Raw genomic sequence first — 115,343 nt, 5'->3', positions numbered from 1 at the left:
GCTTGACCACATAAAGTTAACGTGAAATTTATACCCCTTATGCTTACTTTTACTCAAAACTTACCTGTTAAAAATATGACATTTAGTTGACAGACACGTGGAATGTACTAACTTTAGTTTTAGTAATTAACATGCTTTTAACAAAGTATTGCTAGATACTTTCCAACCAATTGGCAGCATTTGCTGGATGCAAATTAGCTGCCTATTCCTACTTCATGTTTAAGCATATAGCAAAGTAAAGCTTGGGCATCAGGGTGTTTATCTGCTTTTAACCCTGTTAAAACACCTTGTTGATCCGCCGCCGACTTATGCTGGCCTAACTTCTCCTTTGCCTGAATTGAGTCAAGTTCGATTTTAATACCCACTATGCCACGCAGTAATTTGGCTTGATAATCAGCTGGTAACAAACTGGTGTCGTTTAAAATACTTGGCTCGTATTGGCTAATTAACTCATTTAGGCAGGCTAAGGTGTTGTCATCATCAAGGTATTCTACTATGCCTTGGGCATGCACCGCAGCGTAGTTCCAGGTCGATACAGCTGGCTTCTCACTATACCAAGTGGGTGAAATATAACTATGTGGGCCATTAAAAACCACTAATACGCGGGTACCTTGCAAGCTTTTGCCGTGGCTATTAGCCCGTGACACATGACCATATAAGGTACCAAACTCGCCCTCATCGGGTTTATACACTAATGGTAGATGGGTTGCCTCAAACTCACTATCAACCATTAATGCAAAGCTGTAGGTTTTGATAAACTGCGATACTCGCTCTGGTGTCATTTTCCACTTGTTGGGTGTGTGCATGCTTTTCTCAATTTATTAAAAATTGCTCCGATTGCTTGAATCTAACATTGTAATTGATCAAGAGTTTTCTACTAGCCTTTAGCCACGACTTAAATCACAAATAATGTTATGTCCTTTAACCAATTCGAAAAAACTAACAAATAAAAAGGCCTTTTAACTACACACCTAATAAATGATAATGATTTACATTACTGTTCATTGAATGATATATTCCCATTAATCGGTACAGGGTGTTGCGGATTTTAATTAATTGGAGACTGAAGAAAAACTCTTCTTATCTCTTGGTTACTAAATCAATGTTAAAGGATATACACAATGGAAATTTTTAAACTGCCGCAATATCTATGGATTAATGATTCCAACTATCTAAAGAGAAAAACCTCCGTTTTGCTGGGGATATCATAAGCCCACTCCATGATTTTCCACTCGTCATGACTTTCAACATGACACAACAATAGCCTAAGCATAGGCCTCACTATTTATAGACGTAATAGGACTACGGATAAAAAATGACAAAGACTAACTACTTTAAACTCACGCCTGTCGCACTTTCTTGTTTAGCGATATTTAGTCAATCTTTACAGGCTGAGCAAAAAAAGCATAACGATATGGAAGTACTCACAGTCGTGGGTGAACAAAACAATGCTCAAAGCTATAAAGTTGAGCAAATGATTACCGCAACAGGTTTAGAGTTATCATTTCTTGAAACACCACAATCAACCACAGTCGTGACTGAGCAAGCGATAAAAGATCAACAACTAAACTCAGTTATTGAAGTGATGAACAGCGTAGCGGGGATTAATACCCGCCCTTCTGACAACGACCGATACTCAATCAGTGCCCGCGGTATTGGCGTAAGTAGTATTTTATATGACGGTGTGGCGACAACCTACGATACACGCTTTAACTATGGTGACAACTTAATGGATAGCGCAATTTATCAGCGCATAGAAGTTGTTCGCGGAGCAACTGGTTTGATGTTAGGTGCGGGCAGTCCATCGGCAGCTATCAATTTAGTGCGTAAGCGTCCGACAGAACAATTTCAAGCAAACGTAAGCCTAAGTATTGGTTCATGGCAACAGTTACGCGGTATTGTTGACTTATCGGGAGGTTTGAATCAAGACGCAAGCGTTCGAGGTCGAGTCGTCATAGCATATCAAGATCGCGAAAGTTATCAGCATCGTTACGAGCAACAAAGACAAACCCTTTACGGTATTATTGAAGCAGATTTAGGTCGTGACACATTACTAACCTTAGGAACTGATTATCAAGATACCAAGCCTGAAGGCTCAATGTCTGGTGGATTACCGCTATTTGACAACCAAGGAAATAGAACTAATTACAGTCACCACACATCAACTGCTCCTCGCTGGGCATCATCTAAAACCAAAGCGTTGAACAGCTTTGCCACGATTGAACATAACTTTAGTGATGACTGGCAAGTTAAAGCAAGCTACATCTATGGCGATAACGATTTAGAATATGATGTGTTATGGCCAACGGGTAACCCAGACCCAATAACCAATGAAGGAATGATACCTGGCTCACTTGCATTTATTGATGGCAATCGCACTCAACATACATACGACTTAAAATTATCGGGCCGTTTTATGTTACTCGATCGTTCTCAACAAGTTCTAATTGGTGTAAATCAGCAGAAACAAGAGTTTGCCAACCCATATTATGGCTCTTTAAATGAAGCACCGCCTTTAGGTGATTTTAGAGATCAAAACTTTACTTATCCTACCCCTCAATGGAGTGATGAAATCTTGTATGGCTCATGGGGAGAAACAAAGCAACAAGCAATATATCTTGCTTCTGATATTGAAGTAACTGACGCGCTTTCAATGGTTATAGGAGGACGGATTGATAATTGGGAAACTGAGCAAGACAATTTCGGAACCGTTCATAATTACGAAGTTGATAATGAATTTACGAGTTACATTGGCGCTACCTATACTGTTGGGCAAAATGTATCTTTGTATGCTAACTACACCGATATTTTCACACCACAAAGTAGAGTTCAATCCGATGGCAGCTACCTAGATCCTGTTAAGGGAAAAAACTACGAAGCAGGTGTTAAAGCAAGCCTATTTGAAGAAGCGCTAGACACCTCATTTTCAGTGTTTGAGATCCGTCAAGATAATGTTGGCGAAGCAACAGGAGAAACATTACCTGGTACTACTGTGCCTATTTACCGTGGTATTGATGGCACCAAAACGCAAGGATTCGAATTTGAAGCAAATGGTTCAATTAATGAGCATTGGAATGTTTATTTTGGATATAGCCAATTTGAAACAAAAGACCCTGATGGAGAAAAGATAACGACCACTAGCCCAAAACACCAAGTAAAGCTTTTCAGTACTTATGAATTAAATAATATACTAAGTGGTCTACAACTGGGAGCTGGTTTTAATTGGCAAAGTGAAATCAATAGAAATGTCACTAAGCCTGATAGAAGTTCAGTTGAGGTTAGTCAACAAAGTTATGCGCTTTTTCGACTAATGGCAAGATACAACGTAAACGAACAACTTACATTGCGCGCTAATTTAGAGAACGCATTTGATAAACGTTATTACAGCCAAATTGGGTTTTATAACCAGTTTCAATATGGCGCACCGAGAAACTTTAGTATCACTGCTCAATATCGTTTTTAATAACATACACGAGTAATAACTAAATTCGCCTCTATATACGAGGCGAATTTAGAAACAGAGTAAAAATCAGCTGAGTTTTCAACAGAAGCTCTGAGTTAGTAGAATAAGGTTTTATACACAAGTAAAACCAGTTCTAGCCATCAACAATAATACGTAACATGCGACGCAGTGGCTCAGCAGCACCCCATAACAGTTGGTCACCAACCGTAAACGCACTGATATACTCTGGGCCCATCGCTAATTTACGAATACGACCTACCGGAATAGACAGCGTGCCAGTTACTTTTACAGGCGTTAAATCTGTAGCGGTAATGTCGCGATCATTCGGGATCACTTTGACCCACTCATTGTGAGAAGCCAGAATTTCTTCAATTTGCTCAACGCTAATGTCTTTGCGCAGCTTAATTGTCATTGCTTGTGAGTGACAGCGCATTGCACCAATGCGAACACATAAGCCATCAACAGGGATAGGTTGTTCACTGCTGCCTAAAATCTTGTTCGCTTCAACTTGCGCTTTCCACTCTTCTTTACTTTGACCGCTTGGCATTGGTACATCAATCCAAGGGATAAGGCTACCGGCTAGAGGCACTCCAAACTGGTCTTGTGGTAAATCGCTTGAGGCAATTTTTTCGGTGACTAACTTATCAATTTCAAGAATCGCAGCATTTGGATCTGCCAGTTTGTCTGCCACTGTTTCGTGAATTGCACCCATTTGCGCAATTAGCTCTTTCATGTTGCGTGCGCCTGCGCCAGAAGCCGCTTGATATGTCATTGGGCTTACCCATTCAATCAAGTCTTGTTCAAATAAACCGCCTAGGGCTAATAGCATTAGTGATACGGTACAGTTACCGCCCACATAGGTTTTAACACCTTGCTCTAAACCTGCACTGATAACGTCTTTGTTTACTGGGTCTAGCACAATAATACTGTCGTCACTCATACGCAATGCCGATGCCGCATCAATCCAATAACCTTTCCAACCTGATTCACGTAATTGCGGGTAAACGGCTTTGGTATAGTCACCGCCTTGGCAAGTGACAATAATATCCATCTTCGCAAGCTCAGCGATATCATTGGCATCTAAAAGCGGTTTAGCTGGGCCAGCAAGATCAGGACCTAATTGACCGGTTTGTGAGGTGGTGAAAAAAGTCGTGTCGATATTAGAAAAATCATTTTCTTGCTGCATACGTTCTAATAACACAGAGCCAACCATGCCCCGCCAACCGACTAATCCTACTTTTTTCATTGTTTGTTCCACTGTTTGATTCATTCAAATTACCTAAACTGTTAAAAATTAAAGTCCATTGCGTGAGAATTTAATTTTTACAGGAGTAATCTAGCATTGCGGCCCAAGCAAAACCAGCGCTAACCGAGTAACATCAAAATTTTTCATCATCGTTTATTTAAGTAATGGACAAGCGTCTGGCAGTACCATGTTTAGCGCACCAGCATGCACTTCGAAACGTTGTTGCTTCGAGGTGATTGGCTCGCCATCTAAGTTTATTGGCATTTCTGTTTGTGTTTGCCATTCAAGCCAAGGCACTTGAAAGCGTTTTACCCACTGCTGTGATGAGTTAGGGTAATTGCTGAGCTCTTCGATAACCGCTGGTACATCTGAAATTGCAAATGAGGTAAACGCCACTAAATCAACCAAGCCATCATTTATGTACGCATGGGGCGCAAGGGGCTGACCGCCACCCGCTTGGCGTCCATTACACACGGCAGCGGCAATAATATCGCCCGAAGTTCGTTCACCATCAGGCAGCGTTAACTCGCCACTGTAAGGCACAAAACTTAGCGCTTGTACAAGCCCTGCCAAGGTATATGCGCCACCACCGAGTAAGTTTTTCAGTGCAGGCGGTGTGGTTGCGGTAATTTTTGCCCCAAAGCCAGCACTGGCTACATTCACAAAATAACGCTTATCAACCTCTACCGTATCAATTGCATGCGGCTGACCCTGTGCGGCAAGTTTAAGCGCTGGCAAGTACCCGTGAGGAATATTAGCGGCTGTAGCAAAATCATTTGCTGTGCCCATAGGTAAAATTGCAAGCTCTAAACGTTGTGACTTTTTCAGTTTCATTAATGCATTAACGGCTTCATTAACGGTGCCATCGCCACCAGCCACAACAACACGTTTTACACTTTCTGCGACGGCTTCATTAATAAAGCGCTCAATGTCACCGCCTTCATAGGTAACTCGCACTGCAAGTGGCTGACTAGTTCTAAATTGACCGATGGCGTCACGAAGCTGCTCATCAGCCGCTTTTTTACCATTTATAATTAACCGTAAGTCCATTTTTAATCCCTGTTTAAACACGTTGAACTACCATAACACGCAATGGTTTAATATACCCAAACTACCTCAAGATGCGAGTTTCAGTTGGAATTAAAAGCGATTTAGGCAAGGCATTGATTGCAAGTAATAGTGGTTCTATTGTTAAAATCAATAACGCAGTATAAATCGCTTTTAAACCAACCCTTTGGGCGCTTCACAGGCACTTACTCTCATCGTTGTTACTTCTTAAAAGGGACTGCCATTCTTGCAAAGTAACGCCTTGATATTAAGCACCTGTGAAACGCTGAATTCTGCATCTTGAGGTGGTTTGGGTATAGAAAAAAGCCCTGCTAGTGCAGGGCTAAATCAACGTTAGGATTTATTATTGTATCCTTCCTTGGTCAGAGTATTAGAACTGGTATTTGTACTCAATTGAGAACTCAGTGCCTTTCTCTTTAGAGCGAGTTAAAGTTCCCGCTGACTCTATTTCAGATTTTGCGCCCAAGATATTCGTCACTTTGAACTTCAAGCTTGAGTTGAAATCAGGGAAATAGGTGTAGTTAAAGTCTAGAGAGTGGAAAGGTTGCTCCATCCAATCTTCTTGACCTTCAATGCCAGGAATAATAATTCGCTCACCAAATACGTTATAGATTAGCGTTGAAGCATGCTGCCCACTAGGTGCGTCATAGCCTAACTGCATATTCACAACATATTTTGAATGGCCCGTCATGCGACGTGTTGTATTTGTAACCGCTGCAGAAACTCCTGTTTGTTCAACAATTGCCTGACGGTCCATGTTGATTTCTGAGTCACTTAACGTCACGTTACCTGTCATGAACACGTCTTGCCAGAATCCACCTAAGAAAGCAAAATCTTTCAGGTATTCAAATTCAACACCCGCAACATAACCATCTTCTGCATTAGCAATACGTACCAATGGTGGACCATCTTGTGCAGGTGATTGAACAGACTCAATTGGATCAACCATGTCTTTATAGAACACACCAACAGAGAAGTTCTCGCCCGTATCAAAATAGTTTTCCCAGCGGAAATCATAGTTTTTGATTTGCGTTGTACGTAAACCAGGCGTACCACCTACAGGGTATTCAGTAAGCGGATCGATGTAAGTTGCGTCAGAAATCTCACGTAAATCTGGGCGAACAACAGTTTCACCATAGCTTAAGCGCCATTGCGTTTCGTCACTTTGTACATAAGTTAATGCAAGTGCGCTATAAACGTCATCTTCACGGAATGCGAGCTGATCTAACTCATCATAATCAATTGAAGATGCAAGGCCACCAGTAAATGGGTCAAGAGGAACAGATACTTGACGGAAATCTTCCCAACGTAAACCACCGGTAATACGCCATGTATTATTGAAGAAGAAATCTGCTTCGAAGTAATAGGCATCCACTTTCTGCGCTGACTTATAGTCATCGCCTGAAACCGTTGTGTCGTTCAAGATTGGTTGCGTTAGTGTCGCGTTCGAGAGTACATCATCAGACAAAATAGTGTTTAACTCATTTCCGTTTAAGTCAACATCTGAGAATGCACGTGTATTGATATCAAAACGACGGTTAGTTGCTGAACGCTCTTTAGAGATAAAGTCAGCACCTGATTTAAGCTCAACATCCACGCCATCTAGCATGATAGGCAGTGTAAAGTTAAAACCGTAGTTCTCTACTTCATCATCCAAATTTTGGAATGTGTAACGCGCAGCCGTTGTTGCATTGGTTAGTGCACTTTCGTTTACTGTATCGTAAAACCCATCTTCATTGGCATCAGTAACAATAAAGCGAGTTTCCATATTACCTGGAGCGTAACGATTTGAGCGACCAATTGAATACTTCCAATCAAAACCCGCGTAATTCAACCAATCAAAAGTATGCATACCTTTTAATTGATTAACGATCAGCTCACGCTCTTCATAACGAACATCATACGAACGTACACGCTTGTTATCTGAGGTGTTGTTGTTTTGGTCAATACCTAAACGATCTGAAATTTTATCTTCAGTATCACGTAGGATTAAAGCTGTGTAGTCAACTTTATGCGCTTTGTCATACTCAACACCAACAGTAACCATACCTGATGTTTTAACCGTGTGTTCAGTACTTAGTACTTGGTCATAACCACGGATCATGGTTGTTGAGTTTTCACCAATCAAGAAGCCTTGACCTTGATACTCATCTGCAACAACGTGCTTATTATCGTAGCTAAGCGACGATAAGAAACCGTAGCGCCATTTATCTGATTCGAAGCTGTTACCTAATGTGGCAGTAAACTTCGTATTCGGGTCAACCTTTGCTGATTTTGGATCATAATCACGATTTAACGATAGGGCTAAAGCACGGCTTTGCTCTGGTGTTAAATCATCAAGCGATTGACCACTTTGGTATACATCAAGGATAGGACGTGGAATTTCGCGTGTGCCATCATCAACACCGTACCAATCATCCGAACCACCGTTGTATTCAAGGCCATCATCAAAGTTATTAGTGTTGTAACCAAGCTGACCCGACACATCAAATACAAATTGATCAGGAATTGATTTCAAACGAATATCAACGTTACCACCACCAAAAGACGCTGGCATTGACGGTGAATACGATTTTTGTACTGATAAACTTTCGATAATACCTGATGGAAATAAATCCAGTGGTAATACAGAACGTGTTGGATCTGGACTTGGTACAGCAGAGTTATTTAACTGTGTACTTGAATATCGCTCACCTAAACCACGAACGTAAATAAACTTACCATCAACAAGTGTTAAACCTGTTACACGGCGTAGCGCTGCAGCAGCGTCACTATCACCACTTCGTGAAATTTGCTCTGCACCCATAATATCAGCAACGAATGCTTGCTGTTTACGCTCTTCTAGAACAGCTGTTGCAGTGCCTTTTAAACGACTTGCACTAACAACAACTTCTTCAAGAACAGCTTCTTCGTCTGCTTCAGCTGCGTGTGCTGAGACACTCAAGCCGCATAAGATAGCTGCGCTTAGCGCTGTTAAGCTGAACTGTTTTGAATATTGTTTCATGTTTACCTCTATCTGAAATAAGTTACAGAAAGTTGTTTAAAGGTGCTAAACACGTTGTTTAGCACCTTGCTTACTGTGTTATTCCAGACCTACCGTCCAACCTTCAGTCCAGTTGTTATCAGCAGATACTGCACCAATGTGCGTTGTTGTATCGAAGAAACCGTCGATTGCTTTCACGTCTGTCGCTGTTGTTGTATCGATAGTAAAGATACCATTTACAACTTGCGTTTGACCTGTAGCAACTAAGTTACCTAATGTGTTTGTCCACCAGTTCTCAACGCTGAAATCTACACCACTTGGGTCTTTGAAGTTTTCAGAACATGCAATCACTGATGATTTAATCATTAAGGTGCCATCTTGAGCATTGTTCACTGTTTCACTTTCACCAGAAGCTGCACCTTCAATCTCAAGACATTCGCCCATGCCTTCAGGGCCCGTTACGATTGTGTTATAGATTTGTGCACCCGTACCTTCACGGAAGTACATACCTTCTGAGTCATCTTCACCGTCAAAGGTATTACCAATGATTGTTAAGTTAGCAATTGTTGGGTTTGACTTAGGCGTTTTAGACGGTGTAGACCCATCGTTGTCTGCTTCAATACCACGGTTCGCGTCTGAGTTATCAGCTGCTTGCTTAACAAGAATATGCTGCATTTTACCTTGGAAACCATTGTCCCAGTCGATGCTGTCATCTTGAATGCTTGTTAGTACTAAGTACTTCGCTTGTACGTTACCACCGAAGAATTCAACACCGTCATCCGCGTTTTGGTGAACTTGCACATACTCAACAGTAGTACCAGAACCAACACCACCGAACGTAATACCGTTTAATTCGTTATCTGGTGCGATTTCGTAACCACCATTCATCACACGAACATAACGCAGCGTACCTGAGTTGTCCGTTGTATCAGTACCACCGAACACGGCACCTGACTCCACACCTTCAACTTGAAGTGCACAATCGCCTTCTGCTGGACACTTGTTCGATGGTGCATTACCAAGAAGAACTAAACCACCCCATTGGCCCGCAGCTGTAGTACCGCCCATAACATCTTGGCTTGAAGTGAACGAGATTGGCTCATCTTTAGTACCGTTAGCATTAATTTTTGAACCACGGCTAATTACTAAGTAATCATCACCTGTACGGCCATATACTGTTACGCCTGGCTCGATTGTTAAAGTAGCTGAATCTGCATTATCATCACCTACAAATACTGCACCGCTTAATGCGTAGTAGTTACCCGCAGTAAGTGTTAAATCTGCAGTAATGCGACCAGACACTTCACATGTTGTTGTGCTGCCATCAACTGGAGAAATTGACGTTGTACCTGATGGACAACCTGCTACAGCTGGTGGTGCCGTTACTTCACCGCCACCGTAACCAAATGCCCAACCTTCACGCCAGTCATCTGAGTCATTTAATGCACCAACAAAGTCAACTGTATCGAAGAACGCATCAACAGTATTTGCTACATCTTGGCCAGCACCTAGTAATGGCGAGCCTGCAATTGGTTGACCGTTTGCACCAAGCATTGGCTTGTCATTGATTACGTTACCAGATTGTGCTGTAAACCATGTTTCAAGCTCAAGTAATGTGTTGCCGCTACCATCAACTGGATTTTTGAAGTTTTCGCCATTAGTACACGACATAAACGTGTTTTGCATTAAGATAGTGCCATCGTTAGCGTTATTTACTGTTTCGCTAGCACCGTCTTCTGCACCTTCAATCTCTAAACACTCACCCATTTCATCAGAGCCCGTGATCACTGAGTTATAAAGGTGTAAACCTGTACCTTCACGAAGGTAGATACCTTCAGCATCATCTTCACCATCAAAGTTGTTACCGATGATTGTTAAGTTAGAGATGATTGGTAATGATTTTGGTTCTTTAGAAGGTGTGCTACCGTCGTTATCTGCTTCGATACCACGGTTTGCATCTGTTGAATCAGGATCTTGTTCAACATAAACGAATTGCATTTTACCTTGGTAACCATTATCCCAGTCGATGCTATCGTCATCGATGCTTGTTAATACAACGTGCTTAAGGTTTACTGCACCACCGAAGAATTCAACACCATCATCTGAATTATTGTGAACTTGTAAGTATTCAACTGTAGTACCAGAACCAACAGCACCAAACGTAATACCATTTAGTTCGTTGTCTGGTGCAATTTCATAACCAGCGTTTTTAACAACAACATATTTTAATGTACCTGAATTATCTGTGTTATCCGTACCGCCAAATACAGCACCTGATTCAACACCTTCAACTTGAAGAGCACAATCGCCTTCAGCAGGACACTTATTAGAAATACCATTACCAAGAAGCACCATACCGCCCCATTGGCCTGCAGATGTTTCATCACCCACTACATCTTGCTTAGAAGTAAAGATGATAGGGTCGTTTTTAGTACCTGTAGCTTCAATTTTAGAGTCACGGCTAACAACTAGGTAATCAGAGCCGCTGTTACCGAATACGACCGCACCTGCTTCAATTGTTAATGTTGCACTGTCTGCTTTATCGTTACCAACAAATACTGCACCATCAAGTGCCCAGAATGCGTCTGTTGATAATGTTGTATCTTCTGTAATTACGCCTGAAAGAACTTGAACTGTTACATCACGACCTAATGCAGCAGATACTTCATTCGAAAGGCTTTGGCTGTATACACCTGGTAACTCTTCAGTTGTTGGTGGTGTAGTTGGGTTAGTAGGTGTAGTTGGTTGCTCAACTGTTTCGTCCACGTTGATGTTGATGTCACCACCGCCACAACCTGCTAAAGAGATTGCTGTAGCTACAAGACTAACCTTGAATAAGCCAGATAATTTCATTGTTCACTCCGTTAAGATAGATATTTAATTATTGTGTTAGCGCATAAACTCAAGTCACCGAAAAAGCACTAAAATTTAATGCTTTTGGGTCACTTGAGTTTTAAACTGCGACTACCTTACGGGAGCTGTATGACAAACTAGTTACACTTTAATAAACATAAAATGACAATATTAATTATTTAAAAAAGAGTAAGTTAGTTAATTTTAGGAACGGAAAAAAGCCGCCCGAAGGCAGCTTTGGTGTTGCGATTATAAATTAGTTCTTTTGTACGCTTACCTGTTGAATACGATTTAGAGTAAAGCGGTACGTAATGTTTCGGCGTGCACTTTTTCACGCTTCACATACTTGATCCATTGCTCAGCTAAACGCTGTGACTTTTTGTGTTTTTCCGCTTGCTCAAACGCTAAAATCGAGGCATCAAAATTTTGTAAATTGTACTGCGCCATACCTAAGGCAACATACACATTTGATTCAAACTCTAAGCCTCCTTTATCTAGGGCTTTACGTGCAGCATCCGCTGCTTCTTCATATTTTTCAAGGTTAATGCTTACCTCTGCAATACGTTGTTCGTACTGACCATGCGACACTAAATCAGCGGCTTTTGCAAAATAAGCAAGTGACTTTTCACCCTCTTTTGCTTGTACCATTGCTTCTGCAACAAAGGCATAGTTTTTCGCTGATTTTTCAGCGACACCGTCTTCCATAGCTTTACTCATCACGTTCGCCGCTTTAAAAGCCAGGCCGTTGTATAAATAAACTTGCGATAATTGACGTAAATCTGATTTAGATTTCATGAAACCTTGTTGATATGCCGCTTCTAAAATCGCTAATTGTTTTTTCTCTGCGCCCGTTTCACCGTACATGCCACCTAACTGAACCCAGTACTCTGGCTTGTTGTAAAGCTTAACTAAACGCTCAAGTACCTCTACCACCTTGTCAGACTGATTAAGTGAGTAATACATAGCACGTTGTAAGATTAACCAGTTTTCTTTTGGCATTTCACCTTTGCTGTCGGCTTCAGCGATAGCTAGGTTAATGTTCTCAATGCCTTTTTGGTAATCTTTAAGCTGATAATACGCTTGAGATTTTAATACGTAATAAGCATCTGTTTTCGGCTTGTCGTTAATCACATCCCACTGTGCTAAATATTTGATTACCTTTTCGTAATCGCTATTAGCCATGGCAAGTTGCGCTAAGCTAAAGGTGGTGCTTACACGTAATGTTTCTGGAATCGCATCTTCGTTTACTACTTTTTCAAACGAGGCAATTGCTTTATCTAAGTCGTTTTCGTTGTAGTAAATAAAACCGTAGAAATTATGCATCATGGCAATTTCATACGAGTTCATGCTTGAAGAGCGCTCTTGAATACTATCAAGTGCTTCTAGCCCTGCTTTTGCATCACCATCATCAGCCAGCTTTTGTGCTCGTGCTAATTGGCTATACACTTTTTCACGCAGTGCAGGTACTCGTTTGGTTTTTTGCTCCTCAGCGTAAGCTGTTGCAAGTGTCACACCTGGTAACATGCTAACAACGCTTGGGACTACAAGGCTGCTTGTGAAAGCAGCCGCGCAAATCACGGCAACTTTTAAAGGTTTCATAATCGCATTCCTCTTTTCTAACCGTTAATTTGGAAAGAAATTTTGTTCTGTACGCCCGCTACTTCAACAGCTTCACCGTTAACAACGCGCGGTTTATATTTAAATTTAAGTGCTGCATCCATCGCAGCGCGGTCAAACAGTGATTCTGGTTCAGCTTTAATCACTTTCGGGTCACGAACTGTGCCTTGCTTGGTTACTGTAAACTCAACAATCACATAGCCTTCGATACCACGCGATAAAGCTCGGCGCGGGTAAACAGGCGCTACTTTTACAATCGGTAGGTATTCACCATCGCTTGATTCAAGGGCTAAGCCGCCAGCTAAGTTAACGTCGGCTTCAACACTGGCACCAAAGTCAAAGTTGGCATTACTCGCGTTAGGATCACTGTTTTGCATTTGCGGTGATTCCATTGGTGGAGGTGGCTCTTTTGGCGTTGGTGGCTTTTGCGGTTTACGTTCTTTCTTTTGCACTGTCTCTTCTTTTTTCAGACGAACAAAATCAAGTACATTTCCTTTTACGGGCTCAGACATGGCCCCTTCACCACCGGTGATCAGTGCCTGCATGCCTAAAAACAGCATAACAGTCACGATACCAGCGATGATTAATGCAACTATATAACGCATTGCTCACATTCCTTATGATGCTTCTTGCGCAGCAATCGACACATCAAATGCGCCTGCAGCACGCGATGCATCCATTACTTTAATAAGTACATCGGTTGTGGCTTTCTTATCAGCTTGAATAACCACGCTACCTTGTGGGTTTTCAGCTTTTAAGCGCTCGATATTTGCTTGAACTGCACGAACATCTACTTGGCGTTTGTTGATCCAAATTTCACCTTTGTCAGAAATAGCAACTAAGATGTTGGCACGCTCTTTTTTCACTGCTGTTGCTGCTTCAGGGCGGTTTACATCAATACCGGCTTCTTTTACGAATGATGCTGTTACGATAAAGAAGATAAGCATGATGAAAACAACGTCTAGCATTGGCGTCATGTTGATTTCTTCAGCGTCGTCTTCTTGAAATAGGTTACCTAGTGGCGCTCTCATTGTTAGTCTCCTAGTGGGTGATGCTCACATCACCCTAAAATTCGTTTAGTGGTCTAAGACCATGTTGTCTTCAAGTAATTGCACTTCGCGTTTTGCACGACGTTGTAAGAACGTTGATGCGAAAACCCCTGAAAGTGCACCCACCATGCCGGCCATTGTTGGAATAGTGGCTTTAGACACCCCTGATGCCATCGAACGTGCACTGCCTGTGCCTGTGATTGCCATTACATCAAATACTTCGATCATGCCGGTTACGGTACCTAACAGACCTAAAAGTGGACATAACGCAACCATTACGTTGATTAGCGCAAGGTTATTATTTAGTTGCATGCCAGCGCGTGAAATCATCGCTTGGCGAATTTGCTCTGCGTTCCAGCTGTTACGCTCTGCTCTATTGCTCCAAGTGCTTTTTACGTCTTTCTTGTAGCGTTTAAAGCCACCAAAAAAATACATAAAACGCTCAAGTATCAATAACCACATCGCGAAGATGAGGACCCCGATGACCAAGAGAACTTGGCCACCTGTGTCGAGGAAATCACGTAGAGCATTGATTGCATCAATCAATAGCACCATGATTTATGCTCCTTTCTCGCTTCGCTCTGCGATGATACCTGCGCTTTGCTCTTGTAAAATCAACAGCATGTTTTTAGAGCGCGTGTTAAGAAGTGTGTATAAGAATACTGTAGGGATAGCCACAACCAGACCAAGTACCGTTGTTACAAGTGCCTGAGAAATACCACCCGCCATTAGTTTAGGGTCACCTGTACCAAACAAGGTAATTGCTTGGAAGGTGTTAATCATACCGGTTACCGTACCTAGTAGACCAAGTAGTGGGGCTACCACAGAGATAATCTTAATTAGCGTCAGGTTACGAGTAATTTTTGGCATTTCACGAATGATTGCTTCGCTTAATTTAAGCTCAAGCGTGTCGTACGCTACATCTGGGTACTGATCTTTCACTTTCATTACGCGACCAAGAGGGTTGTCATCACGTGCCACTGTGTCTTTAAGTTGACGACGGATTTTGCTACCCATAATCATTAGAGATACAAAACGCTCAAGTGCGATTAGTAAAGCGATTAAGCCAACACCTAAGATGATGTAACCAACCGTACCACCTTGGTGAACTTGCTCTTCAGTATCTGGTGCTTGTACTAAAAGACCTAAGATTGAACCGCCAGTTGGGTCAAGTGCAAACGGTACAACACCTGAGTTTGCTTGTTGTAAATCAGCTGCAGTTGCTGTGTAACGGCTGCTAGGCTGACGCGTAAGCTGGCTGATTGTATTTGTAGCTGGTGTGTACTCTAGGTATTTACCATCAGCGATTAAGTTAAATGCACCAACGCGCACCACTTCTTTTTGTGCTTTGCTGCCACCTTCGACGATAACATCTGTTGTAAAGCGAGATACTTTACCTTGCTCAGTCATTTCGCGCTGTAATTCAAACCATACTTTTTCGATATCATCGATAGAAGCAAGCTTTGACGTTGAACCCATTTTTTGTGCCAGCTCATCCATGAAGTTACTACGACCAGGAAGCTCTGCAGAAACAACTGACGTCATGAATTTATTGCTTGAATCACCCGCTACTTGTTGTAACACACCGAATAGCTCTTTAAGTGAACCCATGCGGTTTGAAAGCGTGTCTGTTAAGTTAGCTAGCTTTACTTCGTTTTCTTCAAATTGAGTTTCTAAACGCTCTGATTCGTTAAGCATTGCAGTACGTTTTGCTTGTGTATCTTTAAGCATTTGTACTTGTTCGTTTTGACGCGCCATGAACTCTTGTTCACGTTGTTTATTTTCAGCACTTTGCTGTGCTTTACCTTGCTCTAATGTTTTTAGTAATGAGTCTAAATCCATTGGCTCAGCTGCTAGGCTGCTACCAGCAAAACCAAGGCCAGCTGCAAACACGGCCATTTTTGTCATTTTCGTTAATAATTTCATCTCAAACCTCTTATTCAGCAGCGTGGACTGGCAGTGTTAACATATCAGGGGCAAGTTGCTTACGTGCAATGCGTAAACCTTTGTTGATTTGGCTGATTGCAGAATCTGGTAATTCAACAAACGATTTTGTTTCTTTATCCCAGCTACCTGCTTTTTTGCCGTCGCGTGTTAAATAAATAAGTTCTAAACGACCGATGCGTAAGAAATCTACTTCGCGCTCTTGGCCATCGACATTCAGTAATGATGTGTACGCTTCGATAGTGCGACCGTAATCAACTTCTACTTGGTAAGCTTCAAGTAAGCGGCGGAATTTTTCACTTGAAGTGATGTCTGCGCGGTCCATCATTTCTTTTAATGAGGCAATACGCTTGCTACGTTCTTCAGTTAAGAAAGGCACATCTAGTGCAACGAATTGCTCAAGACCTGTGATCATGCGCATCATTAACGGCGTGATTTGACGCTCAATAACTGATACCTGATCCATTGACTCGTTTAACGCGTCCATTTCAGCAATTTGGTTATTTAATTGCTTAGTAAGCTGCGCGTTATAAACAGTTAAGCCGTCAATTTCTTTATTAAGGGCTTTGAATTGTTGTAAACGACCTTGCATTGAATCTGCAATCTTGTCGATTTTAGTTTGTGATTGCGCTGCCGATTTGTTTATCTCGCTGCTTTTATCAATTACTTTATCTAGATCGTTTGCATGTACTGCTGCAGATGCCGCTACAATACCTGCTAAAATCAGTGGTTTAACGCCTTTCATCGCATACACCTTTACTCGTTAAGTTAGCTTAATTTGCTAGTTGGGTTGTTTTATTGTGCGAAAGGATAACGATGAAAAATGACAAGCATGTTGCGCAAAAAATACAAAAATATGACAGCTGTAACAATTAGTTTATATTGCGCAAAGATAAGGCAAAAGTTGCAGGGTTTCGGGAACTAAATATGGGATAGGATTTGCTGATAAGTACTTTGCCAGTCTTGGTAACTCAGCGGCTAAAATGTTATTAATTATAAATATTTGTATATTTTACTTTGGTGTGAAAGATTAAATATTTTCAAAGTAGTATAGAGCAAGACCAACAAATCTTTTTACAGAATTAACTTATGTTTTCTGATAATTGAACATGTTTTTAATATACCAGCATTAGCAAATGCTGGTATATGGTAGCTTTACACAAGTAGAGGAGCTGTATGACTAGCCATTTCTATTGAAAATTTAGCTAATTGAGAAAGTTTCATAAGCATCTTCTTAAAAATTGAGCGGATCCCACTGTAACTAAAATCTATAAATTTTCCTGCAGGTAAACCACAAAATACGTACATATGACCAACGATTCCTTTGACTTCCGCTACATAGGCCTGAGTTGTTTCTATTTCATTCGCCAAATAGGTTGCAATAGCATCATAAATAGTGAGTAAGCCCGTTACACTTGCTTGTATCGAATGTAATACACCTTTTTTATTTAAAAAGTCGAGCAGCGCGGCGCCTATCTTTTTGGCCCAGCGAACAGAAAAGTGAGCTTGATGACGTTTTTCAAAATCAAGGCGAATAGCTTCCTGGTGACGTAACTCAAACCCTTTTTGAATATCAGCATAGCTTTGGTATTTTGATGCCGTATTTAAATATCCAGGGGTCGGGTTAGTCATACTATGTGCACCAGGAGAGATATTCTGTGCCGAATTTAAAATATATTCGTCTGTGGTGTGCACAAAAGGCCAAACAGGCACCATAGGTACGGGATCACCTGCGTGAACACAGCGATATACGCCTTGTAACGCTTGCTCAGTATGACTTGCAAAACTTAAAAAACCAACTCTAGGTGCACCAAAAGTATACAGTTTCACAGGTACTTTAAAGCGTTGTTTTAGCCAATTAGCGGCTAAATTCGCCAACGCTCCACCTAAGCTGTGGCCAACAACATGGACTGGTGCCGTAGGGTTTTGCGAAAAGTATTGCTCTAGTTGTGATTTAAGTGAATTAAAAGTTTGATTAAATCCCGCATGTACACTCTGATTATTAGGTCCTGTTGCGACACCGCAATGTAAATCAGTAAGACAATCGCGCATTTTTGCTGTACCACGAAGTGCTAATACATAATGATCTTTAAACGCCCCTGTTCTTCCTTTAGCAATACAGCCAAATGGAGTTTGGTGCCGAAAAATTCGTTCTAAAATAGAGCCACTGATACCTGTAATATTGTTGTTATCAAAATTAAATAAAGGGCTTAGATAGGGGTAGCTAGCAGAAGTTTTTAATCCCCCCTGCTCAAGAGTTGCATAGGCAATGTTGGCAAAATGTGCTGCTTGTGTTGGTTGTAATGAAATCATATTTATCTTCCGTAATAAAATGTTGAATTCTTAGTTTAAATTATTAGCTTCATCAATAATTTGCTGTGGGTCAATTATAGTGAAGTCTTGATCCCACCTACAAATTGATGAACCTGTAAGCAATAAGTTTGGTTGCTCTGGATTATCAAACTTAAAAAAGACTTCTTTATTATTAATATCTCCGTTTAATTCCTTTAATTTTTGCGAGTATTCGCGTATAGGATGTATGCTGTATAGGGTTGCAGCCCATAATAAATATTCCTGCTTCTTATAAAAAAATTTAATCTGTTGAGCAGTTCTCATATCGACGAAAGGAATGCTAGGTTGATCAGAACGTATTTCCCATTCTGGAAAAGTAAAGTTTCCATGAGCGTCTGTGTAAGTCGCATCTTTTCTTGCTTTTCCATCACAAAAGTATAAACCACGCTCAATTTTTACGTTGGCTAAAGGCTCACCATTATTTGTTAGGCGTCCTGAAACCTCTGGGCACAAATGCACTTTATATGTTCCAAACTTATCTAAAAAAGGCTGAATTTTTGCGCTAAGGGATTGGAGTTTATCGATAAGTGACATTTTAACCTCTTAATTTATAAATGGAATTACGAGGTATTGCGTAAAAACGTGTTATACGCAAAATATCCACATTCCATGTCAATATTGTCAGCATTCTATAGTCTAGGTGAAAATAATCAATCAATTTTAGAATGATTTAATAGAGTACGTTGTACTAAAATTACACAGAAGGAAGTGAGCAAGTTTGTACTAAGACTAAGTATATTGAGACGGGCAAAGCTGGATGTACAACGTCTTGTGGTAAAGTCGTCATTCCTGAAGACATAATATAGTCCTTATTTTTCAGTTACATTGTCTATTAGATCGCTAAGATGGTTTAATGTAATAATATCAAAGTCAGTTTCCCAGCGAACAATACTGGATGCGCGCAATGGCGCATGAGGGTGAAGTGTATTTTTGAAATTAAAACATATCTGCTCATCCTTGATATCTGCATTCAAAGTGGAAAGCTTATAAGTAAACTCATGTCTTGGCTGAATATCTGTTAAAGTTGATCTCCACAGTAAATATTCTTGAGAATTATAATTTGTGCAAATTATTTGATTGGTAAATATTTCCGCAAAAGGAAAACCAGGCTGATCAGAGCGTATTTCCCATTCAGGAAAATTAAAGTAACCCCGAGAATCTGTATATGTATTATCTTTTCTTACTTTCCCATCACTAAAATATAAACCTCGCTCAATTTTTACGTTGGGCAATGGTTCACCATTATTCGTTAAGTGGCCAGTAACCTCTGGGCACAAATGCACTTTATAAGTACCAAACTTATCTAAAAAAGGCTGAATTCTTGCTCTAAGGGATTGGAGTTTATCGATGAATGCCATTTTAACCTCTTAATTTATAAATGGAATTATGAGGCGTTGCGTAAAAACACATTTTACGCAGAATATCCACATTCCATGTCAATATTGTCAGCATTCTATAGCCTTAATGAAAACATGCAATCAACTTTAGATTGATGTAATAAAGTACGTTTTACTGCAATTACACGTTTATTATTATGACATTTTGACCTTTTTAGTATAAAAAGCAAACAGCACTTTGGTTAGTAATAATACTTACGCCAAAAATCAAACAACGTTCACCCTTACGCATACAGAGTAAAAAATTTACTAACTTAATTATTAAGTTAGTTTAATTTGCTAGTGAGTTTATTTTATTGTGCGAAAGTTAAACGATAAAAAATGACAAGCATGTTGCGTAAAAACAAGGCAAGGGTTTCAGGAACTAAAGACGGAAAGCCTTGGATAGGTAAACTTCTCGCTTGGTTTATTTCGGCCATGAGTAACGAATTTATTTTTTTAGTTTCAATTTCTTTAATGAATGCGTTTTATCTAGCAATCAGTTAATGACTCTGATACTAATTGAGCAGCACTTGGGACCCGAAAATTATTTAAATACACATATTTTTCTCATGGTAAATAAGTCAGTTTTAAGGATGAGCATATGAAAGTCACCATTTTTTTAACTTCAGCCTATTTTGCAATTGGGGCGGCTTTAATACACTTCGCGATTCCATTTTTTCTTTTCCCAACCATAAAGCTTGAGCAACCCACATTAGAAGTCGAAAAATATACAATTCAAGAAAATGGTTTAGAAATCATTGCACGATCATACGGTATGAAAGGAACTCCTTGCCTTTTTTTCTTTCCTGGCCAACATGGTGGCATAACTAGATATGAGAGAGAAATAGCAAATAACACCAAATTTAAATCTTTTAATACAATTATCCTTTCTTATCCATCTCAAGATGGTGCTTCAGGTAAAGTCACAAACTTGGAAGCTTTTAATGAGTTAGTCGTTCAGCTTATTAATAAAACTAAAGTAGAAAGTGCCTGTTCAAAAACCTTTTTTTATGGCCGCTCGTTAGGTGCGATGTTAGCTGCAAATGTTTCGGTGAATGTAAATTCTCAAGGAATAATTCTTGAAAGCGTAGCTCTCTCCCTTGATAGAGCAATAGAAACTAAACTTCAGAATAAATGGTATTTATACCCCTATCAGATTTTACCGATTAAGCTGTTATTACCACATAACAACATTATTGAAGACTTACTACAGAAACAAAAAACTGCAAATATATTAATAGTTCAAGGGAATCAAGATAGCATCACGCCATTAAATCAAATTGAAGATGTTGTTACGCGTAATAATATAAGTTTATTAGAAATTGAAAATGGCGATCATTCTTCAACGTTTTCTTTAGCGCAAAATCAGATCAGCTCAATAATTAGCCATTGGTCTCAACAGTCTGAGTGAGATTCAAAGCTTAAATCAAATTGATACAGTGAAGTTATAAAGCGTTAGCCTAGCGCAGGTTTAAACTAGCTCAATAAAAATTGCGTTACTAATAAATGCTATTTAAAAATTCGCGGATCGAACTCAAACTCAAGCTTTTCAAAGTTTTTAAAACTTTCTTTCATTGCGGGATGGTTTGGATTTACAACATAGTTATTATCTCTAGGAGAGATTATAGATGGCACCTGGAGTGCCGCAAATTGGGGCTGTGATACATTGAGAAATTCATCTCCAATTTCCTGTGTCTCCTCACTAACTGGTATATTTCTCCACGTGTTAGGTAAGTCTTCTTTATCAAGTTTTGCTATAAGTTCGTCTGGAATTTCAATTCGGTAAAGATCATATTTATCGACAATATTTGGATCATTGTTTACATGAACAAAGACTTCTAATGAACAAAGGGATTCTGATTCAGCGAAATACAATGCTTCAGTCCCTTTTGAGTTCCATCTGCCACCAAATAACTTTGCTCCAGCAGGACTAAAAGGTGTATCTGCAAATTTTTTTTGTGTTAAACGGTACATTTTCATTATGAAAAGACACCGTGCTCAACTCTACCGATAAGATCTTTTACAATTTCAAAGTCTACAGTTGTAGACACCATATCTAATGGCCTTTTGCCTCCTAACCCATAGACACTTTCACGCATCCATTCTAATGCACGTTTCTCATCATTAAATAATTCAGTAGCTAACTTAATAAGCATTGCTAGCCTATAAATCGCGTCACTTTCCTGTGTGTTAAAACGTTCTCCGTTTTTGAGTCGGCGCTTAATAGTGCTCACTGGTATATGAGTCACACTATGAAACTCATTTTGAGACAACTTTGTTTTTTCGATAATATTGCGATATACCTTAGGTTTAAATCCTTGGTGTACCGCATCCATACGAGCTGTTTTGGCGTCTTCAATGCCTAGAGCAATCCAAAAACTAGATTTGTTATCGCGACTCGGTTTAAAACTTTTTAATTCAGCATTTGCCATAACAGCTCCAAAAAATATAGACCATATGAGCTTACTATACTGGCTCAAATGAGCCTAATTTGCAATAGCTGATCAAAAATAAGCCAAATGAGAAAAATATAAAACAATGTTTATATTTGAGATAAGCACTTTTTAAAGAGGGAAAAACTTTCGCTTTCAGAAGAACATCAATGCAAAAACGAGATTAAATAGTATCAATTATTTGCTGATAATTACTTTGCCAGTCTTGATAATTAACAGGGACAGCAGCGTAGTGCCCTTTATTTTCAAGGACTAAAGACGGAAAACCTTGGATAGGTAAGCTTCTCGCTTGGTTTATTTCGTCCATAAGTAATGAATTTATTTTTTCACTTTCTATTTCGTGAATAAATGCATTTTTATCTAACCCTATTTGCTCAGCAAGGCTTGCAAGGGTGCTGATATTTGATGGATTTTGTGCATTTAAATAGTAGGCTTTTTGAATGGCATAAAGCATCTCTTGTTCTTTATTTTGCTGCCTTGCGACAAGCACTGCACGGCATGCTGGGTAAGTAGAACGGCGCGGTTGCGCGGTATGCCAAAACTCATGATTAAATGGTGTGCCAAGTTGCTGCTCAATGCGCTGCCATGTTTGCTGTAAAAACTGCTGCATTTCTTTTCGCATTGGCTCATCTGAATCAGGCGCAAGGCCACCCACTTTATATTCAATAGCAAGTTTGTCGCCAATGGCTGCTTGAAGCTTTAACCAAGTTTCTCTAAAGCCCCAGCACCAACTACACATTGGGTCATAAACATAAATTAGCTTTGCCATTTAATTAACCTCACTTAAACCTGACACAACTAGATTGCGCCCTTTTGCTTTGGCCTTATACAAGTTTTCATCAGCATGCTTAATTGCTTTACTAAATTGGCTTCCCCTTTCGAGACTGGCAATACCAATACTGCAAGTTATAGATATAGATTGCCCAACATCATAGGGGATCTGTTTTTGAGCAACAAAAGCGCGCAACTTTTCAGCTACAGAGTGTGCAATTGTTAGCCCTGTTTTAGGTAGCAAAATAATAAACTCTTCGCCGCCATAGCGTGCTTTTATATCGGTTCCTCGCAGTTTATCGTGCAACATAGAAGTAAATGCAATAAGTACTTGATCACCAAAATCATGGCCATAACTATCGTTGAGTGACTTAAAATTATCTAAATCAATTAATAATACCGACATAGGTAAGTAGTTTGCCGCTTCAGCTTCAAGGCGGGGTTGAATATGTTCATAAATATAACGACGATTGGCAAGGCCAGTAAGTGGGTCGGTTAATGCATCGCGTTTTTCTATTAAGGTAATACCAGCAATTTTTTGATGGCTTTTTTGTCTAAAGTATTCGCTAATCGCAGCGAACAAAATTACTAAACTAAAGGACGCTAAAAAGCGTGAAGTTTCAACTTGCCCATAGTGTGCTTGACCAAAATTAGGGCTAAACAGCAGTGCAACTGCACTAGCATACATAATCCCAACCAACACACTGCCCACTTTTAACCCTAAGGTGACATAAGCCACAATAGGGTAAAACATTAGCCAATATAAAGCGGTATTCTCTTTACCGCCGGTGTACACTAAGGCCAGACAAAGCAATAAGATAATAGATAAAATAATGCAGCTAACAGGCACCAGAGCACCTGTGCGAAAGTAATACAGCATGCACAGCACGATGGTTACATCACTCACAACCAACATAATAGTTAATGGTAAAGCGTAAATTTGATAGTTAGATAACACCAAAGAAGTGATTAAAACAATGGCAAAAAAAGCCATGGTAAATAAGGTGAAGGCACGGCGCTGTTTATCCGCCGTGTCGACACTGTTTAAAGTAATGGCATTAAGCCAGTTTTGATCCAAAATTGCAGTCTCTTAACAACTAAACTTTAAATTTGAGCACTAATTTTTCGAGCTCATAAAACTGTGCTTTTAATTTTGTACACTCGTTTAAGGTGTTATTTAGATTGCTCTGGCCTTGATTAGAAAGCTCGCTAATTGAGTGTATGTCACTGTCTAAACTTTGAATGACTTGGTTTTGCTCAGTCGTGGCATTTGCAACACTGTGGTTCACCTCATCAATTGACTCAATGGCACGAGTTACTTCTGCCATTTTATCGCCTGCTACATGTGCTTGTTCAACACTCTTTTCGCTATCACGAATACTTGCAGTCATTACTTCAACCGCAGATGCAGAGCCTTGTTGTAACTGAGAAATTGTGTCTTCGATTTCTTGCGTTGATTGCTGTGTACGATGTGCAAGTTGGCGTACTTCGTCGGCGACAACCGCAAAGCCTCGACCCGCTTCACCCGCACGGGCAGCTTCAATTGCGGCATTAAGGGCTAGTAAATTAGTTTGCTCACTAACCCCTTTGATCACTTCAAGCACTTGGCCGATGCTTACGGTGTGTGCATCTAAACTATTAATGGTTTTTTGCGCCTGCTCCATATTACGAGACAAGGCATTAATTGCCGTTAAATTATCAGCTAATGCGGATTGGCTTTGTAATGATTGGCTGTTAGCACTGGTTGCTAAGGTTGACGCATTACTTGCACTATTTGAGATTTCTACCGCACTCGATGTCAGTTCATTGATTGCAGTTGCTACGTTATCTGTACGCTTTGTTTGGTCAGCATACATGTCGAGCGTGCCTTGCGTTTGATTAACTAAACTCTCAACTAAGCGCTCAAGCTCAACGGTGGTATTTTTAACTTGCTCTATTGATGTATGAATCTTCTCGATGAACGCATTAAAGTAATGGCTCAACTCACCAAACTCGTCATTATTTTCAACTTCAAGACGACGGGTTAAATCCCCCTCGCCTTGTGCAATATCCTTAATTGCATCGTTCAAGCGCTGCATTGGGCGCATTAAGTAGCGAAGTAAAAACTGCATCATCAGTACAATCGCGACAATACCTAACAGCATATAAATAGCTGCCATATTTCTAAATGAGGCAACCGATGAATAAGCTATTTCCTCGTTAATAACTACACCTAAATACCAATCAACGTTTTGAATACCTTTAACCTTGGTAAACGATACTAATTTGTCTGAGTCATCAATTTGAACTTCAACGAACTCAGATTGAAGCGATAAGTCTTTGCCAAATAAGTCACGCATGTTTTTATCGATAAACTTCGTTTCTGGGTGGCTTAAAATATGCCCTTCGCTATCAAGTAAAAAGCCATAACCAAACCCTAAAAAGTCAATTTCGTTGACGATTTTGGTAATCGTTTTCATGTCGATGTCGGCACCCGCAACACCACTAAACACACCGTTTGCTTGCATTGGCGCTACAGCAGAAATAGTTAGTTCATTGGTAGTTACATCAATATAAGGGGCTGTAAACGCAGTACTGCTTTTATTTTCAACAAGTTTGTACCATGGACGTTTGGTAGCATCGTAATCAGGTGGTAAAACAACCGATTGATCATTCAATACAAAAGTGCCATCAGTGATACCAATATAGGTATTTTTAAAATCACCTGCTTTGTCGGCTGTGTTTAGTTGTTTAAGTGTTAACTCTTTACTATCACCTAGCTGATAGGTGTCTGCGACAGACGAAACAATCGCTAATTTAGCGTTTAACCAGTTAGCTATATTTTGCGATACTGATTGAGAAATCTCTTGCAGAACAAGCGAAAGCTGCTCCTGCGTTTGGCTGCGCATAGAGACGAAGTTATTGACGGTAAATAATCCGAGCACAATCACTAAAACCAGTGATGCAGCCGCAGTTACCTTGGTGGTAAATTTCAAAGTGCTTTTGGAGCTTTGCATGACAAACCTATTTGTTATTTTTTTCGTTGTTAGCACTTTTATATTTAACAAATTTAAAGCCATTTGTCTTATAAAATTAAGCTAAAACTAGGAAATCGTTACTTATAATTAAAGTACGCTTTCTTTATAAATCAATTACTTTATTAGCGGCAGCACATTCAACTTCTAAAGCCACATTAATAAAAAGCAGCAAAACACCATTTGGAACGTTCCTATAAATTACCGCTTTAATCACCCCTGAATACGTATTCATTAAATCATTCTGTCATCTAATTTTGTTGGCTAAAGCAAAAAATGGCACAAAAAAACCCCGCAACTCTGTGCGGGGTTTTTATTAATAGTTATTTTTAGTTGATGCGTTTTTTCCAGCTATCTGCTAAACGTACAACGTTTAAGCCATACCAAGCGATAAATGCATAACAAATCACAGGTACAAAGAAGCTTTGTTGAATGTTTACTGTATCAGCTACCACACCTTGTACTAATGGTACTAAGGCGCCACCAACGATTGCTAAACATAACCAACCCGAACCTTTACTTGTGAGTGAACCTAGGCCTTCAATAGCAACAGAGAAAATAGTCGGGAACATGATTGAATTGAATAAACCAATCGCAAGTACTGAATAAAGCGCCACATCACCTTCAGTGAATATAGTCACTAACAGCAATACAATAACCATCATGGCATTAAAGAATAACGCTTTTGATGGCGCAATCTTTTGCAGTGCTGCAGAGCCAATGAAACGACCCACCATTGCACCGCCCCAATAATAAGCAATTAGGCTTGCCGCCGCATGCTCTTCAAGGCCTGCAATGTGCGCTTCGCCAAAGTAGTTTACTAAGAAGCTACCAATTGAAACCTCAGCACCGACGTAACAGAAGATACCTACAACACCCATCATTAAATGAGGTGCTTCAGCTAGGCTGTGGCCTTTCGCTTTGCAGTCTTGCTCTTCTGTGTGCTCTGCAATCACGGGTAATTTAAAGAAGGCAAATACTACAGCAATGGTCAGTAGTGCAGCTGCAAGCATAAGGTAAGGCACTTTGACAGATTCAGCAGTTGCCGCGTTTGCAGCTAACGTGCCTGCTGTACCAAAGAATAAAATACCACCCACATATGGACCAACTGTGGTACCGAGTGAGTTAAGTGCTTGAGCTAAATTTAAACGTGACGACGCCGTTTTTTCAGGACCTAACGCCACAACATACGGGTTAGCAGATACCTGTAATACGGTAATACCTGCCGCTAGAACAAATAACGCACCTAAAAATAACCAGTACTCATGTACTACAACCGCTGGGTAAAATAACATACAGCCAATTGATGCTACGACTAAGCCAGTTAGTACACCATTTTTGTAGCCCATTTTTTTAACCAACATACCCGCTGGTAGCGACACAATAAAGTAAGCACCAAAGAAACAAAACTGAACCAGCATTGCTTCTGTGTAGGTTAAATCGAATACCCCTTTTAAGCGCGGGATCAACACGTCATTTAAAACTGTAATAAAACCCCATAAAAAGAACAGGGTTGTCATTGCTGTCAGTGGTAGCAGGTAGTTTTTATTTTGCTGCGAACCATCGGCGACAAACGATTGGTTTGTATTTATTTCACTCACGTGGTTTTCACTCCGTTAACAAGTTACCTTTGATTCTACACATTGAAGTAAAAATAGCACAAAGATTTACTAGGAACGTTCCAAATTTTTTATTTCCTGCTATAGTTGCAAGATGTACACAGATTTATTAGTAACCCATGGCCACAGTTAACTTTAAAAGCCCTGATTTTCTTAAGCAGCATATTCAAGATACCCTTGCTTTTTATCACCCCCATTGTGTTGATCATTCAGCCCATGGCTTAGCTGGCTTTTATCAGTTCTTTAAAAATAATGGCGCGATCTACGATAAACACACTCGCCATTTAGTCTCGAGCACCCGCTTTGTTTTTAACTATGCAATGGCGTACATAGAGTTTAAAGAGCCAGAATATTTAAGCCTCACTAAACATGGTTTAGCTCACCTTGAACATGCGCATAAACAAGCATCTGGTGGTTATGCTTGGCTTATTGAGCAAGATCATAACGGCAAAGTAACCGTGTTAGACGATACTAACCATTGTTACGGGCTTGCCTTTGTTATGCTTGCAAACGCAGTAGCCTTAAAAGCAGGGGTAAACGACTGCAAAAATACCCTTTCGCAAGTTTGGGATTTATTAGAGCAGCACTACTTTGAACCCCAGCATAATGCCTATTTAGATGAGCAAAATGCCGATTTTAGCTGTGCAGATGACTATCGCGGCCAAAATGCCAATATGCATTTATGCGAAGCCTTACTGATGTGTTTTGAAGCAACCAACGAGACCCGTTATTTAAAACGTGCTAAACAACTTGCCGAAACTTTCACAGTAAAACTGGCTGCACAGAGCCAACAGTTTGTCTGGGAACACTATTCTAAAAATTGGCAACTCGATTTAGATTACAACAAAGATGACCCGCAGCATTTATTTAGACCTTGGGGATTTCAACCAGGTCATCAAACTGAGTGGGCAAAACTGTTACTTATTTTAAACCGCCATATTGATGAACCTTGGCTGGTAACGCGCGCTAAAAGCCTGTTTGATGAAACCCTTAGGATTGCATGGGATCAGCAACATGGGGGCATTTTCTATGGCTTTGCACCAGATAAACAAATTTGTGATAGCGATAAATACTTTTGGGTGCAGGCCGAATCATTAGCCGCAGCAGCCCTACTCGCTGATGCCACAAATGACGAAAGCTATTGGCAATGGTACGAAAAAATTTGGCAATACAGTTGGCAACATATGGTAGATCACCAATATGGTGCGTGGTATCGCATTTTATCAGCACAAAACCAACCCTACAGTGACGAAAAATCGCCAGCAGGCAAAACCGACTACCATACTATGGGTGCCTGCTACGAAGTATTAAGAACCTTAACCTTGAGGAATGCATAATGAGTTTAGTGTGTTTTGGCGAAGCATTAATCGACTTTTTATCAGATGGTAAACAACCAGAGTCATTTACCAAATACGCAGGTGGCGCACCTGCCAATGTGGCTGTTGCAGCAGCAAAACTAGGCCTAAACACCAGCTTTTGCGGTATGCTAGGCGATGATATGTTCGGTCACTTTATTAAACAAGAGCTTGAGCAGCATGCGGTAAACACTGATTACTGTACATTCACCGATGCCGCGAAAACTGCGCTGGCGTTTGTATCACTCGATGAAAATGGCGAACGCTCGTTTAGTTTTTATCGCCCACCAGCTGCCGATTTACTGTATCGAGTGGACGACTTTGAGCCTGCAATGTTTGCAAATCACGCCATCATGCACGTATGCAGCAACAGTTTGACTGAGCACAATATCTATCAAACAACAATTTATGGTTTAACGCAGGCGAAAAAAGCCGGTGCAATTTGTAGTTTCGATATGAATCTGCGCGAAAACCTGTGGCCAAGTATGCGCCATACGCTTGATAGAATGTGGCATGTTATTTCTCTGGCAGATATCGTTAAACTCTCATATGAAGAGCTTGAGTTTTTAAATCAAAAAAGCCATCAAGAAATGCCACTTGAGCATACAATCGATGCCATTTTAAAGGCCGGTGTAACCTGTTTGCTAGTTACCAATGGCGGCGAAGCAATCAGCTTTTATCACGCAGACTTTAAAGGTCAAGTTAGCCCACCAGCGACAAAAGTGGTTGATACCACAGCTGCAGGCGATGCGTTTATTGGCGGCATGCTGTCAAAGATTGGTCAGCACTGTGAAAACAAACAAAGCTTTAAAGCGTTTTGTCAAACCTCAGCTAACATCGAACAAACCATTGCTTATGCAGCTAAAGCCGGCGCTTTTGCTGTAAGCCGTTATGGTGCATTTGCGTCTTTACCAAGCGCAGCCGATTTAGCCTAGAACTTTGTTTAGGTTGAGTAATAAGCCCAGTATAAAGTAGTTTATGCTGGGCTTCTTCGCTATTGCTCAGTTTTACATTTATCGATAATTGGTAAATACCTAAACACCTTCATGTTTGGATCGATCACCACATGATCCCCCGCTTTTAAAGCAATGCTAATCTCGCCATTTTCAACATAATAAGTTTGCAACGAACCGTTTATTTGCACCGGAACTGGCATAGGAAATGGCTTATCTTTCAAAGAGTTTTTGTTCCATTTCAGCGTTAAGCTGTTAGCTGATTGAATAACATCAAGTTCCGGTAATTGAGCCTGTTTTAAATACACATCAAACAGCCAGCGATAATCTTTCGCCGTTAAGCGGTTAACAATAGCAATAAACTCATCGGTATTTCGATATCGCGGTGAAATTGGGTAAGCTAATTGCTTGGTGTCGTTCACCCCATAAAGCAGCTCACGGGTGGCTTGCCAAAATAACTCATCACCAATTAACCAGCGTAAGGTATGTAAAGTCCAACTGCCTTTGCCATAAATATCAGGGTTGAATGCTTGATCTGAGGTTATGTCGCCATCAAGTACAATGGCTTTACAGTTTTTAAGCCCTAAATACGACTTATACATGCTGTGGTTATAGGCCGCTTCACCGAATTTATACAAGCTATAACTTGGCTGCATGTAACTGCCAAAGCCTTCGTGTAGCCATGCATCGTTGAGTTTTTCATGGGTCATTAAATTACCAAACCACTCATGAGCTAACTCATGCTGTAATAACCAATCATAACCGCCTGCATCACGCTTATATTTTTTACCATAGGCATTGATAGTTTGATGTTCCATACCTAAATGCGGTGTTTCAACAAAGCCCAGTTTGTCATTCCCCCATGGGTAAGGCCCTAAAAAGCGCTCAAAAAACGCGACTTGAGAACGTAAATCCTGCTCTATTAGCATCGACGCTTGCTGTGTGTGTTTAGCAAGTGCCCAAAATTCAATCGGAACTTCAGTGCCATTAATACTGGTATAACTGCGCTCAATACGTTGATACGGGCCTATGTTCAGAGCAATGTTATAGTCGCTTGCAGGCACAGATAGCAGCCAATCAAATTGTTGTTTGTGTGCACCGACTTGTTTTACGCTTTGCAATACCCCGTTGGTTACTGCACTTAAGCCATTTGGTACCGTGAGCCTTATGCGCATGCTATCGGCTTTGTCAGCAAAATGATCTTTACAAGGCCAGAATAAATCACAGCCTTCGCCCTGCACTGCGGTAGCTATCCACGGCTCGCCGCTTTCTGTTTCAGCAAATACAAACCCGCCATCCCAAGGCGCGTTTTTAGCAATATGGGGGTTGCCCTCATAGGCCACAGCAACACTTACTGTGCTACCCGCAGGGTATTGCTTACCTAAATCAATGTTTAGCACACCTGCATTGCGGGTATAGTTAAGTGTTTTATCGTCTGAGGTAATTGCAGTGATTAAAAATCGGCTATCAAGTTTTAGTTCAACAAATTGGCTTGCAGATAGCATTTTAAACTGCGTTTTCGACACCCCTTTAATGCGTTTATCATCAGGAAACACTTCAAGTGATAAGTCGTAAAATTGCACATCGCTTTTCAGTGCAACTGCCGATAATGGCTGACCGGTATCACCAACGCTTGGATCAAGTGGCAAAGGTTTAACACTACAGCTCGCTAGAATGGCGGTCATAGCAACGGCTGACACGCTTTTAAATAATTGAGTTACCTGCAAAACATCTACTCCATGTTGTTATTTGTATTATTAAAATATGACATAGGTTAAAAGTTAAAACTGTGCTTTGCGGTGAATAACTTGTTACAAAAATTCAATCCGTTTAATAAAGCAACATTGGTCAGAAAACGGCTTTCATGGTATGTTTTCTCCTAATTTTAGAAAAAGGAATTCATCCTATGAATAATAAGCTTCTTGCTGGGGGCGCGATTGCCATTGTTGCAGGTGCGTTGTTGTACTCACAAAATAAAGCCAGTGTTGATGTAGATTTACCTGAGCTTGCATACGTACCTGCCGACACGGCGGTTTTTTATGGTCAACTTAAACCGTTTCCGTACAGTAAATACTTTGCGCTTATGCCAGATGCAATGAAAGGCACGAGCGATTTAACGCCCATCATTGCTGAGCTTAAAACAGTTGATGATAAGAATGCCCTATTCCTTGCATCACTGATGGAAAAATACCAGCAATCATTGAGCTCTTACGATGCCTTCAAATCGATATGGGGCTTTGGTGATGACTACAAAGGCATGATGTATGCGCAAGGTTTAATGCCGATTGTGCGTTTTCAGGTCGCTGATCAAAGCAGCATTATCAATAGCATTAAACAATCTGCTGATGAAGCCGGTATTGCTTATACTACAGAAAGCCTTGAAGGTGTAAGTTACACGCGCTTTGCCATTGAGCTTGAAGGCTTAGATAACTTCAACCTAATTGCATCAACTCACAATAATTGGGCTACCTTAACGCTGACCACTGCGCTTTCTAATGATCAAGATTTACGTATTGCCCTTGGCGTAGAAAAACCGGCTCAATCACTGGCTGAGACTAAAAAACTACCTGAGCTTATTAAAACTTTTTCGCTTGATGGTAACTCGGTTGGCTTTGTTGATCATCAACGTATAGCCAATGCTGTAACTGGCAAAGAAGACTCTCGCTTACACCAAATGCTCAAAGAGCTACTTGATAAAGCCCAGCAATCAAATGCGTTAGCAATGATTTCAACACCTGAGTGTCAAGATGATATAGCAGCCATTGCCGCTAAATGGCCTGCAACAGTATCTGGCACAACAAAAACACGTATTACCGCCGACTACGCCGATTTTGACGTAAAAGCAGTACTGCAAAGCACAGATCAAGACTTACTAAATACCCTACAAGCTGTGCGTGGTTTTGTACCAAAACACACCACCGGGCTTGACGGGCAAATGATGAGTGTTGCCTATGGTATTGATGTGGCAAAAGTACTGCCACTGGCCAATACACTAACCGGTGCAATTAAGTCGGCTGAGTTTAACTGTGGCCCAATTGTCGCACTACAAAATGAAATGCAAGAAGTGAGCACCGCTGGCCTTGCTATGATGTCGGGCTTTGCTAATGGCGTACAAGGTATGAGTGTCAGCGTTCAAGATGCGGCATTTACTATCGATGACTACAACGGCCCACAAATAGACAAGCTTGATGCCATCGTTACCCTATCGGCGACTGATGCCCATGGCTTGTATTCAATTGCGCAAGGTTTTGTACCGCCGCTTGCTAACATAAAACTACCAGCCAATGGTGATGCAGTACTGATCAATGAATACATTCCATCGCCTGTGCCACTTAACTTTGATATAAAAATGGCCCTTAAAGGCAATCATATTGTGATTTTTACGGGTGATAAGTCAGCGCAGATTGCCGAGACTTTAGAGTCGCAAAGTGTCACTAAAAATGGCTTTGTGAACATGGCATTCGACGTACAAAAAATCTTATTACCTTTGCTTGATACAATTGCATCAACGGGTCAATTAAGTGATGAAGAAATGGCTGAGCTTGACTCCCTTCGCGACCAACCTGTCGGTGTTTATTTTGCCACAGACATTACCGATAACGGCATCGGCCTTGAGAGTAACGTACAAATTACTAAAAAGTAATTTTGAGTTTGAATCTAAAAAGAGCGCTATTTAGCGCTCTTTTTTTGTTGCCATTTAAGTGAGTTGTTGGTGTCTCGACTATTACAGATGGTGTCGTTAGAACTCTCAATACCACCGAGTTTGGCAAGTCGGTCGTACAGTACAACATTGCAGGTTGCAGCTAGGTTCATACAGCCTATGGTTGGTACATAAACCACTTCATCACACCATTTCAGCACGTCTTTACTGACCGAGCCATCTTCAGGGCCAAACACATAAAATGCGTTTTCAGGGTGCTTAAATTCAGGCAGCGGCGTTGCACCTTCAACAAGCTCAATCACCACCGTTGTGGCACCTTCAGGCTTTGCTTGCTCTAGACTTTCAACTTGCGTGAGCGGAATATGCTCAAGCACATTTTTGGTATCAGTATGATACTTATTAGCGCGTAAATAGCGGCTACCAGTAAAAAACACCTGCTTGGCGTTGTAACAACCCGCGGCACGTAATACGCCACCCACATTGGTTGGGCTTTTTGGGTTTAACAGGCCAATGCTTGCTTTAAGGGCGCTCATTAATCAATGTCTCTGGTTGGCCACTCGGCCACGTAAAGGTCAAAGTCATCTAGGTCTACATCACAGTCTTTCACTGTTTTGTCACGCACAGAAATACCCAGCTGATGCATCATGTCTTTACTGCCACCGTTCAGTAACGGGTGCCAAGACGCAAGGCCACGGCCTTCGTAAAGGCGACGGTAGCTACAGCTTTGCGGCATAAAAAAGATATCTTTGAGGTTTTCTTTAGTGAGCTTCACACATGAAGGAACTAAAGTTTGGCGGTTAGCATATTCGCTACACCCACAGGTGTCGTTGTCTAGGTATTGGCAAACGATATTAGTGAAAATGAGTTCTTCACCCTCGCGAAGTTGATCCGTTGCGGTAAATTCATCTTCGTCTTCACTGTCGATAAATGTGTTTAAACAACATTTACCACAGCCGTCACAAATAGCTTCCCATTCGGGTTGTGACATTTGCTCAAGCGAGCGCTTAAGCCAAAATTGATCTTCTAACATGGTATTACTCAAAGCCCCTAAACAGCGCGCATTCTAGCGTAAAGCCAGCATGCGCGCAAAGTTTAGCGAGTTTGAGCTATTACTTTTGCTCGTTAACCCAACGCTTAATTTTCTCTTCAAGAATTGGCATCGGTAATGCGCCATCAATTAGCACTTGCGTATGGAAAGCTTTAATGTCGAACTTATCGCCTAGCTCTTTGCTCGCGTAGTCACGTAGTTCTTGAATTTTGAACTGACCTAACTTGTACGACAGCGCTTGGCCCGGCCATGCAATGTAACGCTCAACTTCGGCGATAATGTCGCTTTCGGCCATTGATGAGTTAGCCAACATGTAATCAATACCTTGTTGACGTGTCCAACCCTTTGCATGAAAACCAGTATCAAGCACTAAGCGCATTGCACGTAATTGTTCATCTGATAAACGGCCGTACCACATGTAAGGGTCGGTGAATAAGCCAAGCTCTTTACCTAAGCTTTCTGCATACAATGCCCAACCTTCTGCAAATACCGTGTAGCCACCAAATTTACGAAACAGTGGTAATCCTTCAATTTCTTGTTGCAAGGCAATTTGAAAGTGGTGACCCGGCGCTGCTTCGTGAATAGACAAGGTTTCAAGTAAAAACTTAGGCTGTGCTTTTAGGTTAAAGGTATTGATATAGAAAATACCTGGGCGCGAACCATCTGGCGCAGGCGACTGGTAAGATGCACCCGCAGCAGATTCAGCGCGGAAATCTTCAACTGCTTTTACAACGTATGGCGCTTTTGGCGCAATATCGAACATTTGCGGCAGCTTAGCATCAATCTTTTCTTTTACAGCTTCGTACGCGGCAATTAATTCTTCTGGCGTATCGTAGTAAAACTCATCTGAGGTTCTTAGGTGTTCAAAAAACGCTTTTAAATCGCCTTCGAAACCGACAGTCTCTTTGACTTTTTTCATCTCAGATAAAATACGCGACACTTCGCTTAAGCCAATGTCATGAATTTCATCGGCGTTTAGGCTCAGCGTTGTATGCTGTTTAATTTGATACTCATACCATGCTTTACCATTTGGTAGGTCGCTGTAACCAATGCTTTCACGGGCATTTGGAATATATTCATTCGCTAAAAAGTCAGCCATTTTTTGATACGCAGGAACTAAACGCTCGCTGATCATCGCCGTGTACGCGCTTGTTAGCTGTGCTTTTTGCTCGTCGCTGAAAGATTCAGGTAACTGAGCAATTGGCCCCCAGAATAATGACTCTTCTGGTTTTTCTACAATATGAGTTTGAAATTGCGGTAATAGTTTTTCAGCAAGCGGTTTAGGAAGAACCACTTTGTCTTTCATGCCTTGGCGCATTGATTGCTCAACACTGTCTAACCACGCGATAAAACCATCTGCTCGCTTTTCAAATGCTTGATAATCTTCAACCGTGTTAAAAGGTTGTGCACTTTGCCCAGAGCCTAAAGCAGCAAAAGTATTATGCGCCCCGCCCATTTGGTTAATTGGCATTAAGTAACTTGGAAACTGAGCGCCTTCGATCGCAAGGTCTAAATCGCGGGCTAGAATTTCGTAGCTCAATAATGACTGACCCTTTAATTGCGCTTTGTCGATATTTGCTAATTTATTTTGGTATTCTTTAACAAAATTAAGCCGCTCGTCGCGTTTGGCTTTACTAATGGGTGCAATAAATTGATCGTTAAATTCGCTACGGCCAATGTAAGTGCCGCTAACAGGGCTAAATTTTAAACCTGCTTCAAAGTAATCTGCTAGTAATAAATCAAGTTGCTCTGTGGCTGACGTTGCGCTTGGTGCTTGTTTGCTTACTGCCTGCGTTGTTTTTTCGTTGCTTGGCGTTGATTCATTACAACCAAGTAATGCAAACATCACTGCCGAACTAAGTAGTGCTAGTTTTACGTTTTTCATTCTTTCCCTGCCCTTATATTAAGTACGCGTAAATTATGAGGGTTTAGTTCCCTATTTAGCAAGTATCGCTGCAACTTATCGCAGTTTATTTACACTTTGTAAGCTGATTGCTAGAGTGGCGGCTCGACTTACCAATTTTGAATAAAAATGAAAAAGACAGCTCTTGCTATTAGCCTAGGCCTAGCTTGCCTAACCTCTTTAAATACCTACGCAACAACCTACTTATCGGCAAAAGCCATGGTAGATGCAAATTCAGGTAAACTGATTAAATCACCACTTATTAGTATAGATAATGGTCATATTACAGCTGTGCAAAGCAATAAACAGCCAAACTTAAAAGACGGCGATAAGCACATTCAATTACCAGAACTGACTTTGCTGCCGGGTTTAATGGATATGCATGTGCATTTAACGAGCGATCCTACCGTGCCGCGCAGTGAGCGAATTGGTCAATCGATTCCGCGTAAAGCAATTAAAGCGGCACACTTTGCCGAAAAAACACTGTATGCAGGTTTTACAACGCTGCGTAACTTAGGCGCAGAAGGCTACAGCGTGATTGCAGTACGCGATGGCATTAATGCAGGCGATATTATTGGCCCGCGTATTTGGGCGGCTGGCCCGTCTTTAGGTGTTACTGGCGGTCACTGTGATAACAACCGTTTACCACCAGAAATGAAATACACCGCCGAAGGTGTTGCTGATGGACCATGGGCAGTGCGCGCTAAAGTACGGGAAAACATTAAGTACGGTGCTAATGCTATTAAGTTTTGCGCTACAGGCGGGGTATTTTCAAAAGGCACAAAAGTCGGTATTCAACAATATAGCCAAGATGAAATGAACGCCATTGTTGACGAAGCTCATTTACGTGGCCTAACCGTTGCAGCCCATGCGCACGGTACCAGTGGTATTAAAGCGGCCATTGTTGCCGGTGTATACAGTGTTGAGCACGTTAGCTTTGTTGATGACGAAGCCATTAAACTTGCGAAAAAACACGGCACTTGGTTCTCAATGGATATTTACAACACTGAGTACACCCTTGCCTTTGGCGAACAAAACGGGGTTGCAGAAGAAAACCTCAACAAAGAACGCCAAGTATCTAAAAAGCAACGCGATAGCTTTAGCCGTGCAGTAAAAGCAGGTGTAAACATGGTATTTGGTACCGATGCAGCGATTTACCCTCATGGCGATAACGCAAAGCAGTTTTCGCGTATGGTTGAATTTGGTATGACACCGCTGCAAGCATTGCAGTCTGCCACCATCAATAGTGCCAAACTACTTAAAGCTGATAATCAACTTGGGCAAATCAAAAACGGTTTCTTAGCCGATATTATCGCCGTTAAAGGCAACCCGCTTGAAAACATTGCAGTACTTGAAGATGTACAATTTGTAATGAAAGACGGTAAAGTTTTTAAATAAGCCACAATGTTGGCTTTGCACTTGCAAAGCCAACCACACCTCATGTAACCATTTTGAAAACAAATTTACCAACAAAAAACACACCCGTTAAAAAAATGTATCTAGGTTAAAAAAATACTCATAATGGTTAAATAAAACTTGAAATGAAAATGTCTCGCATTATCATTGCCGAAAAATTTCGACAATTACCTATAATCATGACATATAAATATTCAATTTTAGCCCTAGCCTGCTTAAGCGCATTCAATGCAAACGCCAACAATTTAGACTCAGTTGAACGTATTACCGTTTACGACAAACAAAACCGTGTGGTACTTGAATCTGGCCTTGCCACAAAGTCAAATATGACCCTAATGGAAACACCTGCACCTGTTGTAGTTGTTGACCAAGAGCTTATCAACTCGCAAGGCGCAACTAACTTACAAGACTTAGTGCGTAACATCAGTGGTGTAACCCAAGCCGGTAACAACTATGGTATTGGCGATAACTTAGTGATCCGCGGTTTAGGCGCTAACTATACTTACGATGGCATGTATGGCGGTGCAGGCCTAGGTAACACCTTTAACCCTACACGCTCAATGACCAATGTTGAATCTGTAGAAGTACTTAAAGGCCCTGCAACAGGTTTATATGGTATGGGTAGCGCAGGTGGTGTTATCAACCTAATCGAGAAGAAACCACAATTTACTGAAAAACACACGGTAAATGCAGAGCTTGGTCAATGGGATAGCTATTCATTAGGCTTTGATAGCACAGCAGCATTAACCGACAACCTTGCTTATCGCGTTAACGCAAAAACCGCTCGCAGCGATGGCTACCGCGACTTAAAAGACGAGCGTGATGAAATTTATGGCGCGTTAAAATACGTATTAAGCGACAAACAAGACATCATGATTTCTGCCGCTTATATTAAAGATGCCATTGCCGTTGACTCAATTGGCCACCCTATTCGTATTTTTAACAGCGACTCAGTGAATGGCAAAACCGCAGGTGAAGTAACCGCCGCCGATTTAATTAACGACGCAACGGCACAAGGCCTGCAACTAACCGAACAGCAACGCCAACAATTAGCTGACTCACTGGCAGCAAATGATGGCCTAACACCTTACACCTTTGGTCATAACGGTATCATCTCGCCAATGGCAAATGATAACGAAGGCGAAGAGCTACGCTTTAAGTTAACCCATAACTACTTTATTACTGATAATTTATTTTTAAATCAGCAACTTCAATACCGTAATTACGAGTCGAGCTTTGCCCGCCAAACGGGTGCTTATAACTATGTTTATTGGAACCGTAATGGCGTGATCAATGCCGACCCGCGCGCTCCTTTAGTGGTTGATGACGTACTTTACCCATTTGCAGCGCGTCGTCAAGAATACCGCCAAGTAGAGGCTGACGAAAAATCATGGCAATACTTTGCTGATCTGCGTTATGACTTTAGCTTTGCCGGAATCGATAACGAACTACTTGTAAACGCCAACTACGAAGACCGCGATATTCGTTTTAAACAATACTCAATTTACGATGCCGACAAGGTCATTAAAAACAAAGATGGAGAGGTTATTTACCAAGGTCAATTACCTTACATTTTTGATATTCGTAACCCGAACTGGGGCGAAGGCAGCTTTTACGACTACGATCCGCTAAAAACCAGCGATTACAACAAAAAGGTTCAAGCTTGGGGTGTGGGTATTCAACATGTTGCCTATATTCACGACACTTTCACAACCCGTGTAGGTGTTGCGTTTAACCGTATTAAACAAAGCTACGAACACTTTGGTGTTGATGCGCGCTACCGCGCTAGTGCCGCCGAGCCAACACCAGAAGCAGATACATCAGACAGCGGTATGACCTACAACCTAGGTGCAACCTACAAACTTAGCGATGATATCTCGTTCTTTGTAAACCACTCTAAAGGCCGTACTGCCTACAGCGTACTTGGTAGTGTATCGGGTAACGAAGCAGACCGCGGTGACGCCGAGTCAGTCAGTAACGACATTGGTATGCGTGTAAAAGCCTTTGACGATCAACTACTGGCCTCACTTGTGGTATTTGATAGTGCCCGTACAAACCTTGAGTATGCCAACCCAGATTACGAAGCCGGTGTATCTGATGCCTCAGTACCAAAAAGCTTTTACGATGGTGAAGAGCAAACCAAAGGTGTTGAGCTTGATTTAAATGCCGATTTAAACGAGCAGTGGAAACTTAACGTAAACGCGGTGTATCAAGACGCGCGCGATAAGCAAAATCCAAATTCATCAAGCTTTGATTCTCGCCAAAAAGGTGTGCCTTATGTAACAGCAAGCAGCTGGTTAAGCTATGACGCTAAATGGTTTGATTTAGCCGAGCCACTGACAATTAGCGCAGGCGTACAATATGTTGATGACCGCAGCACAAACTCAACCTCGTTTGGTATACCTGATGGCTACGTACCAAGCTACACGGTTTACGACGCCGCCATTCAATACCAAACAGATGATTGGAAACTACAGTTAAACCTAAATAACTTGTTTAACAAAACCTATTACTCAAAAGCAATGTTCTTAGGCGGTATGCCAGGAGAAGAGCGTAATGCTAAATTAACCTTTAGCTACACACTTTAATTGTGAAATAGATAGCAAAAAGCGCGGCTTATTTGGGTCGCGCTTTTTGTTTTATTTAGTAAGAGTGCGTTTGAGTAGTGGCTTGTTATTGGACAAAAACACGTTAGAGTATTTATCAGTAACGTCGCCAGCAGGGGCCGAAAAACCAGAGCGAAAGCGGCGGTTTTTTGGTCCCTCTGGCTGGCCTTGTTATAAATCACCTTGTGCCTCTATACACGACTTCTCCTTCATTTATTCCAAGATCGTTACGCATGGCATTTAGCATAGAGTCAGCTTTTTCTCTCATCTGCTCCCATGTCGCTTGCTTGCCCTCGTAAAGTAATGGAATAAAGAAATCGATCATCTCATTGTATTTATCCAGCACTTCTTGGCAGGAAACTAACGATATGTAGCCATAAGCTTTATTTCGATTTAGGGCGAAGGAATGCTCAACGTCTGCACTAATAGACTCTTGCGTTGATGTGGCAACTGCCTCTAGTTCTCTAAGAATTTCTGAAACTATATGAATCACATCCTTGTAGATAGCCAATTTATCAAAGTGACGATTCAACTCTTTTTGCTTCAAGGTATCTATTTGAGCTTTCAAGTCCTCTAGGGCTGCCTCATTCTTAGCCTTTAGTTTTTGGAGGCTCTCCTCATGCTTGGCTCTTTCATTTTGCAGCATGCGCTTTGCCCATAAGCTTCCAAGCCAATGGGAGAATGCGGCAAGCAACAATGCACCACCACCCAGTGATGCGATTATTGCAGCTGCTATTTTAAAGATTTCTTCGATGCTCATAGTGATTTATAACGCCCGCCTAACACGCAATGTGTTGGCGTGGCTTTTTGCGTTGTTTGCCAAAACCATGACAACTTAACATTGTCGGAGTTTAGGCGCTTGTTATGTAACGTTACCATGAAAAATGACTTACGGCTTCTTTGTACGATGCTAACGCTTTATATATAGCAAGTTTTACTCTTAATTTTTTGTAAAACACTTGATAGCAAAATACAGGTAAAAACCACACAACGAACAGTAGAATTTGAATAAAGAGCAGCACAAATACAAGTTCGTTGTAAATACCATCGAGTAAAAAGAAGATTAAAACAAGGAGATTAAGTCCAACAAAAAGCCAGATGCCCCAACGAGCATCTTTTATGAGTTCTCTTAATTCTGTGGTTTTACTCGGAGCTTTCATATTCTCTAGTTACATAACGCCCCAAGCAGGGGCAATAACACGTAGGCTATAATACGGAACGAAGTGACGGAAGCCTACGTGTTAGTGTCCCGCTGACTTGGTTTGTTAGGTATTGCATGGTTCCCGGTTTATATTGATGCCTTTTTCTAATAATTCAGAAACCGCAGCGTTATCTAGAATCTCCATGTTGTTTATTGGTGTAATACCATCCTGTGATATGACTCCTGCCTCGGTTGGGCAAGCAGACCAACTAGTTGAGTTTGTAAATGTGTAGGTTTTTCCATTTTCGGGTGTAAACAGGTGCTTAGACATACACTTATATCCATTTACTGGATGAATTAAACCAAAAGCTAAAAAAATGGGATTATCTGCCTTAACTTTAATTGTCGCTGGATTGCCCAATGGTAAAGCCGTTGAAATTTGTAAATCCCCAACGTAACCAAATGTAGTTTTACCGCTATCTTTTTGCTGGCAACGTTCATAGATAATTGCGGTATGAGGATGTGGTTGGAATCCGAAACCATCTGTTTTCTTGGTGGTTTCAAGACTTAAATACGCTACCGGACCATCTTTAGGTTCCTGATATTTGTTTGGTTGACCTGAAAAAGTAATGTTATTTTCAGTGCTTGCACACCCAATTAAGCCAATGCAGCAAAGTGCGCTTATATATGTTTTCATTCGAACTCCGAAGTTAAACGCAATACCTAACATGTTTATAGCGAGCTAATCGCGCGTTTTTCTACCACAACGTAGCTCGTTTTTCTTATTAGATTATTTTTAACAAACTTGCTAACTAATTGCCAGTGTTATTAAAATTTAGAAGTTCTCGCTTTTACCTCAGGATAAAAACGAGCGATTGGGTCGTTTTCTTGACTATGCGAGCAATAGACTTTGACGAAATAGAAAAGCAATTGTGAAAGGCCGAAGTTCGCTCTTTTGAGTAATTCACCTTAACACGTTTTGGGGCAATAACGAGTTACATTTCCCTACTTTTACAAATATAACAACTGCCAGCTTCGATTGAATCACTCAACCAAACCTGACAGCGTTAACTGACTCAGCTTAAAGCGTCATCACGATTCGGCCTGTGATATCGCCTTTTAACATGTCGTCAAAAATATCGTTGATATCTTCTAGGCGTTTTTCTTCAATAATGGCTTTAACTTTACCTTTGGCTGCAAAGTCGAGGCATTCTTGTAAGTCTTTACGCGTACCAACGATTGAGCCTACAACAGACACACCATTTAATACGGTGTCGAAAATTGGCAATGGCATATCTTCGGGTGGTAAACCTACAAGCACGCATTTACCGCCACGGCGCACGCTTTTATAAGCTTGCTCAAAACCTGGTTTTGATACGGCCGTACACACAACGCCATGTGCCCCGCCTACTTGTTCAAAAATGGTTTCTGAAGGCACTTGCTTCATAAAATCTATGGTGATGTCTGCGCCAAGCTCTTTGGCTAGTGCCAACTTGCTCTCGCCGGTATCAACGGCAATCACATTAAAACCCATTGCTTTTGCGTATTGCACTGCTAAGTGCCCAAGGCCTCCAACACCAACAATTGCAACCCAGTCGCCCGCTTTGGCATCAGTCACTTTAAGCGCTTTATAGGTTGTAACCCCCGCACAAAATAGTGGTGCGGCTTCTGCAAACCCTAATCCTTCAGGAATTTTAACCACGAAATCACCATGGGCTACACAATACTCAGCGTAACCTCCATCAACTGAATACCCAGTGTTGTGCTGCTCAAGGCATAAGGTTTCTTTACCTTCTAAACAAAACTCACAATGACCACAGGCGCTATATAACCAAGGAACACCGACACGGTCTCCTACTGATAAGTGCTTAATGTTTGCGCCTACTTTTTCGATAGTACCTACCCCTTCATGGCCCGGTACTAATGGCATTTTTGGTTTGACTGGCCAATCTCCATGACAAGCATGTAAATCTGTGTGGCACACTCCACATGCGGCAATTTTAACTAGCACATCGTTAATTCCCACCTCTGGGCATGGGATACCTTCGATTGTTAATTTACCTTTGTACTCTTTATTTACTGCAGCTTTCATAACCTTCCTCCATGGTATTATTGGATTTCAGCCTATACGATAAACTTATTAACTGTCACTATTATTGATCCACATCAAATAGCTAATCACTGCGGCATTTAAATAAACCACACTTTAAATTCAATAACTTAAATTTAAAGTTGGGCGCATCTACACTTTAGTAGTAGCAGATTGCATAGTGGCTATTTCTTTTAGTTATACCCCGAGCGTGCTAGCATTTAATTTCTGAAATTTTTGAATACTAAAAATTATGAGCCTATCTGAAAAAAACTTAGCTTTTGTTATGCACTGCGGTGAAATGGGTAGCCGTTGGGGCTTTAACCGCACCATTGGTCAAATGTGTGGATTATTAACCATTACTAAAGAGCCAATGACCGCCAATGAAATTGCCGATACCTTAAGTATCTCGCGCGGAAACGTTAGTATGGGCATTAAAGAGCTACAGTCTTGGCGCTTAATTAAAGTGCACCATATTCCGGGCGACCGTAAAGAATACTACGGCCCTGCTGGCAGCATTTGGGATATGGCCAACCGCGTATTCGAAGAGCGAAAAAAACGCGAGATAGACCCAACCCTTAGCCTGCTTCGCGATAACATTTTAGAAGAAGCCCACACTGATGATGAGCGCTTTGCTCAGCAACAAATGCAAGAAATTCACGACCTGCTCGAAACCGTAACCAAATGGTCTGCAGAGCTACAACGCTTAAGCCCTGAACAACTTCAAAGCCTAATGAAACTAGGCTCTGGCATTGGTAAAGTGCTTGATTTTAAAGATAAGATTTTGAAAAAACCGGGGAAAGGGGATTAAGTTAGCGAGTTGCTAGGGGAAAGTTTGTAGGAGGCGTTTCAACGCCGAATGTTTGAGGTTCACGGCTGAAGCCGTTCCTACGGGACTCACCGTAGGCGTGAAACTTGTTTCGCGCGCTCTCTTGTAGATACCATCTCTCACAACCAGCTTCAAGTTGAAGTTTAAGTAACTTGAGGCTGATATTCGGTTTGATTTTTTACAACGCCAAAGCATATTTGCATTAGCTTTCGCATGTTCGCACCTATTACCTGCATCATGGTTTTGCCTCGCTTTAATAGTGTCTCTTTTTGTTGCATAACACTCTTGTTGTATCGTCCAGCAACAACGGCTGCCATATAAAGTTTGGCTCGCAATCGGGATGGTCCCGTTTTACTCAAAGTCGTGCGTCCTTTAAGTTTGCCTGATTCGTGAAATTTTGGAATTAACCCGCTGTAAGCACCGACTTGCTTTGCATTTTTAAATGTTTTGGCAGCAAAAAGGTAAGTCAGCTCTCGCGATAATACGGAGCCTATCCCAGGAATACTCTCTAAAAGCTTTCGATTATTCTTTAATTTTGGGTGACCGTTAATATGGTTATCAATATCTTTTTTAAGCTTTTCTATTTCCGATTTAAGCGCTCGAATCATCTCTTTTAAAGACGCTAAAACTCGCTCTGAAGACAGGCTGAATTCACTTGAGTCTAAGCGGTTTAACTCTCTTTGATAATCTGATTCCAGCGCATCTAAGCGCCGTAATAAAGCTTTGAGCTCCCGAACTTCAACGGCTTCTGGTAACCAGAGTTGCAAGTTACTTTGCTGCGCGTAACCATAGCTGGCTAACATACAAGCATCGGATTTATCCGTTTTATGCGTTAAATTGATGGCCTCTGCATATTTCTTAGCATTGCCTGTATTAACCAAATAAACCTTAAACCCCTTATCGTGTAATAAATACATCAGTGATTCATGATAAACCCCTGTAGGTTCAAGTATTATAACGATATTCTCTGGCGCTGCTTTGATATTGTTGAGTAGCCATTCAGCCAGCGCTTCATGACCTGCTTGTTTATTCTTAAATACTTTCGTTTTGCGCTTGTTGGTAGTCGCATCTCTTAGCCAGCAAACGTCAAATTTGTTTTTACTAACATCTATACCTGTAAAATGCATCATCTCGATAGACTCCCCTTGTACATACAGCGTCAACTTATAAAGTGCGCTTGGATACCATTCAGTTTATTGAGTGAAAGAAGTCAGGGTTTAATCTACAAAACAGCATACATTTGCTAAGGTCGTGCTCAAACTCACTGACTTCTTGATGTATTAATTGGTAGCTAACCATTTAATACTGAGAGATACAAGGCCGTGCTTTAGCGCGTTTTGAATGGATAGTCATAACTACTCTTGCCTTTGCTATACTAATAATTAAGCGTTTATTTACGTTCTGACTTAAATGGATATTAAGCTATGTATAAAGAGACAGAAATAAATTACTCGTTAATTATTATTTTATTAGTAATTAGTGCCTTTATAATTTTCTCGCCTGAACTGGCTGACCTCAAAATAATTATATTATCGATAAACCTGCTTGTTACTTTGCTGTTCTTTTCGCTCACAATCGTAATAGATGAGCAAAAGCTACGTTGGTATTTTGGGTTTGGGATTATTAGCAAAGATGTTGAATTATCTCAGATTGTAGAAACCTCAGCTTACAAAACAAAGTGGTATCAAGGAATTGGCATTCGTATGCTAAATGATGGCTGGTTATACAATGCGTCAGTTGGACAAGCGATTAAAATAACTTTAGCTGACGGAAAAAACATATACCTCGGCTGTAAAGACGCTGGTGCACTGCAACAAGCACTCAAGGTAAAGGTTTAAAAATTGTATCGAAGGGAAAGTTACAGGAGTAAAGTTAGCAAGTATAGTTTAATAAATTTGTATTTTTCCTCTTAAGCGCAGCGTCTCTTGGCCTCTTTGTGAGTAATTCACTTAGAGATCTTTTGCAGTAGTAATATTTAACATAAAAAGCGCGAGATAAACTCGCGCTTTATGCAAATCCCCTAGTACCTAGTACCTAGTTACCTAGGCTCTAGTATCTAATTACTTAATCGCTGGGTAACCGATGCGATCTGATAAGTAACCAACACTGGTTGCAAAGTAATACGAGCGATTCCAGTGCATAAGTGCTTTATAGTTATCGTAGGCTAGATACATACGGCCGTTTACGTCATCTGGCATTACCATTGCGGCGGTAACATCAACGTTTGGTAGGTCGCTACCATCCATTTTACGAACACCTATTGCTTGCCAATCAGCAAGGCTGCGCTCTGAATCTTTCCAATACTCTAACCATTGGCTGCGCGTTTTAGTGCCACGCTTAAGAATATTTGCGTTATCAAAGCCTTCAGGTAGTTTAACTTGGCGGCCCCAGGTTAAATCATCGTTCCAACCTGCTTGCTTAAGGTAGTTAGCAATTGAAGCAAAGGCGTCTTCTTCTGTAGTCCAAATGTCTTTGCGGCCATCACCGTTGTAATCAACAGCGTAAGCGTTAAATGAAGTTGGCATAAACTGCGTTTGCCCCATTGCACCAGCCCATGAGCCTTTGAACTTATCTAGGGTAATGTGACCCTCTTTTAAGATATCAAGCGCTGCCCAAAGTTGGTTTTTATACATGGTTTCGCGGCGACCATCAAAAGCAAGTGTAACTAATGATGCAATGACACTGTGCCCACCTTGGATTTTACCAAAGTTACTTTCAAGGCCCCAAAGTGCAACAATAAAGCGTGCTTGAACGCCGTATTCTTTAGCGACTTTTTCAAGAACGTCTTGATTTTCTTTGTATAGCTTACGCGCGCGGTCAATTTTCCATTGCGGCACACGTTTTGGTAAATAAGTTTCGAGGGTTTCTTTTACTTCAGGCTGATTTTTATCAGCTGAGATCACTTTCTTTTTGAATTTAGCTGTTGCAAGTGCTTGGTCAACTAAGGCTTCATCATAGCCTTTTTCAAGTGCTTCTTTTTTTAATGCTGCAACGTAAACGTCAAAATCAGCTTGTGTCTTTTGTTCTGCCAATACTGAAGTACTTAGTGAAGCACTGAGTAAAATGACGGCAAGTTTTTTAATCACTCTCAACTCCCTTGTCTTTTTTAAATTGGGTTAACAGATTTTCTTCCGGCGGAGGTAATTGCAAGTAGAACCCTTGGTCAATTAACGCTTGCTTAACCGCGTCTAAGTCTGCCACACCTAACTTTTCGCGGCTTGATAGATTAATCATCATCACGTACTTAGGTTGACCAAACGTTTCTAGTAATGGTTCAGGTACGCGTGAGAAATCATCTCTTTTTTCTACAAAAAGGTATGTATCCGCTTTTTTAATACTTTTATACACCGCAGTTAGCATTATGGCCCTATAATATCTTGCTTAACGAAGGCGCACACTATAACATGAGTGATATAATAAGTTAGAAAAAATAGATTAGATTTTTACTGTATATGCCTTGTTCAGCCTGTGTTTATACTTAAGTAATGCTAATCCAGACAATTCAATTGAGCGTGTATGTCGGAACAAATTTTTGAATTAAAAGGGAACCTTTTTACGTTATCTGTTTTACATTTATTTTCAGCAGATACAGCCCTTTTAAGTAAGCAGTTAGATGAGAAAATCGCCCAAGCACCTAAGTTCTTTGCCGGTGCGCCTATCGTAATCAACTTAAGCGACGTACAAGATGAAGCGCTTGATTTCTCTTTCTTAAAATCAATGTTAAGCGGTCTTTCGTTAAACCCAGTTGGGGTTTGTAATGGCTCTCAAGAGCAAAACGAAAGCGCAAAAGCTGCGGGCCTGTCGGTGTTAAATTATTCACAAGACGTTAAGGGTGCAACCGCTAAACAACAAACAAATACATCTATCGTTGAAAAAACCGTTCACCTGCCTGCGCAAGTTATTCATGGCACTGTACGTTCGGGCCAGCAAGTGTATGCAAAAGACCGCGACCTAATCGTAATTGGTGCTGTAAGTCATGGCGCCGAAGTGATTAGCGATGGCAACGTGCACATTTATGGCACCCTTCGCGGCCGTGCAATTGCAGGGGCTAAAGGTTACAACGAAGCAAATATATTTTGCCAAAAATTAGAAGCAGAACTTGTTTCGATTAATGGTAGTTATTGGATCAGCGACTCTCTACAAGGTGAACACTGGGGCAGCGCAGTACAAATCCAACAAAAAAATGATTCATTAGAAATTTCAGCTTTGGTTAAAGGATAAATCTCATGGCAAAAGTGATTGTCGTTACTTCTGGTAAAGGTGGTGTTGGTAAAACCACATCGAGTGCTGCGATTGGCACAGGTTTAGCGCTTAAAGGCTTTAAAACCGTTATTATCGACTTTGATATTGGTCTACGTAATCTTGACCTTATCATGGGTTGTGAACGCCGTGTTGTTTATGATTTCGTAAACGTAATCAATGGCGAAGCTAACCTAAATCAAGCACTTATTAAAGATAAGCGCGTAGATAAGCTACATATTTTACCTGCCTCACAAACCCGTGATAAAGACGCCCTAACCCGTGACGGTGTTGAGCGCGTACTAAACGAGCTGAAAAAAGATTTTGATTACATTGTGTGTGATTCTCCAGCGGGTATCGAAGCTGGTGCAATGATGGCAATGTACTTCGCTGATGAAGCGATTGTAACAACGAACCCAGAAGTATCATCAGTACGTGACTCTGACCGTATTCTTGGCATTTTACACAGCAAATCAAAACGTGCTGAAGAAGGCCTTGAAAGCGTAAAAGAACATCTACTATTAACTCGCTATAATCCTGAGCGTGTTGAAAAAGGCGAAATGCTTTCAGTAGAAGACGTACAAGAAATCTTAGCGATTAAACTACTGGGCGTTATTCCTGAATCACAAGCTGTACTTAGTGCATCGAACTCTGGTCAACCGGTTATCCTTGATGGTGAATCGGATGCAGGCCAAGCATACACAGATGCAATCAATCGTTTATTAGGCGAAACTGTTGATTTTCGTTTCTTAGACGTAGAGAAAAAAGGCTTATTTAAACGGATTTTTGGAGGTTAATGTGTCTTTACTTGACTACTTCCGCTCAGAAAAGAAAAGCAGTGCGTCATTAGCAAAAGAGCGATTGCAGATCATTGTCGCGCACGAACGTTCACAGCGTGGTACACCAGATTACTTACCACAGCTAAAACAAGACATCCTTGATGTTATTCGTAAATACGTGAATGTAAACACTGATGCAGTTCAGGTGCAGTTTGATCAAAACGAAGATGACTTAGCCGTACTTGAGCTAAACGTCACCTTACCTGACGAAGAAAAGAAATAGTCAAAATTGGGCGCTTAGTTTTTAACAGCGCCCTTTTTTATTTCTGCCACTGCATATGAAACTCATAGTCGTCTTCGCCTAGAGTTTTAAACCCTGCCCGTTGATATAGCCCATACGCTGGATTCGCTTTTAGCACCGTTAAATTAATCTCTGCTGTTTGTGCTTTGAGTGCATCTAACACCTTAGTGCCTAACCCTTTGCCCTGCTCTTTAGGTGCAATTTGAAGCTGTAATAAACTGATTGCTTGGTCCATCACAATGAATTTGGCTGCGCCTACACATTGCCCATCATTTAACACTAAATTACTGTGCTCAAAGTGCTCTGCTACTCTTGCTTGATGCTGCTCAAGTGATAAAAATAACCCCTGATTTTCTAAGTGCTCAACCATGGTATTTAATCTTAAGTCCAGTAAATAGGCTTTGTCTTGCTCTGTAGCTGCTACAAATTCAATCATTATTGTCTTAAAAAAGAAAAAGGTACTTTAATAAAAGTACCTTTTTAGGTTGCAACAAACAACATCTCTTGGGTTAGAAATTATAATTTGCGCCTAGGTAAAAACGGCGCCCCGAATATTGGTTATAGGTAAAGCGATTGCTTTGTTTCCAGTATCCTTCTTCTATTTCTTCAGTTAGGTTCACCACTGAGGCGGTAAACGAAAGATCCTCTGTTAGGTTATACGATGCATTCACATCTAGCTGACCATAGTCTTTGGTATACAAGTTGTAGCCTTGGTGAATACCGTTGGCACGGTCATCTTTCCAGTTATATGACGCACGAACACTAAAGTCGTCATTCTCAAAGTACACAGACACATTATATTGGTGCTTAGCGGTGCCTGGTATTTCTGCCTCTGTTTTTTGCCCGTCTGTCGAGACTTCGCTAGTGCTGGTATCTGTGTAGGTATAGTTAGTTAAAATACCAAATCCATTATCATATGAGTGCTGGAAGAACAGCTCTAAACCTTCTGATTTTGCATCACCACCACCTACTTTGGTGTTCATTTCGACCTCAATTGGGCCGTTACAGCAATCGTGTTCACGCTCTACAATTTCTACTGTCGAGATTGGTAAGTTAGAAATATCTTTAGAGAATAACGTGGCACCTAGTGCAGAACCATCGCCGTAATACCACTCAATACCTAAATCGAATTGGTCAGATAACATAGGTTCAAGGCCTGTGTTTACCGAGGTACCATTACCACGGCCTGTCCATGAATCTGGCGAGTTAATATTAACTGGAGGACCGTAAGACTCTGCTTGGCTTAAGTCTGAATAGCTCACTCTTGCCATGGTGCGTGCTGCGGCAAAGCGCACCACAAGATCTTCGGTTGCATCCCATGCAATGTTAAAGCTTGGTAGTACTTCACTGCCATCGCTGCTGCGCTCGTTTGGATCCGTGTCGTCATCGTCTTGACCAATGACATCATCGTAGGTCAAGGTGCTTAGCTCTGTATTTACATAGCGCACACCGACATTACCGCGGAAATCTTGCCATTCAAAATCAGCTTGTGTGTAAACAGACCAAATTTTCTCTTCTAGGGTATAGGTACCCGAAAGTGTTGGCACTACAGTCTGGCTAAAGTTTTCTTTTAAGTAGTTATCAAGGGCTCCAAAATCGAACGCTAAGAAGTTAAATGCGCCTGTATCACCCGCGCTGTTATCAACTACATGGTCGCTTACCAATGTTGGTGCATCTGGGTGAAAATCTGGATTATGGAACCACTCAGTCCCTGGTAAGTAACCGCGGTAACCGCCGTTGTCAGCGATGCCGTCATCCCAACGAAAGTCGTTACGAATACCTTTAATTTCGTGGTCGCGGTATTTAGCACCTACATATACACGGGTGAAAAAACTGCCATCAAGGTCAAATTTCACATCTGTTTGAATGTAATCTTCAGAGTCTTCGTTTTCAGATGAGTAAGAGTCAAACCAATCATAATACTGGTATGCTTCTTTATCGGTGGCTAAATCAGTCGACACTTCGTAGCTTGGTTTACCGTTTTCAATTGACCATAACCAGCTATTTACTGAGCCTAAACGCGCATCAATATTGGCGTAGGTTTCTTTTGAGGTACCGCCTTCAGCTTCAGTATGACCAAGTTTTACTGTAATGCTGTAAGTATCGCCATAATAAGTGCCTTCAAAATCATAGGTATTTGATTTTGACTCGCCAAAACGCTCACGCCCTGTTAACTGCGGCGACAATAAGCCACGACGAACAGCCACACCACCATTTACATCGGCATCACCCCAGTTATTATCATTAAGTAAACCATTATCGCCATTACCATAGGCAACCACAGTATCGCCATCAAGCACAATGCCGTAATACGGGTTGTGGTTATCGTTCCACTCGGCAAAGGTAATGCTTTGCCCTGTTTGGTCGTAGCCTAACTTGGCACCAAAATAGTTAAAGTTTAAATCAAGTCTGTCACTCGGTGCCCACTGCACAGCCACTTGATACCCATCGCGTGTACGGTCTTGGTTTGAGTTATTAACACTCATCGCACGAGGCGCCCATACATTGTTGTACACTTCGCCAGTGGCTTGGTCTACCAGAGCTGGGCGCTCTGCCCCTTCAACGGTATCTGAGTGAAAACGCCAGTGTGATGCGTTGTTAGTGATGGTTGTTACGGTGCGATCTTGACGAGTAAAACCGGCCAATACACCAAAGTTTTCGTCGTCATTTTTCCATGAATACAGCACATTAACTTGCGGCTTAGTGTCTTCAGACACATCATCGTAAGTCACCTCGGCACTTAACGCCCCTGAATTTGCTTCCATCTCGAGCGGTTTACGGGTGTGTAGAATAACCGTACCACCAATACCGCCTTCATCGATGCGTGCTTCTGCACTTTTGTACACTTCTACACTTTTGATCATGCTTGAAGGCAATAACGTGTAATTAAAACTACGGGTAGGAGTACCAGAACCTGATGAAGCAATATAGTTACCGTTTAATTGGGTGAGAGTCCAATCCGGTGACGTACCACGAATACTCACGCGGCTACCTTCGCCACCGTCGCGGTCAATCAAAACGCCCGATACACGTTGCAAAGAATCAGCGACATTTTTATCAGGAAACTTACCAATATCCTCTGCGGTAATTGCATCAACGGTAGCTGTTGAAAGCCGTTTTATTGCTAAGTTTTCTGCAGTTGAAGAACGAATACCTCGTACTTCAATCACTTCTACATCTTCATTTACTTGCTCTGCTGCGTAACTTGTATTGATTGCCGCCAGTAGCGAAATCAAAATTGCATTTCGCTTAAAATGCCTTCCCTGCCCTTTTGTTTTTATTACAGTTTGCTTGCCCATGCCTATCTCCAGTTGTGTGTTCTGTTTTGTTTAAGAGCCTTTAATACCAACCCGCAATAATACTTAGTCATTTTGAGGGATTAAACCTGTCGCTAACTGCGTTAAAAATTTCTGATTTAGAACAACTAAATAACGAAATTTTTGCCTTGTTATCAACAAGGTTTTCTTGCCTCAAAATAGACCATTTAATTAAGCGAATTGGTATAACCTCTCAAAAAACGATTTATTGTTGTCGGTTTTTAAACTGATTATCGGTAGTTAACAGCTTGTTAAACTCAAACTCAGAATAGGGTGAGCGGTCAAAAAGTGATAATAAAAATTCGGTGAGAGATATGACAAAATCGGCGTTTGGAATATTTTATATTCATTTTTATAATTTCTGCTTTATAGTTAGGCCTGTCGTTGCAAAGCTAGTTCACTCATCAACACAGACTTAGTTAAAATAGTAACTAATTGATAGTAAACACCAAATTATTTTTCATTACAATTTTAAGTTTACGTTAAATTAATTAACTAATGAGTAGGTGTAATAGATATGGTAAAAACACGTCCATGAACAATGGTAAATTTCTTGAAGTATGCCTCAACGAAGGGTGCTTAAAGCAGCTTGTTAACAACATTTCAATGGCTAGTAACTTAGGCGCAAAACGCTTTGAATTATGCAGTAATTTACACCTAGGAGGCTTAACACCAAGTGTTAATGCGATTGACTGTGCTGTTAAAAACCTGACTAATAGTGCAGAGTTAATGGTGATGATACGCCCCGAAGCAGGCAACTTTTTCGTTAGTGCTGAGTGTCACCAAGTTATGCAAAAACAAATAACAATGGCAGCGAACGCGGGAGCGCATGGCGTGGTATTTGGTGCAGTTAAAAACGGCGAACTTGATTTAAAAGTGACCCGCTCTTTAGTTGCCACAGCCAAACAGCATGGCCTAATGGTGACCTTTCACCGTGCATTCGATACCCTTACAAACCCGTTAAGCGCACTTGAGAAACTGATTAGCTTAGAGGTTGACCGCATCTTAACAGCAGGCACGCCATGGCAAAGCGGTCAAAGTGCTGTAGATGGTCTAAATCAGCTCAACACATACTTAGTGCACAGCGCTAATCAGATAGAAATTGTTATGGGTGGTGGCGTTACTTTAGAAAACGCGGCAACACTTTGGCAATTAATAAAAAACCATTCAGCAAAAGCGGCTGTGCATGTACACTCATGCGTTCACAACGAAAATGGTGCAATTAATGCTGAGGCTATCAATAAGCTACTTTCAAAGGATTAAACATGGCAACGTATTTTTTAGGTATTGATGGCGGTGGCAGTAAGTGTAAAGTTCGTTTAGAAAACGAAAACGGCTCATTGCTGAGTGAAGCCATAAGTGGTTCAGCAAATGTGGCCACCAGCTGCCAACAAAGCCAAGAGTCAATACTGCACGCCACTGAACATGCATTTCATGAAGCTGGGCTTGCCTTAAGCGAGCTGAAAAACACCTATGTGCATGCAGGGCTTGCCGGAGCTAATATCGACTCTGCCTATCAAGCTATGACCAAGTGGCAGCACCCTTTTGCCAAGTTTACCCTGTCAACAGATATGCTGATTGCCTGTAAAGGCGCGCATCAACACCATGATGGCGCAGTGATTATTCTGGGCACGGGCTTTTGTGCGGGTTACCAGCAGCAAAACCAATTTAGCGAATTAGGTGGTTACGGGTTATTACTGAGCGATGGTGCCAGTGGGGGTTGGTTAGGTTTACAACTTTGCCGTAAGGCATTTGCAGTACTTGATGGTGTTGCTCAAAGTTCTGCAGCAATAAATACCCTACTCACCCAGCTTAACTGCGACTCAAGCCAAGCGTTAAGTCAGCGTTTAATATCAGCGCGCCCTGCAGAGCTTGCCAAATTTGCGCCACTCGTTTTTAGCCATTCTGACGATGCTTTTTGTCAGCAATTAATCAATGAAGCGTACGCATACATTACCCGCTATATCACTTACTTTGAAAAACAAGGTATTAAAAAAGTCAGCTTGATGGGCGGCATTGCCAGTGCCATCACGCCTTACTTACCTGATGCCAGTAAAGCGCATTTAACCCCCGCCCTTGCCAGTGCAGAGCAAGGGGCTATTTTAATGGCGAGAGAGGCAATTTAATCACCTAATTGCGAGCGCATTTGTGAGGGAATTTCACCAAACAAACGCCGAAATTGTTTGCTGAAGTAACTTGGCTCAGAAAACCCGCACTGGTAGGCCACTTGTGAAATGGGCAGTTGCGTTTCAATTAGCAGCTTACGGGCATTTTCAAGACGCACTTCGTTAATAAATTGATTAGGTGTTTTCGCTAAGTGCTTTTTAAAGCGGCGCTCTAAAGCACTTACCGACAAGTGTGCAAGCTCTGCTAATTCATCAATGCTGATCTGACGATGATAATGCTCGCGAATAAATTTTACCGGCTCTTCAATTGCCCTTACATGAGAAAGCGCTTTTGAGGTTTTTTGTAGATGTCGGGTCACTCCATAAGTGCCTATCACATTGCCATCGTGATCTTTTAAAGCATGCTTTGATGTAGAAAACCAACCAAGCTCACCTTGTTGGGTTTGGTTAAGCTCTAAACGGTCAGTCACTATATAGCCTTCCATCACTCGTTTATCGTCATTGACGTATTGAAACGCGAGGTGCTTTGGCGAAAAATCGAAGTCTGTTTTTAGCAATATTTGCTCCAGTGTTTTATAACCCTGATGCTCAATAAAATGCTGATTACAATGCAAGATTCTACTATCTGTGTCTTTTACCCAAAAGAGGATGTCTGGCAGTAAATCAAATGCAGCAATTAGCTGATTTACGCCAGCTTTTTTTATTATTTCTTGAATATCCATCGCTTAATTTTGTCTCAATAAAGAACAGCCCTATATATTTTAAACGCCGATTTTGTTGCATTGTCAACCGAATTTTTATTAACGCTTATTGGTTAAGCTTTCCTATTATCAATAACATGATATTAACAGTAGCAAACGCTATTTAAATTAGGAGCGCTTAAGATGAGCAAAGCTAAGATCCGCATGGCAATGGTAGGCGGTGGCGATGGTGCCTTCATTGGCGCTATTCATCGAATTGCAGCGCGATTAGACGGAATGATTGAGCTTGTTGCAGGCGCATTCAGTTCAGACGCAAACAAATGTAAAACAACTGGCGAATTACTTGGGCTTGATAGCAGCCGCTGCTACGACAGTTACCAAACGCTATTTACCGAAGAAGCAAAATTACCTGCTGATGAGCGTATTGATTTTGTGGCTATTGTTACGCCAAACCACTTACATTTTCCGGTCGCGAAAATGGCGCTTGAACATGGTTTTCATGTGCTCTCAGATAAACCTGCAACGCTTACTCTCGCAGAAGCAGAGCAATTACAAAGCATTATTGCAAAACAGCAGGTTTTATATGGCTTAACCCACACTTACACCGGTTACCCTATGGTCAAAGAAGCCAAGCATCGCGTAAAAGCAGGCGAGCTCGGCAGCATACGTAAAGTCATTGTTGAGTACACTCAAGGCTGGTTAGCGCACAGCGAAGACGAAGGTTCAAAGCAAGCAAGCTGGCGTTTAGACACCAGTAAGTCTGGCATTAGTTGTTGTATGGGCGACATTGGCGTGCATGCAGCTAACTTAGCCGAGTATGTTTCTGATCTCGAAATCACCGAGCTTTGCGCCGATTTAAATCATGTGGTTGAAGGCCGAGCCCTTGATGATGATGGCACTGTGCTTCTTAGATTCAATAATGGTTGTAAAGGCGTTTTACTGGCAAGCCAAATTGCTATTGGCGATGAGAACAACTTACGCCTGCGTGTTTATGGCGATAAAGCCAGTCTTGAATGGTCGCAACTTGAGCCAAATAGCTTATGGCTACGAGGCCACAATCAAGCCGCAACATTACTTAGAGCGGGCGTAGGTGAATTACACCCTGACACGCAAAATGCCCTGCGCGCCCCTGCCGGCCACCCAGAAGGTTACCTTGAAGCATTTGCCAATATTTACCGCAATTTTGCAGCGCAGATCCACGCATTTAAGCAAGGCGATAACGCAACAAATTCAGCATTTGATGTACCAGGCATCAATGAGGCTGTGCGTGGCATGGCGTTTATTGAGCATGTTGTTGCTTCATCGAAGCAAGATACTAAATGGCACAAATTACAGATTGGATAAAAAAGAATGAATAAAATCAAAGGGCCAGCAATATTTTTGGCGCAGTTTATTTCAGATCAAGCCCCTTTCAATAGCTTTCGTGGTTTATGTGAGTGGGTAAGTGGTTTAGGTTACAAAGCGATTCAAGTGCCAACCTCAAACCCGACTATTTTTGATTTAGAAAAAGCAGCTCAAAGCCAGCATTACTGCGATGAAGTCACTGGTATTGCCACAGAGTATGGACTTACAATTTCAGAGTTATCAACACATTTGCAAGGCCAGTTAATTGCTGTGCACCCTGCCTACGATGAAATGTTCGAAAACTTTGCCGCAGAGCATGTAAAAGGTAACCCTGCAGCGCGAACAAAGTGGGCAACAGAGCAACTGATGATGGCTGCTAAAGCAAGTAAAAACCTTGGCTTAACAACCCATGCGACATTCTCGGGTTCTTTTTTATGGCATACCTTTTACCCGTGGCCACAGCGTCCACAAGGACTTGTTGAACAAGGTTTTAGTGAACTTGCTAAGCGTTGGTTACCTATTTTAGATTGCTTTGACGAGCATGGCGTGGACGTGTGTTATGAATTGCATCCGGGTGAAGACCTACATGATGGTGTGACATTTGAGCGCTTTTTAGCAGCAACCAATAATCACCCACGCGTTAATATTCTTTATGATCCGAGCCATTTTGTATTGCAACAGCTCGACTATTTAGCGTTTATCGATATTTATCATTCGCGCATTAAGGCGTTTCATGTCAAAGATGCCGAATTTATCGCAAATGGCCGTTCAGGTGTTTATGGTGGATTTCAAAACTGGCAAGACCGACCAGGGCGTTTTCGTTCTTTAGGTGATGGCCAAGTAGATTTTAAGCAAATCTTCAGCAAGTTAACTCAATATGGTTTTGATGGTTGGGCTGTACTTGAATGGGAATGTTGCTTAAAGCACCCAGAAGATGGGGCAAGAGAAGGCGCTGAGTTTATTAAAGCACATTTAATAAACCCAACAGACAAAGCCTTTGACGATTTTGCCAGTGGCGCAACAAACACTGAGCGTAATAATCGAATTTTAGGTTTATAAAACCGACAACAATAGAACACACAGGACACACAATATGGACAACAATAATTATAACCGCATTGTCTTTCGGCTTTGCTGTATAGCACTGATTGTGACCTCTATGACCTTTGCCATTCGTGCTGGTATTTTGGGTCAACTTGGCAGTGAGTTTGGCTTAACCGACACCGAATTAGGTTGGGTTAATGCCATGGCATTTTTAGGCTTTCCGGTTGCGACTATGGTCGGCGGTATTATTTATAATGCCATTGGCGCTAAGAAATTAGTGGCGTTAGCCTTTATCTGTCATTTACTTGGCCTTGTTTTGACCATAACAGCTGATGGTTTTTGGGGCTTACTGGTTTCTACCTTTTTAATTGGTTTTGCCAACGGCGCTGTTGAAGCTGGCTGTAACCCGCTGATTGCAGAAATGTACCCTAAAAACACCACCACTATGCTAAACCGTTTTCATGTTTGGTTCCCAGGTGGCATTGTGATTGGCGCACTTGCGTCGAACTTTATGTCGGGAGCGGGTTTAAACTGGCAATGGCAAGTAGCGTTAATTTTAGTTCCTACGGTTATCTATGGCGCTATGCTGATCAAAGCACAATTCCCACGCTTTGATACACGCACTCACTCTACCAGCAGCAATATTCGCCACTTATTTACGCCGTTATACATCTTTTTAATTGCCTGCATGACGTTTACCGCAACCACTGAATTTGGCACACAACAATGGATTGAGCGTATTTTAGGTTCATCGGGTGCCTCTCCTATGGTGGTATTAGCCTTGATCACTGGCCTAATGGCGGTTGGTCGCTTCTTTGCAGGCCCTATAGTGCATAAGCTCAACCCTACCGGTGTATTACTTGGCTCTGCCATTTGTGCAAGCTTAGGTATCTTCATGATGAGCCAAGCCGAGGGCAGCATGATTTATATAGCGGCCATATTATTTGCTCTTGGGGTTACCTACTTTTGGCCGACCATGCTTGGCTGCGTTGCTGAATACATTCCAAAGTCAGGGGCGCTGGGTATGTCGTTAATGGGCGGTGCAGGCATGTTTGCAATGAGCATCTGGAACCCTGTAATTGGTAGCTGGATAGATACGGCACGCTCATCGGCACAGGCAAGTGGCGCAAGCGCTGAACAAATTGAAATTTTAGCCGGACAGGCTGTATTACAAAACCTACTGATCTTCCCAATTATTTTAATCGTCGCATTCATTGGGTTGCATTTGGTAATTAATAACAACAAACGCACCGAAAAATGTGCGTCTTAAGCAAGTAAATCGTCGAGGAACACACAATGTTTAAATCTCTTAAAGCACTGACTTTAATGATCACCGTTAGTAGCTGTGCACTCGCTAATGCGGCTGACAATCAGCTTACACAACAAGAAAAGCAAACTGGCTGGCAGTTGTTGTTTGACGGCAAAGATATGTCGCAATGGCGTAATTTTAAAAGCGAATCTTTAAATCCTGCATGGGTCGTTGAAGATGGCGCTATGACATTAACCAAAGGTGGTGACGACCTGCTTACTAAAAAGCAGTACCAAAACTTTGAATTACAGATCGATTGGAAAATCTCTACCAAAGGCAATAGCGGTATTTTTGTATTAGCAGATGAAACCGGACAGATGATTTACTCTCATGCGCCTGAAATTCAAATTATCGATAACGAAGAACACCCAGATACCGAAATTGACTCGCACTTAGCGGGGTCAATTTACGATTTATTTGCAGCCCCAGTTGCGGCTCACAAACCAGCAAATAGCTGGAACCATGTACGCATTAAAATGCAAGACAACCACTTACAAGTTTGGCAAAACGGTATTAGCACCACCAGCATTGTGATTGGCAGCACAACATGGAACACCCTTGTTAAAGGCAGTAAGTTTGCAACTTGGAAAGACTTTGCAACGGCTGAACAAGGTCATATCGGGCTTCAAGACCATGGTGACAAAGTGTGGTTTAAAAATATAAAAATCAAGGAGCTATAAGATGTCTGATTTTAAACATAAGGTATTAGTTGTTGGCTCGGGTGCTGGCGGTGCAATGGCCGCTTATACGCTAACCAAACTTGGCCACAAAGTATTATTACTTGAAGCGGGACGTAATTATGACCCGAAAACAGAAAGCCCGATGTTTCGTCGTAACAGTGAGGCTCCACTTATGGGGGCTGGTAACAAAGACAAAAACTTTGGCTTTTACGATGCAACCGTTGATGGCGGCTGGCAAGTGCCTGATGAACCATACACCAGCGCCAAAGGAAGCGACTTTTATTGGTGGCGCGCACGTATGTTAGGTGGTCGAACTAACCACTGGGGCCGCTATTCATTACGCTTTAGTGAGCACGATTTTAAAGGCAAAAGCCGAGATGGTCACGGTGCCGACTGGCCATTTGAGTACGCTGATTTAGCACCTTGGTACGATAAAACTGAAGAACTTGTGGGTGTATGTGGCACCAATACAGGCCATGAAGATATGCCAGATTCGTCACCGGGTATTTTACAGCCACCACCAAAGCCGCGTGTTCCTGAGCTTTTAATTGCCGCTTCGGCAAAGAAAATGGGCATTCAAGCAGTGCCTATGCATCGCGCGGTATTAACTCGACCTAAAGATGATCGCATGGCGTGTTTTTATGCAACACCATGTGGCTCTGGTTGCTCAATTGGTGCAGCTTTTCAAACTACGACATCATTACTGCCAATGGCAAAAGCCACTGGTAACTTAAAAGTCATTACCGATGCCATGGTTAAATCAGTCAAAGTTGATGAGCAAGGTAAAGTCACTGGCGTCACCTATGTTGATAAACACTCAGTAACCGAACACACTGTTGATGCCGATGTGGTTATCTTAGCGGCTAGCGCCTGTGAATCAGCGCGTATTTTATTAAATTCAAAGAATAAAAAGCACCCTAAAGGCCTTGCTAACTCAAGTGGCCAAGTAGGTCGAAACTTAATGGATTCGACGGGTGCATGGTTAGGTGCGCAAATTCCGGCACTTAAAGGTCGCCCACGTTATAACGAAGATGGACATACCGCTAATCACTTATTTATTCCTTGGTGGGGTCATCAAGCACAAGCTAACAATGAATTAGATTTCCCACGTGGTTATCACTTTGAAATTGGCAGTGGCTTTGGCCAGCCGGGTTCGGGTGTGTCAGGTGATAAACAAGGCTATGGCCCAGCTCTTAAACAGCAAATTCGTGATGCATATGGCTCTTACGTTGGTTTTGCTCTGCGTGGCGAGATGTTACCGAACAAAGATACCTACATGGAAATTGACGAAAACGTTAAAGACAAATGGGGTATTCCGGTATCAAAGTTCCACTTTAAGTGGTCTGACAGAGAATTAAAGCAAATAGAGCATGGTTTAAAAACCGCGAAGCAAATCCTCGAAAACATGGGTGCGACTGTTGGCGAACTCCCGCCTGCTGAAAAAGCAATTTCAAAAGGTGGCGAAATCATTCACGAAGTGGGCACCACACGAATGGGCAGCTCAAAGAAAGACTCAGTCACCAATCAATGGGGTCAAACATGGGATTGTAATAACCTATTTGTAATGGATGCGGGGGTATTTGCTTCTAACCCTCATAAAAACTGTACGCTCACCATCATGACACTGGCAATGCGTAATTCAACTTGGCTTGCTCAACAAATTGATAACGGGGTACTTTAATTATGCATCATCGTAACGAACACGACTCATATAACTATGTTTCTAACATGAGCCGCCGTGAGTCTTTAAAATGGCTTGGTCTATTAGCTGCGGGCTCAGCGATTGGTTTAACTGCTGGCTGCACAAAAGCACTAGAAGATGACGTTGCAGTCTCGGCAAAAGAGCATTGGCCTGATTTAGATATCAAGCCTGTAACCGCTAAAGGCTATGGTCAAGATCCTAATTTGGTGATGCCACCAGAATCACCTTGGCCACTGACCTTAACAGCAGACGAACTCACGTTAGTAGCGCTTTTAGCTGATTACATTGTACCGCGCGAAGGCGCTATTCCTTCAGCCAGTGAGCTACAAGTACCGGCTGTTATTAATGAATGGGTAAGCGCACCGTATGAAGGCCAGCAACGCGATAGAATTAAAATTTTAAATTCATTAGCATGGCTTGACGATGAAGCACAGCTTCGTTTTAAAAAGCAATTTGTTGCACTTAACGAAAAGCAACATCGCGCGATTTTAGACGATATTGCGTTTTTAAACGAGCAAACACCTCTACAATTTCAGCGTATTGGTAAAGCTTTTTTACGCTTTAAAGAGTTAGTGCTTGCTGCCTTTTTCTGTACACCTGAAGGCTGTAAAGACATAGGTTACCTTGGTAATGTGCCTATTGCAGGCGATTACCCTGGCCCTTCTGATGAAGCAAAAGCCCATTTAGATCAGGTTTTAGCTGAGCTTGGTTTAAGCGAGTACGCCTATATCGATTAACTTTCCCCCTTGTGTTATTTGTAACACTGTGCAGGGGGGCAGCCCCCTGCTTTTTTAGGATTGAAGTATGTTTAAAACCCGCATTTTATTGCTCATTATTAGCCTTGTATTTAGTGGTCAATTATTCGCAAAACTGCCCGTGAGTGTGCAGCTATGGTCAGTCAAAGACACTTTAAAAAATGACTTTGACGGTACGCTTAAGTCTCTTGCCGAAATGGAGTTTGACGGCGTGGAGTTTGCCGGAGACTTTGGCCCATACTCAAATAACCCAGCAGCCTTGAAAGCAAAGCTCAGTGAATTAGGCTTAGTTGCCAGTAGCGCCCATATCGGCTTTGATGCACTCAGTGAAAACAGCATTGATAGCACCCTGCTGTTTTACAAGACCCTTGGCGTTACTACACTTTATGTACCTTGGGATGAAAGAGCATGGCACCCTGAGGGAGTTAAGTCTCTGGTTAAAGAGCTTACTAAAGTCAGTGATTATGCGACCCGCTTTGATATGAAGATCGGTTTTCACAATCATAATAAAGAGTTTAATGCATTTAATAACGCAACGTTTTGGGATTACATTGCCACTAATACCCCCAAGACCATGCCATTACAGTTAGATATTGGCTGGGTCAATTACGCTGCTAAAGATCCAATCTACTTTATTAAAATGTACCCTAACCGCACGCTTGCTACGCACATTAAAGTACGTACGATTGAGGGGAGCAACCTGAGCCCTATTATCGGCGAAAACGACATTGATTGGCCTGCCATCATCGATAGTTTAGAGTCGCACGGCAACACCAAATGGTTAGTGCTTGAGCAAGAAGAATACCCAAGCGGATTAACCCCACTACAAAGCGTTGCTAAATCAAAACAAAACTTAGATAAGATTTTACTTGGTTTGTAGGGTTACTTTAGAAGTGAGCTCGCTTTAAACACGTGAGCTCATGGCTCGGATTTAATTTAAATAGTTGCTCACTCACAGCTCTATATTAGGGTTAATCTTGCCAGGAGCTATTGCCTTCAGAACGTTTTGCAAAGCTTTCAGGTTTCCTGATTGGTTTATCTATACTTTTATAGAATATCAAGATCCCAGCTCCACCTATGACGGGGAGTAACCAAACCAGCACTGTTTGTGCTAATTTTTGAAAAGTTTCAAAATCATTTCTTTTAGAAATTACTAAACTAATTAATATATTGAACACTATTAGCAACCCCAAGCCAGCTAGTGCATAGTTTTCCATATCTTAATCCTATTGATGCCAAAATCACACTGTGGAAACGACCGAACGACGGCTTAAATTGTTTGTTATACGCTTTAAAACGAACAGCTAATCGTCCTTTCTTCGGTGTTTAAAGATAAATCGCCCAAATTGAAAACACAAAACTAAAAATACAATGAGAAAAATAAGTCCATTTACCCACTCAGGCAAAAACTCCACAATCTTCGGAGCAATGAGTTTTAGAATACCGAAAACTGCTACGATGAGAAGAATGAATGCAGTCCCTTTCACAAAAGCACTCCTAAATTTCCGTTCAATGCATCTGTTTATATTTAAAAAATATCAACGTCAAAATTAATTGCGGGAATATCCTTAAATGTACCACCCATCTCGCATAGGGACAAAAAGGATGGCTATATTAACAAGCGGGGACGATTCACATTCTTTAATCCCAGCATGTTCCTTCCAGATCTACAGCGGTTTGTTATGTGGCTTACCTCTTTGATATAGTTTTAACAAATTACTTAAGGTATTGCTATTACAAGTTTTTTAAAATCTTTTATGTAAAGATAAATACATTAATATACTCTCGTCGATCATTTTCACAAAAATATGTACAAAGAATAGTTTGGCCGTTTTCAATAACTCATTATCCTTAATGGAGATATATGACGTGACTTATTCTACTACCCTCTTTTAGATATATCTTATACCTTTCATTGTTTAATATCTTATTTATTTTCAACAAGATAAATAAATCACACCATTAGGAATTAATAATAAAACATTAAAAACAGCTTTTACTTTCATTTTTTCGGCAGATTGTTTTATCTAAGTTGCGAAGTATTATATTAAAAAACCTCTCAAGGACTGAGAATGAAAGTATTGAATTTAAGAAAGACTTCTGAAAAAAGCATATGGCTGATGTTAGCTAGCCTTGAGGCTATTTTTGTATACCTTTTAAAAACCCTTTCACAGAAGCACTTTTTATATGAGCCGCTTCTTATACTATTCATGTTAATTTCGTTAGTTCTAACATTATTAATACTTAGTAGTAAAAATGAACTCACAATCTGTCGCCACGGAGTATTTTATAGCTCGCCTTTTGGCAACGCGCATATAGAAGCAACTAAAACGAAGTTGATTAAACAATATTCTAAGTTTGGGTTTAATTGTGTAATTATTATAGGTGAAAAGTTTTTTATTTTTGCCCCTTTTTATAGTTTAACGTCTAGACAACTACAAAGATTAAAACGGTATGATTATAACTTGCTGCATTGGTTACAGGTAACTCATAAACGCAGCAAGTTTCAGGGCCTATAATGATAAGTAAATAGCAATAAAGGGCTTTTATTAGTTTTGCCACTCTTTAAGTACGTCTTTCACATACTCATAGCGCCATGAGTTGAATAGATCTGGCTTTGATGCTGCTTTACGTTCATCGGCATCGAGCTTCCAATTCCAGCTGATCAGCTGGTTAATCTGTTTTTTAGAGGCCAATACATCTTCAGGAATGCCCTGCTCTTTTGCAGCTTTAGTAATTTTTTGTTTAATATCTTTTGCGGCTTTTTTATATGCCGGAAAATCAATTAATCGTTTTAATTGTGCTGGTTGTTCACTAACAGGAACAGCTTTACCACGCTCAATACATTTTAAAATTTCAACGCCCGAACGGTTAACTTCCATTGGCTCAACACCTGGCACTCTGCGTAACGCATTTAAACTTGCAGGCTTGCGCTTAGCAATTTCAACCATGTTGTGCTCTTTAACCACAAAGTTAAGCGCGAGGTTTTTGCGCTCAGCCTTTTCACGGCGCCATGCAGCAAGCTCGCGTAATACCGCTAAGTCGTGCGGTCGTAATTGCCATGCATTTTTAATGTCTTTGTAGAGCTGCTCTGCGGGCGTTTGGTAAGCACGTTTTTGCGCGACTAACTCGCTTTCGCTGATAACAATGTCAAAAAAGCCAGCTTCATCAATTTGTTTTTTAATAATTTCAAAACAAGGCAATAAGTGATACGTATCGGCAGCGGCATAATCTAGCTGCTTTTCAGTGAGCGGGCGCTGTAACCAATTAGTACGCGATTCACTTTTATCAATTTCGATATCAAGTAACTCTTTAACCATGTGCGCAAAGCCCATGCAGTTACCATGGCCTAGTATTTGTAGTGCAAACTGGGTATCAAACAGTGGTGTTGGTACAAAGCCAGCGTATTTTTGAAACACTTCAATATCTTCTGACGGTGAATGTAGTACCTTTAACACCTCAGGGTTTTTAAGTACTTGCCAAAAATCAAAAAGCGACAGCTCAGCCAGAGGGTCGATTAACGCTAAATGCTCACCATCGTATACTTGAATAAGTGCAACTTCAGGGTAAAGCGTACGACGACGCATAAACTCGGTATCAATTGCCAGAACCGGTTTACCTGTAATTTTTTCTACAAAATCATTTAATTGATTTTGCGTTTCGATCAGTTGATATTGCACTTATACCCCTTTCTTTACCATAAAAAAGCCGGCTAATGCCGGCTTTAATTATTTTTCTTCGTCCTTTAAGGCTCTTCTTAGAATCTTACCAACGTTTGTTTTTGGTAGTTCATCTCTAAACTCAACGAGTTTAGGCACCTTATAGTTCGTTAAATTATCACGACAGTGCTTTATTATATCTTTTTCAGTTAAAGATTGATCTTTTTTCACGACAAAAACTTTAACTTGTTCGCCACTGACCTCGTGAGGGATACCGATAGCTGCTACTTCAAGCACGCCATCGTGCATAGCGACTACTTCTTCGATCTCATTTGGGAACACGTTGAAGCCAGATACGATAATCATGTCTTTCTTACGATCAACAATGTAGAAGAAGCCTTCATCATCGTAAGTAGCAATGTCACCTGTTGCAAACCAGCCATCTTTTAAGCATTCTGCTGTTGCATCTGGGCGGTTATAATAACCTTGCATAACTTGTGGGCCTTTAACCCAAAGCTCGCCCGGCTCACCTTTCGCTGCTTCTTCACCATTTTCAAGCATAAGCTTAATATCAGTGCTAGGAGCAGGTAAACCGATTGAACCGTTATAACCTTCAAGGTCGTAAGGGCTAACAGTTACAAGTGGCGCACATTCAGTTAAGCCATAACCTTCCATTAATTTTGTCTTCGTTACAGCTTGCCATTTTTCAGCAACTGGACGCTGTACCGCCATACCACCACCAAGTGACATTTTTAAGCTTGAGAAATCAAGTTCAGCAAAACCTGGGGTATTTAGTAAACCGTTAAATAGCGTATTTACACCCGTTACCGCCGTAAATTTGTGCTGTGCTAGCTCTTTAACAAAGCCCGGCATATCACGAGGGTTTGTGATAAGTACGTTTAAACCACCGTATTTCATAAATGTTAGGCAGTTCGCTGTCAGTGCAAAGATGTGATAAAGCGGCAGTGCTGTGATAACCACTTCTTTTCCGCGCTCTAATACTTTGTCTAGACAACCTGATACTTGCTCAAGGTTACCAACCATGTTGCCATGCGATAGCATTGCACCTTTAGATACACCCGTTGTACCGCCTGTGTATTGCAAAAATGCTAAGTCGTTTAAATCAACTTCAGGTTTTTTGTAACCAGCTTCATCACCAGCAAGCGCATCTGCAAATTTGATCACATTTGGCAATGAGTAGCTAGGCACCATTTTCTTAACGTGCTTCACCACAAAATTAACGATGTGCTTTTTAAGGCCGCCGACCATGTCACCCACTTGAGTAACCACGATGTGCTTGACGTTAGTTTTTGGTAATGCTTTCTCTAGAGTATCGGCAAAGTTTGCAAGAATAAAAATTGCTGAAGACTCTGAGTCATTTAACTGATGCTCTAATTCACGCACGGTATAAAGTGGGTTTACATTCACCACTACACAGCCTGCACGAAGAATACCTAAGATAGTCACAGGCGTTTGTAGTAAGTTCGGCATCATAACCGCTACTTTATCGCCTTTTTTAAGACCAAGATCATTTTGAATGTACGACGCAACACGTTTTGTAGCACTGTCTAACTCACGATAGGTCAACTCTTTACCCATGTTGGTAAAAGCTGGAAGGTCACTAAAGTCAGCAAAACTTTTTTCAAACAAGTCGAGTAGCGAGTGATAATGCTCAGGGTCGATTGTTTCAGGCATACCTTCTGGGTAGCGTTTAAGCCAGATTTTTTCCACTCTTAGCTCCTGTTTATAATTATATTTTTTAATAACCTTAAGCTAACTAAGGCCGTTTCTCAATGGAGTAAATACTCTAATGGTGCAGATAATCCCACATTTGGTGCAATTATACAATTAACTTGCTTTATACTGCCCAATAAATGCATGAACGTGTTCTAAGGTTAATGCAGGAAATTGCATATGGCAATGGTGACCACCAGGTATCTTATGAATTTTTAACTCTTTGTAATATTTACCATATGCTTCTAAGTTTTGCTTTACAAAAGGAAACCCCTCATCGCCTAAAATAAGCTGACATGGCGCGTTAATTTGTTTAATGGTTGCAATACATTGTGCTTCATCAAAGCGAAATCCTGAGTGATTTTTAAGCTTTGGATCGGTTGTTAAGTACCACTTGCCTGCTTTTTCGTAGCTATTTCGTGTCATTAATAACTCAGCTTGTGGGTATTCAAGGTCACCACTTGCAAGCCTTGCACTAATAATGTGCGCTTTTGAGTCAAATGCGCGAGGGCCTTTGCTGTTTACCCGCGCTCTATTTAATATTGCTTTACGAAGTTGGCCGCTCACTTCATTGCTGTTGGTTGTAACGCAGCCAATTCCCTCAATAAAGTTTACCGATGCTACCTTTTCAGGGAAGCAGCTCGCAAAAACGCCAGCCACCATGGCGCCCATAGAATGGCCAACTAAATGCACTTTCGTTACATCAAGCGACTCAATAAACTTATAGACGTCATCAATGTAGTCAATAAAGTAATAATGGGCGTCACTACTTCGCCAATCAGATAAACCATGGCCAGGAAAATCAAGGCAATACCAACGCTGATTTAGCTTCGCATTTTGTAACATAGGTATGTAACTATGTGCGTTATCAAGCCAACCATGTAAGGCAATCACAACCTCTTCACCATGTCCAAAGGTTAGGCCATGCATTGCCTGTGTGCCAGTTTGAAAAGAAAAAGGTTGCACAATTACTCCTATTTATTAAGCGTTTCAACTTAAAGGCGTTTATTTATCGTCTGGCTAGTATACAATAATCCCCGCAGTATAAATAAGGGCACAATAATAAGGTTACATCAATGAAATTAAAATTAAGTCTTTTAGCATTATTATGCTCAGCAGGCTCAGTAATGGCTGAATCAGCACCAAAAAACATCATTTATATGATTGGTGATGGTATGGGCCCAGCGTACACAACTGCATATCGTTACTTTAAAGATGATCCAAAAACTAAAGTTGTTGACCCAACTGTTTTCGATACAATTTTACGTGGGATGGCACATACCTACCCTGACGATCATACCTATGTAACAGATAGCGCTGCAGGTGCAACAGCACTAAGCAGTGGTCATAAAAGTTATAATGGCGCAATTGCCGTTGATACTGATAAAAAACCTGTAAAAACTATGCTTGAAGTTGCCAAAGAGCGCGGTATGACAACAGCTCTCGTAGCTACTTCGCAAATTAACCACGCCACACCAGCAAGCTTTGCTTCACATAACGAATCACGCCGTAACTACGACGAGATTGCTAACGACTATATCGATAACAAAATCGCGGGTAAATTACCGGTTGATTTAATGTTAGGTGGCGGCACGAAATATTACGTTCGTGAAGACCGTAATCTAGTGGAAGAGTTTAAAGCCGCTGGCTATCAATACAGCGATGACTTTGCTGCAATGAATGACTTAAAGCAAGTTCCTGCTCTTGGTTTATTTGCTGAAGTTGGTTTACCGTTTGCGCTTGACGAAAATCCAACGCGCCTTACGCAAATGACAACTAAAGCACTTGATTTACTTGATGGTCAAAACGACAAAGGTTTCTTTGTAATGATCGAAGGTAGCCAAATTGACTGGTGTGGTCATGCAAACGACATTGCATGTGCAATGGGCGAAATGGACGACTTTGCTAAATCGATTGAGCAAGCAAAAGCGTATGTAGATAAAAACCCAGATACCCTACTTGTTATCACTGCCGATCACTCAACAGGTGGCTTAACACTGGGCGCGCATGGTCAATATAAGTGGGAAACTGACGTTGTTAAAGGTGTTAAAGCAACTGCCGGCACTATCACAAAAGATCTACTTGAAAACGATGACTTAAAAGCAGTATGGCAAAAGTATTCTGATATCGAATTTACTGATGCAAACAGCATCAAGCTAAGCGAAGCTAAGAAAATGGGCGATAAAGCACTGCTACTTGCTGTAAAAGATATCATCAATCATGCCAGCTTCACGGGGTGGACTACTGGTGGCCACACCGCTATTGATGTACAAGTATTTGCCTATGGTAAACGTGCAGAAGATTTCTACGGTTCGCAAAACAATACTGCGATTGCCGACAAGCTGATAGATTTTATTAAGCAGTAATTTTATTGCTTAGAAATACTGTTCAATCATAAAAAAGCCTAAACATTTTGTTTAGGCTTTTTTATGAATTCAGTTTTAGCTTTTATTAATCATACCAGTTAGCTATGCATATACATCAACGCCAATAAGGCTTTGCACTTCGGCGCGGCGCTCTAAGTTAGCAAATTCCGTATAGGTTGAAATCGCGCGACTGGTTTTTGGGTTGCTTGGTTTGTCATAAATTGTTTGCTGATAGCTTTGCGACTCAGCTTTAAATTCATCGGCAATAGCAACAGCTTGAGGACTTGATTTAACATACTCTGTTGACGATTTTTGCTCAGCCGTTTGGTCTGATATCGCTTTAGGCTTATCAGTAATGGTATTTTTACGGCTATATTGACCGGGAATGTCACCGGTATAAAAGCCTGAGCCAATAGGTAAAGTCAAACTCGTAATTCCACATCAAACATGACTAAATTATGTGCCATAATTGACGGGCACGCAAGTCTCGTTACTCTCTCAGTTACTCTCGGCCAGGTAGCTTTTTCCAAGTCACTGTATCACGAACATATTTAGGCTGCGCATTCGCTGCAGTGACTGTATCACCGTGAGCATAAGCAGTGGCAACCGAGGCCAGCATGTACTTCGCATCAGGCAGTAAAATGTTTTCATTTAAGCTTACATTTGCAAGTTCAGTAACAAGTGCAGGATAGGTCTGCCAACCTGTACCCACCGCTGTTGCAGCCATTTCAGGTAGCGTTAGCAACTCAGGTTTAATGACTTGCTCTTCATCAACAAGCGTCATCAGGCCATTATCATCAGCTTTATAATGAGCGTAATAAATTTCACCCATACGTGCATCAATAGCAGAAAACACATCGCTGGCTTGGTCTTGCTCAAACGCTTGTTGTGCCATCATCTGCAATGTTGATACGCCAACCAAAGGTAAGCGTGCGGCATAAGCTAAACCTTGTGCAATCGCAACACTGATACGCACGCCCGTAAAGCTACCCGGTCCTTGACCAAAACCAATCACATCTAAGTCGGTTAGTTTACATTGCGCCTTTACGAGTAACTCATCAATTAAAGGCAAAATCTTTTGGCTGTGCTGCTGTGGGCACTCTTCAAAATGATGAAATGTTTGCCCTTGATAATGTAGCACCAGCGATAAAGCTTCAGTTGATGCATCTAAGGCAAGAATATTGTGTTTAATCATCTAAGTTACTCTAATTGATCTGTTCTAAAAACGCGTTTGCCATTGCTAAATCGCGCGTGCGGCGCATAGGTGGCAAACTTTTTAAAAATACTTGGCCGTAATGGCGTGTTACTAGGCGGTTATCACAAATAACCAACACACCTTTATCTTTACTATCGCGAATAAGTCGCCCTACCCCTTGCTTTAATGCAATGACCGCTTGGGGTAATTGAATATGCGCAAATGGGTCTTTGCCTTGTAACTGGCAATCTTGCATTTTTGCTTGCAACAATGGGTCATCTGGTGCGGCAAACGGCAATTTATCAATGATAACACAACTTAATGTACTGCCTCTAACATCTACGCCTTCCCAAAATGAGGCTGTGCCGAGTAAAACGGCATTACCGTGACGGGTAAACTTCTCAAGGATAATGCGTTTAGACATTTGCCCTTGCATATAAACCGGATAATCCATCTGCGTGGTTAAACCTTCAGCCACTAAGTGCATCATACGATAACTAGTAAACAGCACAAAACAGCGACCTTTTGCTGATTTAATCAACTCAAGGGTCAGCTTGATAATTGCGTGGGGCATATTATTCGCATGTGACTCAGGTAAGTAGCGCGGTAAGCAAAGTAGTGCTTGTTGTTGATAATCAAACGGACTTTCAACAATCATGCTTTGCGTTGGTTTTAAGCCAAGACTAGCGTTAAAGTGCGCTAAGTCGTTATCGACCGATAAAGTCGCCGATGTAAACACAAAACCTGCTCCTGTGTCTTTCATCATCTGTGCAAATTTAGCCGATACATTAAGTGGTGTAATGTTTACCGTTAGGTATCGGCGAGTGGTTTCGTACCAATAACTATAGCCCGTTTGTGCGGTATCAAATACCCGCTCTAACTGACCTTTAAAGGCCAGTGTGCGCTCAAACGGATGCTCTATTTTTTCGCTACGGTCTAAGCATAACTTTAATACTTGGTATAAAAAGTCGAGGTCGCTAATGACCCGGTGCAGTGCTGCACAAATCTCTTTATCAGCCAGCTTTTCACGCCAATCACCACGGCTACCATCAAGCCCAAACTGCAAGCGTAAATCTGCCACGCTGGTTTCTAACTTGTTGAGGGTTTTACCTAATTGCAGCATATCGGGGATATCTGCACGGTATATCGCACGTAAGTCATTAATTAAATCCACCAGCTTTTTAGTGCTAACACTTTCACCAAAATAGTCACTGGCAATTTCACTGAGCTGATGCGCCTCATCAAAAATGTAGGCGTCTGCCGTGGGCATTAATTCAGCGAAACCTGTGTCTTTCACAGCCATATCAGCAAAAAACAAATGATGGTTGATCACCACTACATCGGCTTCCATGGCATTTAAGCGGGCTTTGCGAATATAACAGTCTTGAAAATCGGGGCACTCTTTACCCAAACAGTTATCAGCGGTTGAGCTAACATAAGGAAGTACCTTGGCGTCTTCTTCTATGCCGATACAATCTGCCAAATCGCCGGAACGGGTTTCACTTGCAAACTTTGCTACCATCGCGAGTTGATGCATTACATCAGGATCATCAGTTGGCACATGCGCAACATGCTGACTTAAACGATACGTACACAAATAATTCGCGCGGCCTTTTAAAAGGGCAACTTTTTTAGTAGCGCTCAGTGCTTTGACTAAATTGGGTAAATCACGGTGAAACAACTGCTCTTGTAGTGCTTTTGAACCCGTAGAGATGATGGTTTTGCCTTTTGATTTTAACGCAGGCGCTAAGTAAGCATAGGTTTTACCCGTGCCTGTGCCCGCCTCAACCACTAATTGGTGACGTTTTTTTAAGGCATCATCAACTGCAACAGCCATGTCAATTTGTGGCTGCCGAGGAGTATATCCATCAAGAGAAAGTGCAAGGGGGCCAGTGGCACTGAAAAGTTGTTTGATAAACTTCGCCAATAGATTAAAAGTGATGGGCAGATTTTACGTAACTGACTTGCCAAGGGCAAGACTAAATGAGGAAGCAAGGCTTCCTCATGGTTAAAAGTATGATTGCGTTTAAATCATTGTCCTTGAATCGTTAATGTAACGCCCGATGCAGCTCGGTAACCCTGTAAATCTATGTACCAAGTTCCACTTTGTGGGTTATCAAATTGACAACTTTCTTCGTTACCATTTTTGTAGGGCCGACATAGATAATTTGAACTTGTTGACGCTGAGCCATAGTTAACATACAAATCTGCATCGCCACTACCGCCAGATATAGTCACCGTTAAATTACTAAGGCCTGCCGGTATTTGTTGAGTAAAGCGCTGCCAACTACCGGTAGCGACACTCACGTTTGTCTCAGTTCGGTCAACGTTTTCGCCGCCACCTGAGGTGCTATAACTTCCCGTGAGTGACACATTCGAAATCTCATTCCACGCTTCAACCATGACATGATACGTGCCAGTTTGAACTGACGACATCACACAACTTTCATTACTTGTAGAGGTTGTGCTTTTACAATCAAAGTCTTGTAAAGTTGGTTTACTGCCAAATTTAACGTATAAATCGGCATCGCCCGAGCCGCCCTCAGTTACAAACTCAAGGTTACTGCTCATTGCGGGTACATCAAGTGTAAAGAATAACTGATCTTTTGCTGCGCCCGACAAACCTGTTTTAGCTACGCCATTTTCAAGCTGATTAGTCGGCTCAGTTACCACATCACCGGCATTTTTTGCCATTTCAGCAACATAGCTCACTGCTAGTTTTGCAAACTTACTCGCGTGAGCCGCATCAAATTGGGCATCATTTGATGTGTGGATCAAAGGGTTAATGTCACTCATCGTTGATTCAAATGGCATTGAGGCGGCAAACCCTTGTTGATACCAAGAGGCATGATCTGAGCAGCCATAACCACATTGATCAAAGCCATAGCTCACTGCGGGCTGGTAAGCATCGAGCAACTGCGATAAATACTGATTTTGCGATGAGTTTGTGTAATCTGTCATCATCACAATATCTGTGCTACTGCCGTTATTGCCAGTCATATCAAACTGTACCATGCCTACAACATTCTTACCCTGTGTTTTATAACTTTGAGCAATATCTTTTGAGCCCCTTAGGCCTACTTCTTCAGCGGCAAACCCCATAATTTGTATGGTCCGCTGAGGTTGATAGTTATTTTCCACTATTGCTTTGAGGGTTTGTGTGAGCACTGCAATACCCGAGGCATTATCATCTGCACCAGGAGCTCGGCCATTACTTGGATTAGACTGATTGATTGAGTCTAAATGGCCACCAATAACGACAATTTCATCTGCTTTTTCTGCACCAGGAATGGTCACAATAACTGATGATTGCGAAAAACTATGGTTAAAATACTCAACACTGATATCACTGCGGCTACTGGCTATTTGCTGCCAATGGCTCTTTAACCAATCAGCTGCATCAACACCACTTTGCACGGCATAATATCGGTTATGAAAGTTCATCATGCTATTAACCGTATCGCTCAGTTCACTACTATCAATCGATGATATTAGCGCATTAACTGTCGCGGCATTATCAATACTGTAGTTTACTAGGCTCGCATTCATCGCAGTCTGCGAAACCGCATTTAATTGCTGGGTATAGAGCTCTGCATCTGCTAATGAGTCATGGGCTACAAAACCACCGCAGCGATGATAGTTATCGTGCATAAACTCACTTAAACCAGCGATATCCTGCTTGTTAACGCGCATAAAATTAACTTGATTCAAAACCGATTTTTGCATCGCAAAATTGCTGTTTAGTTTACGTTTACTCACGGTATCTTGTTGAAAGTGCTCAGCAGCAAGGGCATCAATAGTGACCCAAATTGTTTCGTCTTGCGCTGCATAACTTAGTTGGCTCAGTGACAGTGTGGCAAAGCCTACTAAGCACTGTGTTAGGCGGGTTGTCATAATCAATCCTTTTATGATGTGTATTTTAATGAAAATAAAAAAGGGAGCCGAAGCTCCCTAAAAGGGTGGCTAGTTAGCCGAAATGGTGAGAGTTACACCACTTGCAGCGCTGTAGCCGCGAAGGTCGATATACCAAGTACCCGCTTGAGGGTTTGTAAATGTACAGGTTTCGCTATTGCCGTTTTTATATGGACGGCAGTCATAGCTAGATGTTGTCGATTGCGAACCAAAATTCACATACAAGTCAGCATCACCAGAGCCCCCAGAAATAGTCACATCCAGTGACGAATAACCCGCATCTAGATCTTGTGTAAAACGAGTCCAGCCATTTCTTGCTACACTCAAGTTAGACTCAGTGCGGTTAATCGGCGTTACACCACCACCGCTACCCGAATCATAGCTACCTGTGAGTGATACACCTGAAATTTGATTCCACGCTTCTACCATTACGTAGTAAGTACCTGCTTGTACGTTACTAATAGCGCAGCTTTCTGTACTGCTAGATGAAGTGCTTTTACAATCAAAGTTGCTCAGTGTTGGTTTTGCGCCATACATAACGTAAAGGTCTGCATCACCACTTCCACCAGTTGTATTGAATTGCAAGTTCGTTGCGTCTGCTGGCACTTCAAGAGTAAAGAACATTTGATCTTTAGCAGCACCACTGATCCCTGTACGTGGCACACCATTGGTTAGTTCTTCATCACCGCCCGGAGGTGGCTCCGTTGTTCCACAGCTACTACCCGCACTCAAGCTCGAAGTCACGCCAACCGCCGCAAGCGCAGCTTGAACATCTGCTGGTTCATAATTTAAATCACACGCTGCATCCATCACGCCGTTACCTGCTAAATCCCAGTTTGTGCTGGCTGTCCAGTAAAGTTGGTTAGCGCGTGCCATCACGACGAACGCCTTTTGCGTATCCCAACCTGGTGTTGTTGCAAGGTTATAAAATGCCTTGTTGAATACACCTGAGCTGTAGTGCACATCCATACCAGAGTAATAATTGTTTTGATGGTCAATCGAGCTGCCATCTTGGGTGGGGTTATTCATGTAACGTAATGCACCGTTACCTTTAAAGATTTCCTGACCCACTAACCAGTCATTTGAGCCTTTCATGTAAAACTCAGCTGCTTCACCTGCCATATCAGAGAAAGCTTCGTTCAAACCACCTGATTTACCTGAATAAATAAGCCCTGAATTTTGTTCGGTAAAACCATGGCTCACTTCATGGGCCGATACATCAAGGCTAACCAGCGGATAAAACGTATTTTGACCATCACCAAATGTCATGGCACTGCCATCCCAAAATGCATTTTCGTAGTTATTACCATAATGAACACGCATTTTTAGCTGGAAGGTTAAAGGCGCGGTACCTAACCAGTCGCTATACATATTGAAAATAACGTTACCAAAATAATGTGCATCATTTAAAGGCGAGTACGCACCGTTTATTTCTTTAAAGGTATTTTCTGGGCATGTAAACGAATACGCTGACGAACCACTTGTACCACCATTTAAATTAATGGTTCTTACGTTAGCGTTATTCATCGTACAAGTACTGCCTGACTGAGTAACATCTAGGCTATCAAAATCAGTACCGTAAATGTATTTACCGGTTTTTAAGTTACCGCCTGGGCCCGTTGCACTGGCATGTTGTAAGTTATCGAAGCTAAATAAAACTTCACCGCTGTTTGCATCAATAATTTGATACGGACGAGATGGGTTATCACCATACGTCACATAAGATACTTCATACACTAGGTGTGCAACGCTGTCTTCATCTAGCCAAATAGCTAAGCGTGATTGTTCATTATGCTTTTTTAACCCAACTGATTTAATTGCTGCGGGTGAGTTAGCAAGGCCCTTCGCCATTGCTTTTTTCTTGTTAAGTGCCGGAGACACTGAGTCGATGTCGGCGGCAATGTCATACACCGCTGCACCATGTGCGCGCTTTAATTGGCCATTACCATCAAATGTAAGGCTAACCGTATCGCCGATGACAGGTAGACCTTGATACATCTGCTGATAACGGCGCGTGGTGTTGCCGTTACTGGTTTTGATTTCTTTTAATACAACTAAATCATTCCCTGCACCTAAACCAACTAACTGATTTGGATTTGCACTCAATACAGATGATGCATTGGTTTGCAAAGCTTGGTTAATCCCTGTTTGTTCGTTTAGGTATTTCTTGTTCGCAGCTACTGCACTTGTTGCTTGAGTCAAAGCAAAAGCAGCAAGAGTTGCTAGTGTGATTTTAGATAAATTCACGTTTACGCTCCGTTAGATTGTTATGTATTTAATATTTTCCTAGTAACCGGACTGCACTGTTCCCGATTAGTGACCAGCCTAGATTGATTGGAACGAAATTGAAAATGAAACAAAAAATTTACAAATAAAGTATTAACTCTAAACTAAAACCCTATAATTAACAGTAGGATAAGAAAATTAAAGTTTATTAATTGTTAACAAACAAAGTGAAAGTGTAAAATTATTGATACAAAATAATAACATTTGATATACATTTGTACCTTTTATTTGCATTTAATATTGCTCATTTCATTATTTGTGGTTCAAAGCTGAAGGCTTAAATATCCACAAAAAGCCTGGGTACATAATTTGCAGCAATACCAAGTACCTAGAATTTAAGGACTAAGCATGAATACTGAGTTGATACAAAATGAATGGCTAAATGAGCCTTGGCTGGTTGTCATTGGAGGCATTGCACTAGCCGCTATCGCTTTGTTCTTATTGAGGTTTGTAATTATCTATTGTTTAAAAAAATGGACTCAACGCACTGACTTTGTGTTCGACTCTTTATTGGTTGACTCACTCTCTACACCATTGACCTTATGCACAATGATGGTGCTTGTGATCATTTTTGGTCAGTTATTGAACACCACCGGCTTTATGGCTGAGCACCCCTTACCTATTGCGGCCACCGCTAAATCCATTTGTATTTTTGCCTTAGTGTTATTTTTAGATCATTTCTTATTTGGTACCGTTGATTATTACAGTGCCCGCTCGGTGGTGGTTTCGAATAGTCATAGCATCATTAAAGGCTTGATCCGCTGTGCTATTGTGTGTGTTGGCTTATTGGTGTTATTAGGCACGTTAGGCATATCAATCACCCCAATTATTGCCTCATTAGGCATTACCTCTCTTGCCGTCGCTTTGGCTTTGCAACCGACACTCGAAAACTTTTTTTCTGGCGTGCAGTTGGTGATTGATAAACCAATTCGGGTCGGCGACTTTATAGAGCTTGAAAGTGGCGACCAAGGGTTTGTTGAGAAAATTGGTTGGCGCTCAACCTGGGTGAAAATGTTGCCGAACAACATGATAGTCATCCCCAATAGTCAGCTGTCTAAATCACGCATCATTAACTACTTTTATCCCGAAAAAGAGCTCAGCGTCCCCGTTGAGGTGGGTGTTCATTATGGCTCCGACCTTGAAAAAGTTGAGCAAGTAACTTTGGATGTAGCAAGACAGATCTTAAAAAGCCATAAATGGGGCATCGATGATTACGAGACCTTTGTAGTCTTTCATACTTTTGACCAATCAAGCATCAATTTTACGGTGATGTTAAGAGCAAAAGAGTACTTTAACCGCTTTTGGGTAAAATCTGCGTTTATCAAAGCATTACATCAACGTTACGCAAAAGAAGGAATTGTGATCCCTTACCCAATCAGAGCTATAAATACCAGCCAAGAATCAGCCCACTTTAAACAGGCTGATTGACCTAACTGAAGTTATCATAATTGCACATTCATCAGGTTTTTTTTGTCTCTTTTGAGACATTATTAACAGCGATTATACATATGCAATCAGCACCTTGAATTTTTACTCTAAAATGTCATAAAAATCGCATAAACACTGTGACATACCTATTTTAGAGGCGTACTATATGCGGCCAGAAAGTGACTGCTTTCTGCGTCTTGTTATACAAATATTTAAGGTCAAACAATGAATGCTTGGTACCTCATTTGTTTTCTTTCAGCATTAGCTATTTTTATTGCTTTTGCTAACCAATTCATCCTCAAAATGCAAACTACAATTGCTATAACAACAGGTTCTGTTGTTATTTCTCTACTTCTTATACTTGCCGTTAAAATGCTTGGTGATACCACCGCCCTCGAAATGACTCAAGTTGTCTCCAGTATCAACTTTAATCAGTTGCTATTAAAAGGGATGCTCGGCTTTTTGCTGTTCGCGGGTGCGCTAGAAATCAACTTAGCAGCCCTTCGTAAGCAACGGTGGGAAATTACCGCATTAGTATTATTTTCAACCATTACCTCAACGGTTATCGTTGGTTACTTAAGCTATTATTTGTTTGCTTTTGTTGGCTGGCCAGTACCGTTTATTTACTGTTTATTGTTTGGTGCTTTAATCAGCCCAACCGACCCGATTGCAGTGTTAGCCATTATTAAACAAATGCGAGCCCCAGAAGGTATTTCTGTGCAAGTTGAAGGTGAGTCTTTGTTTAATGATGGTATTGGTTTAGTGATTTTCACAACGATATTTTCAGTGGCCTTTTATGGCACCGAAGCTACCTTTACTGATGTTGCAGAATTGTTTTTAGTTGATGCAATTGGCGGTATCGTGTTTGGTCTGGTGATTGCGTTAGTCGGGCATTTTTTAATTATTAATAGCCGCGATGTGAACATTCGTTTGCTACTAACCCTGACCATTCCAACAGCCGGCTTTGCAGCAGCAAATATTTGGGAAATCTCAGGTGCCCTTGCTATGGTCACCAGTGGTATCTTACTTGGCAATATTACTCGTTCAAAAGCAACAGAGCGTACCGGGCCTGAAGATACTCGCTACGTGAAAGACTTTTGGCATGCCACAGATAGCTTTTTAAATGCCTTGCTGTTTTTGATCATCGGAATGCTAATTGTCACCATGCCTATTACTCTTGAAGAAATTGGCTTAGGTTTACTCATGGTGCCTGTGGTGTTGCTGGCTCGTTTTTTAAGTGTAGGCACGCCATTTGTATTCTTTAAAAAGTACCGCCAGTACGATAAACACTCAGTGAAAATACTCACTTGGGGTGGCTTACGGGGGGGGTTAGCGCTTGCAATGGCAGCTGCCATCCCACGCGATCAAGTAATGATCGCAGGCTCTGATTTACATGACTTGATTGTTATTGTCACTTATGTGGTGGTGATCTTTTCGATTATCGTACAAGGTTTGACAATATCGCCGTTGATCCAAAGCAGTATTCAATCAGCAGAAGCGAAAAATTAAGCACTGATTTTTACTTTAAAGGCTCGATTATCGAGCCTTTTTTTGTGCTTTATCGGCATACATTCGTGCGTCTGCAACAGCAAGTAATTTAGTCAGCGAGCAAGGCTGCTGATCTGAAAAATCGGCAATGCCATAGGAAAAGCTAAGTTCAACTTGATTATTAAAACTATTAGGTAAGTGACTGAATGACAAAAATAAACGCTGCATAATAGCCTCGCAATCACTGGTATTTAAATCTGTAAACAAAATTACAAACTCATCACCGCTCAACCGCGCATATAAATCCGCTTTGCGACAGCAGCTTTCCAGCAACCTTGCAAAATCTTTTAGCAACCGATCGCCTGCAGCATGACCGAACTGGTCGTTAATTGCTTTAAAGTTATCTAAATCTATAAATACCAATTTTGCTTTTAAATGCTGGCGAATGCATAAATCAAGGTAATGTTCAGCTGTGCTAATAAAACCCCGACGATTGGGTAATAAGGTAAGCTCATCTGTGGTTGCTAATTGCATAACCGCAAACTCACGCTCGACAATTGCTGCAAAGTCTTTTAAAACTTTAGTATCTTTATTGTTAAAACTGCGAGGTTGGTGATCAATAAGGCACAAAGTGCCAATTCTATTTCCTGATTTAAGTGTGATTGGGCAACCTGCATAAAAACGAATATTTGGGTCACCCATTACCAGCGGGTTATCTGCAAAACGTTTATCGTTTAAGGCATTTTCAACCACTAGGGGGTCTTTATATAAAATTGCATGGGCGCAAAAAGAAATGTCTCTTGCAGTCTCTGTCACATCTAACCCCACACATGACTTAAACCACTGTCTATGCTCGTCAATTAAGCTAATGACACAAATTGGCACAGAGAAAAACTGTTGGGCAAGGCGAGTGATTCGGTCAAAGGCGGGGTCGCTCTGAGAGTCTAATACATCCAAAGAGCGAAGCTCTTCAAGCCTTGCTTGCTCATTTAACGGCACTGCTGGTCGTTCCATTAGATTGCCTTTTGATCAAAATCACATGTATTTCTTAACCCTAGCAGAAAAAAATGGTCTATTGCATACAAACAATTTCTTAAATTTCTGCTATGCCCATGTATCTAGGTGTTTATTACCCTCTTCATCTTCTTCTATGGCATTTTTACCGCTTTTATCATCTTTTTTAGCAGCTTTTTTTCGTCGCTCTATTTCTCGTTTTTGGCGTTTTTCAAGTTCAATTCGCTGCACGTTCGCATCTTTTACGCCCGCAATGTGAAATGCGCCTTTACTTTCTAACTGTAGCCGTGTAATTCGACCTAAAAAGGGGATCATGATATCCATTTGTACCTCCTATCTATCCATTTATTATCGGCGGTTATAGCATATACTTTAATTTCGCAAAAAAATGCTTGCCAAATATTAGCAAAGCATGTTTATCTATATACGTAACTTATTTAAACAGATTTACGTACTGGTTTATACAAACGAGTGCAATACAGGAAAAATTATGCGCTTCAATCTGACAACTATCCATCATCACCATCATTCACCGGAATAGCCTGTCAGGTTTTTCGCTGAGAGGTTATTCCTAAAAGGAACCTCTGGCGAGCAATCAACCCAATTATTTATTTTCGCCCTGAGGTTCCCTCGGGGTTTTTAGTTTTTGAATTAAAGGAAAATGAATAATGAGCAATACCAACCGTTTACGAATCGCCATCCAAAAAGGCGGCCGCTTATCAAAAGACTGCCAAGAGTTGCTAAAGCAACTTGGTGTGAAATTAAATCTTCGTGAACAACGTTTAATCGCACACTCTACCAATATGCCAATTGATGTACTTCGTGTACGCGATGACGATATTCCGGGCCTAGTAATGGACGGTGTGTGTGATTTGGGTATCGTAGGTGAAAACGTACTTGTTGAAGTACAAGCCGAACGCGAACGCCAAGGTGTGGAATTCGAAGTAAACAAACTTTCTAAGCTTGATTTTGGTTACTGTCGCCTTGCACTTGCATGGCCGCAAGAACTTGGTCCACAAAATAAAAGCTGGTTCGAAGGTAAACGCATTGCCACTACCTACCCAGAAATCTTAAGCCAATACCTAAAACGCGAAGGTATTAACGCAAGCACAGTTATGTTAACGGGCTCTGTTGAAGTTGCGCCGCGTGCTGGTTTAGCTGATGCAATTTGTGACTTAGTATCTACAGGTGCAACGTTAGAAGCAAACGGCTTAATGCAAGGCGATACCATCTTAGAATCAAACGCATGTTTAATTCAAAACAAGAATCTAACTGATCAAAGCAAACTTGATTTAATCAATACGCTAATGCCGCGTTTACGTGGTGTACGCCAAGCAAAAGAAAGTAAATACATCATGCTACACGCACCAAAAGCAAAGCTTGATGAAGTATGCGACTTACTACCTGGCACAGGTCAACCAACTTTACTATCGCTTGCTGGTAGCGACGATTATGTTGCGCTACATATGGTTAGCAGCGAAACCCTTTTCTGGGAAACAATGGAACAGTTAAAAGCACTAGGTGCTAACTCAATTCTTGTTATGCCAATTGAAAAAATGATGGAGTAATTATCCATGTTTCGCTGGAATGAGGAAAATCAACAAGCACAGCAGGCGGTACTTACCCGCCCTGCTGTTACTGCAAGTAAAGAGGTTGAAGCAATTTGCATCGACATCTTAAATGCAGTTAAAGCACAAGGTGACGCAGCGTTATTAAAGATGGCAAAAGAGTTTGATAAGCGCGAAACACCTCGCTTATTAGTGCCAGTTGAAGAAATAAACCAAGCTGAGCAGTTATTATCAAACGAGTTAAAAGCCGCTATCGAAACGGCCTACGCCAATGTAAAACGCTTTCACCAAGCACAATTACCTAAAGATATTAAGTTAACAACGCAACCTGGCGTATTGTGTGAACTTAAATATCAAGCCATTGAAGCGGTAGGTATTTACGTGCCAGGTGGCAGTGCGCCACTGCCATCGTCAGTAATTATGCAAGGGGTGCTTGCACAGTTGAGTGGTGCACAAACCGTTGTGCTTACTACACCTGTGAAAGCCGATGAAACTATCAACCCTGCCATTTTATATGCGGCAAAACTATGTGGTATTAAAACCATTGTAGAAAGTGGCGGCGCCGGAGCGATTGCAGCGATGGCTTACGGTACAGAATCAGTGCCTAAAGTGAACAAGATTTTTGGCCCGGGAAATAGCTTTGTCACCATGGCAAAACAACTTGTTGCGCAAACTATTCCAGGTATGGCGATTGATATGCCAGCGGGCCCTTCTGAAGTGCTAGTGATTGCTGATGAGCGTGCAAACCCAGAGTTTATTGCGGCAGATTTATTATCGCAAGCGGAGCACGGTGCTGATTCACAGGTTATTTTACTGTGTAACAGCGAGCGTATTATTGAAAAAACACAGCAAGCATTAACAGAGCAGCTAGCAAAATTAAGTCGTAAAGACACTGCCGAGCAAGCCCTAGCAAACTCAAGCTTGATATTAGTCGACTCGGTTGAGCAAGCCTTTGCAGTGTCTGCGCAATATGGTCCTGAGCACCTTATTCTACAGCTTGCTGATGCGCAGCCTTATTTAAGCTTAGTGAAAAATGCCGGTTCAGTATTTGTGGGTGATTACACTCCGGAGTCTGCAGGTGACTATGCATCTGGCACGAACCACGTACTACCAACGTATGGTTACAGCGCGACCTATTCGAGCTTAAACTTACTGGACTTCTTTAGAACTTACACAGTGCAAACCATCAGTAAAAATGGCTTACGTGAATTATCTAAAGCAATTTTACCTTTGGCTGCAGCAGAGGGGCTTGATGCTCACGCCAATGCTGTTTCGATTCGTCTTGAGGCTATGAACAATGAGCGATAATTCAAAAATAATAACACTGTTGCCAGATAACATTGCAGCGCTTACAGCCTACAGTTCGGCGAAAAGTGAAAAGCTGACAGGCACAACGTGGTTAAATGCCAATGAAAGCCCGTATTCACGTACGCCAAATATCAATTTAGCTGATTTAAATCGCTACCCAGATCCGCAGCCTCAGCAAGTGATCACTCGTTACGCTTGCTATGCTAATTTAGAGCCAGAGCAAGTACTGATGACTCGTGGCGCTGACGAAGGTATTGAACTATTAGTACGTACTTTTTGTAGCCCTGCTAAAGATAGCATTGCACTCTTTTTGCCAACTTACGGCATGTACAAAGTCACTGCTGATACCCACAACATTGCAATTAACGGTTTAACTCAAGAGCTGTTATTAAAAGGCACCGTTGATGAGATTGTCACTGCGGTTGCTGATTCAAAGTTGGTGTTTATTTGTAATCCAAATAACCCTACCGGCAGCATGACAAGCCTAGACAAAATCAGAAAAATCACCCAACAACTTGCGGGTAAAGCGATTGTAGTGGTGGATGAAGCTTATATAGAATTTTGCCCAGAACAAACAGCGGCAAGCCTGATCAACGAGTTTAGTAACCTTGTGGTACTAAGAACCTTATCAAAAGCATTTGCACTTGCAGGTTTAAGAACGGGCTTCACGCTAGCCAACAGCGAGCTACTTGCACCTATTCGTAAAGTGATTGCGCCTTACCCTGTATCAACGGTGGTGGCGAGCATTGCCTCAGATGCATTAAGTAGCGACAACATCGCTTCAATGCGCCGTCAGGTGACAATTCTAAATAGCTTAAAAAGCAAACTAAAAAGTTGGCTCGAGCAATCACCTGCCGTTATCAAAGTACTGAGCGGTGAAGGTAACTTTGTCACTTTAAAATTAAAAGACAAACAATCATTTAATATCGCACTTGAGCAAGGACTCGTAATGCGTGCCTTCACTTTATATGGCGAAGATGATTGGTTACGAATTTCTATCGGTAACGAGCAAGAACTAGAACAAGTAAAAGTTTGGTTAGATGGCTTATCACTGACCAGTAAAACAGTAGAACAGGAATTATCATGAGCAACCCATATTTATTTATTGACCGCGATGGCACGATTATCGAAGAGCCTATCACCGACAAACAGGTTGATAGCCTCGAAAAATTAGTGTTTTTGCCGAATGTGATCCCTGCTCTATTACAACTTCAAGCGGCAGGTTACCGCCTTGTTATGGTTTCAAACCAAGATGGTTTAGGCACTGATAGCTTCCCGACCGCTGATTTTGATATTGCTCAAGACAAGATGATGGATATCTTAAACAGCCAAGGGATTAAATTTGATGAAGTTCTGATCTGCCCTCACTTTGATGAACAAAATTGTGACTGCCGTAAACCAAAAACAGGCTTACTTACTGAGCTTATGCGCTCAGGTAAAGTCGATTTAGCGCGTTCATTTGTGATTGGCGACCGCCAAACTGACATCGGACTTGCCAATAACTTATGCTGCGAAGGCATTTTGTATGACGGCAGCTGGGATGCCATTGTCACTAAGCTGACAACCGCAAACCGTGAAGGCCGTGTCACTCGTAATACCAAAGAAACGCAAATTGATGTGCAAGTTAATTTAGACCAAACAAAAAATGGCGAAATTAGCACTGGCCTTGGCTTTTTCGATCACATGCTTGACCAAATTCGTACTCACGCCAATATCGGACTTAATATTCAAGCCACTGGCGACTTACACATTGATGAGCACCACCTAGTTGAAGATATCGGCATTGCACTTGGCCTTGCCCTTAAACAAGCGCTAGGTACAAAAACGCAAATTGGTCGCTATGGTTTTGCACTCCCTATGGATGAATGTAAAGCAGAAGCGCAAATTGACTTATCAGGCCGTGCCTCATTTGTATTAAACGCCGATTTTAGCCGTGAAAAAGTCGGCGACTTAGACGTGCAAATGGTTGAACACTTCTTTAAAAGCTTAAGTGATAATGCCGCCATGAGCCTAATTCTGTCGGTTAGCGACGGTAACTGTCATCACCAAGTTGAAGGCTTATTTAAAGCGTTTGCAAGAGCACTTCGCGCTGCGATTGCAAAAGATGCTTCACAACAAACTGCCAGCTCTAAGGGGTGTTTATGATTGCCATAATTAATACTGGTTGTGCCAACATTAACTCAGTTCGTTTTGCCTTTGAGCGCTTAGGGAAGACGCCAGAGGTGATCACCTCACCTGAGCAACTAAAAGGCTTTGAACGTGCGATTTTACCCGGCGTAGGTCATGCTTCTGTTGCCATGAAGCGTTTAAAAGACGGTGGTTGGCAGCAAGCAATTGATGAATATCAACGCCCGCTAATGGGCATTTGTTTAGGCATGCAATTACTTTGCGACAGCACAGAAGAAGGCAATGTTGATTGCCTTGGCAAAATTCCGGGTGTTGTTAAGCACTTAGATGTGGGCACATTAACCTCACCACACATGGGGTGGAATGACCTAAGCGTGTTAAAAGAGCATGCCCTTACCAAAGGGTTATCGGCACAAGATCAAGTGTACTTTGTGCATAGCTTTGCTCACACAGTGAACGATGCCACCCTAGTTAGCGGTGAATACGGGCAAGCTTTTTCAGCAATTGTTGCTAAAGATAACTACGCAGGCATGCAGTTCCACCCAGAGCGAAGCGCCAAAGTAGGCACGCGACTTTTACAAAACTTTTTAGATTGGCAGCTGTAAGCTCAGCAAACAAATAAGAGAAATAAACGTGATTATTCCAGCACTCGATGTATTACAAAACCAAATTGTGCGCTTATACCAAGGTAAGTATGATACAGCACAGTTTTACCCTTACGAACTTGGCGCACGCTTACAAGAGTACGCAAACAGCGGCGCAGGCAAACTGCACCTTGTTGATTTAGAAGGCGCGCGCGATCCAAATAAAAAACAGTGGCAGCATATTCAAGCTGCGACTAAAGCGCTTAATGTGCCTTATCAAGTGGGCGGTGGTATTCGCTCTGAGCAAGATGTTGCTGACTGGCTTGAAGCTGGTGCTAACCAAGTCGTGATCGGCTCAATGGCCGTTGAAAAGCGCGAACAAGTAAAGGCGTGGATTGAAAAATTTGGCAGCTCTCACTTTGTTATCGCACTGGATGTTAATAAAACTGACAACGGCTGGGCGCCAGCAACACATGGTTGGTTAAGTGAATCTGAGTTTGGTTTGTTCGAACTTGTTGATTTTTACGTGGCACTGGGTGTGGTTGATTTTCTGTGTACTGACATCAGTAAAGACGGCACCATGACCGGTCCTTCGTTTGCACTTTATGAAGATTTAACCAACCACAACAGCGAGATTAAAGTTCAAGCTTCAGGTGGTGTAAGCTCACTTGATGATATTGCAAAGCTGAAAAAACTGGGCGTTGGCGGAGTTATCTTAGGTAAATCATTGCTCGATAGTGCCTTTAATGTTGAGGAGGCGTTAGCATGTTATCAAAACGCATAATCCCTTGTTTAGATGTAAAAGACGGCCAAGTCGTTAAAGGTGTTAAATTTAAAGGCCATGAAGTAGTTGGTGATATCTTAACGCTTGCTAAAGCTTACAGCGATGCCGGTGCGGATGAACTGGTGTTTTATGAAATCAGTGCCAGCGTCGAAAAACGCCTACTTGATGTCAATTGGGTTGAGAATATTGCACGCCACATTGATATTCCATTTTGTGTGGCAGGCGGCATTAAATCTGTTGCTGATGCAGCACGTGTTTTAGAACGTGGTGCAGATAAAATCAGTATTAATAGCCCTGCAATTGCTCGCCCAGAGCTTATCAAAGAATTACACGATGAGTTTGGTAAACAATGCGTGGTTGTGGGTATTGATAGCTTTTATGATGAAACCACTGGCGAATATTTAGTGTACCAGCTGACTGGCGATCCTAATGCATCAAGCCGTACTCGCTATAAAACCGAAGAATGGGTTAAGCGCGTGCAAGACCTAGGCGCTGGTGAAATTGTACTCAACTGCATGAACCAAGACGGCGTGCGTAAAGGCTACGACAATGTTCAGCTATCAAAAATGCGTGCACTGTGCGATATTCCACTAATTGCATCGGGCGGCGCAGGTACGATGCAGGACTTTGTTGATGTATTTCAACAAAGCCAAGTTGATGGCGCGCTCGCAGCCAGCGTATTTCACAAGAACGTCATTGATATTGGCGAACTAAAACAATTTTTAACTGATAATAATGTAGCGGCAAGACTATGCAATTAACCAAAGACACTCTTTCTCAAGTCGATTTTGCTAAAAGCGAATTGATCCCAGCTATTGTGCAAGACGCACGCTCTGGGGTGATTTTAATGCAAGGCTTTATGAATCAAGATGCATTAGCTGCCACTTTCGACAAACAAAAAGTAACCTTTTACTCGCGTTCTAAAGAGCGTTTATGGACCAAAGGCGAAACATCAGAAAACTACCTTGAAGTCGTCTCTGTACACACCGACTGCGATTACGACTCACTATTAGTACTGGCAAACCCACTTGGGCCAACATGCCACCTTGGTACACAAAGCTGCTTTGGCGATGATGCTAAACCTAGCTTGTCGTTTTTAGCTGAGCTTGAACAAGTGATTGTCTCGCGTAAAGACGATGATCCAAGCAAAAGCTACACTGCGTCTTTGTTTGCAAAAGACTTAAGCCGTAGTTGCCAAAAAGTGGGTGAAGAAGGCGTTGAAGTTGCCCTTGCAGCCATGAAACATGATAACGATGAATTAACCAATGAATCGGCAGACTTACTGTATCATTTAACTGTGTTATTGCAGCGCCAAGGCCTATCATTGGCTGATGTGGTGAGCTGTTTACAAGGTCGCCATAAGTAAATTAAGTTCAGTTAGATGCACCTTTTTAGGTGCATCTTTTCAATTTATAAACTATTACATTCAGACTGTATACTTCTAAACTCTAAATGCCAAAAAGCTTTTCGATAGTAAAAAGTTTTTAAACCCTTTAAACCTTTTTTATCATCACCTGCGACTAAGCTAATAACACCATAGATATGAAGGGAAGAACCATGTTAAGTACAGTAAAAACACTCTCACTCATTGCCGCAAGCTTATTATCAGCACAAACTTTTGCTTGGGGTGATATGCCACTACAAGACACGAAAAACCTAACGCTAGATGCAGCTTCACTAAGCGCTTTGAAAGTAGAAGCCGGATCTGGTTTTTTACACATAACCGGTAGTGACAGTGATGAAGTAACCGTTAAAGCCGAGATTTATCAAGAAAAGCCTCATGATGAATACTGCTTAAACCTTGAAGCCAAAGGCAATAACGCAGCACTTAGTGCAGGCCAGTGCGATTACCACACCAATAAGCAAACTCGCATTGATTTAACTGTTGCGATCCCTCGTTCATTTAATGTAAATGTGCACGATGGGTCGGGTGAAATTATTATCAGCAAAGTTGCGAATACTGTTATCAACGATGGTTCAGGTTCAATTACCGCAAATGACATTACAGGCACATTAGAAATCAATGATGGTTCGGGTAGCATAGAGGCACGTAATATCAGCCGTGATATTAAAATTCATGACGGCTCAGGTAATATTGATGTTGCCAATGCACAGGGCAATATTGAAGTACATGATGGTTCAGGCGGTATCGATTTAAATGATATTTCTGGTGATGTTGTCGTTTCAGATGGCTCAGGCAGCATTCGCGTTGACACCGCAGCAAACTTTGAGTTACTAAGTGATGGCTCTGGTTCAGTAAAAGTAACCAACATAGCTGGTAAAACTAAGATATAAGCCTGCGCTTTTACCATATACGCAACTAAAATGCCCTCCTTTACGAGGGCATTTTGCTTTGTAATCACCAATCTTTATTAGCATTTTTACAAGGGCTTATGTATCCTTTAGGAAACGTTTAAGGAACTGCTATTTAAAAGGATAGCCTGATATGAAAAAGCCACTCGCCGCCTTACTAACTGGCCTTGTTTTAACAGGTTGTACAGGACTAACAACTGAACAACAAACAGCCATTGATAACTTAACCCCTTGCGAGAAAATTAACGCCCTATTAGGTGCTTACGATAACCGCTTTGAAGGCTTAAAACGTAGCCGTGTAAATACTAAATACATGGAAACATGGACAGCAAAATACAACCTTATTGCCGATAACTGTCAAATCACGGCGCTTGATAAAGACAATGTTACCTACCGCTGTGTAGGCAACTACGAGCAACAGCAACAAGCTGTTGTCGATCACACCCGTGCGGTTAATTTTACCCAAGCTTGTTTAGCGGGTAATAATTGGCATCAAACACAAAAAGAGTCAGCTGAATCGTTACGCACCACGTTTGTGCTTGACGAAAACAACCCTGTTATCTCAATTCATTCGGGTAAAACCCTATCACGCAAACAGCCTTGGTCTACCACGCTTGAAATTGGTAAGCCAATTGAAGGCAAGTAATACTCTCATGAAGGCTATATTAGCCTTCACATCACTATGACACATTCAAAAATACCAACCAGCCAATACAAAACAGATTGCATCGGTCAATGTCATCGCCTAAATGGTTATTGCACTGGCTGTGGTCGCAGTAATGATGAGATTTTTGATTGGATCATTTTATCCGAGCAAGAAAAGCAAGCGATTTTAAACACTCCTCGCCCTGACATAAAAGCGAAATAGTTCTGACACCCAAGCGTCATTAAAGCTTGTTAGCCTGATTCAAACTGACCATCAGGTAACGATAATGACCGCTATTTTTGTAATCAACTTAGTAAGTTCTACTGAACGATTGAACCGTGTAAGCCATGAACTCAACGCACAAAATTTGGCATTTGAACGCCTTGATGCAATTGATGGTAGAGAGCTGTATGATACAGAGATAGCCAAGCACTATAGTGCTGATTTAAACCTAAAAAAATACCACAAGCCATTGAGTAAAGGTGAAATTGGATGTTACCTGAGTCACAGAAAAGCATGGCAAACCATTGTCGATAGGCAATTAGATTACGCCATTATTTTAGAAGATGACTTTGTTCTCGACCGCTCTATTCACAGTGCAATTGAAAACATTAGTACATTAAAACAGCCTTGGCAGCTAATAAAATTGGCCGCTTATAAAGACCGAAGTCGGGAAATTGCCTTTACAAAACACCTTGCTGATGAGCAACACTTAGTCATTCATAAAAAGCTTATGTCTGGCTGCTGTGCAACTGCTGTTAGTTTTGAAGGTGCAAAAGCACTGTTAAAAGCCACAGCCACATTTGGCCGCCCCGTTGACTGCGATTTACAGCATGTGTGGGAAACAGGTGTTTATGGGTATTCTTTGCTGCCTTACCCGGTATCACAACCCGATAATTCACAAAGCGATATTAGGGATAGATCAGTCAAAGTTAAAAAGTCGTTTTGGCGACGTAAAAAACAGCAGCTACAAAGTGCACTACTAAACGCAAAATACACTAATCAGTTTGTAAAAGCGCAGCAAGTACCAAGCAAAAAGAAAGGAACCGCAGCCCCTCTCTTACCAATCAAAAACCATTAACGATTTATTTAGCCTGATTTGGGTGGTCAACACCCATCCATGCTTTAAACAATGCCATTTGAGCTGGTGTTGCATCTTTTAATGCTTTGACCTTTTTCTCTTTATCAAAATCTTCGCTAAGTGTTAGCGTTGTGCTTTGCAGTGCATCGCGTCGAATGAAATCAACAGTCACTGTGTCGCCTGCTTTGAACGTTTCGAGGCTGGCTGTTAAATCTTTACCCACATGCTTTTTGTTAAACGCGACGATTTTATCATCCGTTGTTAAGCCCGCTTGCCATGCAGCGCCACCACGGCGAACATGCGTTAGGGTTAATAACTCACCGCTGTTTTTAGCAAACGAATCAATACTCGGTACTGATTTTGCGCCTTCTGGGCGAATTAAACCTAAGCCTACTTTTGCAAGTAGCTCATCAAAGTCGATAGCAGCTGGCTCGTCCACATTCGATTGCCACCAAGCACTGTAATCACGACCAGTTAGCTCTTTTAAAATCGCTTTAACATCATCTGGCGTAAAACCATCTGGTAAACGGTGCTTGTTATAAAGCGCACGGTGTACATCGCGGTAACTAATTTTGCCATCGCTTTTTTCTAGCAAATCAATATCGAGTGCCATTGAAATCAACGCACCTTCTAAATAGATATTAGTGCTGTAGTTGCGAGCGTGGTCGCCGCCTTGATTAATCCACTTATCAAAACTGGTTTCAGTTGCGCTTTGTACTTCACGACCCGGTGTTTGTAGGTGGCGATTAACGGTTTTTGTTAACGTACCGAAGAACTCATCGGTTGTTTCAATACCAGCGCGCACCATTAAGTGATCTTCAAAGTAGCTGGTTGAGCCCTCTGCAATCCATAATGTTTTCGCGTAGTTAATATTGGTGTAGTCGTACGGTGCGATACCTTTAGGGCGGTATGCTTTTACGTTCCAAGTATGAATAAATTCGTGTGCTGCGGTGCTGATAAACGCAAGGTAATCTTTACGAGAACCAAAACGGTCACGTGGGCGTTGGATAATTGTTGAGTTTAAATGCTCTGTTGCACCGCCTGCTCCTGACGTAGCATGCACCATAAATACATAACGCTCATACGGGTAGCTATCCCAAATTACATTACCGGTTGTCACTAGCTTTTTAAGGTCAGTTAGCATTTGATCTACGTCGTAGTTGCCTTCACCCCAAATAACTAACTCATATTCACGGCCATCAACGGTGAACTTGTGTAGCTCGTTGATACCCGTTTCGATTGGTGAATCAACTAAAATATCGTAATCAGCGGCTTTAAAACTGTGTTTAGAGCCCGCATTTTCCATACCCGATACTGAACGCCATGCTTTTGGTACATCTAGTTCAACTTTAACTGGATCTTGACGGAATGATTCACTGAACATGAAAAAGCCTGATGCATCAATGAAGGCATGGCTGTCATCAATATGACGAGCACGTTTACCTAGCTCGTTAGCGTACACTTGGTAATCTACATTGACTTGAGTAGGTTCGTTTAGGTGAACACGCCACGTGCTGTGGTCAATTTTTTCCCACTCTAATGCCTTACCATCATCATCTTTTGCTTCGAAAAAGCGCACGCCATTGGCAAGATTTAAAATTTCGTAACGACCAGTACGCCAAGCAGGAAGTTTAATATCTAAATGTGCTTGTGCAGTTTGCGGAAACTCAACACTTACATTACCTAGGTGGTGTTCAGGCTGAGTAATAGACAGTGAGTAGTTTACATCTGCAAACGCACTGCTAGAACAGGCCGCCAAAATAGACATGGCCAAAAACTTTTTCATAACAACTCTTTTTATTACTATCAAAATTACCAAATAGACTAACAATTGCGATAAAAAATGTGAATTAAAAACCGATAAACAGCCATTGCAACAAGTTTGATAGACAAAATGGCTAAGTTTTTGACTTGGAACCTACATTTCGTACTATTTTGTTGTAAACTTAGCTTATAGACAGTTGATTAATAACGGCGGTATTACTCGGTGCAGCAACAGCATGATCTTCTTAATAAAAAGTTAAAACAAGCAATCGATGCCCGGACGGTTGTTGAGGATGCACGCAAACACCAAGTTGAGGTTCTTTCTCAGTTTGCTGCAAAGTTATCTCTAAGTTGTAAGGGCTTAGATATTGAGCTAGATAATCGCCTCGCTAAGTTTAGAAGTGCTCTGAAAAAAGGGGTTGACTTTAACCTTCTTTCACCTTTTATTGATGATGTTCTAGGGCTATTAAAACACCAAGAAGCAAAGCAAATTGCTTTACAACGCGAACTTAACAACAGTGTCACTGATGCAGGAAAGCAGCTACAAAAAGTAAAAGGTTTACCGGATGATGCCCGTCGTTCTTTACGCCATTTGCTTGATCATGAGTTAAATAACATCCAATCTAACCATGACTTTATCCCTTTATTATCTAAGCTGGTAATAATTTATCATCAAGCTTTACAGGCAAAGCTTTCGACAAAAAGTGAAACTGAATCACAAATTAAACCCGAGCTTGCAGCCGAACTACTTAACCTAGCAAATGATCTCGTTTTAGAGGATGAAAGCGCTGAACAAATCAAAGCAGTAAAGAATAACATTACACATAACGACTGTATTGATGATTTACTTGATTCTGCTCTAAAAATTATCACGATTATTACTCGTAATATGAGTAAAGAGCGTCAATCAGCACAGAGTTTTTTGATCTCTTTAAATCAAACAATTGAAGATTTACATCATTCAATTGTTTCAACCAGTAAACATTCTGAGTCACTTAGCGCTGAGTACGAGTCGCTAAATAAGCAAATAGAAGCAAAAATTAAAAACCTTAATACTCAGACGCAACAAGCAACGTCAATATCGTCCCTCAAAGAGCTAGTCGAAGAAGAGTTAAAATCATTAAGTGATGATTTAATTGCAAAAGAAAAATTAGAACAGAGTGAAAGAGAGCATTTATTAAATAGCTTTAACGACATTAATAAAAGAATAAGTCATTTAGAAAGCAAACTCTCAACTTACAAAAAACGGTTAAATGAACAACGCTATAAAAGCTTACTTGATGGTTTAACAAAGCTACCAAACAGAGCCGCTTTCGATGAACGTTTTAATCATGAATTTCATTTATTTAACATCCAAGAGTCTGATGTGACATTTGTGGTGCTTGATGTCGATCACTTTAAATCTATTAATGATAGGTATGGCCACAGTGCTGGCGATAAAACATTGCAAGTTATTGCTAAAGCACTACAAAAATCAATTCGTAAATCAGACTTTATTGCCCGTTACGGTGGTGAGGAATTTGTGTTATTAATGACAGGCATGTCTATTGAAAATGCAGTTAGCTCTCTTGAAAAACTGCGCAAAAATATTCAGGCAATACCGTTTAAATTTAAAGATAAGCAAGTAGAAATCACTATTTCTCTTGGTGCTACCCAACTTAAAAAAGGTGATACCCCGCTGATTGCTTTTGATCGTGCCGACGATGCTCTGTACAAAGCAAAAAATGAAGGACGAAATAAAGTTTGCATTAGCAAATAAAGCCCTTATCTCAATGGTGAGGTCTTTGACACACAATGATAAAGGCTCATAGATGAGCCAGGAGAGTGCTTATGTTAAAACAACTGAATCCTACAGGTGTACTGGATTTACTATCGCAACTAGAAGTTGATCTACTCGAACAGTCATCCACCAGCGAGCGCTATAAATTATTTAGGAACTGTGTGCTCGCGGTTCTCAATGTGGGCAGCCACACCGATTCAAGCTCTGAAATTTACAATAAATACGAAGACTTTGATATTCGCTTATTAAGCCGCGAGCGTGGTATTAAAATTGAACTTGAAAACCCACCCGAATCCGCTTTTGTTGATGGCGAAATTATCACTGGTATACATGAACATATCTTCTCGGTTATTCGCGATATTCTGTTTATTTGTCAAAAATACGAAAAAGACTTAACAGAGCAAAAAACCATTACTCATATGGTCTTCGACATGCTGCGAAATGCAGGCGCACTGAGAGTAAATAGCGACCCGAGCATGATAGTTTGCTGGGGCGGCCACTCAATTAACGAAGTTGAATACAAATATACAAAACAGGTTGGCTACGAACTCGGCCTTCGTGGCTTAAACATTTGTACTGGTTGTGGCCCAGGTGCAATGAAAGGCCCAATGAAAGGTGCCACCATCGGCCATGCTAAACAGCGTATTACAGATAATCGTTACTTAGGTTTAACCGAGCCAAGTATTATTGCCGCTGAGCCACCTAACCCGATTGTAAATGAATTGGTGATTTTACCCGATATCGAAAAGCGCTTAGAGGCATTTATTCGTACCGCACATGGCATTATCATTTTCCCAGGTGGTGCAGGCACTGCAGAAGAGTTGTTATACCTTTTAGGTATTTTGTTGCATCCTGATAACGAAAAACAATGTTTACCAGTGATCCTTACAGGGCCTAAAGAAAGTGAAAACTACTTTATTGAGCTGTGTAAATTCGTTGAGAAAACACTCGGTAAAGCGGCGCTTGAGAAATTTGAAGTAATTATTGATGACCCTGAACGTGTGGGTAAAACACTCAAAGCGAAAATGGCTGATGTGCGTGAATACAGAAAGAGTCAAGGTGACGCTTACTACTTTAACTGGACGCTAAAAATCGACCATGATTTCCAACAGCCGTTTGCACCAACTCATGCTAATATGTCGAGCTTAGATTTACATTTAGATCAACCAACTCAGCAACTCGCAGCTAACTTACGCCGAGCATTCTCAGGCATTGTTGCAGGTAATGTTAAAGACGAAGGTCTACAAGCCATCAAACAACATGGCCGCTTTGTACTCAGTGGTGAGCCTTCGTTAATGGCTGATATGGATAAGCTGCTGGCAGCATTTGTAGATCAAGGTCGTATGAAGTTGCCTGGCAGTAAGTACATCCCTTGCTATGAGATCAAAGCTTAACAGGAGACTATGTGACAACCCAATTACTTTTAATAGATGCGCTAAATCTTATTAGGCGCATCTATGCTGTTGATAGTAATCAGAGTCATCACAGTGAAGAGCATATGATAAAAGCAAGCTGTGCCCGAGTGGCACATGCTTGCAAAAAGTTACGCCAGCAAACGAATGCAACTCACGCGATTGCCGTGTTCGATGGTGAAAGAAGTTGGCGTTATCACTACTTTGAGGCGTACAAAAGCACTCGCTCACCAATGCCTGACACCCTCAAGCAAAACTTATCACGCTTTAAACAAGCAATTGAAGACACAGGCATTGTGGTGTTTTCACCTGATAACGATGAAGCCGACGATATCATTGCCACCCTTGCTTACAAAGCAGCTACAAATAAAGTAGCTTCGACTATCGTGTCTACTGATAAAGGCTTTTTACCGTTTTTATCTGAACAAATAGCTATCTATGACTACTTTAAAAAGCAATACATTGAAGTTGAAGATATTAAACAGCGCTTTAATGTACCAAAGCATCGACTTGCTGATTTTTGGGCTTTGGCAGGCGATAAAACCAATGATATTCCTGGTGTTAAAGGGATCGGTAATAAGTCGGCACAGCAATTAATTAATGATTATGAGTCGATAGAAGCGGCCATAAACGACGATGAGCTAAACCCTACTCTTAAACGCAAGCTAAGCTCAGAAATGGAGATGTTTGTGATATCAAAAAACCTCGTCATGCTGCGTACTGATATTAACTTAGGCTTTAGTTTAAAGCAGCTAAGGCTCAATTAGTCGCAATCTCGTAGCACAGTTGGCCAACTGAGCGTATACTGAAAATTCGCGTTAATTTTATAGAGTTACACATGTTTAAAAAGGTTTTCCAATATCTGGTACTTGGGTTAGGTGTTTATGCACTGATTGCAACCCTCGTGATCACTTTTTATAAAGATGATCCGCAAGCCATGATCTGGCAAGACCGTGAAGCCTTCAATAAGCGATATATTGCAAAGCTGTCTGTTGATAAACCTGAAAATCTAAATGCGGTGCTTGATTATTTAGGCAGCCCCGATCTAACCTATGCAAAACGCACCGAAGACAATGTTTGGCAAATAATTTTTTACCGCACTCAGCACGTTAAATCCGATGGAATAACGACAATAGACGAGTGCACGGGCCTACTTTTTAAGAATGGTCAGTTGGTGTTATGGGGGCCAAGTGCCTATGAAAGCTATCAACAAGAAACCTAAACGCTTATGATGGAAAATGTAACCCCTCGGGAGCTAGCGCGCTTATTTGATAGTACGCACCAATTACTTAAACTTTACCATCAAAAGCAAAAATGGTCTCAAATCTTCCCTTTATTAAGTAACCTTGCTGAGCGGTACTACCTATTATACCAAGCCTACCCAAAAGGGATGCAAGCGCAATTAAGCTTGTATGTAGCGAACCACGGCTACACCACAAATTTAGTTGTAAACCAATGTGTTGTAGCCTGTATTTTATGCCGTAGTCTTAATTACAACCAAGCTATTAGTGAGCAAATTATTAGTTGCTGCTTAGCTAATTACCTGTGCGTGCAATCGCAAAGTAATAAATTAGCAGCAAGTAAAGCACTCACCCCGCAAGATAAAAAACTATGGCAATGCCGTCATCAATTAGCGGCAAAACTACTAAAAGAGTCAGGCTCGCATACACTGCCTATTCAGCATTTATTAGCGCGTCTAAATAAGTATAAACAAGCACTACTAAGTGCACCGAAAATTATGATTTACGATGGTGCAACAACCTTAGTTGCTTTGGCTAATATTATTGCGATGAATACGACTTATCGCGAGTCAGGTGGGCACATAAGCGTATACAAAGCGTTAGCTGATATATATTTGCGTACACCGAACGAATTTGCACAAAATGCCATAAAAGCTCTGATTGCGCATATTGGCCCTTACATTCCGGCCAGTGAAGTAAAATATGCCGAACAAGTACTTATCTATTTAGCGACAGATGAACATGGTCGTCATATTTTAGTCGATGTGAGTCGTCCTGAAAAAATTCGTTGGCATCGCATCAAGGCAAGCTTAACGACTTGCGCTAAGCAAAGGCCTTGTAAAGATACTCGCTTGCTCTACACAGTATGGTTTAGTGAGAACATAAGTTTTGCTGAGCCACAACCAATAAATGAGCAACGTAGGCAACAATATTTAACGTTAATTAGTGCATTAAAAGTATCAAAAGAATATAGCTATCAAGGTTTAAATAAGCTTTTAAGCCCCTACCCTGAATTAATAACACAGCTCACTGTTGCCGCTAAACCCTATAATAAAGAGCAGCAAAGAGCTAAAGACTTGCGCCATTGTTTATCTATGGTCGGATACGATAACGCCCCTGCGATTATTCAAAAAGTATTATTTCAACGCTTAGTCGCAACCACCTCTCACCCACTTTTTCAGCATATCTCTAAGCGGCTTGAGAACATGGTACGTATTATCCAAGCGTTATTTAAACACATCGATTCAATTCAATTTGAGCAGGTTGCTTTGCCATTGTATGCCTATGTTCTTTATCTTTGTGAACATCAAGCAACCAGTATTTCCCGTAAAACGGTATTTGAACAAGCTGAAAAACAAGTGATTAGCCCTCCTCTTGGCTGTTTGTTTGGGGTTAGTCAATTAAACCAAGAACCACTAACGGCGTATTTAAATCAACTGATTGGCGATAACAGTTGGACACAACATTTACTTGGTAGTGAGCAACATGATAAACAAACACTTGATATCAATGAAAAGCATTGGGTCGCGATTAAGCTATTTACTTATTATGTTTTTCAGCCAAAAGCACTTTTTAGTAGTTGGCAGGAACAAATTATTTTCGATAGTTTATCGGCCGCTGGATGGCAATCAAAAGCAGATTTTTATGCATATCTCAAAAACTGTGAATTTGCAGACAATTTTTAGATTGTGTTGTTAAAAAGTGCGAAAACGTTAAATAAATATGAACTTTAGTCTATTTATAGTCAGTATTCACAGGATAAACTGGCAAAAAGCTGAATAAATTGCTATAAAAGCCGCTTAAATTTTCAAACACATCCACGTAAACCCTCTAACAAGTAAATCGCATGCTATTTCGCGATAAGTTTACGTGTTTATCTACTCATAAATAGGAAAAGTAAATGGCTAAACAAACCATCACAGTGATCAAAGGCGACGGCATTGGTCCTAGCATTATTGATTCAGCACTTGAGATCCTTAAAGCTGCAGGTTGCGATTTTGATTATGAATTCGTTGATGCTGGCCTTGCTGCCCTAGAAAAAACTGGTGAGTTACTTCCGCAAGAAACAATCGACACAATCGCGCGTAACAAGATCACTTTAAAAGGTCCATTAACAACACCAGTTGGTGAAGGTTTCACTTCGATCAACGTAACTTTACGTAAAAAGTTTGGCCTTTACGCTAACGTTCGTCCTGTTAAGTCATTTGCAGGTACAAAAGCTCGTTACGATGACATCGACATCATCACTATTCGTGAAAACACGCAAGGTATGTACTCAGGTCTTGGCCAAGTTGTTTCTGAAGATGGTAACGAAGCTGAAGCAATGTCAAAAATCACCCGTGAAGGTGCAGAAAAAATCGTTACTTTTGCATACGAACTAGCGGTACGTGAAGGCCGTAAAAAAGTAACTGCTGTACACAAAGCGAATATCCTTAAATCTACATCTGGTTTATTCTTAAAAGTTGCACGTGAAGTAGCTGAGCGTTACCCACAAATCGAATCAACCGAAATGATTGTTGATGCAACTTGTATGAAACTAGTTATGACTCCTGATGAGTTTGATGTAATCGTTACTACAAACTTATTCGGTGACATCCTATCTGACCTATGTGCTGGTCTTGTTGGTGGTTTAGGTATGGCTCCTGGCGCAAACATCAGTGAAGATGCTGCTATCTTCGAAGCTGTACACGGTAGCGCACCAGACATCGCAGGTAAAAACCTTGCAAACCCAACGTCGGTGATCTTAGCATCTATCCAAATGTTAGAGCACTTAGGTATGGGTGACACTGCAGAGCGCATCCGCAGCGCAGTTGCTGATGTTATCAAGTCAGGCGACCGTACAACTCGCGACCTAGGCGGCAACCACGGTACTACAGACTTCACTCAAGCTGTAATTGAGCGTCTATAATAGAACACTTGTTTGGGGCTAATAAACTTAGCCCTTAACCACCTAGCAAAAGCCAGTCTACGACTGGCTTTTTTATTACCCCACTTAACCAGACACCCACTTTATCTAACAAGATTTAAACACATAAAACTAGACACCCACATTTATTCTTTCAAAATACTAACCAGACATCCAATTTAATATTTCTCACTTCTCAAAATTATGACTAAACTTACACTGTTCAACTCATGGAGGAGAAGAGCATGGCAACCCCTCGTAGAAACTTAATTAGCGTTTCAAACACGCCTTATTATCACTGCATTTCACGCTGCGTTCGTCGCGCTTTTTTGTGCGGGCAAGACCCACTAACTGGTCGTTCATATGAACACAGGCGCGATTGGGTTGAAAAGAAACTACTTCAACTTGGTCGTGTATTTTGTATTGATGTTTGTGCTTACGCAGTTATGAGTAACCATACTCATCTAGTACTTCATATTGATATAGCAAAAGCAAATCGTTTGAATAATAAAGCGATTCTGATTAGATGGCACAAGTTATTTAAAAGTACATTCCTTTGCCAACAATTCTTAAATGGCGAATTGCTAACACAAACCGAGCTCGCTGCGGTTAATGCCAGAGTAAATTTATATCGAGAGAGGCTCAGTAGCATCAGTTGGTTTATGCGCGTTCTTAATGAGAGTGTTGCTCGAAAAGCAAATCAAGAAGATGACTGTAAAGGTCGTTTTTGGGAAGGTCGCTTTAAATCACAAGCTTTACTTGATGAAGCAGCTCTTGCAGCTTGCCTTGCTTATGTAGATTTAAACCCTGTAAGAGCGAAAGCGGCTGATTTACCTGAGCAATCTGACTACACCAGTATTAAATCTAGAATTAATGCAGCTCAAAACAATAAGCAACCAAAATCACTTATGCGTTTTGCAGGTAAACCACGTAAACATATGCCTAACGGACTACCTTTTGAGCTCAAAACATACCTACAACTCGTCGATTGGACTGGCCGCTCAATACGAGAAGATAAGCCAGGGAGAATCCCCGAAGATGCGTTACCAATTCTTGAACGATTAAATATTTGTATTGATAACTGGCTTACACTCACCACTTCCTTTACCCGCTCATTTAAAAATACTGCAGGTAAAGAACAAGCTATCACAGCTTATACAAATCATATGAAACGAAAACGAAGAAGCTCTATAGCTAATAGCTTAGCCTTATTTACTTAGTTACGCATTCTACACTAGAAATCAACCTTGCAAACCCAATCCTTTTAATTCTAGGAGCATAACGACTTTTGCAACTAGCGCTGACCAGTATGTAAAACTAAAAATTAACTCAGCACATAAGGCTGAAATTTAATAAATAACAATGAAAAATGACTATTCTTTCTGGCAATTCAGCTTGTTCTCAATAATTCACATCTTACTTAAGCTACATCTTTTTAAAAATAAGCTGGGTGTCTCATTAAACTGATTAAATATAAGTTGGGTGTCTATTTAAAAATATCCAAACCTTATTGTAGCGAGGTGTTAAAGTGGGTGTCTAATTATAAAAAAGAAACCTATTCTGATAGTAGCTAAGTTATGCAAGGCAGTAACGTAAATGTATTATCTATTGGTTTGATTAGCCATTTTCCACACGAACAATTCAATGCATAGTTACACCCCAAAATAATGACAACTAAGCATCTAGATGCAGAAAAAATATCAAAAAATGAAAATAAAGAAAAATTAATGCAAAAAGCCACATTTTCGGTTGACATCAGTTTCCAAAACGCTTAAAAATACTCCTAACATTTTTTAAACAGCAGCCATCTAGTCGGCTGTGCATTTTTTAGAAGAAAATTAAAAAATAATGAATATTCGCCGTCACCTTTTAGTCGTCAACGTTCTCGTACTGGTCTTAGTTACAAGCCCAGCGGGAGGCTATTAAAAGGTGAAAGCACGCTTTTTAAAAAACCCCCGCCATATGCGGGGGTTTTTTTATGCATTTATGCTTGCACACACAGAGGAATGAGGATGAGTACAACTGAATACAATGGATCCGAACTAGTTGTTCGGGCACTTAAAGAATTGAATGTTAAGTATATTTTTGGCTACCCAGGTGGCTCTGTTCTTGATTTATATGACGCGTTATTTCAACAAGAAGATATTGAACATATCTTAGTACGTCACGAACAAGCAGCAACTCATATGGCTGATGGTTATGCTCGTGCTACCGGTGAAGTTGGTGTGGTGCTAGCAACGTCAGGCCCTGGCGCGACAAACTGTGTAACAGGTATCGCGACAGCATACATGGACTCTATCCCAATGGTGGTGTTATCTGGCCAAGTTCCTACTGGTTTAATTGGTGATGATGCATTCCAAGAAACAGATATTGTTGGTTGTTCTCGCCCTATCGTAAAGCACAGCTATAACTGTCGTAGCGCAAAAGATATTCCAACAATCTTAGCAAAAGCATTCTACTTAGCCAGCACAGGCCGCCCTGGCCCGGTTGTGGTTGAATTACCTAAAGATATGCTTAACCCTGAGTTAAAGTTCCCATTCGAATTTCCAAAAACAACTGAACTTCGAACTTATAACCCGAACACTAAAGGCCACTCAAAACAAATTCGCAAAGCAGTGAGCGCAATTTTAGAAGCTAAAAAACTGGTTATTTACTCAGGTGGCGGCATTATTCTATCAAATACCTCTGAGCAACTGACTCACTTGGTTGAATCATTAAACGCGCCTATCACTAACACCTTAATGGGTCTAGGTGGTATCAGCGGTACTCACCCTAACTTTATTGGTATGTTAGGTATGCATGGTAGCCTTGAGGCAAATAAAGCCATGGCAAACGCTGATGTTATTTTAGCTTTAGGTGCTCGATTCGATGATCGGGTAACGAATAACGTTAAAAAGTTCTGCCCTAATGCCACTATCGTTCATGTTGATGTTGACCCAACCTCAATTTCTAAAACAATTAAAGCGCACATCCCGGTTGTTGGCTGCTTGAAAACAGTGCTTGAGCAGTTACAAACGGCGATTGATAAGAGCCCTATTTCAATTGATCGTTCTGCACAAGAAGACTGGTGGCGTCAAATCATTAGCTGGCGTGAACAAAAATGCCTAAGCTACAGCACGGATGGCGATAAAATCAAACCACAAGCGGTTATCGAGGCAATTTACAAAGCAACCAATGGTGATGCTTACATTAGCTCTGATGTAGGTCAGCATCAAATGTTTGCAGCTCAGTATTATCCGTTTAAACACCCTCGCCAATGGATTAACTCTGGTGGCTTAGGCACCATGGGCTTTGGTTTACCTGCGGCAATGGGCGTTAAGCTTGCCTTCCCTGATAAAGAGTCTATCTGTGTGACGGGTGATGGTTCAATTCAGATGAACATTCAAGAGCTATCAACTTGCTTACAATACAATTTAGCTGTGAAAGTTGTGTCGTTGAATAACCGTTCACTGGGCATGGTACGTCAGTGGCAAGATATGATGTATTCAGGTCGTCACTCATCTTCTTACATGGAATCACTTCCCGATTTTGTGAAATTAGTAGAAAGCTATGGCCACGTAGGTATTCGCGTTGATCATATTGATGAACTACAACCTGCTATTGAAAAAGCCATGTCTATTAACGACAGACTGGTATTTTTAGACATCTGTGTAGATGAAAAAGAACATGTTTACCCTATGCAAATCAAGCTAGGGGCAGTCGATGATATGTGGTTACGTAAAGGAGTAAAAGCATAATGCGCCGTATTTTATCAATCTTATTAGAAAACGAACCTGGCTCGTTATCGCGCATTGTAGGCTTATTTTCACAGCGCGCTTACAACATCGATAGCCTGACTGTTGGCACGACTGACGATCATTCTCTTTCGCGTATTACCATTACAACCATGGGTGATGATCGCATCGTTGAGCAAATCACCAAACAGGTGAACAAGCTGGTAGATGTTCTTAAGATTATTGACTTAACCGAAATGGCGCACATCGAGCGTGAGCTATTATTGGTGAAAGTTTTTGCCCAAGATGAAACCACTCGTGCAGCGGTAACGCGTGTTGCTGATGTATTCCAAGGTGCTATTTTAGATATGGGGCGCCACAGCTACACACTGCAGCTTGTCGCGAGCACAGAAAAAATTGAATCCTTCCTTGATACTTTGCGTCATGAATCAGACATTATTGAAGTTGTACGTTCAGGTGCGGTTGGTATTGGTCGTGGTGATAAAGCGTTAAAGGCATAAGCCTTTTTCGCTAGCGCGACAAAACTCCAGATACAAAAAAAGGGCTATAAGCCCTTTTTTCAATAATTAGTAAGTTACCCTATTAAGGATTAACTTGGTCTTTAAGACCTTTACCCGCTTTAAAGCTTGGGATAGTTGCTGCTGCGATTTGGATTTCTGCACCAGTTTGTGGGTTACGGCCAGTACGCGCTGCGCGCTCTTTTACTGAGAAAGTACCGAAACCAACTAATGCTACTGAGTTACCTTCTTTAAGAGAGCTAGTAACTGCGCCAGTGAATGCATCTAGTGCACGAGTTGCTGCCGCTTTTGAGATTTCTGCATCAGTAGCAATTTTTTCAACTAATTGAGCTTTATTCATTGTTAGATTCCTATTCGTTATTATTTTGCCTTCGCAAAACCTATCTTTATGCATTTTTGAGAAGTTAGCAACAGCAAATTGCTATTTTTACGTAATTTATTCAAAAATGACTACTATTTAACTATCAATCACAAGGTTAGTGACATCAGTATTAATAAAGACTTAATTTAACTTCCATCACAAAATTTTATGATAGCCAAACCATCATTCAATTTTCTCGATAACCAAGGTAACTTCCCCGACCTCAAAGCCAAACTTATCAATAGCGGTACGGTTTATCAAGCGTGATTGTGTTACCAAGTACATCCAATCATCGAAATTTACCACTAAAGTACTACCATCATATGGAAGCTCGACAGAATATGTCCAATGGAACACGCTTCCATTGCTCTCACCCTTTGCTTCGCCAATCACATCTGATGCTGTCCCTGTGATACTGCCATCATCATTAATGGTGATGTACCAAACACGGGTTTGCGTTTCGCCATCATCATAAACAAATTGCTCGTCAATCACTCCCTGATTGCCGTTCCAAGATGCTTGCATGTCAACTACCAGCTTACGAGTTAACTCGCCCTTGTGGTCTTGCACAACGCCGTAGGCTTTGAGCTCACCACTAAAAAACTGCTTAAAGTCAAACTTAGGCTCTGTTCCGTGATAATAATCAACATCTGGCGCAGAGCAGCTGGTAATTAACAGTACCATAGCAAAAATAAAGAGTGCTTTGAGCTTAATCATGTTTCCCTCCAATAAGCTGTTTACGAAGTGATGGTTCAGACGTGTCGGCGCTTAACCAAATTGCTAAGAAGTTGTCAGCGAATCTATTATCATCGATCTGACCTAGCTTTTTATCATTAAAGTAGAAAGTACCAATTCCTTGCTCGTTGGTTTGAAACGACAAAGAATCGTTTTTTTTGATATCAGGCCAAAGGGCTAATAATTGTTTATCGTAAGCACCTACCATGTCATTGAGCTTTAAATGTTGCCATTGCTCGTTGGTTGCTTTGACGATGTCTTTCGCATCGAAATCCCGCAAATAAGTGAGTGTAAGTTTGCTGGGGTGTTGGCCAAATTGATACGAGCCCGATAGGGTCTCTAATTTGGCGTTATACACATCCCAAAACAGATACTCCATTTTCGCTTGGCCCACCGTTTTAAAGCCATTTGCATACACGCCCGCAGAGAACAATAACGCAGCAAATAAACTTAAATTAAGTGACTGTTTCATCGAATAATCCTTAAAGTTGTGTTGTAAAACACTACGAAAAACCACCTAAAACTGATCATTTAGCCGCTAAAAATCGCTTATTAATAGCGATTATCGCCATAAACATACTTGCCCAACCCAAACCATAAACGAGCCAAAACTGCCAAAGAACGAGCTCAGTATTAAGCACTTCAAAGCGCATTCCAGCATAGTAACTAGCAGGAGCAAATAGCGCGCAAACACCCCAAGCAATATACCAAGGCAGCTTTTGTAGAAAGTGCATCGAAGTATTAATGGTTAAAAGTAGTGCAGCCCAAAGTACAGCAAGCCATAGAGGAAAAGGGCTTACTTTAAAGGCAAGTAAATTTAAGCTGCTGGCAAGCCATTCATAGCCCAGTGCGAGAGGCAAACCACATAAGAGTAGCCAACTATCTTGCTGGCGTTGCTTTGATAGATAAATCATCAAAGCGACAACAGCTAAAGCGGGTATCAGAGAGTTGTGCTCAAGGAGTAAGGCCATAAACCAGACTCCTTGAAACAAAACAAAATTAATAATCGAGCGCGATATCATCGCCAGAATGGCCAAAACGAGGTTTACGGGCAACTAAGTGCACTGTACTTATAGCACGGGTTCTGAACGCACCTTCACAGTAAGCTAAATAAAATAACCATAAACGATAGAATCGCTGGTCAAATTTCACTTTATCTATTTCAGGCCAGCTAGCGACAAAGCGCTCGCGCCAATCAGCCAGTGTTCTTGCATAGTGAACACCAATATCTTTTACACTGTGCACAACCATGTCTGTTTGCTGCTTTATTTGCTTATTCATTTCGTCTAAGCAAGGCAAACAACCACCTGGGAAGATGTACTGCTGAATAAAATCGGAATTTTTGAGGTAATGGCTATAACGCTGATCAGCTATGGTGATTGCTTGAATAAGCATGGCACCACTGTCTTTTAATAAAGACTGACATTTTGCAAAAAAGCCAGGCAAATACTCATGACCAACAGCTTCAATCATTTCAATTGATACAAGCTTATCGTACTTGCCCTCTAAGAGGCGGTAATCCTGCTTTAATAACGTTATTTTATGCTCAAGGTTAAGCTCTTTAACCTTTTGTTCAACATAGGCATGTTGCTCATCAGAAATGGTGGTCGTTGTTACATGGCAATCAAAATGTGTTGCTGCATAAATCGCAAATGCGCCCCACCCTGTGCCAATCTCAATCACCGAATCACCGGGTTGTAAATCAACCTGCTCACAAATCAATGCGAGTTTGTGCGCTTGGGCTTGCTCAAGGCTAGCTTGTTTTGACGGGTAAACAGCACATGAATACAACATTTCGTCACTTAAAAATGCACTGTATAAATCGTTGCCTAAATCATAGTGCGCCGCGATGTTCTTTTTCGAACCACTGGCAGAGTTTTTATTTTTAATGTGATTAACTCGGTGCGCAATGCCACTTAAGAAGGCGAATTTTTTCTCGAATGCATCTAGCTGATCTTGATTAAGGGCAAATATTTCAATAAGTTTAGTGAGGTTGTCACAATCCCAATAGCCGAGAATATAAGCCTCTCCGGCACCCACACTACCAGATAACGCAAATGACTTATACATAGCAGCATCATTTACCGTGACCGTTGCGTGTAAATCACTTGTAATGTCACCGAATTGCTCTGTTTGGTTACCCTCTTTAAGAGTAATGCAACCGATGTTGATACTATTGAATGCACCTATTACCAGTTTTTTATAAAGCTTTGTCATCCAGCCGGTCGTTTGGGCTTGTGTTAAATTTGATACTTTTTCCATCACATCACCTAGTTGAATTCTCTTATTTGCCCGAGTGGCCAATAAATGGCACACGTTTGCAAAACAACTTCAAAGCATGAAGGTAAATACCTTTAAAAATACTTAACGTCATAGCCGGAAACTGTTTAAGCACGGCACTAACCTGCTCTTTCGTGAGAGGCTGCTTTTGCAAACGCAGGGTTGCATCAAACAAAAGAGTGTCGTCTTTTTTATTTTCAATATGAATCATGGTGTTATCAGAATTCATTCTAATATGCCAATGATAGTTCATATCTAAGTTCATGAAAGGTGATACGGAGAAAACCTTTTTAAAGTTCACTTTTTTTTCAAGGGGTACGACATAATAATGACGTTCATTCCAGGGTGTGTTGCTGACTTCAGCAAGCATGTGAGTGAACTCGCCATGACTAGTTTGGAAGAAGAAAAAGTTAACCGGGCTAAAATAAATTCCTAAACAGCGCACCTGTCCGAGCATAAAAACATGGGTAAATTGATCGTCAATGCCAAGCTCTTTAATTTTGTTAAGTGCACGCTGCTTGAGTGGCAACTGCATATCGGTTTGATAATTAAAATAGTCGCTCTGATTAAATTTAAGCGCCTTGAAACCACTTAAGCCAAGCCAAGGATGAACTCCATTAAGCTCATCAGGCTTAGCTAAATCGACCCACATCATATAAAGCGGGTATTTAAAGTGATGCTCTTTGACGGCAAAGCGCCTGTGGCGAACATCACCTACATAAATGGCGCTATTCAAACTCGACTCCGAGTTGCTTTGCCACATTTACAGCACTTCTTACACCATCTTCGTGGAAACCGTTGTACCAATAAGCACCGCAAAAATAGCTATTATTTTTACCGTCAATAAGAGACTTTTGCTGCTGAGCGGCAATCGACTGCTTATTAAATACCGGGTGATGATAGGTAAACTCGCGTAAAATTTTATCTTTATCAATGCCATCAAGGTGGTTAAGCGTGACACAAAATTGCGTGTTGCTCTTAATGCCTTGCAAAATATTCATCTGATAAGTTACAACAGCAGCTTTGTCTGTGTTGTTATTTAACAGATAATTCCAACTCGCCCATGCTGCTTTGCGTTTTGGTAGCAGTGAAGTATCAGTGTGTAGTACCACTGAATTAGCCGTATAAGGTATCGCTGAGAGAACACTTTTTTCGTCTTCGCTTGGGTCTAATAACAGCTTTAAAGCTTGATCTGAGTGGCAAGCAAACACAACTTTATCGAATGATTCACTGTGGCCATCATCAAAATGAACATGCACACTGTCATCTTTACGAGATACCGAGCTGATATTACTATTTAAACGAATTTTATCAGCAAAACCTTGGATCATAGGTTTAATGTATTCGCGAGAGCCACCCGGAATAACATACCACTGCGGACGATTAGTGATGTCCAACAAACCATGGTTATAAAAGAACTTAACAAAAAACTCTACGCCAACTTGCGCCATCTCTTTAATGCTTGTTGACCAAATAGCAGCGCCCATCGGCAAGATATAATGAAAACGGAAAAACTCGTTAAAGTCATGCTCGTCTAAAAACTCGCCTAGAGTTTGATTTTCTTTGTAATTTTTTCCAGCATGCAATGATTTACACACATCATTAAAACGCACAATGTCTTTTAAAAGTTTCCAAAATTTAGGACGAAAGATATTGCGCTTTTGTGCGAACAAGCTCCAAAAAGTGTGGCCGTTGTATTCAAAGCCCGTTTGCTCATTATGCACACTAAAGCTCATTTGGGTCTTCTGACGGTCAACGCCCAAGCGCTTTAGTAGCTTTTCAAAATATGGGTAAGTTCGGTCGTTAAAGACAATAAAGCCTGTATCAACAGCGTACTCAACGCCATCAACTTTTACGTCTATGGTTGCAGTATGGCCACCTATGTAGTCGTTTTTTTCAAATACGGTTACATCGTAGTGTTTATGCAATAGGTGTGCACAGCTTAAACCCGCTATGCCAGATCCAATAACAGCCACTTTTTTCAACGTGATAATCCTTTTGCAAGCTTCAGCCAAAGTGGCGTAGGAAGCATTCTTAAAAATTTTAAAATGAAGGTAAAACGGTGCGGAAAGTGCACTTCTTTGCGCCTTTTCGCGACCCCTTTATAAATATAATTTGCCGCTTTTTCTGCACTCACCGCCATAGGCATAGGAAAGTCGTTTTTATCAGTCAGCGGCGTTTTAACAAAACCAGGGTGAACTAAAGTGACATCGATATCTTTTAAATCAACCGCTAAGCTATTAGCTAAATAACTTACACCGGCTTTAGACGCACCATATGCTTGGCTGCGCGGTAAGGGTAAATAAGTCACACTAGAGCTTACGAGCACCAGCTGACCACCGGGCTTTATTTTTGGTAATAGCGCCTCAAGACAATAGCCCATACTGAGCAGATTGGTCGTGACTACCCGTTCAAACAAGCTACTGTCAAAATTGCGAGCATCATCAATGTACTCACAATTGCCAGCATTTAAAATAACCCGGTCAAATTGCGTATAAGCCACTGTGCTCGAACGAATATCTTGAAGGTCTGTTGCATCAAACTGGCAAGACTCAATATTTTGATGTTGGCTCAATTTAGCAAGCTTTTCTGAATTTCTACCGCATGCAATGACCTGTTCATTATTGTCTGCATAAAGCGTTGCTAATGACTCGCCAATACCTGAAGTTGCACCTGTAATTAATGTCGTCATTATGCACTCGCTCTTTTATCGATGTATTTCACAGCCGAGCCAAGCACGGGAATATGCCTGTAAAGCATAGCGCCTACGTCAAAATAGTCGCGATGATTAATTATTTTATCGCCAGCAAACTTTAAACGGCTATGGCCTGCAACCGAGATTGCTTGGCCTTTGTTAAGCTTTGGATGTCGATATTGCATAGTCCAATAGATAAACGCGATGTCGTCTTTGCCCTCGGTATTTTCAGTAACATAGCTGTCTTCAATAACAAATTCGCAAGAAAGTACATTGGCGTAAAGGTTTTTGAAGTATTCACGCAGTTCCCCAAGACCATTTACCGCATGCAAGGGATCTGCGAAATGAATATCTGTATGATAGATTTCATTAAGTAACTGTAAATTGTCTTTATTGAGTGTTTGATAAACATCAATAAACCTATCAAGGATCGCCTTGTCCATGTCACACCTTAAATGCGTTAAGCGCTCGCTCTCGTGCGGCTTTATGATCAACAATTGCTGGCCAATAACTGCTCGACTTACCCTGTTTCGCTAGATAATCATGCGGAAAATGGATTTGCTTAGCAGGTATTTTTTCCAGCTCTGGTAAATATTTACGGATAAATTCACCATCTGGATCAAACCGCTCGCTTTGGGTGATAGGGTTAAAAATTCGGAAATATGGCTGAGCATCACACCCCGTACTTGCAGCCCATTGCCAGCCACCGTTATTAGATGCAAGGTCGCCGTCTATTAGGTGGTGCATAAAAAAACGCTCGCCTTTACGCCAATCAATTAATAAATGCTTGGTTAAAAAGCTCGCAACCACCATGCGTAATCGGTTATGCATCCAGCCAGTTTGCAGTAGCTGCCTCATTGCAGCATCAACTAACGGGTAGCCTGTTTTACCTTCGCACCATGCTTTAAAGTCGCTGTCATCATCACGCCATTTCACAGCGTTGTATTTATCGTTAAAATTTTCGTACTTATTTAGGTTTGGATAAATCGAGATAAGATGGCGATAAAACTCACGCCAAATCAATTCGTTAACCCAACAAAATAAGTTACTTTTACTGCTTCGTAGTACATCTGGGTGGTGCTGTTGGATCAGTGCCAATAATTGATGAACGCTGACAATACCAAGGGCTAAATAAGGGCTTAACCCCGAGGTGCCTTTAATGCTTGGGATATCTCGTTGGTCTTGATATGTTGCGAGTTTTTCTTCAATAAAGCGCGCGCAAACGTGACTGAGCGTTTCATCATCAACAGGCCATTTTTCTGAGCTGCCGTCTGAGGCTAATAACTCACTTGGCTGCCACTCAATTGGCTCGAACATCTTCGGCGGCTCAGCAAAATAAAAGTGGGTGTCTTGATAAACTTTTAGCCATGCATTTTTAAATGGCGTAAATACTTTAAACATTTCGCCGCTTTGATTTTTGATGCTTCCCGGTGGCGCAATCACATCGCCGTCGTATGCATAAAAAGCAATCCCATAGCTGTCAGCGTGCTGTAAAAAGGCTTTATCTCGGTTTACTTCATTAAGCTCATATTCGTTGTTAGCGTAGACATTTTTTACTTGATGCTGCTCGCAAAATGACGCTAATTTTTCAACACAGCCTGCGTAATCGGCTGCATCAATAATATGTAATTCAATACCTTTGCTAGCTAAAAGCTCCCCCAAGAAGCTAAGCCTACGCTTTAATAAATCTAGCTGGATAGCAGCCACATCATGCTTTTGCCATTGCTTTTCAGTAATAAAAAATACCGCATTTCTGCAACCATTTTCGATTGCATGATACAAGGCGTCGTTATTAAAAAGGCGCAGATCGCGCCTAAACCAAAATAATGTATTCATTAAATTCCGTAGCGTAGTTTTAATTCGTTCGGATAGGGGTCAAGATACACTTGCTTAGCAAGATACTCGTTTGGATGCACTTTTAAATGATGCTTAATTAGCGTAAGTGGTACGTATAGTGGCACTAAGCCTTGGCGATATTCATCGATGGCATCACGTAGTTCTTGCTTTTCAATCTTAGAAAGCGATTTTTTAAAATAACCTTGCAAATGCATTAAGGTATTTGCGTTATTTTTACGTGAAGCCGGTTTTTTAAGGGCTGTCATTAACCCTAAAATATATTCATCAGCCAAAGTTTGGATATCTTCGCCATCAAAAGTGCCAAGTAGATTTCCTAGACTACGGTAAGCTTCGTAGTTATGAGCCATCAATAAGTACTTATATTGGGCATGAAACTGAGTCAATCGATGAACTGTGAGTGGTTGTTCGCTTAATGTTTGCCAGTGTTTGTAGGTATAAACACGCATTACAAAGTTTTCGCGAAGGTGCATATCATTTAAACGACCGTTTTCTTCGCATGGTAACAATGGGTTATGCGCCATTATTTGCTCTGCAAAAAAGCCGATACCTTCTGAGGTATTGCCAGTACCCGCTTCGTTGTAGATTTTAATACGTTCCATACCGCAACTAGGACTTTTAGCGCAAAACACAAAGCCGCTTAAATCTGCCGTTTGTTCTGTTGCAACACGTTTGCCGTATTCAGTTAATTTAGGGCCAACATCGCCAGTGCCATCTGGGCGACACACTTTAATAGTATCGCCAACACGCACTTGACGAATAGTTGGTCGAGGGATTGGCAGCCCTACCGCTACTTCAGGACAAAACTTTTTATATTCAACATGGTTAGCCAACTCATCCATGCAAAAATTAGATTTCTTGTGCCCGCTGTCAAAGCGAACCTTGTCGCCAGCTAAACAGGCACTTAAACCAATTTTAATTGTCGATTGCTGCATATAAACTCTTCTAATAGATAAGATTACCAATTGGGTTCAGTAATTTACTAATACCTTTATTGAAGTGTAGGGCACTACTAACAACTGTAAAGCACAAGCACCCTTCAATCGTTTTTGGTGTGTGATTGTGACGGCCATCTAACATCATAAAGTCACCTGGTACATAGTCTCCGTCTTCATCACTAAACTCCCCATCTAGTAATAAAGTGAGCTCAAATCCAGTATGTGTGTGCTCAGGTATTTCACCACCCGCATCAATATGCAGCAGGCTTGCTCGTAACGCGCCATCATCTAAATCAATACGAGAGCGGGCAAGCTTACCAATTTGCATAAACTTGCTGTGGCCAATACGCGTGAGCGCTCTGGGTAAGGTGTAGGTTTTGTCTTTAACATCAACCGATACCTGCGCTTGCTCGTACACTTCATCAATCGTTTCATCAGCGGTGATGGCATCAAAAAGTGTTTGATCTAACATATCATCCAAGTCGGTAGCTGATTCAGTAAATACATTGTCTGCATTTTTCGCT

The 115,343-nt window shown here is 41.3% G+C and carries 104 protein-coding genes (1 of these 104 cut by a window edge); 46 read left to right on the top strand and 58 right to left on the bottom strand.

Translation table 11 applies throughout. The features are described from left to right. Positions 1–194 precede the first annotated feature (194 nt). Positions 195–806, bottom strand: a complete 612-nt coding sequence (locus tag IMPJCBKJ_RS15165) for an FMN-binding negative transcriptional regulator (RefSeq protein ID WP_166340882.1) — start codon at positions 804–806, stop codon at positions 195–197. 608 nt (positions 807–1,414) lie between these two features. On the opposite strand from IMPJCBKJ_RS15165, the gene IMPJCBKJ_RS15160 reads away from it, so the two are divergent. Continuing rightward, a complete protein-coding gene (locus IMPJCBKJ_RS15160) occupies positions 1,415–3,463 on the top strand; it encodes a TonB-dependent siderophore receptor (protein ID WP_240921047.1) in 2,049 nt (682 codons plus the stop codon). Positions 3,464–3,596: 133 nt separating this feature from the next. On the opposite strand, the gene asd is transcribed toward IMPJCBKJ_RS15160, so the two are convergent. The 13 genes from asd to IMPJCBKJ_RS15095 all read right to left on the bottom strand — a co-directional run bounded on the left by asd (position 3,597) and on the right by IMPJCBKJ_RS15095 (position 19,933). Continuing rightward, positions 3,597–4,733, bottom strand: a complete 1,137-nt coding sequence (gene asd / locus IMPJCBKJ_RS15155) for an aspartate-semialdehyde dehydrogenase (RefSeq protein WP_166340880.1) — start codon at positions 4,731–4,733, stop codon at positions 3,597–3,599. Positions 4,734–4,862: 129 nt separating this feature from the next. Beyond that, complete coding sequence (gene yegS / locus IMPJCBKJ_RS15150; RefSeq protein ID WP_166340879.1) at positions 4,863–5,759, bottom strand: lipid kinase YegS; 897 nt, start codon at positions 5,757–5,759, stop codon at positions 4,863–4,865. Between the two features lie 388 nt (positions 5,760–6,147). Continuing rightward, positions 6,148–8,781 (bottom strand): TonB-dependent receptor, encoded by a 2,634-nt coding sequence (locus tag IMPJCBKJ_RS15145; RefSeq protein ID WP_166340878.1) that lies wholly within the window; start codon positions 8,779–8,781, stop codon positions 6,148–6,150. A gap of 78 nt (positions 8,782–8,859) precedes the next feature. Then, positions 8,860–11,613, bottom strand: a complete 2,754-nt coding sequence (locus tag IMPJCBKJ_RS15140) for a hypothetical protein (protein WP_166340877.1) — start codon at positions 11,611–11,613, stop codon at positions 8,860–8,862. A gap of 291 nt (positions 11,614–11,904) precedes the next feature. Then, entirely contained in the window at positions 11,905–13,212 is a 1,308-nt protein-coding gene (locus IMPJCBKJ_RS15135) for a hypothetical protein (protein ID WP_166340876.1), read from the bottom strand. A gap of 17 nt (positions 13,213–13,229) precedes the next feature. Beyond that, the gene (locus IMPJCBKJ_RS15130; protein WP_054552071.1) at positions 13,230–13,835 is read right to left on the bottom strand and encodes an energy transducer TonB; all 606 of its coding nucleotides are present in this window, start codon (positions 13,833–13,835) and stop codon (positions 13,230–13,232) included. Positions 13,836–13,847: 12 nt separating this feature from the next. Next, positions 13,848–14,261 carry a biopolymer transporter ExbD gene (locus IMPJCBKJ_RS15125; protein ID WP_036971869.1) on the bottom strand — a complete coding sequence of 138 codons (414 nt, stop codon included), beginning with the start codon at positions 14,259–14,261 and terminating at the stop codon, positions 13,848–13,850. A gap of 45 nt (positions 14,262–14,306) precedes the next feature. After that, positions 14,307–14,834 (bottom strand): MotA/TolQ/ExbB proton channel family protein, encoded by a 528-nt coding sequence (locus IMPJCBKJ_RS15120; protein WP_054552070.1) that lies wholly within the window; start codon positions 14,832–14,834, stop codon positions 14,307–14,309. 3 nt (positions 14,835–14,837) lie between these two features. Continuing rightward, a complete protein-coding gene (locus IMPJCBKJ_RS15115) occupies positions 14,838–16,205 on the bottom strand; it encodes a MotA/TolQ/ExbB proton channel family protein (RefSeq protein WP_054552069.1) in 1,368 nt (455 codons plus the stop codon). Positions 16,206–16,215: 10 nt separating this feature from the next. Further along, positions 16,216–16,968 (bottom strand): DUF3450 domain-containing protein, encoded by a 753-nt coding sequence (locus IMPJCBKJ_RS15110; protein ID WP_054552068.1) that lies wholly within the window; start codon positions 16,966–16,968, stop codon positions 16,216–16,218. A 410-nt stretch (positions 16,969–17,378) separates the two neighbouring features. Continuing rightward, a complete protein-coding gene (locus IMPJCBKJ_RS15105) occupies positions 17,379–18,536 on the bottom strand; it encodes a lipase family protein (protein WP_166340875.1) in 1,158 nt (385 codons plus the stop codon). Between the two features lie 30 nt (positions 18,537–18,566). Then, complete coding sequence (locus IMPJCBKJ_RS15100; protein ID WP_166340874.1) at positions 18,567–19,109, bottom strand: DUF6795 domain-containing protein; 543 nt, start codon at positions 19,107–19,109, stop codon at positions 18,567–18,569. A gap of 275 nt (positions 19,110–19,384) precedes the next feature. After that, on the bottom strand, positions 19,385–19,933 hold the full coding sequence (locus tag IMPJCBKJ_RS15095) for a DUF6795 domain-containing protein (protein ID WP_166340873.1): 549 nt from the start codon (positions 19,931–19,933) through the stop codon (positions 19,385–19,387). Positions 19,934–20,555: 622 nt separating this feature from the next. Between IMPJCBKJ_RS15095 and IMPJCBKJ_RS15090 the strand changes: the two genes are divergently transcribed. Then, entirely contained in the window at positions 20,556–21,365 is an 810-nt protein-coding gene (locus tag IMPJCBKJ_RS15090; RefSeq protein ID WP_166340872.1) for a hypothetical protein, read from the top strand. Between the two features lie 98 nt (positions 21,366–21,463). Here IMPJCBKJ_RS15090 and IMPJCBKJ_RS15085 read toward each other — a convergent pair whose 3' ends face one another. From IMPJCBKJ_RS15085 to IMPJCBKJ_RS15060, 7 genes are all read right to left on the bottom strand, one after another. Further along, positions 21,464–21,934, bottom strand: a complete 471-nt coding sequence (locus IMPJCBKJ_RS15085) for an RES family NAD+ phosphorylase (protein WP_166340871.1) — start codon at positions 21,932–21,934, stop codon at positions 21,464–21,466. Continuing rightward, a complete protein-coding gene (locus tag IMPJCBKJ_RS15080; protein WP_135926452.1) occupies positions 21,934–22,386 on the bottom strand; it encodes an antitoxin Xre/MbcA/ParS toxin-binding domain-containing protein in 453 nt (150 codons plus the stop codon). Before IMPJCBKJ_RS15080 ends, IMPJCBKJ_RS15085 begins: the two co-directional genes overlap by 1 nt. A gap of 184 nt (positions 22,387–22,570) precedes the next feature. Then, the gene (locus IMPJCBKJ_RS15075) at positions 22,571–23,176 is read right to left on the bottom strand and encodes a DsbA family protein (protein WP_166340870.1); all 606 of its coding nucleotides are present in this window, start codon (positions 23,174–23,176) and stop codon (positions 22,571–22,573) included. Beyond that, on the bottom strand, positions 23,177–24,256 hold the full coding sequence (locus IMPJCBKJ_RS15070) for a diguanylate cyclase (protein WP_235373360.1): 1,080 nt from the start codon (positions 24,254–24,256) through the stop codon (positions 23,177–23,179). A gap of 19 nt (positions 24,257–24,275) precedes the next feature. Next, positions 24,276–26,174, bottom strand: a complete 1,899-nt coding sequence (locus IMPJCBKJ_RS15065; RefSeq protein WP_138616700.1) for a methyl-accepting chemotaxis protein — start codon at positions 26,172–26,174, stop codon at positions 24,276–24,278. A 124-nt stretch (positions 26,175–26,298) separates the two neighbouring features. Beyond that, the gene (locus IMPJCBKJ_RS20845) at positions 26,299–26,427 is read right to left on the bottom strand and encodes a hypothetical protein (RefSeq protein WP_277343946.1); all 129 of its coding nucleotides are present in this window, start codon (positions 26,425–26,427) and stop codon (positions 26,299–26,301) included. 94 nt (positions 26,428–26,521) lie between these two features. Beyond that, positions 26,522–27,793, bottom strand: a complete 1,272-nt coding sequence (locus tag IMPJCBKJ_RS15060; protein ID WP_166340869.1) for a sugar MFS transporter — start codon at positions 27,791–27,793, stop codon at positions 26,522–26,524. Between the two features lie 137 nt (positions 27,794–27,930). On the opposite strand from IMPJCBKJ_RS15060, the gene IMPJCBKJ_RS15055 reads away from it, so the two are divergent. Both IMPJCBKJ_RS15055 and IMPJCBKJ_RS15050 read left to right on the top strand, forming a co-directional pair. Further along, positions 27,931–29,148, top strand: a complete 1,218-nt coding sequence (locus IMPJCBKJ_RS15055; RefSeq protein WP_166340868.1) for an AGE family epimerase/isomerase — start codon at positions 27,931–27,933, stop codon at positions 29,146–29,148. Then, positions 29,148–30,101, top strand: coding sequence for a carbohydrate kinase (locus IMPJCBKJ_RS15050; RefSeq protein WP_166340867.1), 954 nt, complete (start codon positions 29,148–29,150; stop codon positions 30,099–30,101). Before IMPJCBKJ_RS15055 ends, IMPJCBKJ_RS15050 begins: the two co-directional genes overlap by 1 nt. 59 nt (positions 30,102–30,160) lie before the next feature. On the opposite strand, the gene IMPJCBKJ_RS15045 is transcribed toward IMPJCBKJ_RS15050, so the two are convergent. After that, complete coding sequence (locus tag IMPJCBKJ_RS15045) at positions 30,161–31,846, bottom strand: M1 family metallopeptidase (protein WP_240921037.1); 1,686 nt, start codon at positions 31,844–31,846, stop codon at positions 30,161–30,163. Between the two features lie 179 nt (positions 31,847–32,025). Between IMPJCBKJ_RS15045 and IMPJCBKJ_RS15040 the strand changes: the two genes are divergently transcribed. Beyond that, entirely contained in the window at positions 32,026–33,762 is a 1,737-nt protein-coding gene (locus IMPJCBKJ_RS15040; protein WP_166340866.1) for a hypothetical protein, read from the top strand. A gap of 26 nt (positions 33,763–33,788) precedes the next feature. Here IMPJCBKJ_RS15040 and IMPJCBKJ_RS15035 read toward each other — a convergent pair whose 3' ends face one another. From IMPJCBKJ_RS15035 to IMPJCBKJ_RS15025, 3 genes are all read right to left on the bottom strand, one after another. After that, entirely contained in the window at positions 33,789–34,313 is a 525-nt protein-coding gene (locus IMPJCBKJ_RS15035; protein ID WP_054552060.1) for an RNA methyltransferase, read from the bottom strand. After that, positions 34,313–34,810 (bottom strand): YcgN family cysteine cluster protein, encoded by a 498-nt coding sequence (locus tag IMPJCBKJ_RS15030; RefSeq protein WP_138616689.1) that lies wholly within the window; start codon positions 34,808–34,810, stop codon positions 34,313–34,315. Before IMPJCBKJ_RS15030 ends, IMPJCBKJ_RS15035 begins: the two co-directional genes overlap by 1 nt. A gap of 79 nt (positions 34,811–34,889) precedes the next feature. Then, positions 34,890–36,713 (bottom strand): DUF885 domain-containing protein, encoded by a 1,824-nt coding sequence (locus IMPJCBKJ_RS15025; protein ID WP_166340865.1) that lies wholly within the window; start codon positions 36,711–36,713, stop codon positions 34,890–34,892. A 147-nt stretch (positions 36,714–36,860) separates the two neighbouring features. On the opposite strand from IMPJCBKJ_RS15025, the gene IMPJCBKJ_RS15020 reads away from it, so the two are divergent. Both IMPJCBKJ_RS15020 and IMPJCBKJ_RS15015 read left to right on the top strand, forming a co-directional pair. After that, positions 36,861–38,129 carry an amidohydrolase family protein gene (locus IMPJCBKJ_RS15020; protein WP_166340864.1) on the top strand — a complete coding sequence of 423 codons (1,269 nt, stop codon included), beginning with the start codon at positions 36,861–36,863 and terminating at the stop codon, positions 38,127–38,129. A gap of 194 nt (positions 38,130–38,323) precedes the next feature. Continuing rightward, positions 38,324–40,735 carry a TonB-dependent receptor gene (locus IMPJCBKJ_RS15015; protein WP_166341038.1) on the top strand — a complete coding sequence of 804 codons (2,412 nt, stop codon included), beginning with the start codon at positions 38,324–38,326 and terminating at the stop codon, positions 40,733–40,735. 196 nt (positions 40,736–40,931) lie between these two features. Here the strand turns inward: IMPJCBKJ_RS15015 and IMPJCBKJ_RS15010 are convergent, their stop codons facing one another. The 3 genes from IMPJCBKJ_RS15010 to adhP all read right to left on the bottom strand — a co-directional run bounded on the left by IMPJCBKJ_RS15010 (position 40,932) and on the right by adhP (position 43,986). After that, positions 40,932–41,513 carry a hypothetical protein gene (locus IMPJCBKJ_RS15010; protein ID WP_138558702.1) on the bottom strand — a complete coding sequence of 194 codons (582 nt, stop codon included), beginning with the start codon at positions 41,511–41,513 and terminating at the stop codon, positions 40,932–40,934. Positions 41,514–42,018: 505 nt separating this feature from the next. Beyond that, positions 42,019–42,591 (bottom strand): hypothetical protein, encoded by a 573-nt coding sequence (locus IMPJCBKJ_RS15005; protein ID WP_166340863.1) that lies wholly within the window; start codon positions 42,589–42,591, stop codon positions 42,019–42,021. A gap of 384 nt (positions 42,592–42,975) precedes the next feature. Beyond that, positions 42,976–43,986, bottom strand: coding sequence for an alcohol dehydrogenase AdhP (gene adhP, locus IMPJCBKJ_RS15000; protein ID WP_166340862.1), 1,011 nt, complete (start codon positions 43,984–43,986; stop codon positions 42,976–42,978). Positions 43,987–44,236: 250 nt separating this feature from the next. Between adhP and IMPJCBKJ_RS14995 the strand changes: the two genes are divergently transcribed. Continuing rightward, the gene (locus tag IMPJCBKJ_RS14995; RefSeq protein WP_166340861.1) at positions 44,237–44,794 is read left to right on the top strand and encodes a MarR family transcriptional regulator; all 558 of its coding nucleotides are present in this window, start codon (positions 44,237–44,239) and stop codon (positions 44,792–44,794) included. A gap of 161 nt (positions 44,795–44,955) precedes the next feature. Here IMPJCBKJ_RS14995 and IMPJCBKJ_RS14990 read toward each other — a convergent pair whose 3' ends face one another. Then, a complete protein-coding gene (locus tag IMPJCBKJ_RS14990) occupies positions 44,956–45,939 on the bottom strand; it encodes an IS110 family transposase (protein WP_206004281.1) in 984 nt (327 codons plus the stop codon). A gap of 297 nt (positions 45,940–46,236) precedes the next feature. Here IMPJCBKJ_RS14990 and IMPJCBKJ_RS14985 point away from each other — a divergent pair, with 297 nt between their 5' ends. Continuing rightward, a complete protein-coding gene (locus IMPJCBKJ_RS14985) occupies positions 46,237–46,650 on the top strand; it encodes a hypothetical protein (protein WP_166340859.1) in 414 nt (137 codons plus the stop codon). 222 nt (positions 46,651–46,872) lie between these two features. Here IMPJCBKJ_RS14985 and IMPJCBKJ_RS14980 read toward each other — a convergent pair whose 3' ends face one another. Continuing rightward, on the bottom strand, positions 46,873–47,898 hold the full coding sequence (locus tag IMPJCBKJ_RS14980; protein WP_166340858.1) for a lytic murein transglycosylase: 1,026 nt from the start codon (positions 47,896–47,898) through the stop codon (positions 46,873–46,875). After that, positions 47,891–48,172, bottom strand: a complete 282-nt coding sequence (locus tag IMPJCBKJ_RS14975; RefSeq protein WP_166340857.1) for a YcgL domain-containing protein — start codon at positions 48,170–48,172, stop codon at positions 47,891–47,893. The genes IMPJCBKJ_RS14980 and IMPJCBKJ_RS14975 overlap by 8 nt, the downstream gene beginning before the upstream one ends. A 156-nt stretch (positions 48,173–48,328) precedes the next feature. On the opposite strand from IMPJCBKJ_RS14975, the gene minC reads away from it, so the two are divergent. From minC to minE, 3 genes are read left to right on the top strand one after another with little or no spacing between them, the layout of a single operon-like run. After that, positions 48,329–49,033 carry a septum site-determining protein MinC gene (gene minC, locus IMPJCBKJ_RS14970; protein ID WP_054552049.1) on the top strand — a complete coding sequence of 235 codons (705 nt, stop codon included), beginning with the start codon at positions 48,329–48,331 and terminating at the stop codon, positions 49,031–49,033. Between the two features lie 5 nt (positions 49,034–49,038). Continuing rightward, positions 49,039–49,848, top strand: a complete 810-nt coding sequence (minD, locus tag IMPJCBKJ_RS14965; RefSeq protein ID WP_054552048.1) for a septum site-determining protein MinD — start codon at positions 49,039–49,041, stop codon at positions 49,846–49,848. Between the two features lies 1 nt (position 49,849). Beyond that, entirely contained in the window at positions 49,850–50,113 is a 264-nt protein-coding gene (gene minE, locus IMPJCBKJ_RS14960) for a cell division topological specificity factor MinE (protein ID WP_054552047.1), read from the top strand. Positions 50,114–50,150: 37 nt separating this feature from the next. On the opposite strand, the gene IMPJCBKJ_RS14955 is transcribed toward minE, so the two are convergent. Further along, positions 50,151–50,567 carry a GNAT family N-acetyltransferase gene (locus IMPJCBKJ_RS14955; RefSeq protein ID WP_166340856.1) on the bottom strand — a complete coding sequence of 139 codons (417 nt, stop codon included), beginning with the start codon at positions 50,565–50,567 and terminating at the stop codon, positions 50,151–50,153. A 73-nt stretch (positions 50,568–50,640) separates the two neighbouring features. Then, positions 50,641–53,430, bottom strand: coding sequence for a TonB-dependent receptor (locus tag IMPJCBKJ_RS14950; RefSeq protein WP_166340855.1), 2,790 nt, complete (start codon positions 53,428–53,430; stop codon positions 50,641–50,643). Positions 53,431–53,982: 552 nt separating this feature from the next. Here IMPJCBKJ_RS14950 and IMPJCBKJ_RS14945 point away from each other — a divergent pair. Together IMPJCBKJ_RS14945 and IMPJCBKJ_RS14940 are read left to right on the top strand one after the other, a co-directional pair. After that, the gene (locus IMPJCBKJ_RS14945; protein WP_166340854.1) at positions 53,983–54,711 is read left to right on the top strand and encodes a copper homeostasis protein CutC; all 729 of its coding nucleotides are present in this window, start codon (positions 53,983–53,985) and stop codon (positions 54,709–54,711) included. A gap of 2 nt (positions 54,712–54,713) precedes the next feature. Beyond that, a complete protein-coding gene (locus tag IMPJCBKJ_RS14940) occupies positions 54,714–55,574 on the top strand; it encodes a BadF/BadG/BcrA/BcrD ATPase family protein (RefSeq protein ID WP_166340853.1) in 861 nt (286 codons plus the stop codon). Here IMPJCBKJ_RS14940 and IMPJCBKJ_RS14935 read toward each other — a convergent pair. Next, positions 55,571–56,296 carry an AraC family transcriptional regulator gene (locus IMPJCBKJ_RS14935; protein ID WP_054552042.1) on the bottom strand — a complete coding sequence of 242 codons (726 nt, stop codon included), beginning with the start codon at positions 56,294–56,296 and terminating at the stop codon, positions 55,571–55,573. The two genes, IMPJCBKJ_RS14940 and IMPJCBKJ_RS14935, sit on opposite strands and share 4 nt — an antisense overlap. 162 nt (positions 56,297–56,458) lie before the next feature. Between IMPJCBKJ_RS14935 and IMPJCBKJ_RS14930 the strand changes: the two genes are divergently transcribed. The 7 genes from IMPJCBKJ_RS14930 (at position 56,459) to IMPJCBKJ_RS14900 (ending at position 63,989) form a co-directional block, all read left to right on the top strand. Next, positions 56,459–57,619: a Gfo/Idh/MocA family oxidoreductase gene (locus tag IMPJCBKJ_RS14930; RefSeq protein ID WP_166340852.1), complete on the top strand. Its 1,161-nt coding sequence runs from the start codon at positions 56,459–56,461 to the stop codon at positions 57,617–57,619. A gap of 6 nt (positions 57,620–57,625) precedes the next feature. Continuing rightward, the gene (locus tag IMPJCBKJ_RS14925) at positions 57,626–58,678 is read left to right on the top strand and encodes a sugar phosphate isomerase/epimerase (protein ID WP_166340851.1); all 1,053 of its coding nucleotides are present in this window, start codon (positions 57,626–57,628) and stop codon (positions 58,676–58,678) included. Positions 58,679–58,712: 34 nt separating this feature from the next. Next, on the top strand, positions 58,713–59,933 hold the full coding sequence (locus IMPJCBKJ_RS14920) for an MFS transporter (RefSeq protein ID WP_166340850.1): 1,221 nt from the start codon (positions 58,713–58,715) through the stop codon (positions 59,931–59,933). 26 nt (positions 59,934–59,959) lie between these two features. Continuing rightward, a complete protein-coding gene (locus IMPJCBKJ_RS14915; RefSeq protein WP_166340849.1) occupies positions 59,960–60,652 on the top strand; it encodes a DUF1080 domain-containing protein in 693 nt (230 codons plus the stop codon). Position 60,653: 1 nt separating this feature from the next. After that, the gene (locus IMPJCBKJ_RS14910) at positions 60,654–62,333 is read left to right on the top strand and encodes a GMC family oxidoreductase (RefSeq protein ID WP_166340848.1); all 1,680 of its coding nucleotides are present in this window, start codon (positions 60,654–60,656) and stop codon (positions 62,331–62,333) included. A 2-nt stretch (positions 62,334–62,335) separates the two neighbouring features. Next, the gene (locus IMPJCBKJ_RS14905) at positions 62,336–63,091 is read left to right on the top strand and encodes a gluconate 2-dehydrogenase subunit 3 family protein (protein ID WP_166340847.1); all 756 of its coding nucleotides are present in this window, start codon (positions 62,336–62,338) and stop codon (positions 63,089–63,091) included. Between the two features lie 67 nt (positions 63,092–63,158). Then, positions 63,159–63,989: a sugar phosphate isomerase/epimerase gene (locus IMPJCBKJ_RS14900; protein ID WP_166340846.1), complete on the top strand. Its 831-nt coding sequence runs from the start codon at positions 63,159–63,161 to the stop codon at positions 63,987–63,989. Positions 63,990–64,080: 91 nt separating this feature from the next. Here the strand turns inward: IMPJCBKJ_RS14900 and IMPJCBKJ_RS14895 are convergent, their stop codons facing one another. After that, on the bottom strand, positions 64,081–64,326 hold the full coding sequence (locus tag IMPJCBKJ_RS14895) for a hypothetical protein (RefSeq protein WP_166340845.1): 246 nt from the start codon (positions 64,324–64,326) through the stop codon (positions 64,081–64,083). A gap of 855 nt (positions 64,327–65,181) precedes the next feature. On the opposite strand from IMPJCBKJ_RS14895, the gene IMPJCBKJ_RS14890 reads away from it, so the two are divergent. Next, positions 65,182–65,628, top strand: a complete 447-nt coding sequence (locus tag IMPJCBKJ_RS14890; RefSeq protein WP_166340844.1) for a hypothetical protein — start codon at positions 65,182–65,184, stop codon at positions 65,626–65,628. Between the two features lie 30 nt (positions 65,629–65,658). Here the strand turns inward: IMPJCBKJ_RS14890 and rnd are convergent, their stop codons facing one another. From rnd to IMPJCBKJ_RS14875, 3 genes are all read right to left on the bottom strand, one after another. Then, positions 65,659–66,789 (bottom strand): ribonuclease D, encoded by a 1,131-nt coding sequence (gene rnd, locus IMPJCBKJ_RS14885; protein ID WP_063707455.1) that lies wholly within the window; start codon positions 66,787–66,789, stop codon positions 65,659–65,661. Between the two features lie 48 nt (positions 66,790–66,837). Beyond that, on the bottom strand, positions 66,838–68,499 hold the full coding sequence (fadD, locus tag IMPJCBKJ_RS14880) for a long-chain-fatty-acid--CoA ligase FadD (RefSeq protein WP_054552030.1): 1,662 nt from the start codon (positions 68,497–68,499) through the stop codon (positions 66,838–66,840). 117 nt (positions 68,500–68,616) lie between these two features. Continuing rightward, on the bottom strand, positions 68,617–69,468 hold the full coding sequence (locus IMPJCBKJ_RS14875) for an alpha/beta hydrolase (RefSeq protein WP_166340843.1): 852 nt from the start codon (positions 69,466–69,468) through the stop codon (positions 68,617–68,619). A gap of 110 nt (positions 69,469–69,578) precedes the next feature. Here IMPJCBKJ_RS14875 and IMPJCBKJ_RS14870 point away from each other — a divergent pair, with 110 nt between their 5' ends. After that, positions 69,579–70,868 (top strand): alkaline phosphatase, encoded by a 1,290-nt coding sequence (locus IMPJCBKJ_RS14870; RefSeq protein ID WP_166340842.1) that lies wholly within the window; start codon positions 69,579–69,581, stop codon positions 70,866–70,868. Between the two features lie 102 nt (positions 70,869–70,970). Here IMPJCBKJ_RS14870 and IMPJCBKJ_RS14865 read toward each other — a convergent pair whose 3' ends face one another. From IMPJCBKJ_RS14865 to IMPJCBKJ_RS14845, 5 genes are all read right to left on the bottom strand, one after another. Continuing rightward, entirely contained in the window at positions 70,971–71,294 is a 324-nt protein-coding gene (locus IMPJCBKJ_RS14865; RefSeq protein ID WP_054552027.1) for a hypothetical protein, read from the bottom strand. A 76-nt stretch (positions 71,295–71,370) separates the two neighbouring features. After that, the gene (gene tsaB, locus IMPJCBKJ_RS14860) at positions 71,371–72,063 is read right to left on the bottom strand and encodes a tRNA (adenosine(37)-N6)-threonylcarbamoyltransferase complex dimerization subunit type 1 TsaB (protein WP_166340841.1); all 693 of its coding nucleotides are present in this window, start codon (positions 72,061–72,063) and stop codon (positions 71,371–71,373) included. 10 nt (positions 72,064–72,073) lie between these two features. Further along, positions 72,074–73,990, bottom strand: a complete 1,917-nt coding sequence (locus IMPJCBKJ_RS14855; protein WP_054552025.1) for an ATP-dependent DNA helicase — start codon at positions 73,988–73,990, stop codon at positions 72,074–72,076. Between the two features lie 104 nt (positions 73,991–74,094). Beyond that, the gene (locus IMPJCBKJ_RS14850; protein ID WP_166340840.1) at positions 74,095–75,957 is read right to left on the bottom strand and encodes a M28 family metallopeptidase; all 1,863 of its coding nucleotides are present in this window, start codon (positions 75,955–75,957) and stop codon (positions 74,095–74,097) included. Positions 75,958–76,026: 69 nt separating this feature from the next. Continuing rightward, entirely contained in the window at positions 76,027–78,222 is a 2,196-nt protein-coding gene (locus tag IMPJCBKJ_RS14845) for a pre-peptidase C-terminal domain-containing protein (protein WP_138616634.1), read from the bottom strand. 387 nt (positions 78,223–78,609) lie between these two features. Here IMPJCBKJ_RS14845 and IMPJCBKJ_RS14840 point away from each other — a divergent pair, with 387 nt between their 5' ends. Beyond that, positions 78,610–79,689: a mechanosensitive ion channel family protein gene (locus IMPJCBKJ_RS14840; protein ID WP_166340839.1), complete on the top strand. Its 1,080-nt coding sequence runs from the start codon at positions 78,610–78,612 to the stop codon at positions 79,687–79,689. 225 nt (positions 79,690–79,914) lie between these two features. Then, a complete protein-coding gene (locus IMPJCBKJ_RS14835; RefSeq protein ID WP_054552023.1) occupies positions 79,915–81,198 on the top strand; it encodes a sodium:proton antiporter in 1,284 nt (427 codons plus the stop codon). A gap of 27 nt (positions 81,199–81,225) precedes the next feature. Here the strand turns inward: IMPJCBKJ_RS14835 and IMPJCBKJ_RS14830 are convergent, their stop codons facing one another. Both IMPJCBKJ_RS14830 and IMPJCBKJ_RS14825 read right to left on the bottom strand, forming a co-directional pair. Continuing rightward, the gene (locus tag IMPJCBKJ_RS14830) at positions 81,226–82,191 is read right to left on the bottom strand and encodes a sensor domain-containing diguanylate cyclase (RefSeq protein ID WP_166340838.1); all 966 of its coding nucleotides are present in this window, start codon (positions 82,189–82,191) and stop codon (positions 81,226–81,228) included. Between the two features lie 90 nt (positions 82,192–82,281). Continuing rightward, positions 82,282–82,515, bottom strand: a complete 234-nt coding sequence (locus IMPJCBKJ_RS14825; protein ID WP_054552021.1) for a hypothetical protein — start codon at positions 82,513–82,515, stop codon at positions 82,282–82,284. Positions 82,516–82,859: 344 nt separating this feature from the next. Here IMPJCBKJ_RS14825 and hisG point away from each other — a divergent pair, with 344 nt between their 5' ends. The 12 genes from hisG to IMPJCBKJ_RS14765 all read left to right on the top strand — a co-directional run bounded on the left by hisG (position 82,860) and on the right by IMPJCBKJ_RS14765 (position 92,602). After that, positions 82,860–83,759 carry an ATP phosphoribosyltransferase gene (gene hisG / locus IMPJCBKJ_RS14820; protein WP_138616628.1) on the top strand — a complete coding sequence of 300 codons (900 nt, stop codon included), beginning with the start codon at positions 82,860–82,862 and terminating at the stop codon, positions 83,757–83,759. Positions 83,760–83,765: 6 nt separating this feature from the next. Further along, complete coding sequence (gene hisD, locus IMPJCBKJ_RS14815; RefSeq protein WP_166340837.1) at positions 83,766–85,067, top strand: histidinol dehydrogenase; 1,302 nt, start codon at positions 83,766–83,768, stop codon at positions 85,065–85,067. Beyond that, positions 85,057–86,154, top strand: coding sequence for a histidinol-phosphate transaminase (gene hisC, locus IMPJCBKJ_RS14810; protein ID WP_166340836.1), 1,098 nt, complete (start codon positions 85,057–85,059; stop codon positions 86,152–86,154). The genes hisD and hisC overlap by 11 nt, the downstream gene beginning before the upstream one ends. Next, positions 86,151–87,212, top strand: coding sequence for a bifunctional histidinol-phosphatase/imidazoleglycerol-phosphate dehydratase HisB (gene hisB / locus IMPJCBKJ_RS14805; RefSeq protein WP_054563884.1), 1,062 nt, complete (start codon positions 86,151–86,153; stop codon positions 87,210–87,212). Before hisC ends, hisB begins: the two co-directional genes overlap by 4 nt. After that, positions 87,209–87,799, top strand: a complete 591-nt coding sequence (gene hisH / locus IMPJCBKJ_RS14800) for an imidazole glycerol phosphate synthase subunit HisH (RefSeq protein ID WP_054552016.1) — start codon at positions 87,209–87,211, stop codon at positions 87,797–87,799. The genes hisB and hisH overlap by 4 nt, the downstream gene beginning before the upstream one ends. Before the next feature lie 28 nt (positions 87,800–87,827). Continuing rightward, a complete protein-coding gene (locus tag IMPJCBKJ_RS14795) occupies positions 87,828–88,562 on the top strand; it encodes a 1-(5-phosphoribosyl)-5-[(5-phosphoribosylamino)methylideneamino] imidazole-4-carboxamide isomerase (protein ID WP_166340835.1) in 735 nt (244 codons plus the stop codon). After that, positions 88,544–89,323, top strand: a complete 780-nt coding sequence (gene hisF, locus IMPJCBKJ_RS14790; RefSeq protein WP_054563887.1) for an imidazole glycerol phosphate synthase subunit HisF — start codon at positions 88,544–88,546, stop codon at positions 89,321–89,323. Before IMPJCBKJ_RS14795 ends, hisF begins: the two co-directional genes overlap by 19 nt. Next, a complete protein-coding gene (hisIE, locus tag IMPJCBKJ_RS14785; RefSeq protein ID WP_054552013.1) occupies positions 89,314–89,928 on the top strand; it encodes a bifunctional phosphoribosyl-AMP cyclohydrolase/phosphoribosyl-ATP diphosphatase HisIE in 615 nt (204 codons plus the stop codon). The genes hisF and hisIE overlap by 10 nt, the downstream gene beginning before the upstream one ends. A 191-nt stretch (positions 89,929–90,119) precedes the next feature. Continuing rightward, on the top strand, positions 90,120–90,857 hold the full coding sequence (locus IMPJCBKJ_RS14780; RefSeq protein ID WP_166340834.1) for a hypothetical protein: 738 nt from the start codon (positions 90,120–90,122) through the stop codon (positions 90,855–90,857). 151 nt (positions 90,858–91,008) lie between these two features. Continuing rightward, positions 91,009–91,521, top strand: coding sequence for a hypothetical protein (locus tag IMPJCBKJ_RS14775; protein WP_166340833.1), 513 nt, complete (start codon positions 91,009–91,011; stop codon positions 91,519–91,521). Positions 91,522–91,557: 36 nt separating this feature from the next. Then, on the top strand, positions 91,558–91,743 hold the full coding sequence (locus IMPJCBKJ_RS14770) for a DUF1289 domain-containing protein (RefSeq protein WP_054552009.1): 186 nt from the start codon (positions 91,558–91,560) through the stop codon (positions 91,741–91,743). Between the two features lie 64 nt (positions 91,744–91,807). Continuing rightward, positions 91,808–92,602 (top strand): glycosyltransferase family 25 protein, encoded by a 795-nt coding sequence (locus IMPJCBKJ_RS14765; protein ID WP_166340832.1) that lies wholly within the window; start codon positions 91,808–91,810, stop codon positions 92,600–92,602. A gap of 4 nt (positions 92,603–92,606) precedes the next feature. Here the strand turns inward: IMPJCBKJ_RS14765 and IMPJCBKJ_RS14760 are convergent, their stop codons facing one another. After that, the gene (locus IMPJCBKJ_RS14760) at positions 92,607–94,388 is read right to left on the bottom strand and encodes a PDZ domain-containing protein (RefSeq protein ID WP_166340831.1); all 1,782 of its coding nucleotides are present in this window, start codon (positions 94,386–94,388) and stop codon (positions 92,607–92,609) included. A 201-nt stretch (positions 94,389–94,589) separates the two neighbouring features. Here IMPJCBKJ_RS14760 and IMPJCBKJ_RS14755 point away from each other — a divergent pair, with 201 nt between their 5' ends. From IMPJCBKJ_RS14755 to ilvN, 9 genes are all read left to right on the top strand, one after another. Next, a complete protein-coding gene (locus IMPJCBKJ_RS14755; protein ID WP_138600731.1) occupies positions 94,590–96,125 on the top strand; it encodes a GGDEF domain-containing protein in 1,536 nt (511 codons plus the stop codon). 71 nt (positions 96,126–96,196) lie between these two features. Beyond that, entirely contained in the window at positions 96,197–97,540 is a 1,344-nt protein-coding gene (ppnN, locus tag IMPJCBKJ_RS14750) for a nucleotide 5'-monophosphate nucleosidase PpnN (protein ID WP_054552005.1), read from the top strand. Between the two features lie 11 nt (positions 97,541–97,551). Then, a complete protein-coding gene (xni, locus tag IMPJCBKJ_RS14745; protein ID WP_166340830.1) occupies positions 97,552–98,325 on the top strand; it encodes a flap endonuclease Xni in 774 nt (257 codons plus the stop codon). A 71-nt stretch (positions 98,326–98,396) separates the two neighbouring features. Further along, the gene (locus tag IMPJCBKJ_RS14740; RefSeq protein WP_054552003.1) at positions 98,397–98,780 is read left to right on the top strand and encodes a DUF3192 domain-containing protein; all 384 of its coding nucleotides are present in this window, start codon (positions 98,397–98,399) and stop codon (positions 98,778–98,780) included. Positions 98,781–98,786: 6 nt separating this feature from the next. Beyond that, positions 98,787–100,484 (top strand): hypothetical protein, encoded by a 1,698-nt coding sequence (locus IMPJCBKJ_RS14735; RefSeq protein WP_166340829.1) that lies wholly within the window; start codon positions 98,787–98,789, stop codon positions 100,482–100,484. A gap of 215 nt (positions 100,485–100,699) precedes the next feature. Further along, positions 100,700–101,707, top strand: coding sequence for an isocitrate dehydrogenase (locus tag IMPJCBKJ_RS14730; RefSeq protein ID WP_166340828.1), 1,008 nt, complete (start codon positions 100,700–100,702; stop codon positions 101,705–101,707). A gap of 242 nt (positions 101,708–101,949) precedes the next feature. Beyond that, complete coding sequence (locus tag IMPJCBKJ_RS14725) at positions 101,950–102,924, top strand: transposase (RefSeq protein WP_166340827.1); 975 nt, start codon at positions 101,950–101,952, stop codon at positions 102,922–102,924. Between the two features lie 792 nt (positions 102,925–103,716). Then, the gene (locus IMPJCBKJ_RS14720) at positions 103,717–105,441 is read left to right on the top strand and encodes an acetolactate synthase 3 large subunit (protein WP_166340826.1); all 1,725 of its coding nucleotides are present in this window, start codon (positions 103,717–103,719) and stop codon (positions 105,439–105,441) included. Continuing rightward, positions 105,441–105,938, top strand: a complete 498-nt coding sequence (gene ilvN / locus IMPJCBKJ_RS14715; protein ID WP_054551998.1) for an acetolactate synthase small subunit — start codon at positions 105,441–105,443, stop codon at positions 105,936–105,938. Before IMPJCBKJ_RS14720 ends, ilvN begins: the two co-directional genes overlap by 1 nt. Positions 105,939–106,020: 82 nt before the next feature. On the opposite strand, the gene IMPJCBKJ_RS14710 is transcribed toward ilvN, so the two are convergent. The 12 genes from IMPJCBKJ_RS14710 to IMPJCBKJ_RS14655 form a co-directional block, all read right to left on the bottom strand. Continuing rightward, entirely contained in the window at positions 106,021–106,296 is a 276-nt protein-coding gene (locus IMPJCBKJ_RS14710) for an HU family DNA-binding protein (RefSeq protein WP_004586404.1), read from the bottom strand. 204 nt (positions 106,297–106,500) lie between these two features. Next, the gene (locus tag IMPJCBKJ_RS14705) at positions 106,501–107,034 is read right to left on the bottom strand and encodes a DUF3833 domain-containing protein (RefSeq protein WP_054551997.1); all 534 of its coding nucleotides are present in this window, start codon (positions 107,032–107,034) and stop codon (positions 106,501–106,503) included. Then, positions 107,027–107,524, bottom strand: coding sequence for a chalcone isomerase family protein (locus tag IMPJCBKJ_RS14700; RefSeq protein WP_166340825.1), 498 nt, complete (start codon positions 107,522–107,524; stop codon positions 107,027–107,029). The genes IMPJCBKJ_RS14705 and IMPJCBKJ_RS14700 overlap by 8 nt, the downstream gene beginning before the upstream one ends. Before the next feature lie 55 nt (positions 107,525–107,579). Continuing rightward, entirely contained in the window at positions 107,580–108,074 is a 495-nt protein-coding gene (locus tag IMPJCBKJ_RS14695) for a DUF2878 family protein (RefSeq protein ID WP_166340824.1), read from the bottom strand. Continuing rightward, positions 108,052–109,314: a cyclopropane-fatty-acyl-phospholipid synthase family protein gene (locus IMPJCBKJ_RS14690; protein WP_166340823.1), complete on the bottom strand. Its 1,263-nt coding sequence runs from the start codon at positions 109,312–109,314 to the stop codon at positions 108,052–108,054. The genes IMPJCBKJ_RS14695 and IMPJCBKJ_RS14690 overlap by 23 nt, the downstream gene beginning before the upstream one ends. A 22-nt stretch (positions 109,315–109,336) precedes the next feature. Next, positions 109,337–110,068, bottom strand: a complete 732-nt coding sequence (locus IMPJCBKJ_RS14685; RefSeq protein ID WP_166340822.1) for a DUF1365 domain-containing protein — start codon at positions 110,066–110,068, stop codon at positions 109,337–109,339. Then, the gene (locus tag IMPJCBKJ_RS14680) at positions 110,061–111,317 is read right to left on the bottom strand and encodes an FAD-dependent oxidoreductase (RefSeq protein ID WP_166340821.1); all 1,257 of its coding nucleotides are present in this window, start codon (positions 111,315–111,317) and stop codon (positions 110,061–110,063) included. Before IMPJCBKJ_RS14680 ends, IMPJCBKJ_RS14685 begins: the two co-directional genes overlap by 8 nt. Next, the gene (locus IMPJCBKJ_RS14675) at positions 111,314–112,024 is read right to left on the bottom strand and encodes an SDR family NAD(P)-dependent oxidoreductase (RefSeq protein ID WP_054551991.1); all 711 of its coding nucleotides are present in this window, start codon (positions 112,022–112,024) and stop codon (positions 111,314–111,316) included. The genes IMPJCBKJ_RS14680 and IMPJCBKJ_RS14675 overlap by 4 nt, the downstream gene beginning before the upstream one ends. After that, positions 112,024–112,470 (bottom strand): nuclear transport factor 2 family protein, encoded by a 447-nt coding sequence (locus IMPJCBKJ_RS14670; RefSeq protein ID WP_054551990.1) that lies wholly within the window; start codon positions 112,468–112,470, stop codon positions 112,024–112,026. Before IMPJCBKJ_RS14670 ends, IMPJCBKJ_RS14675 begins: the two co-directional genes overlap by 1 nt. Position 112,471: 1 nt before the next feature. Then, entirely contained in the window at positions 112,472–113,863 is a 1,392-nt protein-coding gene (gene phrB, locus IMPJCBKJ_RS14665) for a deoxyribodipyrimidine photo-lyase (RefSeq protein ID WP_166340820.1), read from the bottom strand. Beyond that, the gene (locus tag IMPJCBKJ_RS14660) at positions 113,863–114,816 is read right to left on the bottom strand and encodes a DUF523 and DUF1722 domain-containing protein (protein WP_054562362.1); all 954 of its coding nucleotides are present in this window, start codon (positions 114,814–114,816) and stop codon (positions 113,863–113,865) included. Before IMPJCBKJ_RS14660 ends, phrB begins: the two co-directional genes overlap by 1 nt. A 10-nt stretch (positions 114,817–114,826) precedes the next feature. Further along, a protein-coding gene (locus IMPJCBKJ_RS14655) for a ChrR family anti-sigma-E factor (protein ID WP_166340819.1) crosses the window boundary here: on the bottom strand, positions 114,827–115,343 show its 3' portion. 134 nt of this gene lie beyond the right edge of the window; only the last 517 of its 651 coding nucleotides appear in the window; its start codon lies off the right edge, out of view — the gene reads right to left on this strand; the stop codon is at positions 114,827–114,829.

The organism is Pseudoalteromonas sp. MB47 (assembly GCF_011319765.1).
Taxonomy (GTDB): Bacteria; Pseudomonadota; Gammaproteobacteria; order Enterobacterales; family Alteromonadaceae; genus Pseudoalteromonas; species Pseudoalteromonas simplex.
The sequence above is the reverse complement of the archived record's forward strand: the minus strand, read 5'-3'. Positions and strand labels throughout refer to the sequence as shown.

What these genes read in the sequence shown, in the direction of transcription:
- IMPJCBKJ_RS14975 (WP_166340857.1), bottom strand. Translation starts at nt 48,172, where the DNA reads ATGCTAACTGCGGTGTATAAAAGTATTAAAAAAGCGGATACATACCTT.
- ppnN (WP_054552005.1), top strand. Translation starts at nt 96,197, where the DNA reads ATGTTAAAACAACTGAATCCTACAGGTGTACTGGATTTACTATCGCAA.
- IMPJCBKJ_RS15105 (WP_166340875.1), bottom strand. Translation starts at nt 18,536, where the DNA reads ATGATTTCATTACAACCAACACAAGCAGCACATTTTGCCAACATTGCC.
- IMPJCBKJ_RS15145 (WP_166340878.1), bottom strand. Translation starts at nt 8,781, where the DNA reads ATGAAACAATATTCAAAACAGTTCAGCTTAACAGCGCTAAGCGCAGCT.
- IMPJCBKJ_RS14920 (WP_166340850.1), top strand. Translation starts at nt 58,713, where the DNA reads ATGGACAACAATAATTATAACCGCATTGTCTTTCGGCTTTGCTGTATA.
- IMPJCBKJ_RS15125 (WP_036971869.1), bottom strand. Translation starts at nt 14,261, where the DNA reads ATGAGAGCGCCACTAGGTAACCTATTTCAAGAAGACGACGCTGAAGAA.
- IMPJCBKJ_RS15135 (WP_166340876.1), bottom strand. Translation starts at nt 13,212, where the DNA reads ATGAAACCTTTAAAAGTTGCCGTGATTTGCGCGGCTGCTTTCACAAGC.
- IMPJCBKJ_RS14835 (WP_054552023.1), top strand. Translation starts at nt 79,915, where the DNA reads ATGAATGCTTGGTACCTCATTTGTTTTCTTTCAGCATTAGCTATTTTT.
- IMPJCBKJ_RS14985 (WP_166340859.1), top strand. Translation starts at nt 46,237, where the DNA reads ATGTATAAAGAGACAGAAATAAATTACTCGTTAATTATTATTTTATTA.
- IMPJCBKJ_RS15080 (WP_135926452.1), bottom strand. Translation starts at nt 22,386, where the DNA reads ATGGCAAATGCTGAATTAAAAAGTTTTAAACCGAGTCGCGATAACAAA.
- IMPJCBKJ_RS14660 (WP_054562362.1), bottom strand. Translation starts at nt 114,816, where the DNA reads ATGCAGCAATCGACAATTAAAATTGGTTTAAGTGCCTGTTTAGCTGGC.
- yegS (WP_166340879.1), bottom strand. Translation starts at nt 5,759, where the DNA reads ATGGACTTACGGTTAATTATAAATGGTAAAAAAGCGGCTGATGAGCAG.
- minD (WP_054552048.1), top strand. Translation starts at nt 49,039, where the DNA reads ATGGCAAAAGTGATTGTCGTTACTTCTGGTAAAGGTGGTGTTGGTAAA.
- IMPJCBKJ_RS15055 (WP_166340868.1), top strand. Translation starts at nt 27,931, where the DNA reads ATGGCCACAGTTAACTTTAAAAGCCCTGATTTTCTTAAGCAGCATATT.
- IMPJCBKJ_RS14695 (WP_166340824.1), bottom strand. Translation starts at nt 108,074, where the DNA reads ATGATATCGCGCTCGATTATTAATTTTGTTTTGTTTCAAGGAGTCTGG.
- IMPJCBKJ_RS14930 (WP_166340852.1), top strand. Translation starts at nt 56,459, where the DNA reads ATGAGCAAAGCTAAGATCCGCATGGCAATGGTAGGCGGTGGCGATGGT.
- IMPJCBKJ_RS14945 (WP_166340854.1), top strand. Translation starts at nt 53,983, where the DNA reads ATGAACAATGGTAAATTTCTTGAAGTATGCCTCAACGAAGGGTGCTTA.
- IMPJCBKJ_RS14925 (WP_166340851.1), top strand. Translation starts at nt 57,626, where the DNA reads ATGAATAAAATCAAAGGGCCAGCAATATTTTTGGCGCAGTTTATTTCA.
- IMPJCBKJ_RS14910 (WP_166340848.1), top strand. Translation starts at nt 60,654, where the DNA reads ATGTCTGATTTTAAACATAAGGTATTAGTTGTTGGCTCGGGTGCTGGC.
- IMPJCBKJ_RS14775 (WP_166340833.1), top strand. Translation starts at nt 91,009, where the DNA reads ATGAAAAAGCCACTCGCCGCCTTACTAACTGGCCTTGTTTTAACAGGT.
- hisC (WP_166340836.1), top strand. Translation starts at nt 85,057, where the DNA reads ATGAGCGATAATTCAAAAATAATAACACTGTTGCCAGATAACATTGCA.
- IMPJCBKJ_RS15110 (WP_054552068.1), bottom strand. Translation starts at nt 16,968, where the DNA reads ATGAAAGGCGTTAAACCACTGATTTTAGCAGGTATTGTAGCGGCATCT.
- IMPJCBKJ_RS14955 (WP_166340856.1), bottom strand. Translation starts at nt 50,567, where the DNA reads ATGATTGAATTTGTAGCAGCTACAGAGCAAGACAAAGCCTATTTACTG.
- IMPJCBKJ_RS14770 (WP_054552009.1), top strand. Translation starts at nt 91,558, where the DNA reads ATGACACATTCAAAAATACCAACCAGCCAATACAAAACAGATTGCATC.
- IMPJCBKJ_RS14935 (WP_054552042.1), bottom strand. Translation starts at nt 56,296, where the DNA reads ATGGATATTCAAGAAATAATAAAAAAAGCTGGCGTAAATCAGCTAATT.
- IMPJCBKJ_RS14740 (WP_054552003.1), top strand. Translation starts at nt 98,397, where the DNA reads ATGTTTAAAAAGGTTTTCCAATATCTGGTACTTGGGTTAGGTGTTTAT.
- tsaB (WP_166340841.1), bottom strand. Translation starts at nt 72,063, where the DNA reads ATGATTAAACACAATATTCTTGCCTTAGATGCATCAACTGAAGCTTTA.
- IMPJCBKJ_RS14895 (WP_166340845.1), bottom strand. Translation starts at nt 64,326, where the DNA reads ATGGAAAACTATGCACTAGCTGGCTTGGGGTTGCTAATAGTGTTCAAT.
- IMPJCBKJ_RS14705 (WP_054551997.1), bottom strand. Translation starts at nt 107,034, where the DNA reads ATGATTAAGCTCAAAGCACTCTTTATTTTTGCTATGGTACTGTTAATT.
- IMPJCBKJ_RS14725 (WP_166340827.1), top strand. Translation starts at nt 101,950, where the DNA reads ATGGCAACCCCTCGTAGAAACTTAATTAGCGTTTCAAACACGCCTTAT.
- IMPJCBKJ_RS14735 (WP_166340829.1), top strand. Translation starts at nt 98,787, where the DNA reads ATGATGGAAAATGTAACCCCTCGGGAGCTAGCGCGCTTATTTGATAGT.
- IMPJCBKJ_RS14890 (WP_166340844.1), top strand. Translation starts at nt 65,182, where the DNA reads ATGAAAGTATTGAATTTAAGAAAGACTTCTGAAAAAAGCATATGGCTG.
- IMPJCBKJ_RS14675 (WP_054551991.1), bottom strand. Translation starts at nt 112,024, where the DNA reads ATGACGACATTAATTACAGGTGCAACTTCAGGTATTGGCGAGTCATTA.
- IMPJCBKJ_RS14870 (WP_166340842.1), top strand. Translation starts at nt 69,579, where the DNA reads ATGAAATTAAAATTAAGTCTTTTAGCATTATTATGCTCAGCAGGCTCA.
- IMPJCBKJ_RS14940 (WP_166340853.1), top strand. Translation starts at nt 54,714, where the DNA reads ATGGCAACGTATTTTTTAGGTATTGATGGCGGTGGCAGTAAGTGTAAA.
- hisH (WP_054552016.1), top strand. Translation starts at nt 87,209, where the DNA reads ATGATTGCCATAATTAATACTGGTTGTGCCAACATTAACTCAGTTCGT.
- adhP (WP_166340862.1), bottom strand. Translation starts at nt 43,986, where the DNA reads ATGAAAGCTGCAGTAAATAAAGAGTACAAAGGTAAATTAACAATCGAA.
- IMPJCBKJ_RS14900 (WP_166340846.1), top strand. Translation starts at nt 63,159, where the DNA reads ATGTTTAAAACCCGCATTTTATTGCTCATTATTAGCCTTGTATTTAGT.
- hisB (WP_054563884.1), top strand. Translation starts at nt 86,151, where the DNA reads ATGAGCAACCCATATTTATTTATTGACCGCGATGGCACGATTATCGAA.
- IMPJCBKJ_RS15085 (WP_166340871.1), bottom strand. Translation starts at nt 21,934, where the DNA reads ATGAAAATGTACCGTTTAACACAAAAAAAATTTGCAGATACACCTTTT.
- minC (WP_054552049.1), top strand. Translation starts at nt 48,329, where the DNA reads ATGTCGGAACAAATTTTTGAATTAAAAGGGAACCTTTTTACGTTATCT.
- phrB (WP_166340820.1), bottom strand. Translation starts at nt 113,863, where the DNA reads ATGAATACATTATTTTGGTTTAGGCGCGATCTGCGCCTTTTTAATAAC.
- IMPJCBKJ_RS14670 (WP_054551990.1), bottom strand. Translation starts at nt 112,470, where the DNA reads ATGGACAAGGCGATCCTTGATAGGTTTATTGATGTTTATCAAACACTC.
- IMPJCBKJ_RS15040 (WP_166340866.1), top strand. Translation starts at nt 32,026, where the DNA reads ATGAATAATAAGCTTCTTGCTGGGGGCGCGATTGCCATTGTTGCAGGT.
- IMPJCBKJ_RS15050 (WP_166340867.1), top strand. Translation starts at nt 29,148, where the DNA reads ATGAGTTTAGTGTGTTTTGGCGAAGCATTAATCGACTTTTTATCAGAT.
- IMPJCBKJ_RS14710 (WP_004586404.1), bottom strand. Translation starts at nt 106,296, where the DNA reads ATGAATAAAGCTCAATTAGTTGAAAAAATTGCTACTGATGCAGAAATC.
- IMPJCBKJ_RS15115 (WP_054552069.1), bottom strand. Translation starts at nt 16,205, where the DNA reads ATGAAATTATTAACGAAAATGACAAAAATGGCCGTGTTTGCAGCTGGC.
- IMPJCBKJ_RS15120 (WP_054552070.1), bottom strand. Translation starts at nt 14,834, where the DNA reads ATGGTGCTATTGATTGATGCAATCAATGCTCTACGTGATTTCCTCGAC.
- ilvN (WP_054551998.1), top strand. Translation starts at nt 105,441, where the DNA reads ATGCGCCGTATTTTATCAATCTTATTAGAAAACGAACCTGGCTCGTTA.
- IMPJCBKJ_RS14905 (WP_166340847.1), top strand. Translation starts at nt 62,336, where the DNA reads ATGCATCATCGTAACGAACACGACTCATATAACTATGTTTCTAACATG.
- IMPJCBKJ_RS15090 (WP_166340872.1), top strand. Translation starts at nt 20,556, where the DNA reads ATGAAAGTCACCATTTTTTTAACTTCAGCCTATTTTGCAATTGGGGCG.
- IMPJCBKJ_RS14730 (WP_166340828.1), top strand. Translation starts at nt 100,700, where the DNA reads ATGGCTAAACAAACCATCACAGTGATCAAAGGCGACGGCATTGGTCCT.
- IMPJCBKJ_RS14830 (WP_166340838.1), bottom strand. Translation starts at nt 82,191, where the DNA reads ATGGAACGACCAGCAGTGCCGTTAAATGAGCAAGCAAGGCTTGAAGAG.
- IMPJCBKJ_RS15160 (WP_240921047.1), top strand. Translation starts at nt 1,415, where the DNA reads ATGGAAGTACTCACAGTCGTGGGTGAACAAAACAATGCTCAAAGCTAT.
- IMPJCBKJ_RS14850 (WP_166340840.1), bottom strand. Translation starts at nt 75,957, where the DNA reads ATGACAACCCGCCTAACACAGTGCTTAGTAGGCTTTGCCACACTGTCA.
- IMPJCBKJ_RS15035 (WP_054552060.1), bottom strand. Translation starts at nt 34,313, where the DNA reads ATGAGCGCCCTTAAAGCAAGCATTGGCCTGTTAAACCCAAAAAGCCCA.
- asd (WP_166340880.1), bottom strand. Translation starts at nt 4,733, where the DNA reads ATGAATCAAACAGTGGAACAAACAATGAAAAAAGTAGGATTAGTCGGT.
- IMPJCBKJ_RS15095 (WP_166340873.1), bottom strand. Translation starts at nt 19,933, where the DNA reads ATGGCATTCATCGATAAACTCCAATCCCTTAGAGCAAGAATTCAGCCT.
- IMPJCBKJ_RS14690 (WP_166340823.1), bottom strand. Translation starts at nt 109,314, where the DNA reads ATGGAAAAAGTATCAAATTTAACACAAGCCCAAACGACCGGCTGGATG.
- IMPJCBKJ_RS14825 (WP_054552021.1), bottom strand. Translation starts at nt 82,515, where the DNA reads ATGGATATCATGATCCCCTTTTTAGGTCGAATTACACGGCTACAGTTA.
- IMPJCBKJ_RS14950 (WP_166340855.1), bottom strand. Translation starts at nt 53,430, where the DNA reads ATGGGCAAGCAAACTGTAATAAAAACAAAAGGGCAGGGAAGGCATTTT.
- IMPJCBKJ_RS20845 (WP_277343946.1), bottom strand. Translation starts at nt 26,427, where the DNA reads ATGAATACGTATTCAGGGGTGATTAAAGCGGTAATTTATAGGAACGTT.
- IMPJCBKJ_RS15065 (WP_138616700.1), bottom strand. Translation starts at nt 26,174, where the DNA reads ATGCAAAGCTCCAAAAGCACTTTGAAATTTACCACCAAGGTAACTGCG.
- IMPJCBKJ_RS15010 (WP_138558702.1), bottom strand. Translation starts at nt 41,513, where the DNA reads ATGAGCATCGAAGAAATCTTTAAAATAGCAGCTGCAATAATCGCATCA.
- IMPJCBKJ_RS14780 (WP_166340834.1), top strand. Translation starts at nt 90,120, where the DNA reads ATGTTAAGTACAGTAAAAACACTCTCACTCATTGCCGCAAGCTTATTA.
- IMPJCBKJ_RS14915 (WP_166340849.1), top strand. Translation starts at nt 59,960, where the DNA reads ATGTTTAAATCTCTTAAAGCACTGACTTTAATGATCACCGTTAGTAGC.
- IMPJCBKJ_RS14765 (WP_166340832.1), top strand. Translation starts at nt 91,808, where the DNA reads ATGACCGCTATTTTTGTAATCAACTTAGTAAGTTCTACTGAACGATTG.
- IMPJCBKJ_RS15005 (WP_166340863.1), bottom strand. Translation starts at nt 42,591, where the DNA reads ATGAAAACATATATAAGCGCACTTTGCTGCATTGGCTTAATTGGGTGT.
- IMPJCBKJ_RS15030 (WP_138616689.1), bottom strand. Translation starts at nt 34,810, where the DNA reads ATGTTAGAAGATCAATTTTGGCTTAAGCGCTCGCTTGAGCAAATGTCA.
- IMPJCBKJ_RS14995 (WP_166340861.1), top strand. Translation starts at nt 44,237, where the DNA reads ATGAGCCTATCTGAAAAAAACTTAGCTTTTGTTATGCACTGCGGTGAA.
- IMPJCBKJ_RS14760 (WP_166340831.1), bottom strand. Translation starts at nt 94,388, where the DNA reads ATGAAAAAGTTTTTGGCCATGTCTATTTTGGCGGCCTGTTCTAGCAGT.
- IMPJCBKJ_RS15025 (WP_166340865.1), bottom strand. Translation starts at nt 36,713, where the DNA reads ATGAAAAACGTAAAACTAGCACTACTTAGTTCGGCAGTGATGTTTGCA.
- IMPJCBKJ_RS15100 (WP_166340874.1), bottom strand. Translation starts at nt 19,109, where the DNA reads ATGTCACTTATCGATAAACTCCAATCCCTTAGCGCAAAAATTCAGCCT.
- hisD (WP_166340837.1), top strand. Translation starts at nt 83,766, where the DNA reads ATGTTTCGCTGGAATGAGGAAAATCAACAAGCACAGCAGGCGGTACTT.
- IMPJCBKJ_RS15130 (WP_054552071.1), bottom strand. Translation starts at nt 13,835, where the DNA reads ATGCGTTATATAGTTGCATTAATCATCGCTGGTATCGTGACTGTTATG.
- IMPJCBKJ_RS14990 (WP_206004281.1), bottom strand. Translation starts at nt 45,939, where the DNA reads ATGCATTTTACAGGTATAGATGTTAGTAAAAACAAATTTGACGTTTGC.
- IMPJCBKJ_RS15140 (WP_166340877.1), bottom strand. Translation starts at nt 11,613, where the DNA reads ATGAAATTATCTGGCTTATTCAAGGTTAGTCTTGTAGCTACAGCAATC.
- IMPJCBKJ_RS15075 (WP_166340870.1), bottom strand. Translation starts at nt 23,176, where the DNA reads ATGGCAAAGCTAATTTATGTTTATGACCCAATGTGTAGTTGGTGCTGG.
- hisF (WP_054563887.1), top strand. Translation starts at nt 88,544, where the DNA reads ATGTTATCAAAACGCATAATCCCTTGTTTAGATGTAAAAGACGGCCAA.
- IMPJCBKJ_RS15020 (WP_166340864.1), top strand. Translation starts at nt 36,861, where the DNA reads ATGAAAAAGACAGCTCTTGCTATTAGCCTAGGCCTAGCTTGCCTAACC.
- hisG (WP_138616628.1), top strand. Translation starts at nt 82,860, where the DNA reads ATGAGCAATACCAACCGTTTACGAATCGCCATCCAAAAAGGCGGCCGC.
- IMPJCBKJ_RS15165 (WP_166340882.1), bottom strand. Translation starts at nt 806, where the DNA reads ATGCACACACCCAACAAGTGGAAAATGACACCAGAGCGAGTATCGCAG.
- IMPJCBKJ_RS14840 (WP_166340839.1), top strand. Translation starts at nt 78,610, where the DNA reads ATGAATACTGAGTTGATACAAAATGAATGGCTAAATGAGCCTTGGCTG.
- hisIE (WP_054552013.1), top strand. Translation starts at nt 89,314, where the DNA reads ATGCAATTAACCAAAGACACTCTTTCTCAAGTCGATTTTGCTAAAAGC.
- IMPJCBKJ_RS14700 (WP_166340825.1), bottom strand. Translation starts at nt 107,524, where the DNA reads ATGAAACAGTCACTTAATTTAAGTTTATTTGCTGCGTTATTGTTCTCT.
- IMPJCBKJ_RS14720 (WP_166340826.1), top strand. Translation starts at nt 103,717, where the DNA reads ATGAGTACAACTGAATACAATGGATCCGAACTAGTTGTTCGGGCACTT.